Source organism: Shewanella sp. FJAT-51649, from assembly GCF_019457435.1.
GTDB lineage: Bacteria > Pseudomonadota > Gammaproteobacteria > Enterobacterales > Shewanellaceae > Shewanella > Shewanella mangrovisoli.
In genome coordinates this window covers 4,670,610-4,785,952 of the sequence record NZ_CP080411.1, presented here as the reverse complement: position 1 = coordinate 4,785,952, position 115,343 = coordinate 4,670,610, and the positions used below count along the sequence as shown (strand labels likewise).

The following is a 115,343-nucleotide window of genomic DNA, read 5'->3' as shown; positions in this document are numbered from 1 at the left end:
TGTTCTTTGCAACGTCGAGTTTAGCGGTGCCTAAAAGTCGCACCAAATATAAAGGCTCATCCGATAACGGACGAGCCTTGTTTGGGTAAAACTCAATGTTAGAAGCTAAAGTCTAGAGTTTGAATGCTAGTGGGCTTGATCCCAGTTATCACCAATACCGGCTTCCGCCAGAAGTTCCACGTCCAGATTGGCCGCTTTGGCCATGAGCTCACACACCTTGAGCTTGAGTGCTTCGGCTTTATCGGCATCGACTTCGAACACTAATTCGTCGTGGACTTGCATAATCATGGCGATTTCACCTTGGGTATTGGTTTTTATCCAATCGGCAATGCTGATCATGGCTTTTTTTATGATATCTGCGGCGGTGCCTTGCATTGGGGCGTTAATCGCGGCTCTTTCTGCTGCTTGGCGGCGCATTGCATTACGATCGCGAATTTCGGGTAAATACAAACGGCGACCAAATAGCGTTGAGACATAGCCAAGCTCTGCTGCACTGGCTCGCGTTTCTTCCATATACCTTAATACGCCTGGATAGCGGGCGAAGTAAGTGTCGATGTAGGTTTGCGCTTCATTACGGGGAATGTCGAGCTGACGCGCCAATCCAAAGGCCGACATGCCGTAGATAAGGCCAAAGTTAACGGCTTTGGCGCGGCGACGCTGCTCCGAGGTTACGCTGTCAAAGTCGGTGCCAAATACTTCGGCGGCGGTGGCTCTGTGAATGTCTTTACCTTCGGCGAAGGCTTTGAGTAAGCCTGCATCTTGGGATAAATGCGCCATGATCCTTAGTTCAATCTGTGAATAGTCGGCGGCTAAAATCTTACGTCCTTGAGGCGCAATAAAGGCTTGGCGAATACGGCGACCTTCCTCTGTGCGGATTGGAATATTCTGTAGATTAGGTTCGCTCGAGGATAAACGCCCTGTTGCGGCGTTGGCCTGATGGTAGCTTGTATGTACCCGACCCGTTTTCGCATTCACCATTAAGGGGAGCTTGTCGGTGTAAGTACTCTTTAACTTGGTCAGGCTGCGATGCTCAAGGATCACTTTGGGCAGGGGGAAATCCAGTGCCAACTCGACCAGCACTTCTTCCGCGGTAGACGGTGCGCCCTTAGGAGTCTTTTTGATGACTGGATAGCCCAGCTTTTCAAAAAACAGCACTTGCAGTTGCTTTGGTGAGCTTAAATTGAATTTTTCACCAGCAATATCATAAGCTTTTGTTTCTAACTCATCGATTTTACGCGCCAGTTCATCACTCTGTTGGCCGAGCAACATACTATCGATAAACACGCCTTGGCGTTCAATATCGGACAAGATTTGGATCAGCGGCAGTTCAATATCGGTAAAGACCGAGGCTAATTCGGTTTCTTTCTCGAGTCTTGGCCACAGGTGTTGATGTAGGCGTAGGGTTATATCGGCATCTTCCGCCGCATAGGGCGCTGCTGTTTCGAGTGGAATTTGATTGAAAGTCAGCTGTTTAGCGCCTTTACCCGCGATATCTTCGAAGGCGATATTTTTATGGCCTAGGTATTTAAGTGCCAACCCATCCATATCATGGCGTGATGCGACCGAGTTAAATACATAGGATTCGAGCATAGTATCGAATACCACGCCTTGGAGTTTTATGCCGGCATTGGCCAATACGCTGATGTCATATTTCAGGTTTTGACCAACTTTTTTGATCTTGGCGTCTTCGAGTATCGGACGCAGCTTTTCGAGGGCTGTCTGCTTATCTAATTGCGCGGGCGCGCCAACATAATCGTGGGCTAAGGGTAGATAGGCGGCTTTACCAGCTTCAACAGCAAAGGACAGGCCAACCAATTCCGCAACCATATAGTCTAGGCTGGTGGTCTCGGTATCTACGGCCATTAATGGCGCCTGTTTGAGTTTGGCAATCCACTCATCGAGTTGAGCTTCGGTCAGAATGGTATCGTATTGGGTTTCAATCGTGACACTAGGCGTTGATTCTTCTTGGGTTTCGGCCGTTTCAACTTTTGCTGCGACCGTCGTTGGCGCCTTATTATCTAAGACTTCGGCAAGCCAACGTTTAAATTCCATTTCGCCGTAGCATTTGATCAGCTCATCTCTATCTGCGGGTTTGGCTTCGAGTTCGTGCCAATCCTGTTCGAGCTCTACATCGGTTTTAATGGTGGCCAGCTCGTAGGACAGCTTTAGCATGTCGGCATTGTCGATGATCTTCGCCGCCATGGTTTTTGCACCCCTAAAGCCTAATTCGGTGACTTTTTCGGGTTCTGCAAGCAAATTGGCGACACTACCCGCCCCTGTGAGCATGGCTAATGCGGTTTTTTCGCCTACACCGGGTAAACCGGGAATGTTATCTGCCTTATCGCCCATCAACGCCAAGAAATCGATAATTCTGTCTGGGCCAACACCATATTTAGCCGCAACCTCTTCAGGGCCCATGATGGTATCTGTCATGGTGTTGATCAGCGTGATATTTTCATCAACCAGCTGCGCCATATCTTTATCGCCAGTGCTGATCAGTACGGCGCGGTTTTCGCGGCTCGCTTGGCGAGCGATAGTGCCGATAACATCGTCCGCTTCAACACCCGGAATAGAGATTAAGGGCAAGCCCAAGGCGCGGATAATACGGTGCAGGGGTTCAATTTGTGAGCGCAGGTCATCCGGCATCGGCGGGCGATGTGCTTTGTATTCTTCATATAAGTCATTGCGGAAGGTTTTGCCTTTAGCGTCGAACACCACTGCAATATGGCTAGGTTGATAACGGCTTAATAAGCTGCGGAGCATATTCACTACGCCATAAACAGCACCAGTAGCTTCGCCCTTTGAGTTTGTCAGGTGAGGAGGCGCATAATAGGCGCGGTATAAATAAGAAGATCCATCCACAAGGACAAGTGGGTTATTGGCTATGGTCGGCATAAGTAATGTTCGTTTATCGATGACTTAGATGGCGGTAAGCATGCCACAGATACGGTATTTCAGCCACGGCAAATTGACTCTCAGCCTGTGGATAACTCTGTGAGTGAAAAAGTCAACTGTGAATAATGGCGATATTTACGGCTTGGTGCGATATTTTTAAGTTGTTGATTTTTATATTTTTAAAATATTTGTGTGAGTTCAATACTGTTTCTTGAAAAATCTTCCTGATTTGTGGATTTCTTCTTGACTCCGTAAAATACCTAAAAGCTGGCTTAAATTTCACCGACCCTTAGATTCGACGAACTAAGTTAGCACGATTTTTAAGCAGATCAACCATTTTGTTTACAGTTTGTTAAAACCAAATGACATAAGAAGGATATTTATAATGAAAAAAATCGCAGTATTGCTCAGTGGGTGCGGTGTTTTCGATGGAACAGAGATCCATGAATCGGTTTTAACGTTATTATCTCTGTCGAAAGCGGGGGCTCAGTATCAATGTTTTGCTCCTGATATCAATCAGATGCATGTGGTTAATCACTTCACGGGTGAAGTAGACAAGACGGCGACACGCAATGTGCTGGTTGAATCGGCACGCATCGCCCGTGGCGAAGTAAAAGCAACCACCGAACTCGATATTACCGATTTCGATGCTCTGGTTATCCCTGGCGGGTTTGGGGCGGCGAAAAATCTGTGTAACTTCGCTACTAATGGCAGTGAGTGTGAAGTGAATCCACTCGTGACTGATTTTATTAATGAATTTATTCTGGCGAAAAAGCCCGTCGGCTTTATTTGTATCGCGCCTATGATGATCCCGCGCTTATATGGACACGGTGCTAAGGGCACTATCGGTAATGATGTGGATACAGTAGCAGCCTTTAATCTGATGGGCGGCCATCATCAGGCGGCGACTGTGCATGATATCGTGGTGGATGAGGCGAATAAGATTGTCAGCACGCCCGCTTATATGCTGGCGGGGAACATTGCCGAGGCGCACTCTGGTATCGAGAAACTGGTCGCTAAGGTACTAGAACTGGCCAAGTAACTGCGCCTAAATGCAGCAGGGTAAGCCATTGGGGCTTACCCTGCTTTTTAATCGAGCGTGGAAGCAATCGCGGTGAGTTAGCGAGTGACTTTACTGCGACTATCGAACCAGCCTTGGGCTAGACCTATCAGTAATCCGCCAATATGGGCGCCATTCGCTACTGACACGCCTAAGAAATCCGTAAAGCCTAACACGAGCCAAATCAACATAAATCCCATGTAGGAGGGCGGTAAACCGATTCCTGCTGCGGGTTTGCGGATCCCCATAACCCAAGTGTAACCGGCGACGGCATACACTACGCCCGACAGGCCGCCAAAGTTGGGGCCGCTAACATAGTATTGGACGACATTGGGTAAAGTACCTGCGACCAGTAGCATGATTAACAGCGGGGCTGTGCCTATGCGAGTCTCGATTTTGCCACCCAAATACCACCACCAGAGTAAGTTGAAGATGATATGCATGGCCGAAAAATGCATCAGGCTCGGGGTAAACACACGCCAGAATTGACTGAAACTGGTGTCAGGCACCGCGCCGAAATAGGAGAGAGTTTCATAGACCGGGCCGCCGAAGCCTAAATTCATCGCGGCATAAATCAGTACACAGAGGCCGAAGATGATAAGAGTGACTGGGCCAGCACCTGTGATAAATTGCGCAAAAAGCTGTAAAGAAGGGGCGCCATAGTCGAACTTAGTGTGGGTATCACCATGCTCCCATGAGGCTTGTAAGTATTTGTTATCGTAAGGATGAGCGATAAAATGGGCGAACTCTTTACGGGCTTGCTCGGCATCTTGATCGCGGATAACCAGAATAGCGACTCCCTGTGGCAATGGCTGAATTTGGCAGTCTATCTGTTCACCTTTGAGGTAATCGACAAAGGCCTGCGCGGCTCTGCTGTTGGGGAGTCTGCCAATCTCTATCATGCATTGGCCTCATGCCAAGCGCTAAAGCCACCATCTAGGCTATAGACATCATCGAAGCCTTGCTCACACAGGTATTGCGCAGCATTTTGGCTGCTGATGCCATGGTAGCAAACCACCACTAAAGGACTGTCCATATCCGCTTGGCCGATAAAGTGCGCCAGATTCTCGTTATTCAAATTAAATGCGCCATCAATGTGGCCGTTGTTAAAGCTGTGACCATCGCGGATATCGACGATTTGCACTGACCTTGACTCGGTCATTTGCACTAATTGATTCACGCTGAGGTGTTTAAAGGAAGACATAATAAAACCTGAAATAACAGAAAAGGGATAAGCGATGGGATAAGTGTGCAACATGGGACTGCATGTGTACAGCCCCATGATTGGCATAGCTAAGAGAATTAATCCCAGCTGAGGATGACTTTACCGGATTGGCCCGAGCCCATAGCGTCGAAGCCTTTTTGGAAATCATCAATCTTGTAGTGGTGCGTGATGATAGGCGAAATATCTAAGCCAGATTGGATCAAGCTTGCCATCTTGTACCAGGTTTCGAACATTTCACGGCCGTAAATGCCTTTGATGACCAGACCCTTGAAGATCACTTTGCTCCAATCAATCGCCATTTCGCCACCCGGGATACCGAGCATCGCAATTTTGCCACCGTGGTTCATGGTATCTAACATGGCGTGGAAGGCCGAAGGTACGCCTGACATTTCCAGACCCACGTCGAAGCCTTCGGTCATGCCGAGTTCTTTCATCACGTCTTTCAGACTTTCCTGAGCCACGTTAACGGCGCGAGTGGCGCCCATTTTTCGCGCCAGCTCTAAGCGGTATTCGTTAACGTCGGTAATGACCACATGGCGAGCACCAACGTGGCGACACACGGCCGCAGCCATAATACCGATTGGGCCAGCGCCAGTGATTAACACGTCTTCGCCCACTAAGTCGAATGACAGCGCAGTGTGTACTGCGTTACCGAATGGGTCGAAGATTGAGGCTAAATCATCGCTGATATCATCGGGAATTTTGAAGGCGTTAAAGGCTGGGATCACTAAGTATTCGGCAAATGAACCTTCACGGTTTACACCCACACCCGAGGTGTTACGGCATAAATGGGTGCGACCCGCGCGGCAGTTTCGGCAGTGGCCACAGGTGATATGGCCTTCGCCAGAAACGCGGTCACCAATTTTAAAGCCACGCACTTCTTGACCGATATCAACCACTTCACCCACATACTCGTGACCTACCACCATAGGTACTGGAATGGTTTTTTGTGACCATTCGTCCCAGTTGTAGATGTGCATGTCGGTGCCACAAATGGCGGTCTTTTTAATCTTGATCAGCAGATCGTTGTGGCCCATTTCAGGCTTAGGCGCATCGACTAACCAAATGCCTTTTTCGGCTTTTAACTTGCTTAGTGCTTTCATTTTGTAGGGTCCTAAATAATCGCCATTTCTTTAGCGATACGGGTAAAGGCTTCAATCGCTTTGTCGAGTTGCTCACGGGTGTGGGCCGCCGACATTTGAGTACGAATACGGGCTTGTCCCTTAGGCACCACAGGGAATGAGAAGCCGATAACGTAAATATGTTCTGCTAATAAACGGTTAGCGAAATCGCTCGCCAGTTTGGCATCGCCAATCATCACAGGGATAATCGCGTGGTCTGCACCGCCTAAGGTAAAGCCTGCCGCTGACATTTTTTCGCGGAAGTAACGGCTGTTTTCCCATACCGCTTCACGCAGTGCTTGGCCCGATTTGAGCATCTCTAATACATGGATAGAGGCAGTTACAATTGAAGGCGCCAATGAGTTAGAGAATAGGTAAGGGCGAGAGCGTTGACGTAACCAGTCGATGACTTCTTTTTTACCTGAAGTGAAACCGCCCGATGCGCCACCTAAGGCCTTGCCTAGGGTGCCGGTGATAATATCGACACGGCCCATCACGCCACAGTGTTCGTGTGAACCACGGCCGTTTAGGCCGACAAAGCCCACGGCATGTGAGTCGTCAACCATGACTAATGCGCCGTATTTATCGGCTAAATCACACACGCCTTGCAGGTTGGCGATGACGCCATCCATTGAGAATACGCCGTCAGTGGCGATCAGAATATTGCGCGCGCCAGCAGCTTTCGCGGCGATCAATTGCGTCTCTAAATCCGCCATATCGTTGTTGGCGTAACGGAAACGTTTGGCCTTACATAAACGCACGCCATCGATGATAGAAGCATGGTTTAAGGCGTCGGAGATAATCGCATCTTCGGCATCTAACAGGGTTTCGAACAGACCAGCGTTGGCGTCGAAGCAAGAAGAATACAGAATCGTGTCTTCCATGCCGAGGAACTCACTCAGGCTGGCTTCGAGTTGTTTGTGGATGTCTTGGGTTCCACAAATAAAACGGACTGAAGCCATACCAAAGCCGTGGCTGTCTAAGCCTTGCTGTGCGGCTTTGATCAGTTCTGGGTGGTTAGCTAGGCCTAAGTAGTTGTTGGCGCAAAAGTTAACAACTTTTTGGTGATTAACTTGAATGGCAGTCTGTTGCGGTGAGGCAATAACACGCTCGCTTTTATATAAACCTTCGGCTTTAACATCGGCAAGCTGTTGATTAATCTGTGCGTAGAATGAGGTAGAGGCCACCTGATATCTCCTTAGTTAACTTTATTCTGATTCTGGGAGTTGCGGCATTCTAACGCTAAACCCTATCGGCCTACAGCCTTTTTTTCATGCAGGTTAGCTAGATAAATTAGTTTAGGGCTAAAGGGGTTGTTACATTATAAAAACTAATGTGCAACATGGTCGGCTTTAGGGTTGCATCACCGCAGAGGGCATAAATTGAGTCCGCATTTAGCACCTTTAACCTGTTGAGTTTAGTGCTAAATGCGACGGCGCGGGACGATTAGAGCGAATCTTGGGTCGCTAGCTCGTGGTAGTGTTGCTCTAAACGGCTAAAAGTTGCTTGAGAGGTTGGTGTGGCGTAGGCCTTAAAAATCATCAATACCCGCAGTACACCTTCGTACAAAATGCCTTTAGTGATGGTCGAAGTGCTGGACTGAGTGAGTTGATAACCAATCCAGAAACTCACAATCATCTTAATGGTGTCGGCAAGTTGGGTGATTTTGTCATTGTCGATATTTAAAAAACCATCTTGCTTGAGTTTATCCAGCACGTGGCTCGAGCGCGTTAATACTTGCTGCTGCGCCTGCAGATAACGGCTTTTTAATTCTTCATCGCGGGCGAGAATATCGGCCAGATTGGCGTACATAAAACGGAATTGCCACAGGGTATAAAACATCGCGTCGAAATAACCAATCAATTGCTCCACATTGACTTGCTCGCCTTCATAGGGTTGGAATCCCGATTCGAGGTGCGCCTCGTAGAGACTGAAGATCGAGCGAATAATGTCTTCCTTATTACGGAAGTGGTAATAAAGATTCCCGGGACTCATATTCAGGTGAGCGGCAATATGATTGGTGGTGATATTTCGTTCGCCGTGCTCATTGAATAGCTCAAGGCTGGCATAGATGATTTTGTCGCGGGTTTTCATATATTTTCCAAGTGGCTAGTGAACGCTACAAATTGATTAAAGAAGGCTAACCAACGACCGCTACACTGCTGGTAAATTATCCCTAATTTAAAATCGTATGGATTTATCCCAATGAATAACAATTCAATACGATTGATATCCCCAAACAATCTCAAGAGGCTGAAACTCGTATCTTGAGGTCGCTTGGGGATATTATGCTAACATTGCCGCTATTCATCAGGCAAAAACTCATAAGCACGATTTTTATGAATCGATTTTTTTACAGTGTGCTGCTTTATCTATTATCCCCTCTGCTCATTGTCTATTTGGCGTTCCGTGCCATTAAAAGCCCTGATTACCGTGGCCGCTGGGGCGAACGCTTCGGATTAACACGACTGGCGCATACGGATTTGCTGATCCACTCGGTTTCCATGGGCGAGACGCTGGCGGCCATTCCCTTGATCCGTTTGATTATGCAATCGCACCCAGAGCTAAGTATTACGGTTACAACCTCAAGCCCCACTAGTTCTGCTGAGGTACGTAAAGCCTTTGGTGATCAAGTACAGCATTGCTATTTGCCCTTCGATTTGCCCTGGTGCGTGAACCGCTTTCTGCGTCAGTTATCTCCCAAATGGTGCATCATTATGGAGACCGAGCTGTGGCCGAATCTCGTGGCGCTGGCGGCTAAGCGCGGCGTGCGCTTGATGCTCGCTAATGCTAGGTTGTCGGCCAAATCGGCGGCGCAATATGCCAAGCGTCCACACTTGAGTCGCCCTATGTTGCAACGCTTAGATGTGGTTGCGGTGCAGACCCAAGCCGAAGCGCAGCGGTTTATCGACCTTGGGGTGCCTGCTGATAGAGTCACAGTCTGCGGCAGTTTGAAGTTTGATTTAAGTATCACTCCTGAACGATTAACCCTAGCGCGAGATCTAAGGCAGACTTGGGGAAAAGAGACTGCGCCCGTATGGGTAGCGGGGAGTGTTCACCCCGGTGAGTTTGATGCCATGCTGAGCGCCCATAAGCAGCTGCTCGCTAAATGGCCTGAGGCGTTATTGGTGATTGCGCCACGTCATCCTGAGCAGTTTGCGGCGGTGGCCGACGTCGTCGCCAGCCAAGGTTTTGAATTTGTACGCCGCAGTGATGCTCAAGCGATAACCGCCACGACGCAGGTGCTGGTGGGCGATACCATGGGTGAGTTGTTAACCTTCTATGGCGCTGCCGATCAAGCCTTTGTGGGCGGGACCTTAATTGAAAATGGTGGCCATAATCCCTTAGAACCCGTGGCCATGGGCGTGCCTGTGATGGTTGGGCCAAATCATTGGGACTTTGCCCAAATTACTCAAATGTTGGCAGATGCGGGTGGCTTGCGAATTGTGAGTTCAGGCCAAGCGCTGGGGGATAATTTAATTCAGTATTTTGAGCAGCCAGCATTACGCCAACAAGCCGCTAAGGCAGGCCTTGCTGTGGTTGAGGCCAATCGTGGGGCTTTGCAGCGTCAGTTTGCTCTCGCCGAATCGTTACTCACGCGCCAAACAGCCTAACGCCGTTTAGGCTTTGGGGATCACTGGGTGATAGCCCGCGAGCAAAGCCGCCCAGTCGGCGGGCGTAAAGGCAAGCGTAGGCTGCTTTCCTTGCTCTTTATTGAAGGAGCGTAGCAGCCTTTCAAGATTAGCCTTTTGCCATTGGGCATTGGGCGTTTTGATTTCACCCCTATCAAAATCAATCAGATAGAAACGTTCTTGTACGCCATCCGTTTGCTGTGGTTGCCACAAAATATTCTTCGCGTTTAAGTCGGCATGGTAAACGCCGCGACGATGAAATTGGGCAATAGTGGCGCCGAGTGCTTGCCATTGGGCTTGGCTCATAGAGCCTTTGGTTAACTTGGCGACCAAGTCTTCGGCGCCATCGACCCGCTCGATAATAATGTCGGCACGGTAAAACAAACCATCGCGCACAATATTGGCGGCAATAGGTTTAGGCACCGCAAATTGCTCGCGGTAGAGCAGGTCGAGCAGCCTTAGTTCGCCCATGGCGCGGGTGTTTTCAAGCCCAGTATAGAAGTAGGCATCCTTACTGAATTTCTCCATCAGACCGCCGCGCCAGTAGTGTCGCAATACCCAATGGCGCTCGTTAAAGGCCACAAACCAAGTGGTGTAACGTCCCTTGGATGATCCCACAACCGCGGCTTTTTCTCGCCAGAAATCCACCGAAAACCAAGCCGGAGTGATGTCTTCAGGCGTATCTTGGCAAAGTGCCATATAGCCATCGGCGGTATTTATGATTTTGATTTGTGCGTTCATGGGAGATTTGTTGACTTAAGCGTGGCACCTGCGGCCATTCTACATTAAGATCCTTAGCTTGCGCCAAATAACCTTAAGAGCTATTCGCTTGAGTTTAAATCCCAACACCATGAATTCTCTCTGCCTGCTTAGGCTATCGGCTATCGGTGACGTCTGTCATGCCGTGGCTATGGTGCAGGCGATTCAACGGCAATATCCCCAGCTCAAAATCACTTGGGTGATAGGCAAACTCGAATACCAACTATTAAAGCACTTGCCCGGTATTGAGTTTGTGATTTTCGATAAATCTCAGGGCTGGCGCAGTTATTTCAACTTGCATAAAGCCTTAAAAGGCCGCCGCTTCGATGTCTTGTTGCACATGCAAGTCGCGCTACGTGCGACCTTAGCCTCCCTCGCGATTTCGGCAAAGATTCGGGTCGGATTCGACCGTGCCCGCGCCAAAGAAGGTCAATGGCTGGTCACCAATCATAGGGTCGAACCTTTAGCTCAGCCCCATGTGCTGGATGGCTTTATGGGGTTCGCCAAGGCGATTGGTGTTAGCGATATCACCCCGAGTTGGAATATTCCAGTCCCTCAAGCGGACACCGAATTTGCCCAACGCCAGATTGCCGATGGCGAGAAGGTACTGGTTATTTGCGCGGCCGCCAGTAAAGCCGAGCGTAATTGGTTGCCCGAGCGTTATGCGGCAGTAGCGCAACATGCGGTAAATAAGGGCTATAGAGTCATTCTCTGCGGAGGTCCTACGGCACTTGAAAAGGCATTGGCCGACGATATTGCCAATGCATGCTCTGCCAAACTCGATAACTTAGTCGGTAAAACCAGTTTGACTCAATTGCTGGCTCTGCTGAAACGCGCCAGCCTAGTGTTAGCGCCCGATACTGGCCCTGCACACATGGCGGTCACGCAAGGGACGCCTGTCATAGGTTTATATGCCCATTCCAACCCAGGTCGCACCGGGCCTTATTTATCGCAGCAATATGTGGTGAGCGCCTATCAAGAGGCCATCGCCTCACAGCAAAGCGGTGAGGTGAAATGGGGCACCCGTGCCAAGGGCGAGCACCTTATGGCGCTAATTAGTGTCGAAGCCGTGATAGAGAAATTTGATCAGGTTATTCAGCAGACACACAGTTAACCACTGTTAGCCTGTCACCCTGAGTTTTGGATTATCGTTTAGGAGAAAAATCATGCGGATAGCCATAGCCATCGACAGTTTAGCGGGTGGTGGAGCCGAGAAGGTCATGATTACCTTGGCAAAGCAGTTTATTAGCCTAGGGCATGAGCCGCATTTTTTGGTCATGGAAGATAATCGTTATTACGAAACGCCTGATAATTTACCTGTTCATCAATGCTTTGCTGACAAAGATAAAGATTATGACCATTTCGGGCGCCTAGGGGCATCGGTCGATAAGTTACGGGCAAAGATTGCCGAGATTGAGTCCCGAGTCGGTAAGTTCGATCTGTTTTTATCTAATCTTGATAAGACCAATTTGATGATGACCAAAACCGGGGTGACACCACTCTATGTGATTGTACATTCATCGGTTGAAGAAGAATTGAGTCGTCAGTTTAAGTTAGGCCCCTTCGCCTACTATAAGAAACTGCGGGCGAAAAAAGCGCTCAATGGCCAGCATTTGATCACTGTGTCCAACGGCATAGCTAAAGAGATTCAAGCTAAGGGACGTTTGCAGCCAGCATCCATGCGAACTATCTACAATCCATTTGAATTTAATGAGATTGTTGCTCAGTCGCAGCAAGAGAATCCGCAAATCCCTCAGGGTGACTATCTGATCCACGTGGGACGTTTTGCTAAGCAGAAGCGCCACGATGTGTTGTTTGAGGCCCTTAAACAGACCCAAAATCAGTTACCTGTGGTGCTGTTATGCCATAACCACAAGAAGGCGATTAAAGCGGCGAAGAAATTCGGCATCGAGAAGCGCTTAATCATTCCTGGATTCCAGAGTAATCCTTTTCCTTGGATCAAAGGTGCGAAAGCACTGGTGCTAAGTTCCGATTTCGAAGGATTACCGACGGTATTAATCGAATCCTTAGCCTGCGGCACGCCAGTGGTCAGTACCGATTGCCCACACGGGCCTAATGAGATTTTGACCGGAAATTTGGCTCCCTATCTCGTGCCCCGTCGCAATCCTGCGGCTTTGGCGAAGATGATTGACGCCGTGGTCGCCAAGCCGCCATCCCTCGACAATGTGGAGATTTTAGCTAAGGTGGATGCGACTGCGATTGCCGAACAATATCTCGCGCTAGCGAAATAATTTACCCGAGGAGAAAGTGGTGGAAGCGCGTAAATCAAATAAAAGACGTTATTTGTTCTACATAGCACAGAACTATTCCTATGCGATGCTAAGGCCGCTGCAGCAAGTGATTCTGGCGCGTGGCGATGAGGCGTGTTGGTTCCTCGAAGGCCGTGAGGTCGACCCCAAATTCCTTAAAGCGGATGAAAAACGCTTACCCGATATCGATGCCGTTAAGGCATGGAAACCCGATGCCGTGTTCGTGCCGGGTAACGTAGTGCCAAGCTTTATCCCTGGGGTTAAAGTGGGGGTGTTCCACGGTTTTAATGCGGGCAAAATGAATCATAAGGGGCGAGAAGATCACTTCGAAATCCGTGATTGCTTTGACTTGTATTGCACCCAAGGGCCGGCGACGACGTTACCTTTCCTTGAGCTAGAGAAAAAAATCGGCACCTTTACTGTGGCCGAAACGGGCTGGCCAGCGCTCGATCCCTTATTTATTGAAAATAAAGATAATCCTTACATTAAGCCCGATGATCCACGGCCAGTAGTGCTGTTTTGCTCGACATTCTCCCCCAGTCTGACCTGTGCGCCAGAGGTATTCGAGCAGATTAAAGCCCTGTCGCAAAAGAGCCAGTGGCGCTGGTTGGTACAGTTCCATCCTAAGATGAAGCCAAGTATTGTTGAGCAATACAAGACTCTCGAAAATGAGAATCTCCAGTTTGTGGAAACCGACAACGTGATCCCGCTCTTGCAGGCGGGGGATGTGATGCTCTGCGATACTTCTTCGATTTTATTGATGTTTTTAATGCAGCGTAAGCCTGTGGTGACCTTTAAAAATCAGTCACCGAAGGCGCATTTAATCGATATTAACCGAGTCGAAGAGATTGAACCTGCACTCACGAGAGCGCTTAGCCGCCCCGATGATTTGATGGCGCATATCCATGATTATTGCAATCAAATCCACCCCACGGGAGATGGTCAGTCTAGCCAGCGTGTACTCGCGGCAACCGATGCTCTGATCGATAAGGGAACCGCTTGGCTGAAACCTAAGCCATTGAACCTACTGCGACACTTTAAAATGCGCCGCAAGTTAGGCTATTGGAAACTGTTTTAAGAAAAAGTAAGGCCGACATAGTGTCGGCCTTGTTTTTAGCTTTGCGCTTTAGTCTCTTCGACCAGCTTAAAGATAATTTCTTGCATATTTTTCTGAAAATCTTCAATGCTGTGAGTCTCTTTGATGTAGTTCACCGCTTTTAGCGCCAGCTCTTGGCGGAGTGGCTCGTTTTCCATCAAATGGCGGATACCGTCGACAAACAGTGGGACTTTATCGAAACCATCTCCTAGTACTGTGCCTGTAAATATCCCAAATTGGCTGGTGAGTTCATCGGGATCACGACAGCTCACGAGCAGCGTTCCGTAGGATAAGGCTTCCAAAAACGAAATAGGTAGCGCCTCGTGGATTGAGGTGTTCACTAAAATCTTAGCGTCCTTAATCAACTGTGCCTTTTTCTCGCCCTCAACATGCCCCACAAAGTGTAAGTTGGGGATATCGAGGTAGTTATTCATGATGGATTGGTTTTTCTTCGACTGTCTAAAGGATTGACCAAGCATGAAAAATTCATATTCTGGCATCAATTTGGCAATCTCACAGAATAACCAGCCACGCTTAACCGACTCGATACGGCCGAGGAAGATAATGTGATTTTTCTTCGGATGGGTTTCAACATCGAAGCTGTGATCAATCTCGATAGGATTAGGTAAGTATTTGATCTCGGTTTTATCGTCGAGGTTGTAGAGATCCCGCGCTTTTCTATCGAGAAAACGTGCTTGAGAAATAAACGAGACTTTACCCGCGGCCCATAGGTCATGGACAAATTGATAAATATTGCTATCCCAATAACTTTTCTCAGGAAAAAGTTTTACGGTATTAATTTCATCCCATTCATAATCGGGGCGTGGATCTTGAACCCAGAACAACAATTTTTTATCGATATTGGGGATTGTTTTAAGAATACGATAGGAATGGGTCGTCATTTCGATGGATAAAAAAAGATCATAGTTTTTCTTTTTTAAGAATCTGATATTAAGAAAATCCATAAACTTAGCGGCAAGGCGATACACTTTGATACCATCGATCATATAACGACGGGGAATTAATCGCTGTTTGCTGCAATCTTTTTTTATTAGTACTTCTACTTCAATGTTCTCATTGGGTAGATGTTTGGCGATCAGGTGACGGGCCAGAAAGCCGTATCCACCGTACACTGTACCTGTACCACCAAAATATTCATCGACTAATAAAGCGACCTTTAGCTTACTCATAACTACCCCAAAAATACTCACTAAATCCGTTTGTGAGACAAATTTATTCCAAGCGGAATATTTTGAGGTTTTTAATTCTGGCGATCAATTAAATAATGATTTAATTAATGCAGGACGCGGTATTATATAATTAATTGTTCGTTAAATGTTTTTAATTTGTATCACCTTAATCAATAAGTATGATGACATTAATGGTTTGTTGATACATTTGTTATATTAATTTTTATTTTAAATAGTGTTTCATGCTGTATCAATTTGTTGCGATATTAATTAGAACGCCAATATAAGAAATGGCGTTCTAATTAAAAGTGAAAATTTATTTCGCTAAGTTAATATATTGAGCGGCAATATATTGGCTGTCTACGGCCTTTAATATTTCTAGATTGTCTAAAGCGGGTGGTGAGGCCAGACACTCCAGTGCCTTTTGTGCCAACAGCGCGGGTTGGCGAACGGGGACGAGATATTGTGCTAAATGCCCTGTGAGAATTTCATTGGGCCCGTGTGGGCAATCCGTACTGACGACAGGCGTACCACAGGCTAAAGACTCAATCACAACGGTCGGTAGGCCTTCAAAATCTGAGCTGAGTAACATCAACTCGGCTTTGGCAATCCAGGCGTAGGGATTGTGTTGGAACCCTGGCGTGATGATTCTGTGTTCGACACCGTATTTCTTAGCGAGTTTGCGTGCCTTTTTAGGGCGGTTGCACAGCAGGACAAGCTCAGGGGCCGTTGGCATATCCCTAAGTGCCTTAAATAAAATGTCGTGGCGTTTCTGCCGTGTCACGCGGCCGACATGGATCATATAAGGCTCGCTTGGGATCTCGGCAATTTCTTCCTCAGTCTTCTTGCGGATTTCTTCCAATCTAAAGGGATTGTAGATGGTCTGAACGCTTTGTGGCTTCAGCCAAGAAGTGGCTCTTAGCTCATCGGCAATCCCATTGGAAACCGTAATGATCTTTTTACCAATCAGTGCCTTGGCCTTTTTCCAGCGACGCCAGAAATGCACTGGACCACGCTTTAATTCCATCAAGAGTTCTTGCTTAAGGGCGCAGTGGCAAAAGTAGTAGCAGGGATCGAAATCGCAGCCGGAAACAACCACATCGCAGTCGGTGGAGTTACTTAAAAATAGCGAGAACTTACCCGATTGTTCCGCTTCGGCCACCTTGGCCTGCAGGCGTTGTCTTTGCTCCTGTAGGCTTGGCTTTTGACCTGCTTCATATAGGTAATGAATCGTCACATTTTCTGGCGGCATAAAATCCCCTTCTTTATGGAACACAAAGAGGTGAACATCTTGCCCGGCTTCCTGCAGCACTTCTGCCTGGGATAAGGCGATCTTGACTGTGCCGTTCGAGAAAAAGTTATGGCAAAAAATGGCGATTTTTTTCATATAAGTGCTCTGATTACGTGGACTTAATCGGTTGTGGTGTGGTTTCAATCCATCGAGGTTGGACGAAAAGCCGCTGCCTACTTAATCCAATATATAGCGAGTCGGCATTATATCAGCTCATGCCTTTACATGGGCTTAATCCGAGGAATTCTTGCCAGTATTTCAATTTTTAACCGGATTTTCAGCGGTTTTTATCGGGATGATTCACTCAAGTGGCTAAAACGAGTAGACTGGCGACAATGATTTTTGGGTATCTATCTGAGTCGAGTCAGCAAAGTGCATACAAGAGCGATTTATCCTGGGACCTTCGATCCCATTACCAATGGTCATGCCGATTTGATTGAGCGTGCGGCTAAGTTGTTTAAGCATGTGATTATTGGCATTGCGGCCAATCCATCCAAGCAGCCAAGGTTTACTCTCGAGGAGCGCGTTGAGCTAGTAAACCGCGTCACTGCCCATTTGGATAATGTGGAAGTGGTTGGGTTTTCGGGCCTGCTGGTGGATTTTGCCAAGGAACAGCGTGCGAGCGTGCTAGTGCGTGGTTTGCGTGCAGTTTCCGACTTTGAGTATGAATTCCAATTGGCCAACATGAATCGCAGATTAAGCCCTGATCTTGAGAGCGTATTTTTAACACCGGCCGAAGAAAACTCCTTTATTTCTTCCACCTTAGTGAAGGAAGTTGCGCTGCATGGCGGCGATGTGAGTCAATTTGTACACCCTGAGGTGGCAAGCGCGTTGACCGCCAAGCTTAACCTTGCAAAAGCCTGATAAGGCTGAGTATTTCTATAAAACCTTTGAGGCATCAGGCCTCGCGATGATAATGAAAAGGATGTTATGAAGGCTTTTTTGACCCCCACTATCCTCGTTGCTAGCGTTGCATCTGGTTTATTGTTTTCTGCTTCCGTCGCTGCCGCCCCTTGGGTGGATGCCTCGGACATTTATTTAAGGGCCGATATTCAAGCACTGGCCGATGCGGGCGTGATCCGTGTGCCTGTGAATACCTTCCCCTTGATGTGGTCGGGGATTGGTGGCGACTTAGCAAAAGTCGAACCCGAACTATTGTCTCCCCGATTAGTGCAAGCCTTTGCCAGAGTTAACTTTTATTATCAAAATGCCGTCGATAATCGCGGCAATGCTAGGGTTAAACTCTCGGGCGCGACCGATCCCGCTCGCTTCCAGCATTATGGCTCCGACTATCGTGAAAAGGGTGAGGCTAAAGCCTCCTACGAATACTTAGGTTCGCGTGTGGCCTATAAAACCACAGTTGCCGAGACGTACGATCCGCAAGATAACAAAAACTTCCGTCTCGATGAGTCTTACTTTGCGGTGATCATGGGTAACTGGATTGCGACTTTAGGCACGGTTGAGCAATGGTGGGGCCCGGGATTTGACTCGGCATTGCATCGTTCTAACAACGCGCGCCCTATGCAGTCACTGTCGCTCAGCCGTAATAATGCTGCCGCCTTCGAAACGCCATGGTTATCTTGGATTGGGCCTTGGACCTTCAAGACAGGTTTTAGCATTGCCGAAAAAGAGCGCGCCGTGCCTAAAACGGCGGAATGGGATATGCGCTTTACCGCCAAACCCCTTCAGCAGCTAGAAATTGGCCTGTCTTGGTCGACACTATTTTGTGGTGAAGGGCAGAATTGCGACTTCGATTCTTGGTGGGACTCGGTGGCAAGCAATGCGGTGTGCATCGACGGTTCGGATTCTTGCTTGGCCGATCAACGTCGCGACGCGGGCCATAGAACCCAGAGCATCGATTTACGTTATGCCGATACTTGGCAGGATATTCCCGTGGGTTTGTACCTTGAACAAAGCTGTGAAAACGGCAGCGATTGCGGCTCACTTTGGGGGATAGATACCCATTTCGGCACGTCGGGTAAGCAATTCAAGCTATTTATGGAATACTCGGATACCTTTGTCGAGTGTGATGGCAAGCCTAACTGCTTCTATGAAGATCCTGTCTACATGAGTGGAGCGCGTTACTACGGTAGAGCCTTAGGTTCGACCTATGATAGCGATGCTCAAGTTTTTGTGTTGGGTTTAGTTGGCCAGTTCCATAACAGCCGCGGTTTTACCTCGCTCCTGCGTTATGCCAAGTTGAATAAAGACGGCACTAATGTGGCGACCACATGGGCGCCACAGCCACCGAAGGAAGACTTGCTGATGCTGGAGCTTTCCTATCGTATGCCTGTGTGGAAGGGTATGTGGAGTCTGGGCGGTACAGTATCGAGATCGGAATTTGATGTACAAGAAAACGATACTAATGCGACTTTCTTCAGCAGTTTTGAATACCGTTTTTAAGCGTTAATCCAATAAAAAGGCCTGCAAATTAACAGGCCTTTTTGTTTTCTCAAAGAGCTTACTTCGCATAAAACGCGCGGTACCACTCGACAAATCTGCTCACCCCGGTATTGATATCCACTTGTGGTTTATAACCCACGGCCTTAAACAGGTCTTCGGTATCGGCCCAAGTGGAATGCACATCTCCGGGCTGCATGGGTAAGAATTGTTTTTTAGCCTCAATGCCGAGCGCACTTTCGAGTGCGGTAATAAAATCCAGCAATTGCACTGGGCTGCCATTGCCGATGTTGAATACGCGATAGGGGGCGCTGCTGTTGGCGGGTGTGCCGGTTTCAACACGCCAGTCCGGTGTTGGGTGAGGGGGCTTGTCTTGCACCCTGATAATGCCCTCAACGATATCGTCGATATAGGTGAAATCACGGCTGAGATCGCCATGGTTATACACATCGATAGTATCGCCTGCGAGAATCGCTTTTGTGAATTTAAACAAGGCCATATCGGGTCGTCCCCAGGGGCCATACACGGTAAAAAAGCGCAATCCAGTGGTGGGTAACTGATAGAGATGCGAGTAAGTGTGCGACATTAACTCGTTGGCTTTCTTGGTCGCTGCGTACAGGGATATCGGATGATCGACGCTGTCCTCGGTCGAAAATGGCATCTTTTGATTCAAGCCATACACAGAGGATGAAGAGGCATAGACGAGATGCTCAATCTTATGGTGGCGACAGCCCTCTAAAATGGTGAGATGCCCGACTAAATTGCTATCGACATAGGCGAGGGGATTATCGAGGGAGTAGCGCACCCCAGCCTGCGCGGCGAGATGGATAACCCGTTGAAAATCTTGCTCTGCAAACAATGCCGCTATGCCTTCTCTGTCGGCTAAGTCCAGTTTGATAAAACGGAAATTGCTTAACGCCTCGAGGGGGGCCAACCGAGCGAGTTTTAAGCCGACATCATAATAGTCATTGAGGTTATCGATACCGACAACTTCATGGCCCTGTGCGCAGAGGCGCTCACTGACTTTAGCGCCGATAAATCCGGCGGCGCCTGTGACTAAGTATTTCATAGTAAACCTTTATATTTTGGACGCTTAGTCGTGATGGAACAGATCCCGAGTGTAGACTTTAGCGGCGACATCTTCGAGTTCATTAGCCATACGGTTAGAAATGATCACATCGCACATGGCTTTAAACTCGTGTAAATCGCGGATCACTTTCGAGTTAAAAAACTCGTCTTCCTTGAGTACGGGCTCATAGACTACGACTTCGATGCCCTTGGCCTTAATGCGTTTCATCACGCCCTGTACCGCCGAGGCGCGGAAGTTGTCTGAGTCGGATTTCATGATTAAGCGATAGATCCCTACTCGCTTCGGTTGCTTACTGATAATAGCGTTGGCGATAAAGTCTTTGCGGGTCGTGTTGGAATCGACAATGGCGCTGATGAGATTGTTAGGCACATCGTTATAGTTGGCTAACAATTGCTTAGTGTCCTTGGGCAGGCAGTAACCGCCATAACCGAAGGACGGGTTGTTATAGTAATCGCCGATGCGCGGATCTAAACATACGCCTTCGATAATCTGACGGGTGTTGAGCCCTCGGCTCTCCGCATAGGTGTCCAACTCATTAAAGTAGGCGACGCGCATGGCTAAAAACGTGTTGGCAAACAACTTAATCGCCTCGGCCTCAGTGCTATCTGTGAGTAAAATCGGAATATCTTGTTTAATGGCGGCGCGGGCAAGCAGATTGGCAAAGGCTTGGGCCCGCTCGGAACGTTCACCCACTATGATCCGTGATGGGTGGAGGTTATCGTAAAGCGCCTTACCTTCACGCAAAAACTCCGGCGAAAATAAGATATTGTCACTGTTGAGTTTGTTTCTTAGCCCTTCGGTAAAACCCACTGGCACAGTCGATTTGATGACAATGGTGGTGTCGGGATTCAGGGTGAGTACTTCCTTCGCGACCCGTTCTACCGATTGAGTATTAAAGTAGTTGGTTTGTGGGTCGTAATCCGTAGGTGTGGCTATGATGACAAAATCGGCTTCTTTCACGACGTTTTTGTCGGTCGTGGCACTGAGATTTAAGGCTTTATGCTGCAGGTATTCTTCAATCAGACTGTCGGCGACCGTTGGTTTACGCGCATTAACTAACGCGACGCGCTCGGGCATCAAATCAATCGCTACTACATGGTTTTGCTGGGCGAGTAAAACCGCGTTCGACAGGCCAACATAGCCCATTCCAACCACAACTATGTTCATAGGTTTTATACAGTTTGGCATTTTGTTTCCCAAACTAGCATTTTCTGCGGAGATAAAACATGTCATTTCGATGAAATTCACAGTTCCAAATTAAGTGCTCTTTTCTCGATTTTCACCCGTATACAATGCTGGTCCTGCATACTGTTTAATTCATAACATCCTATCGATACAGATTTTTGTTTGCCACAATCCTATGTTACCGTACTCATGGTTATTAAGCTTGGAGCCTTAATGTGATTTCAGTCGTGATCCCCGCAAAAGATGAAGTGGGCAATATTGGCCCATTAATGAAAGAAATATGCCAAGCCCTGCAAGGGTTGACTGAGTTTGAAATTCTTGTTGTCGACGACGGTAGTCAGGACGACACTTTTGGTGAGGTGATGCACACCGCCGAGGTGATGCAATGCGATGCTAAAGCCATTCGTCATGAGCGCAGTACGGGCCAAAGTACCGCGATCTCCACTGGTGTTTTACATGCCCGCGGTAAGTATATCGTCACCTTAGATGCCGATGGGCAAAACGACCCTGCGGATATTCCCGCCATGTTGGCCCAATTGCCGCAAATTCATGCCGAACATTTTTGTATTGCAGGCTATCGCAAAAACCGCAAGGACACGGCATGGAAGCGCTTCCAGTCCCGCTTTGCCAATAAAGTGCGTGATGCACTGTTACACGATGGCGTACCCGATACCGGATGTGGCCTAAAACTCTTCCCCCGTGAAACCTTTCTACGTATGCCTTACTTCGACCATATGCACAGATATATCCCAGCACTGGTGCGCCGCATGGGGGGCGAAGTGTTTATTTCTGTGGTTAATCATAGGGATCGCCAAGTAGGCGTGTCTAAATATACCGCTTGGAATCGGGTCTGGGTCGGGATTGTCGACATCATGGGCGTCATGTGGCTCGGTCGCAGGGCGAAAATCGCTAAGGTCGCCCGTAGCGAAACCAGTTGGCACGATTAAGATGAAGCGACTCTATAAGGCGATTTTTATCGTCTTTATTTTGCTGGTGTTAATGTTTGCGGCCCAGCAAGGGTTATTCGAGCATGTGACCGATAGCAATTGGGTGGCACACTTTATTGCCGCTCAAGGGGTCTATGCGCTGACGGTATTGCTGATGGTGGGCGCCTTGTTTACCGCTGTCGGTGGGCCGAGGCAGGTGATTGCCTTTGTATTTGGCTTTGCCCTCGGCGGTATCTATGGCGGTCTATTTTCCACCTTAGCGGTATTGCTGGGTTGTGTGTTGGCGTTTTATACCGCGAGATTAACCATTCGAAGCAGCCTGCAACGACGTTTTGGCAATCGTTTACAAAAGTTTGAGGCGCTGATCCTTCATCGGACTTGGTTAAAAGTCTTAATGATCCGTCTGTTGCCTGTGGGCAGTAATCTGCTGACGAATCTGTTTGCGGGGGCGACACATATCCCCGCGGGGGGATTTATGTTTGGCAGCGTGCTGGGTTATTTGCCGCAGATGCTGATATTCAGTTTTGCGGGCGCGGGCATTGGCTTATCTGATCATAACCAACTGGGGATTAGTATCGGGCTGTTTATTATCTCGAGTCTTATCGGCGCTTACCTTTACCGTTCGAGCCTGCGCAAGCAGGTGGATGAATTGGAAAACTAAATAGGGATTAGGAATGGATGCATTGAATCGTCGTTTCAATAGCGAAGATTATTACCAAGTACTCTGGCCGCTGCTGTTGATGAGTTTGTTGATCTTACTGGTTGGCATAGGTTTTCGTTCCCCTTGGCCGGCCGACGAGCCACGGTTTGTTGAGGTCGCGCGGGAGATGGTTGCCTCGGGTCAATGGTTATTCCCTACCCGGGGCGGGGAATATTATCCCGATAAGCCGCCAGTGTTTATGTGGGCCATCGCCCTGTTTTATCAACTCACAGGCTCGTTAAAACTCTCCTTCTTACTCCCCAATGCCCTCTGTGGCTTGCTGACGGTATTTCTTGTTTATGATCTGGGCGCCAGATTGTGGAATGTGCGGGTTGGCCGCAACGCCGCACTATTGCTCCTTATCGTGCCGCAGTTTTTGATGCAGGCGAAAAATGCCCAGATAGATGCCATGGTGATGTGCTGGATAACCGTGGGATGTTACGGATTAATCAGGCATTTTATGCTTGGGCCTAAGTGGCATTGGTATTTTATTGGCTGGGCATTTATGGGGCTTGGGGTGATCACTAAGGGGGTTGGTTTCTTGCCCCTATTGTTGCTCATTCCGATTGGGATTTACGCCTTCAAAGATAAGACCCGTTTCGAGGGCCGCTTAACTTGGCTTTGCCTCGCAGGGCCGTTGGCCATGCTGGCTGTGATTGCCTGTTGGTTAGTACCTATGGTGATGACGGTTCAAGCCCATGGCACACCCGAGATGGTGGCCTATCAAAATAATATTTTGTTTAAGCAAACGGGCGAGCGTTACGTTAATGCTTGGCACCATATCAAGCCTTGGTATTTCTTCGTGCTGAGCGTTATCCCTTGGATGTGGTTCCCGATTTCGTTGCTGGTGGTCGCCTATTGGAAACAGTGGCTGCAAAAGGTGAAAGCCGATCCTACCATCGCGATTCTGCTGATTTGGGTCGGGCTCGTGGTGCTGTTTTTCAGTATCAGCCCGGGCAAGCGCAACGTGTATATTCTGCCCGCATTACCTATGTTGGCCTTGGCGGCATCGGCGGTATTAACGGGTGTTTCCCCCAAAGCTTGGTTTGAAAAACTAGTCACTGGTGTGCTGTGGTTCTTGGGGGCACTCGTGTTAGTGGCCGGCGTGCTGGCATTTATCCATCACCCTGCACTTGTCAAAGCGCTGGCGGATTATACCGATGATCTCACTGGCATTGGTTACTTATTTATTTTGCTCGGGGGGCTTTGGTGTGCCTTGCTGTGGCTGGCGCGTCGTCAGTTTGCACTGGTCAAGGTGGGGCTGGTTTCAGCCTTGGGCTGGGTGCTGGTGAGCACTTGGGGTTACGCTATGCTCGATGAAATGCGCACCCCCAGAAGCCTGATGCTACACACTGCCGAGGTGATAGGTGAGGATGCCGAACTTGGCCTAGTAAACTTTAAAGAGCAATTTATCCTGTTCTCGCCCATGAGTGTGACGCACTTTAGTTACCTCGCGCCGCTAGAAGAGCAAGAGCGTAACGCGTGGCAATGGATGCAGGAGAACAAACAGCGTTATGTGTTAGTGCCTAGCGGTGCCGAGCTGAGTTGTTTCGATATCAAAGGCGGTAAGAGCATGGGGATTGCCCACCGTGACGAGTGGATTTTGTTATCTGCGTCAGAGCTTAAGCCTCAGTGCCAAGCGCCAGAGCGTGAGTACCGTTACTTTACCGACCATCCTGGCCGTTGGTTAAAAGAGTAATCAAAGGCCATATCGAAGAAGCTAAAAATGCCTGCGATTGCAGGCATTTTTATCGGCGAGATTAACGCGTCTGGCAGATACCGCAAAATACTGTGGTGCGTTGACCAAGGCGGATTTCGCTGAGTAGATTGCCGCACTCAGTGCAGGTTTCGCCGCCGCGGCCGTAAACATGCAGCTTTTGCGCGAAATAGCCAGGTTTACCCTCGGCATTGGTGAAGTCCTTAAGCGTAGTGCCACCCTGCTTAATGGCGTGGGCGAGGATTTGTTTGACCTCGGCAACCAGTACCGTTAAGCGTTCAATATCTATCTTGCCTGCTTCTGCCTCGGGGTGTATCCCTGCGGCAAACAGGGCTTCATTGGCGTAAATATTTCCCACACCCACCACAATATGGTTATCCATCAGGCAGAGTTTGATCGCCTTCTTCTTGCCCGCCAGCACGGCAGCTAACTGATTGACGTTAAAGGCATCGGTCAGAGGTTCTGGCCCGAGTTTTTTCAGCAGTGGATGGGCTTCCTCTGGCAACTGGCACCATAACCAAGCGCCGAAACGTCTTGGATCGTTAAAGCGCAGAATACGGCCATTGGCGAGGACGAGATCGATATGGTCGTGCTTCTCCACTGGCGTGTCATGGGGCAGGATCCGCAAACTGCCCGACATTCCCAAATGCACTATGCTGGTGCCGGCATCGGTATCGATTAACAGATATTTAGCGCGGCGGCGCACTTGGCGTATGGTTTGGCCGATGATCTGTTTGGCAAGTTCGGGAACGGGCCAACGCAGTGAGGCGTTACGGACTACGAGGTCAACCACGGTTTGTTCGACAAGATATGGGGCTATACCCTGACGGGTGACTTCGACTTCTGGTAATTCCGGCATGATTGAGTTCTTTTAGGTAATAAATTAGCTGGTGGATTTGGCATCGAGGATCGGTTGTAAATCGGCCCTTAGGCTGGGGGGCACTAAATACCAGTTGCCAGCGGGTGACTTGAGTACACCGTCCTCGGGGAAATAAATCCAACGTTGCGATTGGCGGATCTCGGCAATTTGGATCACCAGTTCCTGTGGCTTGCCCGTGGGTTGTGGTGCCTCGCTGAGGGGTGAGACTCTTAGGCCTTGCCAAGCCTTGACCCATTGCGTGCAGTTGAGCACCAGCGGATCGCACTCCCAACCCGAGGCTTGCTTATGCAGCCACACACCATCTAGCTGCAACTGTGCCAGCGGGGCATTGTCATCAAATAATAGTTGGGCATCACTCGGCACATTATGGGTTTTTTTGTCCATAAACGTCAGCACCGCAATGATAAAAATGCAGGCAAGAATAATGATGTTATTCCACTGTTTACGAGTAAGCGCCATGGCAAGAGTGACACAAAAAAGGGACTGATGCCTTGAGTGTATCACGGCAAAATAGAGATGCTAGCCCTATGACGAAGGGGTTAACCGCCAGTGCTATTCATAAAGCGCAGGATTTGCACGCCGTTATTATCGAAAACATGCTGCTTAGGTTTGAGCTTAATACCTTGGAGAATCGCGGTTTTAAGGCGTTCAATGTCCCCGGGATATTCTCGCACAATGCTTTTTAAATCAATGGAGTGTTCATTACCTAGGCAGAGCAACAATTGCCCTTCTACGGTCACGCGCACCCTATTACATTCGTGGCAAAAGTTGTGGCTATGGGGTGAGATAAACCCGATGTGAATCGGGCTATTTGCCATGGTGTAGTAACGCGCGGGGCCGCCAGTGCGTTTATTAGAAAGCTGCAAGGGATAATGCTCGTTAATGATGGCCTTAACTTCATCACTGCTGCAATGGCGCGCTTCTTTACGCTCGTCCATTTCACCCAGCGGCATTTCTTCAATAAAGGCGATATCTAGGTTGCGGTCACGGCAAAAATTAACCAGATCAATCACTTCATGATCGTTTTGCTGCTTTAGGATCACCGCATTGATTTTAATCCGCTCAAAACCTGCGGCGATGGCCGCATCAATCCCTTCGATAACACGTGCTAATTTGCCGTTGCGCGTCAGTTGGGTAAAGAGTTCGGGGTTAAGGGTATCTAGGCTGATGTTTAAGCGCTTAAGACCCGCATCAAACATAGGCTTGGCAAACTTACTGAGCCTAGAACCATTGGTGGTCATCGATAAATCTTTGAGCCCTGGGAGCTTGCCCAGTAAGTGCACCAGTTGATCACAATCGCTACGCACCAGCGGCTCGCCGCCTGTGAGGCGAATTTTAGTCACCCCCAGTTCAGTAAAGGCTTGGGCAATCCAAGCCAACTCTTCGAGGTGCAGTACATGGTCCTTGGGCAAGAAGCAGGGATCTTCCGTCATGCAATAGACACAACGGAAGTCGCAGCGATCCGTCACTGAGAGTCGTAAATATTCGACCTGACGGCCAAAGGCATCCACAAGTTGGCTCATAGAGCTTACCTGAACTTATAAAAGATCGGCAAAAGGTTGAATAAACACAGTTTCACCTGCATTGACCGCCTCAGCGTCATCTCCAATGATGATAAGGCAATTGCCTTTGACCATAGAGCTGAGCATGCCCGAACCTTGGTTGCCAGTAGTGGTCACGTGCAGCCTGCCATCATTACCGAGGCGATAAATTCCGCGGATAAACTCAGTACGGCCCGTGCGGCTACGCAGGGTTTCATCGGTGATCGCCGGAAATAACGGTGCCTGCCAGTTTGTTTCGCCAGCGAGTTTACGCAGTGCAGGTTGCACAAATTGCAGGAAGGACACCATCACAGCCACTGGATTGCCGGGCAAGCCGAAGAATAGGCTATCGCCGACCTTACCAAAGGCGAGTGGACGACCTGGGCGCATATTGATCCGCCAGAAGTCGATATTGCCAAGGCGTGCTAGCACGGCCTTGATGTAGTCGGCGTCGCCAACGGAAACGCCGCCAGAGCTAATCACCACATCTGCCTGCGCCGCGGCTTTGGTCAAGGTGGCTTCGAGAGCGCTTTCGGAATCTTCGATAATGCCTAAGTCAATGACGTCACAACCTAAGCGTTTTGCCATCGCCTTGATGGTGTAACGGTTCGAGTCATAGATACAGTTTGGATTCAGTACTTCGCCGGGTTGGCTGACTTCATCACCTGTGGAGAACACGGCCACGGTCGGACGGCGATAAACCGTTACACGGTCAAGACCGAGGGAGGCTAATAAGCCCTGTTCGGCGGCGCTTAGGCGTGTGGCTTGGTTGAGGGCGACTTGGCCTTGACCTATGTCTTCACCCGCAAGGCGAACGTGTTGGCCTTGCTGAATGCGGCCATCGAAACTGACCTTGGCATTGGCCTCGTTAGCCAGCTCTCGAGGTTGAACTGTATCTGCGCCAGCAGGTACGGGCGCGCCCGTCATAATGCGCACGGTTTCACCCGCTTTGAGTGTGCCCGAATATTGATGACCGGCGAGGACTTCACCGACTAAGTTGAAGCTCGCTGGCAGCGGATCTTGATAGGCAAAGGCATAACCATCCATCGCTGAGTTGGTTTGCTGCGGCACATCCACGGGCGAAATGCTGTCGCGGGCGAGCACACGGTTATCTAACGCATCTAAACCTACATCTTCCACCTCAGTGACGGGGTCTACGTGGGATAAAATCTGTGCCAAGCCTTGGCTCACGCTGAGGTTTTTATCGCTGCCCAAGGTGCAGGCATCGACAGTCGCAATCGGTAATGCGGGGTTAGGGGCTTGCCAGCTATTGGCGTATTCCATCACAAAGTCAGCAATTTGCGCGACATCGTTGAGGTCGAGTCTTCTTAGCTCACTCGGTAGCTCGGTGTCATCACAGCAAGCGATGGCGAGAATATTGTCGTCTTGGGTATAGATAAACGGCTTGCCGTGGGCGGCGCGGTGCAGCTCAATTTTCGGCAGTGTGAGTTTTTTAAAGCCTTCGACTAAGACAATATCGACTTTATCGGCTTCAATTTGCTTGAGTAGGTGGACTAACTCTGGGTCGCCATCGCGGGCATCTTCGGTCATTAGCGCCCAACGCACATGGGAGGCGACTAGCATTTGCCGCGCGCCGGCTTTGCGCATCTCGTAGCTATCTTTACCGGGAATATCGACATCGAAATTGTGGTGAGCATGTTTGATCACCGCCAGATGCAGGCCGCGCTGATTCAATTCGGGGATCAATTGCTTGAGTAGGGTGGTTTTCCCCGTGCCGCTATAGGCACAAAATCCGAGAACGGGAATAGATAGCGGATTGACGAAGGGAGTACTCATTTGCACCTCTAATCTGGGAAATTTGAAGCCTTAGCTTTGGTTTATCTCTGCAGCCAGTCGTTGTTTTTGTTCTGGCGTGTTCACATTGACAAAGGCATTGGGTTGATCGGCAAAGGCCGCCACAGCAAAGCGATGTTTGGCATACCAAAAATCAATTTTACGCTCACCCGCTTCGAGAAAGGCGGTCATCGACTCGCGCAGGCTCGGCTTTAATAACATCACCACGGGTTGTTCACGCTCACCATCGCTGGCAACGGCAAGTTCAGCATCGTTTGCCTCAATGGCGGCCAATAAGCGGGCGACTAAATCCCGCGGCAGCAGCGGACAATCACAGGGCACCACGAGCAGATAGTCTGCTTGGGTGTGACCCATAGCGGTGATCATGCCCGCCAAGGGGCCGAGAAACCCAGTATGCTCATCGCTTAACACCGTGAAACCGAACTCAGCATAACGTGTTTGGTTACGATTTGCGTTGATCAGGATCTCCTTAACCTGAGGTTTTATCCGCTCGATAGTGTGTTCAATCATGGCCTTGCCGTTTAGCTCGACGAGGCCTTTATCGTCCCCGCCCATACGGCGCGCCATACCACCGGCAAGAATTACGGCATCAATTTGCAACGACATATAAAGATCCCTGTGTGGAGTTTGTGGGCGTTTGCTGACGGGAGGTTATCACCTGTTGGTCTTCAATGTGCCACTGCTGCTCGCAAATGGCGGTGAGCGCACAGTTTTGATGGCTGCTTAATAGCATTCCCGTCCCTTGCTGTTTGAGCTGTTGGATCATTTGCAGCACTAAGGCTTGGGAGTCCTTATCCATATTGGAGGTCGGTTCATCGAGCATCAGTAACTTTGGCTGTAAAATCCAAGCGCGGGCGATGGCGAGGCGTTGTCTTTCGCCGCCGGATAAATTGCTGGCTCTGGCCTGTAATAGCGAGCCCAGTTGCGCCATCTCAATTGCTTGGCCAATTCGGCGTTTGGCCTCGGTTTTTGAGGCCGCAAAGGGTAAGCCGTAGGTCAGGTTGTAATTGACGGTGCCATCAAAAAGATAGGGATGCTGGTGGAGGTAAACGGCTTTACCCTGCAAAGGGTTACGTGTCCACCATGCGTCCTTTTTAAAGCCGCTTACTTCAATCTTGCCCTTAGATGGCGGCTGTAGACCCGCGAGGATCTTCATCAGGGTCGACTTGCCCGAGCCGTTGTCACCCTGCAAATAAATCACGTTCCCTTGGCATAACTCGAGGCTGTGGGCCTTGAATAATAAGCGCGGGCCAAAGGACATTTCCAAGTCGCGGGCGATCAGTTTGGCTTGGGTCATAAGTTAATGGCTCCTTGGCGTTTCTTTGCCGCGTAAACTACCTAAGGCAAAGTTGAGGATCAAGGCCAAGATTAGCAGCACTAACCCGAGGGCGATAGCTTGGGCGAAATCGCCTTTACTGGTTTCCAGTGCGATAGCCGTCGGGATATTACGTGTTACGTTTAAGATGTTGCCGCCGACCATCATAGAGCAGCCGACTTCGGTGAGAATACGGCTAAAGGCTGCGACAATCGCCAGCAATAATGGCATACGCAGTTCACGGCACACTGTCCAGACCGCGCTAAACCAAGAGGCACCTAAGGTACGTGAGGTTTCCCATGCCCGGCGATCGACACTGGTGAAGGCCGCTTGACTCATGGCAATCATCACGGGGGCACAAATCATCATTTGGCCGAGGATCATCCCCTCTTGAGTGAACAACCACTTTAAATCCCCAAGCGGGCCGTTGCGGGTCAAGATGAGATACACCAGCAGGCCGATAACGACCGTAGGGATCGATTGCAATGTTTGTACTAAGTTAGTGACAAACCACTTTCCGGGGAAATGGGCAAACGCCAACACAAAACCGAGCACCATAGAGGGGACTAAGGTGATGAGCAGCGCCGCGAAAGAAACCGAAAACGAGACAGAGATGATAGACCAAACGTCGGGGTCCAATGAAAACAGCAGGCTTAACGCCTGCTGTAACAGTGCTAGCCAGCCTTCGCTCATTCGCTATAGGTTGCCTTGAACAGTTGCTCGCCTTCAACTTTGAAGTTGTTGATCATGGCTTGACCTTCTTTGCTGATCAGCCAGTCACTGAAGGCTTTGGCGCCTTTGTGGTTCAGATCTGGGTATTTAGCTGGGTTGATCAGAATCACTTGGTATGGGTTCGCTAGGGTTTTACCGCCATCGAAATCCACGCCTAAGTCCAGCTTAGTTTTGTACGCCACGAAAGTACCACGGTCAGACAGCGTATAACCTTGTAATTCGTTTGCCATCAGCAGGGTTTTACCCATGCCTTGACCGACTGAAGTGTAACCTTTGAAGTCAGGAGTCACGCCTGCGGCTTTCCATACTTCTAACTCTTTGATGTGGGTGCCAGAGTTATCACCACGAGAGACGAAAGGTAAGCCAGATTTCGCGATTTTAGCGAAGGCTTCTTCGGCAGTTTTGCTTTCACGTAGTTTTGCAGGGTCGTTTTTAGGACCTAACACCACGAAATCGTTTTCCATAATGCCACGTGGCTCAACACCAAAACCGTCGGCAACAAATTTTGCTTCAGCACTTGGGGCGTGGGTCATGACTAAATCCACATCGCCTTGCTCGCCCAGTTTCAGGGCTTTACCGGTACCCGTTGCGATAACTTGTACTTTGTAGCCTGATTCACTTTCAAACTTAGGCAGTAATTCTTTTAACAGACCTGAGTTTTCAGTACTGGTGGTGGTGGCTAACTTGATCACTTCAGCCGATTGAGCGGGTAACACTGTGAGCATGCTGGCTGCAACAACCAGGCCCAGTAATGACTTCATATGAGATTTCACGTTTAGCATGGATACTCCTTGGCGAAAAATAGGGTTCCGACTCAATTGCCTACTGAGTGGGAGGTTCCGTAAATTGTAATGCGTTCGATTGAAAGCAAATAGGATGCCAAACCAATAATGACGCATTTACGTTCACAGCTTGATCTAAATTGTGACCCCGATCTCAGGCTCAACAAATAGTTCGCAGACAAATTGTCTCAGCGCATGCTTCTTATGGTTCATAGTGACCTATTTGTCTAGTTTCAATGCTAGAATTGGTCGCAATTGAGTCAAAATGTCCAGAAGTGAGCACTATGAGCCAGATAGATAATAACCTCAAGCCCCTTCCTTCCGCTGTGTCTGTCCTGATCGTCGATGACGAACCGGGGATGCGTAGCTTTTTGAATAAGGCGCTGTCGAAGAAATTCGCCTTAGTCGAAACGGCGGGCAGTATTGAAGATGCTGAGCAGTTACGTAGTCGCTGCCACTTCGACCTATTGATTGTCGATATCCGTTTACCGGGTCGCTCGGGAATCGAGTGGCACGAAGCCTTAGATGAACAGGGCCGCCGCTCAGATGTGATTTTTATGACCGGCTATGCGGATTTAGAAGTCGCGATTAAAGCTCTGCGGGCTGGCGCCTCAGACTTTATTATGAAGCCCTTCCACCTCGAGCAGATGATGTCGGCGGTTGACCGTTGTATCGAGCGCCGTTTGCTGCGCCGCGAAAACTTGATGCTGCGCCGTGAAGTCTCTATTGGCTATTCCTCCACCATTATCGGTAGCAGTGAGGCCATGAAGTCGGTTAAGCAAGTGATTGAGCGCGTAGCGCCGACCAACGCGGTGGTGTTAATTCAAGGCGAGTCTGGCACGGGTAAAGAACTGGTCGCGCGCCAATTACACTTACTCAGCGGCCGCCAAGGGCCCTTTGTGCCCGTTAACTGCGGCTCTATCGCCCCCGAACTACTGGAGAGCGAACTCTTTGGCCATACCGCGGGTGCTTTTACCGGCGCTAAGGGTAACCGCGAAGGCTTATTCAGTTTTGCCTCCGGCGGCACTATTTTCCTCGATGAAATTGGCGAGATGCCGCTCAAGATGCAGACGGCCCTGCTCAGGGTATTAGAACAGAAGGCGATTCGCCCCGTCGGCAGTGAGAAGGAAGTGAATATTGATGTCCGGGTGATTGCGGCCACTAACCGTACGCTGGTGGATGAAGTCGAAGCGGGTAACTTCCGTCGTGATCTCTATTATCGCTTGAATGTTCTGGATATTTTAATTCCTCCCCTGCGCGAACGTCCGGAAGATGTGGTCGAATTGACCCATCATTTTACTCGCCAACTAGCGGCCGAATTGGGTGTGCGTGAAGTCGTGTGGAGCCATGAGGATATGGTGAAGCTGCAACAGCACGAGTGGCCAGGCAATATCCGTGAACTGCGCAATATGATTGAACGCTGCATTCTGCTGGGCAAGCCACCGGCGGAGTATTGGAAGCAACAGGTAAAGACGGAGTCTTCGGCTTCCCAAGGTTATCCCTTAGATTGGCCATTGAAAGAAGTAGAAAAACACCATGTGACTAGCGTGGTGGATCTGCACTCTGGCAATAAATCGGCGGCGGCTCGGGACTTAGGCGTTTCCCGTAAGACCTTAGATCGCAAGTATAAAGAGTGGTTTGACGTTAGCGACGAGCAGGAGTTCTAAGTGTCGTTTTTTACTCACTTTTTTGGTGTCAGTTGGCAGCAAATGCAGGCCAAAGTGCGTTATCGCATTCTGATCCTCACCTTGCTGCCGATTTTGCTCACCTTGGTGAGTTTAGTGTTTATCACTATTTACTGGAATATCAGTTACACAGGCAAGCAACTGTTTATGAAGGTAAAAGCCGATTTGGCTGTGGCTGAAAATACCTTGCAACAGGTGCAGGTTCGTCAGGAGAAACAGCTCGAACGAGTGATGACCTCATGGACTTTTCAGAATGATTTTCGGCCCATTCTTAGCGGTGAGTTGGCCCACAGGGCGAGCATAGATACCTTTCTGAATGAGCAGAAAAAGCAACTCGATTTAGACTTCTTGCGACTTGTGAGTGTTGCCGAAGCGGCGTCCGATCCGGATTTACGGCAGATATTACCGAAAATGGGTGGTCTCTTGCCCTATTCGGGATTGATGGTGCTATCGCCCGATCGTTTAGCCCGCATCGACCCGGACTTAGCCCAAAGGGCGGCCATCCCACTGTTGGCGACATTGCGGGCGCAGAGCCCGAATAAGCAAGTGGAAGACCGTGGTTTACTAAGCCGCAGTTTGCTGCCTATTCCCGACTTTGAGGGCAAAGTGGCTTGGTATCTCGATGGTGGTGTGTTGTTTAATCGGGATACCCGCATTGTCGACCATATCCGCGACCTCGTCTACGACAAGGGCACATTGCCGGAGCGCTCTATCGGTACTGTGACCATCTTCCTCGACAATATTCGTGTCTCCACCAACGTGCCTTTGCACTTTTTTCCACAGCCGAATGAAACCCAAGGGCGAGCGCTCGGCAGTTTAGTGTCCGAGGAAGTGCGTGAAAAAGTGCTGAATCATGGTGAGTTATGGGTCGACCGCGCCTTTGTGTTTAACGATTGGTTTATTTCCGCCTACGCGCCCTTAGAAGATATCCGCGGGCAACGTGTCGGTATGATCTATACCGGATTCTCAGAATCGCCCTTTATCCATAACTACCTGCTTAATATCATCGAATTAGGCACAATTCTGATGCTGGTGCTGCTGATCTCCGGCTTGTTGGTTTACCGGGGCGCCTACAGCTTGTTGCAGCCGATAGAGCGCATTCACCATGTGGTGCAAGCGGTGCAGTCTGGGCGCAATGTGCGTATTGGCGCCTTGGGGCTGGACAGGGATAACGAATTATCGAATCTTGCCGAGCAGTTCGATCGTATGCTCGACTTATTGCAGCGGCGCAACGCACAAATCCAAGCCGCCGCCGAACAACTCGAGATGAAAGTCGAGGAGCGAACTCGAAGCCTGCAGGACAAGACCTTAGAGTTACAGCGCAACGTGGCGCTGCTCAATGAGACTCGTCAGCAGTTAGTGACTAATGAAAAGTTAACCGCGCTGGGTGAGCTAACCGCAGGGATTGCCCATGAGATCAACAACCCAACGGCGGTGATCCTCGGGAATATGGAGTTACTGCGTTATGAGCTTGGGGATAATGCTGAGTCGGTAAAAGAAGAAATCGACCTGGTTATCCAACAGGTTGGCCGCATTAGCACTATTATCCGTAGCCTGCTGCAATACAGTCGTCCAGGTGAGTTTAACGCCCCCTTAGAGATGCATCCCATTACGCCTATCATCGAGGAAATGCTGGTATTAGTGCGGCACTCGATTCAAAAACAAGAAGTGGTGCTGATAACTGAATTGAACGCCAGTTGCCCCGTGCAGGTTAATCGCCCGCAGTTGTTGCAAGTGCTGATTAATCTTGTGGTTAACGCCGCCCATGCGATGGATGGCAAAGGTAGGATTTGGGTGCGAACCTATGATTGGCTGCAACAAGATATGCCGATTGGGGTGAAAATCGAGGTTGAGGACGAAGGTTCGGGGATTGCCCCTGAGCAGCTAGGGCGGATTTTTGATCCCTTCTACACCACACGTAAAGACGGTACTGGCCTTGGCTTATCCTTAAGTTACGGCATTATCAAGCGAATCGGCGGCACCATTGAAGTGAGCTCTGTACTGGGTAAGGGATCTATCTTCACCATTGGCTTGTACCATGAGGCGAAGGAAGATCAGCAAAACAACCCCTACGATGGCTTACATTTTTCTGGCCAAAGCACTGAAATTTCATCATAGGCAGTACTGTGTTCGAAAAACTATGGGATTGATTTACTGAATAAAACGCAAAAAAAAGCCGGATGATGAATCCGGCCACAAAAGAGTGTGTGTGAGCAATGTCGTGCTTGCAAACTCAGGAGCACTTTAACAACGTCAGATTACCAGTCATCCGTGTTAAAGATGAGTTTTGGAACGCAAGTTAACGATAATCATTCTCAATTAGGTTTGCAAGCTATTTCTCGCAAAAAATGCACATTTTTATATAAATCGCTTTTAAGCTGTCGCAATCGACTTGCTTAAATGCAGTTTATGGTCGATCAGGCTTTGTGGATCGGCCTTAAGTTCAGTAATCAAATATTGATTTCTAATCAGCAGATTGAGCATGGCAGGGAAGCGATTCATGGTTTTTACTTGGATCAGCTTGTAACCTTGGCGGCTCGCCCAGGTTTCTTGGTATTCCAATAGGCTCTGTGCCAGACCTAAACGTCTAAAGTCGGTCGCGACACCGCCTAACCAACTGTAAAACACGGCATCTGCCTGCTCGTATCCCAGTTTAAAGCCTGCCAATTCACCTTCCACATAGGCTAAGAGAATCAAGCTAGTTTTGTCCGAGAGACGTTCCGCGAGGGTTTCGCTCGTTAGCGGGCGGTCGAGTTCAGGGATTTGCTTGCTCAGTTCGATAAGCTGTGTGGTCAACTCAGGTGTCAGAGCTGTCAGTGCTTTGATTTCAATTGAATACATAATTTTCTCTCACAGAAAATCAGCCCCAAATGCGCATAAACACAGTGGGGCTGAACAAAAAACTGCTCAAATTATAACAGGTCTGGCCAGTTGAGTTAATCAGGAAAATGATTTTTGTGGACTGGTTTGCAAGATCTTGTCTTGTAAGACCTTCAGCAGGACGCCGTAGGCAGGCAGGAATAACCCTAAGCTCACGAGTAATTTGAAGCTGTAATCCACGGCCGCGATTTCGGGCCAGTTGGCTGCCATAAAGCTGTCTGTCGAGGCATAAAAAGCGACACTGAAGAACACTAAGGTGTCGACTAAGTTACCGACAATGGTCGATGCCGCAGGCGCGACCCACCAAGAACGGCTTTGGCGTAGGCGAGCGAAGACTGTGATATCCATCAGCTGACCAATCAAATAAGCCGCGAAGCTAGCGAAGGCGATGCGAAACACAAAAGTGTTCCATTGGCTTAAGGAATCAATCCCTTGGAAGCTGCCTTGATGGAATACCACACCCATGACATAGGAAATCATCAACGCGGGCACCATGGCCTTGAGGATGATGCTACGGGCGGGTGTTTGTCCAAAGATGCGCACTGTGAGATCGGTCGCGAGATAGACAAAGGGAAAACTAAACGCGCCCCAAGTGGTGTGAAAACCAAACAATTGAAACGGTAGTTGTACCAAGTAGTTGCTGACGCAAATAATCAGTATATGAAATCCCACTAATAGCAGGAGTGCGCGGCGAAGCTGCGCAGGGGTTAACATTAACATATGTGGCCTTTTTAGTTGTGTAGGGCGGGGTGAGGGAACCCGCTAAATGATCTGTTGTTATTTTACCCAAAATCAGCGTGCTGAAATCGGGGTCGCCATTATAGTGACCAGGCTTGAAGATGCAAGCTTACTGTTTATATTCCAAGCAATTTAGCTGCTCTCTCCAAGCGCGAGTGATCGATATGGTCACAGCATGGGTATAGAAACTATTCTACACTCTTAATAAATGGGGGAGGAGAAAGTGATGAGATCATTCCTTACGGCCTTGTGTTTAAGCTTTTTGAGTTTGTGTGCTTTCGCTACGCCGAGTAAGCCTGTGATTATTCATTTGGTTACTGCTACTTGGGAAGGTTTCGCGAATCCCGATGAAACGGGTTATTACTTCGATATTTTGCAACGTACTTTTCCTGCGCCCGAGTGGCAACTCGATGTGCAGTTTATGCCTTTTGCCCGCACTTTATACCTGATTGAGCACAACAGAGCCGATATGATCCTCAGCGTGTATCGAGGCGACGTGAAACAGAGTTTGCTGAGTGAAAATCCCGTCGAGGTCGATAGTATTGATGCGGCCGTGACGCCGGCAATCGCGGCCAGCTGGATTGGTATTGAAAGTTTATCCTATCGTAAAGTTCAAGCCATGTTGGCCTATCGATTCAATATGCTCACTCCAACGCCAATGTATTACGAAGAAAGCAGCGATATGCTTAACATGTTGAATAATCTCAATGCGGGACGAGTCGATGCCGTTTTAGATTATCAGCCGGATATCTTAGCGTTAGCGCCAAAAATGAAGGAGCCGCAAAACTTTGTGGTGATACAAGGGGTGTTAAAGGCGGAAGCTTTTTTTGCGTTTTCGAATACCGATAAAGGACGAATGTTAAAGCAACAGTTTGATATGGCACATAAAAAGCTTATCGATTCTGGAGAGCAAAATAGGCTCTACACTGAGACCAAAGCAAAGGGATTTTAGTGTTTATCAGTAGCTTAAAGCTCAATCAGAATCGACATAATCGTCGCTAACTTATTCTCTAGCTCTTGCCATTCCGCCTCGGGATCTGAGCCTGCAATAATCCCCGCACCAGCAAATAGATTGATCTTGCCGGGTTCAATCAAGGCGCTGCGAATCGCCACCGAAAACTCACTCTCATACTTATTGAAATAGCCACAGGCACCAGCGTACCAACCGCGCATATAGCCTTCGCGTTCGCGAATAAAGCGCATGGCAGACTCGCGGGGAAGGCCACCCACTGCTGGAGTTGGGTGCAGAGCCTGTAGCAATTGGAAGTCATTCACGTCCTGCTTTAACTCGGCACGAATGGCGCGGTGGAGATGCTGAATATGGTTTAGCTTAAAAATCGTCGCGGTTTCTTCGGCGCCCACATGCTGGCTCAAGGGGGAGAGCATACTGACGATATGACGGCGAACCAGCTGGTTTTCTATGCTGTTTTTGTTGTCTTCGAGCAGCGCGTTGGCCAGTGCCGTGTCTTCTTCTTGGTTTAAGCCACGTACAGTGGTGCCAGCAAGCGCCTCGGTAAACAATTCCTGCTGACGACGGCGAAATAACCGCTCTGGCGAGCAGGAGATATAGGTGCGCTCAGGGCTAAATTGGAAGCCAAATTGGAAACTATTCGGATTACGCCCCTGCCAGCAGGCTAATACCATCCAAGGATCGACCTGTGCATTGACCTCAAGCTCTGTGTGGCGCGACAGCACCACCTTGGGCGTCTCTTGGTTAAACTTGGGGTCAACAACTTGCTCGATTAAGGTCTTCCAACGCGGAAAATCGGGAATATCGGTGCGGCTCAACAGTGCAAGTTTATTGGGCGGTGTGAGCGGACGAGCCGGCTGCACGGCTTCTATCGCGGCAATGGCGCGATTGATTTCCTCTTCTGGAGTGCTATCGGCAAAGTTAAGATTCACCCGTAAACTGAACTGATTGTCGCTGCGCCTAAATTCGATACGCGGTAACACAAAGCGACTGTTACCAAACTCGGGCCAAGATTCGATGCTGCGGTCAAACGCCACGCCGCCGTAGTAGCGGATCTCAGGATTGCTGGATAAGGCGCGCTGCTGTTCGTAGACGTTCGCTAATGTTTTATCGTCGACACCGGTTTCAAACTTAAAGTCTTTGCAGGCGCCAATTGCCGCCACTTCTTCAACCTTGTCGCGCCCATGCCAGTAAATGCGCGGATATTGGTGTTGGGATGCCAACCACGAAATCAAAGGGATAGAGACAGTTGTTAAGGATAACTGCACTATCGGCTCCGTCGGTGGAACCTGCTTCAATTGAATAAGTTTGTCGATGAGAGACTTAAGGTCTTCAGACAGGGCGTGAGCGGGCAAATAAAACTCCAAAGGTAACGAGATGAAGGTGGTGGCTGAAGTTCCGGCAGTCAGCGATAAGTTAATCCATTCTTTTTAAAGTCATTTACACCAAGTGGGTGAGAACGTGTAAATAAGAATCTTTCGCTCAAATTAAAGGCCGAGGCCGCGAGTGTCAAGATGCAACCCACGAGTGTGTGACTTTTGCCATAGTCTCATTTCGAGACGCTAAAAAATGTGACCTAGATGGGTCTTTTTGTCGATACCGTCGTCTGTGTTGGACATTTTGTCTCTTTGTGACAGATGGCGTTTTCCATTTGTTGCAATTAGTCGATCTGAGTTGGTTTTTGATTGTTTTTCAGTTGAGACGGAAATTCCTCAGACCACAATAGGGGGCACATCCTAAACTTCCTGTATGACAACAATAATATGATTACCAGAAATACCACCTTTAGAGTGTCGTCCTTAGCGCTTGCGATTGGGTTGAGTTTTACCGCCAACGCCGATGAAATCGCCCGCGATCCCCTGCTGAATGTGAATGAAGTCATTGTCGTCCATGGCGAAGGTGCCGATGCCGAGCAATTGGCGACCACCCATTGGAGCATAGACGAAGCCGAAATCCGCGCTTTAGGTGCGCAGACCTTAGATCAAGTGTTGAAGAATGTGCCCGGGGTATATATCCGTGTGGGCGGTGATGGTACTCCAAGGGTCGATATTCGTGGTTTTAAGACACGCCATGTCACTTTACTGGTGAACGGTGTGCCCATGAGCAGTGCCGATGATGGTCAGTTCGACCCAAGCGTGATCCCAACCAGCCAAATTGCCTCGGTTGAAGTGTCGGTCGGACCGACCTCAGTGCTGTACGGCCCAAGCGGTGCCGGTGGGGTGATCAATATTATTACTAAGCAGGGCAGTACTGCGCCTGCTCTGTCTGGACGCTTGGAAGCGGGCAAAGACAATACCTTCAACGGCGATATCAGCGCCGCTGGCTCGGGTGATGATTGGCAGGGATTAGTGAGTGTTAGCCGTCAACAGACCGATGGCTACCCTATGTCGAATGATTTCGAGCCGACCCAATATCAAGACGGTGAGCTACGTGCGAACTCAGATAAAGAAGTCACCAACGTCTATGCCCAAGGCAGTTACTGGTTATCGGATAAGACCCAGTTGATTGCCAACATGGCACTGCGCAATGGTGAATGGGGCAAACCTGCCCGTGATGGTACTGGTAGCGGCAAACTTAAGTATGAACGTACCGACGATTACGATTCACATACTTTCCAACTTGGCTTAGCCCATCAGTTTGACGATACCTTTACCCTGCGCGGATTTGGTTATCACAATCAAAGCGATACCTTAGAAGCCGCCTATGCCGATGAAACCTATCAGGCATTGACGCAAACTCAAGATGGCCGCTCCGTGGTGCAAGGGGTCAATTTACAGCTGATCACCGATTTCCATAAGGCCGGGCTGCTAACCACGTCTTTGATTGCTGAAGAACAGAGCTGGAAGTCAGTCGTCGATACTTACTCAAGCGATACTGGCAGTGGCACGGGGAATAACTCGGGCACAGGTTCAGGTTCTGGCAGCGGCTCAGGTAGCGGCAGTGGAACAGGTTCTGGCGGTGGCACAGGTAGCGGCGGCGGAACAGGCTCTGGCGGTGGCACAGGTAGTGGCGGCGGAACAGGCTCTGGCGGTGGCACTGGTAGCGGTGGCGGAACAGGTTCTGGTGGTGGCAATGGTAGCGGTGGCGGAACAGGCTCTGGTGGTGGCACGGGTAGCGGTGGAGGTTCCGGCGGTGCTGAAAACCTAAACGATTCTGCATGGTTATATACCGCTGCGGCCGAATATCAGTATCAATCTGAGCATAACTATGGCTTTACCTTCGGTGGCGCCTTCCATTCGCTCGATACCTCCGATGGTACGGATGATAACTACTCGGCAATGGCCTCTAGCTATTGGCAGGTGGTACCCGATTCACGCTTGAGCCTGAGTGTGGCCCGTAAAGTGCGTTTCCCCTCTATGGTGAACCTGTACTCGCAATCATCGGGCAATAGTGAGCTAGAAGCGGAAGAATCTAAACATGTTGAGCTAGGTCTGGAGCAAAACTTACCGGCTAGCACCGACTTCTCGCTCTACGGTTATTACACGGATGCGAAGAACTATATCGCCAAAGATACCGATGGTTTCTATCAAAATATGGGGCGCTATGAGTTCAAAGGGATTGATTTCCAAATTAACAACCATGCGATTGAGCATTTAGATCTGAGCTTCTCCTACAGTTTCTTAGATTCGAAAGAAATGGAAGGCGACGATACCTTAGATGCGCTGCAATACCGTCCTCGTCACCAGCTGCGCTGGCAGATGAGTTACGAGTTCCCCTTCGAGACGCAAATTAACCTGAATGTGGAGCGTATCCTCGATCAGGTTTATGCGACTCAGGTGAAAGTGAACGGTCAGAACCAGTATCAACAGCAGTCGCTGGATAACTACACCTTAGTGGACATTAACTTAGTACAGCCGCTGATCGCCGATAAGTTAGAAGTGTATCTGCGCGCCACTAACCTATTGGATGAGAACTACTACCAGAGTGAAGCCCTGCCTCAGGCTGGCCGTCAGTTCTTTGTGGGTGTGAACTGGCAAATTTAAGATGAAATTACTCGAGCTCGAAGGTGTCAGCTTTAACTATGGCAGCCAATTAACCCCTGTATTGCAGGAGGTCAGGCTAGGGATTAGCGCTGGTCAATGCCATTGTGTCAGCGGGCCAACGGGTTCGGGTAAATCGAGTCTATTAAACCTGCTTGCGGGCGTGCAGAATCGCCCGCATGAGGGTGATATTTGGCGTCATCCCGAGCTGGTCACTGGCTTAGTGATGCAGGATCCTCAAACTCAGCTACTGAGGCAAACCGTGGGAGCCGAAGTGGCTTTTGCCTTAGAGAATCTCGGCATTCCCGCCGAGAATATGCTGCCTAAGGTGCAGTTAGCGCTGCGACGCGTCGGGTTGTTTCTGCGGCTCGATACCCAAGTCAGTACCCTTTCTCTTGGCCAAAAATACCGTTTGATGATCGCCGCTCAGCTGGTGTGCGAGCCGCATTTATTGCTGCTCGATGAGCCATGGGCGCAGCTCGATGATCTGGGTGTGGCTGAGCTATTGGTAGTGCTGCGCAATCTTATTGCCGAAGGCATGGCATTGGTGCTGGTGGAGCATAATGCGGCGGCGTTTGCCGAGATTATCCAGCATTATTGGCAATTGGAGGCTGGCTGTTTATCCGCAGGCATCTACACAGTTAGCGATACTCAACCGATTGATACGCCAGTTAAACCTTGGGGTTCTGCTCATGTTGGTAAAGTGCTGGTCAGTGCCGAGGCATTCGATTTTTGTTTCGACGGTAGCCAGCCCTTGTTTAGCTGTCCGCAGGGGTTTCAGTTACATGCGGGTGAGATAGTGACTCTGGTCGGGGATAATGGCTCGGGTAAAACTAGCCTACTAAAATCCTTAGCCGGGATGCTCAACCTAAAGCTGCGTTTGCCGCTCAAAGTCTTAGGTCGTAAACCTAAATTGGGCATCTATGGTGCCGAGTTAGGATTATTAATCCAAAGGCCGAGTCGACAACTGTTTGAAACCAGCGTGTTAGCCGAGATGCAGTTTAGCCTGAATCGTTTCGAACTCCCTAAAGAGCGTGCCGAGCAAATGCTGCTCGATCTCGAGTTGATGGCGCTTGCCGAACAATCTCCCCATAAATTGTCCTACGGGCAGCAGCATTTGGTTGCCTTGGCATCCTTGGCCTGCTTGCAACCTAAGGTACTGCTACTCGATGACCCGCTTGCTGGCATGGATAAGCACTATTACCGAAAAGTGTGGTTCCTGCTCAAGCGTCTTAGGGCGCAGGGCTGTGCGATTCTAATGAGCAGTCACAGAGTGGTGGAGCATAGTGCCGTGTCTAGGCAGCTCAGTTTACACAATGGCTTGCTGACGGAAGATGCCATGGGGATGGAGGAGCGCTATGTGGGTTAGTTGCCGTCGCTGGCGACTACGAGCCCGCAGGCGTTGGAGTCGCGAACGCCAAGAAACTACGCTATGCGCGCTATCGCTATTGTTGGTCTGTGTGCTCTCTGCCTGCGCCTTTGTGTTATCCGCCGAACTATTGCTGCCGCTGGTGGTGGTAAACGGCTTATTAGTGCTCCATGGTTTAGCGCGCCGCGGCAGCATCATGGGGGTGGTTAAACTCGGTGCGATTCAACTGACGATTACCTTGAGTCTGTATCTGTTGCTCTATGGGGTTGGCCATTTGGCTCAAGGCGCCGTGGTGGTCGGGCGGATTATTCTAGCGACTATCCCCGGCTGGTGGTTGTGTATTACGGCGGCGCCCGAGCGTATCGGCGAAGTGTTAAGTGCCTTTTTGCCAACTAAATGGGCCTTTGTGGTGGCAGCTTCCTTGAGTCTGCTGCCCTTTATGGCGGACGAAGTGCGTGAGATTTACCAGATCCAATGTCTGCGCGGCGCACGCATTACCCCTAAGGCGTTGCGAAATCCCAAAAACTGGCCTGAGCTAGTGTACTGCGTGCTGTTTCCCGTATTAATCCAATTACTTAAATTATCTCGTCAGATGGCGATTGCGGCCCAGAGTCGTCACTTTGGCAAGAGTTCGCGTGTCACCCATTGGCACTCACCGAGAGACAAAAAATGAAGAAAAAACTCCCTCTGAGTCTACAGGACTCGTTGTTTATTGGTTTTTGCGCCACCTTGCTGGTGGCCTTGACGGGAATGTTAAGGCTCAAGCTTGGGATTTCAGGTCACAGCATGTTTTTAATGAGCTTCTTCTACTTGATTTGCTACGGCGTGCTTGGGCGTTTCGGCAGCATGATTGCCTGTGGCGGGATTGCAGGCTTAGTCGCCATGGCGCTCGGTGTCGGCAAGGGCGGCCCGATGATTTTATTGAAGTTTATCTTGCCGGCGATTGCGATGGATCTCGTGGCTTTACTGTTACCGCTTACATTAAGCCTGCATTGGCGCTGCGTGATTTTAGGCATTATTGGCTGTATGGCCTGGGCGGTAAAAGTGGCGCTTACCAATGCGTTGGCGGGCATGGCCTTCGACGTTGTGCTTATCCAATGGGGCGCTAGCGTGCTTAAGGGCGGATTCTTTGCCACCTTAGGTGCTTTGCTGGTGCCGCCTGTGCTGCATAGGCTTAAGGCCCATGATCTCCTCCACCGTGACAAGTTTTAATTGCTAGGAATACTGATGAAAAATTGGCTTATTTGTATTGACGATACCGACGACATTGGCACTAAGGGCACAGGCGAGATAGCCGAGGAAATTGCACATTTGCTCGCGCAGCACTCGGGTGGCAGGGCTTCCTTTGTGACGCGGCATCAGTTGTTTGTGCATCCAGATATTCCTTACACCTCCCACAACAGCGCCATGTGTTTTGCGTTGCTGTCACCATTATCGCAGGCGGAGATCCATCGGATGGCGGTCGCGCATCTAGTCGCCGAATCTGCGCCTAAGGCGGATCCTGGGATTGCAATTTTGGATGTCGATTCCGACTATGATGTGAATACGCTGATGGACTTTGGGCTCAGAGCCAAGCGCGAAGTGATCACCAAAGCGGCCGCTTATCAACTTGCCGAGCAGTTACAGATCCAACTCTCAGAGCACGGTGGTACTGGCCAGGGCGTGATTGGTGCTTTGGCGGGATTAGGGCTGCGTTTAATGGGCAGTGATGGGCGCGTTAAGGGGCAAATTAAACTCGGTCAGCTTGAGGAAGTGTCCCTCGAGTTAACTGTGGCAGACATTCTCGAGCAGACAGGCCTCGATGCGGTAATGAGCACAGATAAAACCCGTTTAGCGGCGAATGAAAAGGTTCAACTCAAAGGCAAAGTGAAGGCCGTTTATCTTGAGCATCAATTTGTATTGCTAGTTAGCCGTGACGGTGAGCAGTGGCGTAATGCGGGCAAACAAGCATTGCAGGACTATTGAGGTGAAGATGAATCAGGACCTTCTCAAACAGTTTGAATACGAGACCGAACGTTGGATTTTTCGAGCGGGTTTGCAGCAATATCCTGAAGCGAGGCGAGCGGCACAGCTGTGTTCTCGCTTTGCACCCGACGATGAAGATGAGCAGGTCGATGATGAAATGCGCTCCTGCTATAACTGCCAATATCGCCGTTGGATGGTAACAAGCTTCGAATGTATGATGCTAAAAAATACAGTATTATTAAACAATTAGCCTTTAACTGAGCAATACCCCATCATTCTGCTCGGTTTTTATCTGGTTCTTTGATGCTCGTCATCAAAGCATATGGTGCTTTTCCCTCCCTCGGCTTAGAATGCAGGATAAACTGTCCTATACTACCAAGAGATAAGTCACAGCTAATATGCCCAATAGGGCGGCAAGCTGCGTAGTAAATAGCAGTCATTTTCTCTATGCCTTGGGGTTGCTAGATATGAGTGAGTCGGCAGAATCAGTTGACCTAATCAAATTGCCCGTGTCGCAATTGACACTGGGTATGTTTGTCAGCGCGATAGACAAAAGTGATCAAGGTCGGCTCGCAATTGCGAATGCAGGACAAATCAAGCATAAGGATGCGATTGCTAAATTAACGAGGAGTGGGATCAAATTTGTTTGGGTCGACACTGAACGTTCGGCCGAACATTGCGGTTTTAAGCGCAAAGCCAGTAACGATGGGTCTGCTGGAGTTAAAAAGCCGTTAGCAACCCGCGAGAATCAGCAAAAGCAGGCACAGGTCATTTTGACCGAAGCGAAAGACTTGATCCGCAAAGTCTTGTCAGAAACCTTTGAAGGCAAAGCGATAGAGGTCGCCCCCTTCGAAGCCCTCGCCGACAGCATGATTGAATCGGTCTTGTTGGATGAAGATGCGCTGAGATGCATGTCAGCACTGCGTTCAAAGGATGCTTATCTGCTTGAGCATTCAGTGAATGTGGCCTTCCTGCTGGTGACTTTCGGTAAATACCTTAAACTCGACCGTTCGATTCTTCGGGAAATGGCGGTCGGCGGGATTTTGCATGATATTGGCAAGATCAAGGTCGATAACAAAGTCCTGCACAAACCTGGCAAACTCACCCCTGAAGAATTCGAACATATGAAGCTGCATCAAGTGTATGCACTTGAAATTATGAACGAAACAAAAGGCTTATCTCAGGTCAGTAAAGACGTTTGTCTGATGCACCATGAAAAGCTCGATGGCCGTGGCTATCCTCGGGGATTAAAGGCCGAGGAAATCCCGCTCCATGGTCGCATGAGTTGTATTGTCGATATCTTCGACGCCTTAACCGCCACTCGTTGCTACAAAGAGGCCATGAGCCCAGCGGCGGCCTTTAAGATCCTACTGAGTCTGACGCCATTCCACCTCGATCAAGAGCTGGTATACGAGTTTATTCGCTGCGTCGGCGTGTATCCTGTCGGCTCTTTGGTCGAATTGTCCGACGGACGCGTAGGTATCGTCTGGGCCTCGAAGGACAGGGACGCATTACACCCGATCGTAAAATGTTTTTATTCTTTAAAAGCAAAACGTTATACCGAGGTGGTTATGGTCGATCTGCTCAAGTCGGAGCTGCATATTGAACGCGGCGTTTCACCTAGCTCGCTGGATATCGATCCTAAACCCTTCTACTAATGCGCGCCGTTGCACCTGATATCTGCCAAGTTGTCAGGTGCCATTCATTGCCCCGATAAGGGGAAAGGCCGTACACTGGGCCAAAGTTTTTCTAGGGCCCAGTTATGAATAGTGTACGCAACTCTCTCCTTCCGATTCTCGTTATTCTGCTGTCTTTAGCGCTGTTAATTCCCGGCGTGACTCAACCCATTTTGAGCCTCAATGGCAGCATAGATAAGGCCAAACTCACCGAACAAGGGATTGAGCAGGTCGCACAAAGTTTCGATGAGGACTCGGGGCGCGACAGTGCCCGCGGCATGTTGAATATGGTCAGTGGCCTGTTAGGGCTGAACAACCTCAGGGGTGAGGTAGAAGTATTGCAGCAAACCCGCAGTATTTGGAGCACAGTCACCGAATTATATAACTCTGGCAATGGCTTAGTGGCCGGACTGGTGATGCTGTTTAGTATCATTATCCCCGCAGTGAAACTCAGTCTGATGTTGGTACAACAAAGCGTGAGTTCGGTTGCGCTGCAGTGGCGCATTCATCATCTAGTGTCTGCGCTGGCGAAATGGTCGATGGCCGATGTGTTTGTGGTGGCCCTGATCATTACCTTTTTGGCAGGCAATGCCTCGGGTGGCATGGGCGAAATGCTAAAGACCAAGGCGCAGTTTGAGAGCGGATTCTACTTCTTTACCGCTTACTGCATTCTCTCAATCGCCAGTGCTTACTTAGTGCGTCGTCCAACACCGATTCTGTAGTTATACCAATCGTATTAAATATCTGTTCATTCAGCGGGAGTTAAACGGGCTTTAGACAAGGCGAAGGCTTGAAGACATAGTGGCGCTCTGTCGAAAGCCTTAAACGCAGTATAAAGCCCGTTCAACCCCGCCCTTCGGGAGCCTCACAGGCATCTCACTCCCGTGTTACATTGACTTAAAAGGGAATAACCATTTCTTCGTCAATGCGCCTTGGATTGAGATGCCTGTGAGGCTCTGAACTGATTAGATATTTAATGTGATTGGTATTAGCATACAGCAGGTTCCGTATGTCCTTTATCGTTAGGAAAGCGTACCGTTTTGATAGATGGGCATAATCCAATAACGGCAAGGGTTGTGTTTACAGACCTTTGCTAGTGCTTCAAGCAGGGCGCTTTGCTGGCTTGCAGGGTGCATAATCTCAAACTTACAAAACTCCCGATAACCTTCCACTTGTTCCTTGATATTGAAATGGCTGTGCTCTCGGCTAAATCCGCAAATATTGCCCAAGCTAAAGCCGGATAAAAACTCCAACTCAATCAGGGTGTCGACTATATCGTCCTTGATATCGTTTTGGGCGATCAGGACTAGCAGTTGTTCTGTGCTCATCGGCGTTTCTCCAGCCAAAAATACAACATGGGCAGTAAATACAGGGTCGTAATGGTCGATGTGAGCAATCCACCGATCACCACAATGGCCAAGGGTTTTTGGATTTCAGCACCTGGGCCCGTGGCGAACACTAAGGGGATCAAACCAAACATGGCGGTGGTGGCTGTCATTAGAATGGGCCTGAGTCGCCGGGCGGCGCCCTGTTCGACTCGCTCCCTGAGGCTACCGAATAAGTATTTGGTTTGTTCGTAATAACTGACCATCACCACGCCGTTAAGCACGGCGACACCCAGCAGGGCGATAAAACCTACCGAGGCGGGCACCGAGAGGTATTCCCCCGAGAGATACAAGCTGACGATACCGCCCATCATGGCGAACGGGACGTTAGCGAGGATTAATCCCGATTTTGCTAGAGAGCCGAAGGTGGTGAATAAAATCAAAGTGATCAATGCGATAGCTATAGGGATCACCAGCAACAAATTGCTGGTGGCGCGCTGCTGGTTTTCAAACTCGCCACCGAAGCTAACGCTATAGCCACTGGGCAGTTTGATTTCCTTGGCGATTTTGCTGTTTAGCTCCTCCACAAAGCCCACAATATCCCGCCCTTGGACGTTGGTGGTGATCACCGAAAAGCGATTTCCCTGTTCCCGCTCGATCAGAATCGGGCCCTGTTTATAGCTCAAAACGGCCACATCACTTAGGCGTTTTAGGGAATGGTCTGGCATCACCAATAACTGATTTTGCAGTTCGTTAATGTTGCTGATCTGCGCCTGATTATTAGCGATAAGCACGGGCGTGCGCTTCTTCCCTTGCAGCACTTCGGTGACGACCACGCCTTCGAGTTGGCTCTTGAGGTAGCGGGCAAACTCCATAGTGCTCATCCCAAACCCACGTGCCAGCTCGTTATCTAAGGTGAGATTGATAAAAGGACTGCCTTCAATCATCGCCATCTTAACGTCGACACTGCCCTGAGTGGCGGTGACCAGTTGCTCTATCTCTCCGGTGAGTTTGCCTAAGGTCTCGATATCATTACCGAATACTTTAATCGCGACATCGCCAATGCTGCCTGTGAGCATTTCGGAGACACGCATTTGTATCGGTTGGGTAAAGTTAAAGTTCACGCCGGGATATTTGAGCAGCACAGTGCGGATGGCATCGATAAGCTGCTCTTTGGTCGCAAAACGCCATTCGCTGCGGGGCGCCAGCTCTAAAAACACATCGGTTTCGTTCAGTCCCATGGGATCTAAACCAATCTCATCGGCGCCGGTGCGCGCCACCATCTGCTTAATTTCGGGGATTTGGCTTAGCAAGGTTTGCTGGATCTGTTTATCGATAGCGATGGAGGCGTCGAGGGAAATCGAAGGGGATTTCTCTAACTGGAGAATAATGTCGCCCTCATCTAAGGTCGGCATAAAGGTTTTCCCCACCAGACTAAACAGGCCGAGACTGACAATCAGCAAGCTAAAGGCAATGAGCATAAAAGGTTTTTGCCAACCAAAGCAGGCTTTTAGGCTGCCAAGGTAAAGATGCTTGAGCTTTTCGATGGCCTTAGGTTCTTTCGCGGCTTTTTCGTTGACTAGGTACGAGGCAATCACGGGGATTACGGTCAGTGATAACACCAGCGCCGACAGCATGGCAAACACTATGGTGATGGCGACTGGGGTGAAGAGTTTGCCTTCTAAACCACTGAGGGTGAGCAGTGGCGAGAACACAATGATGACGATAACCGTGCCTGAGACTACGGGAATGGCAACGTCTTTGGTGGCGCGAAAGATCAAGTGCAAACGCGGCAAGCGCTGTTTAGTGGCAATTAAATTCACCATGTTTTCAACCACGACCACGGAGGAATCCACCAACATGCCGATGGCGATAACGAGGCCGCCGAGGCTCATCAGGTTCGCGGAAAGATTGAAGTGGTCCATCATCAAAAAGGTGAACAGTGCAGCCAGCGGCAACGACAGGGACACCACTAACGCGGCGCGCACATTCCCTAAAAACAGCGCCAGCAATACGATGACCAGCACAACTGCCTCGAATAGCGCATTGGAGATGGTCTCGATGGCGGTATTGATCAGGTTAGCGCGGTCGTAAAAGGTGTTTATCTGGCTGCCTTCGGGGAGAGTTAGGCTGATTTGCGCCAGCTTTTCCTTAATGTTGTTAACCACTTGTGCCGTATTAGCATCCTTTAGGGCAATGATTAAGGCTTCGGCGGTTTCGTTACCGTCCTTAGTCACTGCGCCGTAGCGCGCAAGGTGGCCTATCTGGATATCAGCGAGATCCTGCAAGCGATAGACCTTAGCATTATCGGCTTTGATCACTAGCTGTTTAAGCTCGTCGATATCATCGATGCGTCCCTCGGAGCGCACTATGATGGTGTCAGTGCCTATGGTGAGCTTACCGGCACCTTCGTTGTGGTTATTCTCCACAATCGCCTGTTGCAGCGCGGCAAAGCTTACACCCGCAGCCGCCATCGCCGCAGGATTGGGGCTGATGCTGAAACTCTTGGCATAACCGCCGAGGATATTCACATCGGCAACACCCGGTACTGTGCGCAGCAGCGGCCGAATTTCCCACTCGAGTAATTGACGTCGCTCCAGCAGGGAAAGATTGGGGTTTTCGAGTGAAAACATAAAGATTTCACTCAGTGGCGTGCTCATGGGCGCCACGCCGCCACTCACGCCTTCGGGAAAACTGTCCCAGACCGCCGAGAGGCGCTCGCTCACCTGTTGGCGCGCCCAATAGATATCCGTGCCTTCTTCAAAATCGAGGGTGATATCGCTAATGGCGTACTTAGTGGTCGAGCGTAGAATCGATTGCTGCGGAATGCCGAGCAGCTCGGTTTCAATCGGAACCGTAATCTGCGCTTCGATTTCCTCCGGCGTCATGCCGGGAGCCTTGAGGATAATTTTCACTTGGGTTGGGGAAATATCCGGAAAGGCATCTAAGGGAATGGCAAACCAAGCGCGTGCACCAGCCAACATGAGGATCAGCGCCACTATCAGCACAAAGAGCCGCTGAGTGAGCGAAAAACGGATCACAGAGGTGAGCATCCTATTCGCCTCCTAAACCGAGCATGATGCCTTTCACCGCAGCAACCGACTGGGATAGGACTTGTAGCTGACTCAAATCTTGATCGCTGGCGACAATATATTGCTCTGGCGTCGAACCTAAGATATCGACCGTTAGTGCATTGAGCTGATTATCGGACTGAGTAAACACTTGGCTGTCTTGCTCCCAACTAAACACACTGTTTTTGGGCAGTAAATACACGGCTTTTTGATACTCGGGAACCACAGTCATTTGTTGGCCTAACAATAAGTTACACTCCTGCGGCACTGCCGATGACCAAGCCGTGACAAAGGCGCCTTCGGCAATCGCCGACAGTGACTCAATTGCGATATGGCATTGATTAATATTGATGGCAGACAGGGAATGGGACTGCCCCGTGGGCACATTCACTTTGACGCGGATGCTGTTATTGGGCACCAGTGAAAACAGCTGATCCCCCGCCATATAAGGGCCGCTGATGGCATTAAGTTTAACGATACCGTCGACGGGCGCGGCGACAACTAAGGAGTCGGTAGCCGCATCCGTGCTGTGGACGCGCTCCATAAAGTGCTGCATATGCTCGTATTCGAGGTGAGTCGTAAAATAGTCCTGACTGATCTCACGCCATTTTTCGGCACTAATGCTGCCATTGGCGAGTAAAGGTTTGTTGCGCTCATAACGACTCTTGGCGAGTTGATACAGGCTAGCTGCGGCCTCGACTTGAGCGAGGTAGTGGAACACTTCTGGCCCTGTGAGTTTGACTATCGCTTGGCCTTTACTGACGCGCTGGCCTTGGCCGACGAGAAAGTGCACCTGCTGGATATTCTCGGGCGTGCTGATCCAATAATCATTGCCGGGGAGGATTTCAACCTGCGCCGGCAGTGGGCTGCCCTCATAACTGGCGACTCTTTGTGGCTGGGTGTAACTGAGGTCGAGATTGCCTAAGGCGCTAATGGCTAAGCTTTCGGCCTGCGCCGAACCTACAACACTCGCGGATAAACAGAGAAGGCATGCGCCGTACTTGGCCATCATAATGAAATTCCTAAGGCTTGGAGTTGTTGAGAATGCAGTTGTTGCAAGCTGACGTGGTTGAGCGCCAAGCGGGATTCGGTGTCGAGCGCCTCCATATAGCGGCGCAGCCAGACTTCATAATTCACCTGATCTTGATCTTTTACTTTGGCGAGTTCCTCGGTAATGGTGCGACTGAGGGCGAGCGCTTGGGTGAGTAAGCGCTGTTGCTCGACGAGGTTAGTTTGTTGGCGGACTAATTGATCCCACTGGTTTTTAAGCTCGAGGGCGCTGCGGTCAAGATTGAGGCTTTGCTCGGTATTTGCTTGTTGCCATTGGGATAAATCGCTCTGTGACAGCGCAGAGCCTAAGGTTAAGGGCACTGACACGGCTATGCCTAACTGCTGATCATCTACGCCCGTATCCGCGGTATTTTTTGCCGTGAGAGAGACGGTCCAGGGATCGCGCTCACCCGCTTGCTGAGTTTGGATCAGCAGCAGATGTTGCTGTTGTTGTAGCTTCAACAATTGCCATAGGGGGTGCTGGGCTAAGGCCTCGGCGCCCTTACCAAGCGGGCGGTCAGTTTCTTCTATCGCGCAGGGCATTCGGTCTTGGCCCGTCAGCTGTTGATACAGGGCTAAAGATTGAGATTGTTGCTGCAGAATGTCGGCGCGGCTTAAGGCGATATCGACACTTTCCCGCTCCAGCAGCAGAGTGTTGGCCAGTGGCAGTTCCCCCGCATCGGTCAGTTGTTTTTGCTGGCGATGGAGTTTATCGAGCAACTGCTGTTTGCGCTCAAGCTGCGACAGTTTGACTTCGCTTAGGCGGTATTCCCACAGGCTCTGCCTTAATAATCCCGAGAGATACAAGCCTTGCAACGCCGTTTGTTGTTGATGAATTTGCTCGGCGAGCTGTTTTATTTGCTTATCGCTGCTGTGTAGCGCGGGGGATTTAAATGGCAAATTGACTGAGAGTTCCTGCTCGTAGCTGTTACTATTATCCAAACTCCCGAGGTGACTTAAGCTGATGCTCGGCAGGCCTGTGAGCCAGGTCGAGCTGGTTAAATGTGCCGATTGGGTATTCGACGAAGTGATATGAGCCAACCTAGCTTGGCTACTCGACAGCGCTTGGGAAAGTTCGGCTTCCGCAGCAAGACACAGGAAACTACTGCCGACTAAGCTGGTCAACAGACATAACTTGATACAAGACGAACTGACAGACATGACATGATTCTGTGGTATTAAACAATGCTGTCAGTGTAGGGATTGACGGCTGAAAGTCGTCGGGGACCTGTATCATAAATCCGCCTATGGTACATATGTCCCATAAAATAATTGATTGATTTTGCTTTTATTTAGGAGTTTTAAATGAAGGATATTGTCATTATTGGTCTGCTGGCACTCATCATGTGCTTTAAGCTTTTTGACATTAGTTCCGACATTCAATTAGGCATTCCGCAATGGCATTTAGTGCAGGAAGCCATACTCTTAGTGCTCACCGCAGTCGGGGCCATCTACCTCAGTTACGATTTAATTCGCCGCTCGCGCGAAGTTAAAGCCTTAGCAAAACGCCTCGAGTACGCCGATAAAAAAATCGACAATATGTCGACCCAAATGCGCTCTGCCAGACAGGAATACAGCCAAGCCGTCGCAAATCAGTTTGATACTTGGGGTTTTACCAAGAGCGAGCAGCAAGTCGCGTTTTTATTGCTTAAAGGGCTGAGTTTTAAAGAAATTGCCGAAGTGAGACAGACAAAAGAGAAAACGGTGCGCCAACAGGCGTCGACCATTTATGGCAAGGCCGCCGTTGATGGTCGCCACACCTTTTGTGCTTGGTTTATGGAGGATTTTATTCAGAAACATAACCAAGAACTGGTGGCAAACGAGTCCGATAGCGCCCATAAGGCCGCTTAAGCTAAACGCTCAGGCTTAGTTGTTATAGCTATTTGTTATTGAAAATCGATATTGGCTGGCTTTTTGGTTCTAAACAATAATGAGCATCCCCTAAGTTTGTCGGAGGATGCAATTGAAAAACTCGCTGCTGATTGTGTTTTGCCTTATTGCCTTGGTTGCATCCACGCAAACCACAGGATTACTCCGCTCGCTGATCGAATTTTCCGCCTTTTTAGGCGTACTGGGGTTGGCTTGGCGAATTAAACCTAACGCCGAGTAGGCTTCCCGTATCAGTGTGTCAATTTAAGCCGCTTAGCTTAAATCCAATTTATTGAAAATACAGAATATAACCTAAAGACGTTGCCCCAATCGCCGCCCACAGAACCACGCCCAGCAGCAAAGGCTTAGGGCCGCTCGCCCGCATTTTTTGCACCGTAATCCCCGCACCAATCAAGAACAGACACAGAACTAAGGTACGTTTAGACACCATAAATAGCGTGTCGTAGAGCGGCTGAAACTGCGGCAGCCAATGGGCGATTGCGATGGCTAAACAGTAAAATCCGATAAAATACGGTAGGTTAAGCTTACGTTTATCGCCGCCAAAGATCAGCGCACTGACAAGGGCAATGGGGATAATCCACAGTGCGCGCGCCAGTTTAATGGTTGTGGCGGTTTTAAGTGCTTCATCACCATAGGCAGAGGCCGCGCCGACGACTGAGGAAGTGTCGTGAATCGCGATGGCACTCCACACGCCAAAATCGTATTGGCTCATATTGAGCAAATGCCCGAGGGCGGGGAATAAAAACAAAGCCACCGAGTTGAGCACAAATACACAGGCTAATGCGGTGGCGGTTTGGTCTGGTTTGGCATTAATCGCTGGCGATACGGCGGCAATGGCGCTGCCGCCACAGATGGCGGTGCCAGAGGCGATTAAGTGGCCTGTGATCGGGTCAAACTTCAGGGCGCGAGTCACCACAAAACCTAAGATCAGCGTAAAAATAATCGAGCCGACAATCAATCCGAGGTTATGGCTGCTGGCCTCAATCGCGGCGTTGAAGTTAATCCCAAAGCCTAAGCCGATAATCGAATAGGACAGCAATTTTTTGGTGAGGGCGGCGATATTCCAGTCGTTTGGCACCCAACCTAGGCTGGCCAAGGTAAAACCGAGCACAAGCGCCATGGGGGATGAGATAACAGGCGCGAGACATAGCAGTGCGGCGCAGATAAACACAAGGCGATGGGGTTGCTTAAGTTGCGAGACTATCGATGAAAAATTCATAACGCCTTAGGTTTGCGACTGAGTGTTATCGTGCCAATCTTGGGTTTTTAGCTCCATCCACATAGGCATAGATACTCGAATAAGCATTGGGACGCTGACAAAGACGGGCATTATAACGATTGGGCTCAGCTTCAATAAAATCAATTTAATTTATTTTGTAAGTCAATTTTATTGAGTCTTAATGGACTGGTGGGTTTGAAGTAAAAAAAGGAGAGCCGCCGACGGCAGCTCTCCCGGGAAAATATGCGGAATTTAGAGATTCACGATACGTTGCAGATTGTAGTCGCCACCGTCTTTAGCGGTAAACAGCTTGTCTTGAATATCGTTAGCGCTTGGCATTCCTGCATGTAACAGGCTTAACCAGTGGCGCGAGGTGGTGTTGCGTGTCTCTGTGGGTTCGGCGGCTAACTCAACGGGCGCTTCGATTTGCACATCTTCCAAATTCGCTAAATCCCGTGCGCCTATCATGCCAGTGCGATCGAAACATAACTCAACATGGCAGCCTTGATCCTGCAACACTATGGCGCTTGGCGCATCTTTAGTGCCGTTGAAGGCAACAAACTGCTTGGTTTGGCGTAATCCGCTGTGGCTGCCGTCGGCAAAAAATGCCAGCAGGTGTTGGTAGTAAACTACATAGCTGATCACATCCTGATGCGAACCCGCATCGAGCGGGAAATGACGGTCGAGGAACTGCTTCGCCTGGGCAAGTTTTTCATGCTCGGCCACGTTCACTTGGGCGACGGCAAGCACTTCTTCTGCGATGAAGCTGTTTAGATTCGGTTGGATCTGGTGGCTATTGATAATTGACATATTCATCGCTGCATCCTCTACACATTCAAATTAAAAATTAGGGCCTTGATTTCACTTCTAATGGTTCAACATTTGTCTTCAATTTGGTTTGTCCGACAGAGTTAATGGTTAAGCCGTGTCAGGTGGATAACCTGCCTCGATTGCTTAATTTGTAGTCTAGTCTTTTTTTGACTACAATTTCACAATAAAAATTTTACAATGTGAATTTTACAAAATGCGCAATGACCAGAGCTTGATGAGAAAGTCACATTTCCTAGGGACTAAAATACGTAACCTACGGAAACGTAACAATTTAACCATGGAAGATTTATCGGCACGTTGCATTCGCGTCGATGCGGGCAGTGCGCCCTCTGTGTCATATTTGTCGATGATCGAACGCGGAAAACGTGTGCCCAGTGCCGAAATGTTGGCCGTGATTGCCACGGTTTTTCAAAAGGACGTTGACTGGTTTTTAGACGACGTACCCGAGGAGAGTGCTATCACGCCGGATAAGGGCCGCCGTGGTGGGATCAGCGGCATGGCGCTCGAACCCAGCTTTTTGTTTTCAAATGATATTTTGCAAATTGCCATCCCTGAAATGCTATCCCAGACTGGGATCTCGGGTCGGCAATTCGCCCATCTATTAATCCGCGCCCATCAGGAACACCATCAAAACCATTTCCCCGATCTTGAACGTGCCGCCGAAGAGGTTGGGTTAAAACGTATGCCCTTATCCCTCGAGGAGATGCTGGATATCGCCAAGGGCGTAGGCTTGAAAATCAAATGGATAGATAGCACTCCCCAGGAAGTTATCGACGAGCGCGGCGTAAGCTCCCATCAGTTAGTGACCTCCTTCTTCGAGCCACCCAGCACGATTTACATCAATAAAGTTCTTAAAAATCGCCCCAGTCGACTGAAGTACGATCTCGCCGCCCATATCGGCCATTGTGTGTTGCACAACAAGGATGGGCTTAAGAGTGTGATGATTTCTGGCCGAAAACTGGAGATGGATGAAGAAGTGACCATGCAGTCTAATACCCTGAACGCGCAGGATATTTTGCATGCGTGGCGCGACTTTGAGTCCAGCTTCTTTGCCGGAGCCCTGTTATGCCCTAAGGTGCCCTATCGACAATTGCTCGACCGCCACGGTTACGAAATTGAGGTGCATAAACAGCTGCAAGTGTCGGCTTCGGTCGCCATGCGGCGGATGACGGTCGTATCGCCTTATCCCCATTGGCATTATTTTGATGCCTATGCGCCGGGCAAACTCAAAGCCGTTTACCGAGGCAATGGTATTCCTCTGCCTTGGGGCAATATGCGGCTGGTGGAAGACCCTTGCCAGCACTGGGCGGTGTTTAGAATGATCAGCGAGCCCTCAGTTGGGACCTCCGCGCAAATTTCAATTTTAAATGTAGGCAATGAGCCACGGATTTACTGCTGCGAGTCGATTAAGGTCGAAGACTCGGCGGGCAACCCCCATGTGCTCTGTGCCGGTATCGATTTGAATCCGGCCATTGAAGCCCAAGGCAAAGATGCACTCTCTATCGCCCATGATTTAAAAGCCGCCTGTGTTTCTGGCGGCGGCTCAGTCGCGATTCCTAAGCATATTAAAAGCGATCTGGTCAGCGTAGCTAAGATATTGAATATCAACTGGATTGAACGTGGTATTAAAAATGATGCCCGGCTTATCTGCTCCCGCGGCGCCGTCTGCCCACGGCAACCCAGCTGTTATCAAGCGGGTAAATCGCAGTGTGATGGGGTGGAGTAAACTATGCCGCGAAGTTTTGCATAGGGTTTAGTAAATGGCTGCTATTAAGCACTCTCACTTCAGTGACACGCCATTAACTCATCCCTGAGGGCTCGACGGCGGCATCCATGCCGCCAACGGTCACTGCCGCGAGAGTGCTTAACTCTGCGAACTCAGGTGTCTGTATTGCTCATTGAGTTGATAGTGCACACATTACGACTTTATTCTGAAGTATGAGTAACTGATTAATAAAAAGGGATTTTATGTCTGATGATATTGTAGATTTTAACTGGAAAGAGCCTGTGTTATGCACAGAAGGAACTGAACTATTTCCAAGGGATACATTAGATCGCGCTAGATACGCTTCTTTTTTACACAATTATTTGGCGATTAATGCTATCGATGGTGGCTATGTTTTAAACCTAAATGCGAAGTGGGGCTCGGGTAAAACCTACTTTATTAATCGCTGGATTGAGAGCATTAAAGATAGACACCCTGTTGTTTACATTGATGCTTGGAAGCAGGATTACTCTGATGATCCTATGCTTACCGTTATTTCATCTTTGATAAATGCTTTAAGTGCGCAATTGCCTGCTGAAAATGAAATTCTGTCAAATATTACTGAAAAATCAGCCCGATTTATCAAAGCAGCTGCACCTGCTTTACTCAAAGGATTGGTGAAAAAGGCTGTTGGTTTGAATTTAGATGATATTAAAATTGAAGGAGACTCAAAAGGTGATGACAAATTCATTTCTGATACTTTAAGTGAATCTGCGGCCGCAGTTGCACAATGCTTAGTAAAAGACCACAACGATAAATTGCAGTCAGTCAACTATTTGCGAAATGAAATTAAAGCGTTAATTACTGCAGTCATTGCACATAAGCAAGGTGCTTTAAAAGCACCTGCTTTTATCTTTATTGATGAACTCGATCGCTGTCGACCTAGTTATGCCGTAGAAATGTTAGAGGTTGTTAAACACTTTTTTGAATTAGATAATATTGCCTTTATCGTGGCGACAGATACTGAACAACTACAGCATGCGGTGAAAGCTGTTTATGGTGAAGGCTTTGATGCTCAAACCTATTTAGGTCGGTTCTTTAGGCGGCGTTACTCATTAACCGAGCTTTCTCGCTATGAATTTGTAAGCCATATTTCTGAAAGTAAAGTCACTTATAATCCTAATTGGAAGGAGTTTGTACCTAGCCTAGCTGAATTAGATGACTTTACTCGTGTGGTTTCTATTGTGGCGGATAGATTTAGACTCTCGCTGAGAGAAACTGAACAGCTAATGGATAAATTTATAGCAGTATTAAGCAATACAACAAAAACATTAAATCCTTATTTGTTGTTAATTCTGTTTGTATTGAGAGACAAGCATTATTCACTATATGAAGAATGGCTGGAATCAATTAATAAAGAGGCTAATTTCGGTCAATCTGTTCAGCGTCTAAACTGTCGAAATGATATTTTTCCAATATTTTTTAAAAGTAGTGAGTCAACTTTCCTTCCTAGGGAGGAGAGATACAGTAACTTTCCTTCTGATGGGATAAATTTACATATCATTTTAATGTATATGAATAAGATCTGTTCAGACTGGAAGCCATCAGAACGAGACCAGTTCAAAAAGAACTTGAGAATTCAAAGAGGAAGATCGGGCTCTTCTACTGAGAGTGCGGGGTATTATTTTCAAGAAGTTTTAATGGAACTTACTGCTCATAAGTCAGATTATAAAAACTGGGTAGAGTTAGCAGTGTCTTTTGATAAATAGAAAGATGCGCTTATCTACACCCATAAATCATCTTAGAGCCAACAATTTATTAAGGTTTGGTGTTAATGTAAAAATTGTAAGCTACAAAAATACACCGAAATTAACGGGATTAAGCACTGGCATGTAAGTGACCGTTGGCGGCATGGATGCCGCCGTCGAGCCTATAGGGATATATCCACGGCGTGTCACTGGAATGCCAGTGCTTAATCATTTGCGAGCAGATAATCTGTTATTGCTGTTCGACTAATCACACTAAGCCCTAATCTGTCCTGTGCCTGAAACTAGATATTTTTCAGTGGTTAAGGCTTCGAGTCCCATGGGGCCGTAGGCATGTAGCTTAGTGGTGGCGATGCCGATTTCGGCGCCGAGGCCGAGTTCGCTGCCATCGGAAAAGCGCGATGAAGCATTCACCATAACGACCGAGGCATCCACTGCGCGTTGAAAGCGGGCGGCGGTGAGTTCATTGTCGGTGCAAATCACCTCGGTATGGTGGCTGCCAAACTTAGCGATATGTTGGGTGGCAACCTCAAAGCTGTCGACTTGGCGAATGGCGATTTCTAAGTCCAAGTATTCTTGGCCAAAATCTTCTTCTGCCATATAAGTGCAGGCGTCGAAATACGCGGCGGCCGGAGGACATGCATTGATTTTAACTTGATGCTCGGCCAGTGCTTTGGCGACGCGGGGCAAGAATCGCGGCGCGATATCCTTATGCACTAACAAGCCTTCGAGGGCGTTGCATACGCCTGTGCGTTGGGTTTTGCCATTGAGCAGCAAATCCAAGGCGATATCTTGATTGGCGTCTTTATCCACATATAAATGGCACACGCCCTTAAAGTGCTGAATAACCGGAATGCTACTGTTTTCAGTGACGTAATTAATCAGCCCTTCCCCACCGCGAGGGATGATCACATCGATAAATTCCCGTTGTTGCATCAGTTCGAGCATCAGGGCGCGGTCAGGATCGGGGATCACGCTGATAAGTGCTTTAGGCAAGCCATAGGCGGTCAGTACCGCCTGTAAAATGCTGGCGATCACTTGGCTGGTGTGTAGCGCTTCCTTACCGCCACGCAGGATCACCGCATTGCCGGATTTAAAGCACAATGCGCCGGCATCGGCGGTGACATTAGGGCGCGCCTCATAAATCATGCACACCACGCCGAGTGGCACGCGCATCTTACTGATAGATAAACCATTGGGGCGTTTACCGATAAAACGCTCACGCCCAACGGGATCGGGCAGAGCGGCGATGGTTTCGATTCCTTGCGCCATCGCCTCGATGCGGTGTTGGTTCAGCGTGAGGCGATCGACCATTGCAGGGCTTAAGTTATCCTGAGTCGCTCGGTGCACGTCAATTAGGTTCGCGCTTTGGATTTCATAACTTTTTTCCCTTAATGAGCGCGCCATATCCAGTAATACGGTGTTTTTAAGCGACTCATCGAGTTGGGCGAGTGTGCGGGCCGCATGGGCGGCATCGGCAGATATTTGTTTAATTAGGCTCATAGTTTCTCCACTCAAATGGATTTAAGAATGGCGATATTCTTATCGGAAATGATGGGGCCGGTTTTTTGCTGGAATTCACTGGCAAACGCCTGATCATCCTGCTCGGTAATAAAACTCAGTAGGCAACTGCTGTAGTTAGATTTGGCTTTCGCCAACTTAGTGCCATCGCCTTTACGCACTAGAATGGTGTCGCCCACTGAGAAATCCCCTTTGACTTCAACCACATCATCGCTGGTTAATTGCTCGCTGTGCTGATCGAGTGCGAGGTCAAAATCATCCTCGACGATCACTTCGCCCTGCGCCTGCGAGGTGTGGGTCATCCAATGCAAATGCTCCTGCATCGGTTTTTCGTAGGGGGTAAAGAGGGTGCCCGGATTTTGCCCCTTTAGCAGTTGGCTAAAGGAATCGGCATTAAAGCCATTGATAATAAAGGTTTCAATGCCGTGGGAGATGGCTTTTTCGGCGGCTTGGATCTTAGTGCGCATGCCTCCGGTGCCAACATCACTGCTGGCGCCTCCCGCCATTGCATAGATATCGGCATTGATTTCAGTGACTTGCTTTATCAAGTTGGCATTGGGATGCTCGTGGGGATTTTGATCATAGAGTCCATCCACATCCGAGCAAATCACTAAGGTGTCGGCATCGGCCGCAGCCGCCACCATGGCCGAGAGATTATCGTTATCGCCAACCTTGAGTTTGTCGGCGGTCACGGCGTCATTCTCATTGATAATCGGCATTAAACCGTGTTCGAGCAGGCTAAAAATCGTGTCTCGAATACTGATATAACGCTCGCGATTACGTAAGTCGCCATGGGTCAGCAGCAGTTGGGCGGTAGGAAAATCAAATAGCTTATTCCACGTCGCCATCATATCCGCCTGACCCGCAGCCGCCATGGCCTTTTTCACCGTGACACTCGGCTGAGCTTGGCCCTCAAAATGATGCCACCCAGCGGCAACCGAGCCGGACGAAACCAGTACCACTTGGATACCTTGGACGCGGCAGTAAGTAATAAACTGCGCGATACCCAAGAGATAATGGCTGCTGCAACCTTGCTTGTGGGGCGCGATTAAGGCGCTCCCCACTTTGACGACGATACGTTTACGGGGAGAGTCAGTCATTGCGCCTCCTTAGCTTTCCTCGGCCAATACACGGCCGGCCTGATGGAATTGCTTAGTGGTTTTAGCGCACGGGTCGTTATCGAACTTGCTCACCAGATAAATCACTGTGCTACTGACAACAAAGCCGGGGATCATCTCATACACTAAGCTACTCAATGCCTTACCGTCGGCAAGCACGGGGGCATAAATCCAAAAGAGTACCGTGAGCGCACCCGAAATAATCCCCGCAATCGCCGCTTTATGGGTGAGATTGGCTTTATACAAACTAAACAGCACCAGCGGACCGAAGGCGGCACCAAAGCCTGCCCACGCATTACTCACAAGGGAGAGGATGCTGTTAGAGCGATCAAGCGCGAATAGCGTTGCGACAATGGCAACACCTGCGACGCCGTAACGACCCATTTTTACCATCTCTTGCTCGCTCGCTTGTTTCTTCGACAGCGTGCGATAAATATCTTCGGTCAGCGAACTCGAGGAGACTAATAACTGCGAGGAGATCGTGCTCATAATGGCTGCGAGAATCGCTGCCAGCAGGAAGCCGCTGATTAAGGGATGGAACAGTAACTCTGAAAACACGATAAAGATGGTTTCAGGATCCGAAAGCTTCATGCCAAATTTATTGGCGTAGGCGATACCAACCAAGCCCGTCGCTAAGGCGCCGATAATGGTCACTGTCATCCAACTGATACCGATGCGGCGTGCGGTTTTAATGTCGGCGACTGAGCGGATCGCCATAAAACGCACAATAATATGCGGCTGGCCGAAATACCCGAGTCCCCACGACAGGCTGGAAATTAAGCCTAGCAGGGTCACATTTTGCATAGCATCGGTAAAATGCGGGATCGACTGATAGGCAAAGTTCATCATGCGATCTGCGCTGGTAAATTCTTGATATGCCACGAAAGGCACTAACACCAAGGCGACAAACATAATGCAGCCTTGCACAAAGTCGGTGAGGCTAACGGCTAAAAATCCCCCCAGCAGAGTGTACGACACCACGACGGCTAAGGTGACGACTAGGCCGATATCGTAGTTCAGTCCAAAGGCGGATTCGAACAACTTGCCGCCAGCGACTAATCCTGCCGAGGTATAGAGGGTGAAAAAGATCACTATGATGGTGGCGGCAATAATGCGAATGCTGTTATCGGCCTGCCCAAAGCGTTTGGCGAAGAACTCAGGAATCGTCAGCGCGTTATCGGCGACCTCTGTGTAGACCCGCAATTTAGGGGCGACTACAAGATAATTGATTAGAGCACCAATTAATAATCCGAGGGCGATATACAGGGTTTCAAACCCCACTAAAAACATGGCGCCGGGCAGGCCCATCAGCATCCAGCCACTCATATCCGAGGCGCCAGCCGAGAGTGCCGTGACGTGTGGGCTCACTTGGCGGCCACCCAAAATGTAACCAGAGACATCATCGGTCGACTTACGATAGGCGAACAAACCAATAGCGAGCATGGCAATAAAGTAAATTGCCAATGAAACGTAAGAGAGGGAATTCATCGATTATTTTCCTCCTAACGCTTTGTTATTTTGAATGAAGCTCGGTTTCAAAATGACAAAGAGATAGGTACTTAGAATAGCGAACAGGCAGAAATATTGTAGTGTTCCATGAAGGCGTTCCCGGGTGGAACGGATGATCTGTGAGATGGGGTTTTCATCTGCAGCATGCTGAGCTGACATAATGCCTCCTTGATTTATTTAAGATGAATAATAGTTAGTGTTATAACTATAATAAGTTCTTTATTAGTAAGATATCAAGTTGAAATGCCCAATTTGCATACTTTTGGTTGGTGTAAAGCAAGAGAAATTGATTTGAATACTGATAAATTTACCTGTGCTTTTAATGGTAAATTGGGGCGAAAGAGTGGGATGTTAAGAGCGGATAAATAAGCTTGATGGCTTAGCGTTGAACATAAAAAAGCGGCGCTGAGAATATCAGAACCGCTTCGATAAAATGCAACATTCACAGGCTATTGAGCCTGATTTAAGGCTTGAGTCATGCGCTTAGCGCATGGTCACAAATTCCTCTGCCCCAGTGGGGTGGATGGCGACAACGGCATCGAAATCGGCTTTGGTGGCACCCATTTTCATGGCGACGCCAAATCCTTGGAGGATCTCATCCATACCAAAACCAATGCCATGAATACCCACGACTTTCTCTTCTTTACCCGCGCAGACTAGCTTCATTTTACAGGCCTGACGGTGGCTAGTGACGGCGGTATACATTGAGGTAAAGCCTGAGGTGTAAACCTTTACATTATCATCACCATATTGAGCGCGGGCTTCTGGCTCGGTTAAGCCCATAGTGCCAATCGGAGGATGGCTGAATACCACGGTTGGGATTTGGCTGTAATCCATTTTGGCATCGCTCATGCCGTTGAATAGGCGCTCGGAGAGTAAGCGACCGGCCTTAACTGCAACGGGAGTCAGTTCCACACCGCCCGCCATTATATCGCCCACGCAATAAATGCCTTTGTGGGTGGTATTTTGCTGCGCATCGGTAATTACATAGCCTTTGTTATCCAGTTGCACATCGGTGTTTTCTAAGCCGATATTACCCGTTGCGGGTGAGCGGCCAATGGCCCAAATCAGGCAATCAACGGTCACGCTTTCGCCATTCTCCAGATTCAGAGTCAGGCTGTCATCAGCATTTTTGACCACAGATTGTGGGACGCTGTTGGTGTGCAGGGTTGGGCCTTCGGTCTTCATGGCATCGACTAGGGCGTCGATTAGCATAGGATCGAAGTTACGCAGCGGCGCATGTTTACGCACAAACAGATGAGTCTCACTGCCAAGTGCATGTAAAACGCCCGCGACTTCGACGGCGATATAGCCTGCACCGACGACAGCGACACGTTTAGGTTGTTCGCGTAGGGCGAAGAAACCATCGGAATCAATCCCGTATTCCGCACCAGGAATGTTTGGGATAGTAGGTGCGCCGCCAGTGGCGATCAGGATATGGTCAGCCGTGTAGTGCTCACCATTTACTTCAATCGTGTTGCCATTAACGAAGCGGCCATAGCCATTTAGCAGGGTGACTTTGTTATTGGTAAAGCCGCGACCGTAGGCCTCGTGGATGCGACCAATATAGGCTTCGCGGCTGTTTACTAAGGTGTTCCAGTCGAATTTGTTGACTGAAACATCAAATCCATAATCTTTGGCGTAGAGGTTCATGGCTTCGGCGATATGTGCGCCATACCACATGACTTTTTTAGGCACGCAGCCCACGTTTACGCAGGTGCCGCCAACATGTTTTGCTTCGATGAGTAGAACTTTAGCGCCACGCATGGCAGCTCGGTTAGCTGAGGCGATACCGCCGCTGCCTGCGCCTAGGCAGATATAGTCAAAATGTTGAGCCATGAGTTTCTCCGTCTAACTCTAAGAATGAGGTGCTTAATAGCAGAAGGTCATTGTAGGTTGGAATGGGTTTGCAGACCAGCCCATTAGGTTGCTTTGCTATAGACCTTGTTTTGTCGCAAAAAATCTCAGCAACGCATCCACTTTAGCTATGGGCGGTTAGTTCAAGCTTAACGGCGATATTGGCAGCGATAGTGATCGTCTTGGTTTGGCCCTTCTGCGCCGCATTTGAGGCATTGCCATTCCTGCTGGCGGGCACTGAGCTCATCGGTCTGATAGCTTGCGGCTTTGTCGGGGCGGTTGCCAATCTGGGTTTCGAGTTGTGACATGCGGGCATTAAGCCAGCGGCAACTGGGGTTGTTAGCGACCCTCTCTCGGCTGGCGAGTTGTTGTTTGCGGCTCTGTTTTTTCTTTTTCGATGACGTCGACTTTGCCTTATGGGTATTTGTTTTCGCAGGCATATTGTCGGTGTCGATAACGGGAGATTGGTAATCTAAGGCGCTTTGTTGAGCCGGGATAGGGAGTGGTTTCCCTTCACTATCGAGTAGGGTTCCTAAAGGTAGGGGCTCTGTTGCGGCTTGTTTGGATAATGCTTCTAATTCTGGCTCGGCAGCAAATGATGATAAGCCATAAAATATCAATAAGATAAATGCGTTAGATAGCCATTTTATATGATGAGTTAACATTCCCTGTTCCTCGCCCATGCTGAGTCGTTCCATCGACTTCTTGAGTGTAGTTAGGGCCAGAAGAGTTTGCCAAACGGAGAAGCGTGCTTAAAAACTTAGAAACTCATATTGAAGTGGACACCCGCATAGGTTTGATCCTGCGAGCTAAAGTCGCCATTGGCGGTCGCTTCTTGCTCAATATCGTTCTGGGCAATGCTGTGGCTAATATGGCCACTGAGACTCATATTATCGGCCAGATCATAATTAGCCTCTAAACCAAATTGGAGGTGATTACGGCCATTGTGGTCTTCTGTTCTATATTTAAAATCAAGCCCTTGGGTTATATAAGGAGCGAGAGTAAAGCTTTCACTCAGTTGCCAATAACTGTGTAGACTCAGCTCGACAAAATAGCCTGCAGCCTCGGTGGAATACACATAACTCACCGAAGGCACTAACCAAGGGACGGCGGTGTAGGCTAATTCTGCGAACAGTTCGTTATCCTGACAGCGACTGCTGCTATAACCTTCAATCCGCTGATAACCCAGATTCGCCTCTAAGTGTTCGCTAAGGTTTAACGCGTATTCGAGACCAATGTTCCACTCGGTATAAGCTTGGCTATCGCCGCGTCCGACAAGGGCGTAGGTTGTCAGGTTGCCGTACTCAACGCTGGCGTTCATCCAATAGATTCCGCCATGTTCAAGGTTGTTACGTCCTTGGGACACATATTTGCTATCCCAACCTAAGTCTAGATTCGCGGTCCAAGGTGCTGTGGTTGCTGCGGGTAGTACGCTGCTTGAGACACCTTCGGTTTGCACTAAGCTCTCGTTCGCCAAGCATGGGTGGCTCAAGCAAATGACGCTAATCACGCCGACGGCACTAAGGATGGGATGAAGTGAAGCTGCCATATTTAAGCCAATCTGATAAAAGATGCGGAATATGTGCAGATATTAACTCAGGTGAATATGATCGTTAATGAGAATGGATTTGATTTGCGATCAGCTCGTCAAGATTGAATAAGTAAATTTGGTGTAAATCTTAATTGTGAACTGGCTCGCTTTTTTCTTTGTGGAATACGGCTAGGTGTATCTGCGAAGGGGGCAATCGGTTTTCTCGCCTTGATAAATAGCAGATAAGCCCTTATTTATTAGCTACACAGATTGTAGAGGAACCATTATGAGCAACCCTTTGCTTAACGGCGCAAAATTACCGCTTTTTTCCCAGATTAAACCTGAACACATTCAAGTTGCCGTTGAGCAGGCCATTGCTCAGTGTCGTGCCAAGATTGATGAAGTGCTGCAAACCCCTGGGCCTTTTACCTGGGATAACTTAGTCGCTCCACTCGAGCAAGTGGATGATGAGTTAAGCAAGATTTGGTCGCCTGTCTCCCATATGAACTCAGTGGTGAGCACAGATGAATGGCGCGCCGCCCATGATGCTTGTTTGCCACTGTTATCCGAATACGGCACCTATGTGGGTCAACACCAAGGGCTATACGAGGCCTATAAATCCCTGCGTGCATCGGCAGACTTTGAGCAATTAAGCCAAGCACAGCAGATGGTGATTGAACACAGCTTACGGGACTTCGAGCTTTCGGGTATCGGCTTAGATGATGGGCAAAAAGTGCGTTATGGTGAAATTGTTAAACGCCTATCTGAGTTGACGAGCGGCTTTTCGAATCAACTGCTCGATGCGACCCAAGCTTGGACTAAGTTAATTACCGACGAGGCAGAATTAGCCGGTTTACCCGATTCAGCCAAGGCGGCCGCCAAAGCGATGGCCGAGGCGCGCGAATTAGAAGGTTGGTTATTTACCTTAGATTTCCCTTCCTATTTACCCGTGATGACCTACAGCGAAAACCGTAGCCTGCGTGAAGAGTGTTACTGCGCCTTCGTGACGCGCGCTTCGGATCAAGGTCCAAATGCGGGCGAATTCGATAATGGTCCCTTGATGGACGAAATCCTTGCGCTGCGCCACGAGCTGGCACAGTTGTTAGGCTTTGATAGTTTTGCCGAAAAATCCCTCGCGACGAAAATGGCCGAAACGCCAGCGCAGGTGATGGCATTCTTAAACGAATTAGCGCTGCGCTCAAAGGATCAGGCCAAGGCCGAATTAGCCGAGTTAAAAGCCTTTGCGCAGGAGCATTATGGCGTGAGCGAAATGGCTTCTTGGGATTTGAGTTTCTACGCCGAGAAGTTACAGCAACATAAGTATGAGATTTCTCAAGAGTTGCTGCGTCCTTACTTCCCCGAAGATAAAGTGCTTTCTGGCTTGTTTTACACCGTCTCGCGCCTATTTGGCTTAAAGATTGTCGAGCAAACCGAGTTCGACCGTTGGCATAAAGACGTGCGCTTCTTCGATATTTTCGACGAAACGGGCGAACACAGAGGCAGCTTCTATTTAGACCTATACGCCCGCACGGGTAAACGTGGCGGCGCTTGGATGGATGATTGCCGAGTGCGTCGTCACACACCTACGGGTCTACAAAAGCCTGTGGCTTATCTTACCTGCAACTTTAACGGCCCAGTAGATGGCAAACCGGCACTCTTTACCCACGATGAAGTGACGACGCTGTTCCACGAATTTGGCCATGGCATTCACCATATGCTGACCAAAATCGACGTGGCAGGCGTGTCGGGCATCAACGGCGTGCCTTGGGATGCGGTCGAATTACCTAGCCAGTTTATGGAAAACTGGTGCTGGCAAGAAGAAGCCTTAGCGGAGATCTCCGGTCACTACGAAACCGGTGAGCCTTTACCAAAAGCCATGTTAGACAAGATGTTAGCGGCGAAAAACTTCCAATCAGGCATGATGATGTTGCGCCAGCTGGAGTTTTCACTGTTCGATTTTAGACTGCACCACGAATATGACCCCGCCAAAGAGGCGCGTATTCAAGAGACCTTGGACGAAGTGCGTCGTCAGGTAGCCGTGTTAATTCCGCCAGCATTTAACCGTTTCCAACATGGTTTTGCGCATATTTTTGCGGGCGGTTATGCCGCGGGTTACTACAGCTACAAGTGGGCAGAAGTGCTGTCGGCGGATGCGTTTTCTCGCTTCGAAGAGGAAGGCATCTTCAATCCTGACACTGGCCGTAGCTTCCTACACAACATTCTCGAAATGGGCGGTTCAGCCGAGCCTATGGACTTGTTCAAACAGTTTATGGGACGCGAGCCGAGTATCGATGCGCTGCTGCGCCACTCTGGGATTGCTGCTTAAGCCAGACTCAATAGGAATGCTTGAGCATAAAAAGGCGCCATTTGGCGCCTTTTTTGTGAGCCAGATCTCGCTTGCCCTCTGGTATGACCTCTGTTAGCCTGTGGCTCTTATTTTTAGGGCGACTGCATATGAATCTGTATTTCCGTTTGTTTTGGTTGTTGTTTTGGCGCACGCGTCACTGCCGTAAGATTGATTTTTTGGGCACAAGCCGCATTACTTACCGGGCATTGCCTAGCGATTGCGATATCAACTTCCACCTGACCAACTCCCGTTATCCGGCGTTTATGGATCTGGCGCGCACTTATATGTTGGCCGAAATGGGGCTGTTGAAGCGCTTCCTTAAATTAAAGTGGATGCCGATTGTTAACGCCGCCGAATTTACCTATATCCGCGATATCAAGCCCCTGAAAAAGTTTGAGATTGAAACCAAAGTTGTGGGCTGGGACGAGAAATATTTCTATATTGAACAACGCTTTGTGAGCGAACGCGGCTTGCACTGCATAGTGCATGTGCGTGGGGTGTTTGTCTGTAAAGGTAAGCAAGTACCCTTGGATGTGTTAGTCAAAGAGGCGGGTTATACCGATCCTGCTCCCGAGTTGCCGCCAGAAGTCATTAAATGGAAAGCGTTTTTACAGTTGAAGAAAGAACGCAATCGCTAGGGCGTGTTGACGTTTCGAGATTAGATTTTGTTCGTTCTGGCAAGCTCGTGCTCGCGAAACGAGGAATGACGTGTAGTTATTCTACTCAAATGACGAGTGACAAAGAGAACGAGCTTGCTAGACGAACCCTTCGGGCAGCGTTTGGCTGACGTTTCTGCTGCGTTATCGTCCGTTTATGTAGAATAACTACACCGCACGGACTTCGCCTTGCATAAACGCCAGCCAAATTGCTGCAAAAATAACCCTGAAACGTCAACACGCCCTAATGTGTTGGCACTAGGGAATACTCCTGATGCCAGTGTCTTCCTCCATTTCGGCGAGTAGCACTTCTTCAAGCACCAGCATCCAGGCGCCGCGCAGCTGCGCCTGTTGCCAGTAACGCACTAACTCATCTAAATCCAGCAGGTTTAAGTGGGCAAAACTGTAGCTTAAACAGGGAATAAGTGCGCAGTCGGCCAAGGTAAAACTGTCACCGCAAACCCAGTGATTCTGGCTCAAATGGGCATCAAGGCGCTGAAACTGGATAAACATCTGCTTTTCTATCTGCTTGATCTCAAATTCATGCCCTTCGGGCGCATGCTTTAATTTTTCCAATTGAAATAATGGGTTATTGATATCGTTATCAATAATGCGATCGAATAAGCGCACAGCAAGATTACGCTCGGGTTCGGTGGGCAGTAACTCGGTACCGTTTCGAAAATGCCTGTCTAGGTATTCGATGATGATGCTGGACTCGGGGAGCAGTTGGCCTTCGTGGGTTTTGAGTAACGGCAGTTTGCCGGGAGGATAAAATTGCTGGAATGTTTGACGCGCTAACGGGTCGCGCAAATCGGTGATCCGCGGGTAAAAGTTCGCTTGTTTTTCATAGAGAGCAATCAACACCTTCTGTGAATAACGTGATAACGGATGATAGAACAGCTCCATAGGTGTCGACCCCACAACCCCTGCATTTTTGACTCTACGACTTAACTTTAGTCGCTATCAAGGCGCTTGCTGTAGGATTTCCCTTAAAAGTAGTGGAAGTGGCGTAAAAGGGGTTTGCCATGCGGAATGAGCCGCTCGCGCTAAAATTCGGTACTATTAGCCTTAACATCGCAGTGAAATAGAGATAACCAAAGGTAACAGTATGAGCCAGTTAGAAAGTTTCTCATCCATCTATGCCAGAGCGAGTGAGCGCAAGGGCGGTAAAAAGGGGCTCGAAGCATTGTTGCCTGGCTGCCTGACCAGTGCCGAAATTCGCCAGTATGATGATGCCAGACTGCTCTCAGCTATGAGTCGGCAGGTGTTTCAGAGTGGCTTTGTCTGGCGTGTGGTCGATAATAAGTGGCCCGCCTATGAGAAGTCTTTCTTTCATTTCGTGCCTGAAAAGGTATTGATGTTGTCGCCCGAGCAGATCCAAACCCGCGCCGCGGATGCGACCTTAATTCGCCATTTAAAGAAGACCCAAGCGATTTATGATAATGCCTTGATGATCCATGATATCGCCCGCGAACATGGCAGCTTGGCTAAGCTGATTGCCGACTGGCCGACCGAAGATATCGTCGGGCTTTGGGCACTCTTAAAGAAACGAGGCGCTCGCCTCGGCGGCAATACTGGACCGTATTTCCTGCGCGGCATTGGTAAGGATACCTTTTTGTTAACCGATGATGTGCAAGGTTATTTTAAGGCGCATAAGTTGGTGGATGCCGGTTTTAGCTCGCAAACCGCGCTAAAGCAGGTGCAGGCAGCCTTCAATCAATGGCAGCAAGAATCGGGTCGGTGTCTTGCGGATATTAGCCGCGTCTTAGCTTGTAGCGTGGGTGATAATCGTATTTAGATAAAAAAGGACCAGCCAAATTGGCTGGTCAAGGCTCGATATTTCAAGCAATTGGAGTACTGCAGGGAAGCAGCGGGATGAACGGGTAAGTCACATAACGATTAAAAGCTTTTACTGATCCCAATGACGACTCTGTCATCGAAGATTTGAGTTTGAGTGCCATAGACCTTATGGTCACTGTCGACTGTGCTGCCGTGGTAGCGTAGGTCGAAGTTGAGGCCGTAGTAAGCTTTGCTCAAGCCAATGTTCCAGTGGCCCCAACCTTCGGCGCCATCACCCGTGAGGTCTTGATAACCCACAGAGGCCGAGATTTTTACGCCATTGTCAAAGCTATAGCTTGGGTGCAAGGCATAGTTAACCCCGTGCCAGCCATCGACACCAAACCAATCATCAACCGTTGGGGTGACTTCGAGTTGCAGATTTGCGCGGCCAAATTGTTTACCCACTTTTAACCATAACTCGGTGTAGTTGGAGTAGGACGCACCGGGATAGAGGTATGAAAACAACATCACATCATAGGTAAAACCTGAGTCGCCAAATTCCCCCGCTTTACCAATAAAAGGTGCAGTAACGATTTCTAAGTTAGGGTCGGCAAATTTGATGTTGGAGCTAAATACCCCCGCATACCAGCCTTGATTGTGATTCCAGCTCAGGGTGCCTTGTACGACGGGAATATCGCCGTCTAAGGTTTCTGATTCACCACGAAACACATAGTCGGATGCAAAGTTAAGGTTGCCGTTAATGGTGCCGCCAAAGAGTTGATTATCTTCGGCGCCGTGGGAGCTTGCCGCCAAAGAAAGCAACGCCCCTGTCAGCAAAAATTTAGTACGAGTCTTCATAATCATCATCTCAAAGTATTGGGAATTGTTAGCGCACCTTTATCGTAAAAATAAGTTGTGAATAGCGCTGCAACTTGGGATGAACCAATGACGAAAAGATATGAATGAATGTGAACAAGCGGCGAAATAACCGAGTTTGCCGGAGATGTGTTTGTGATCTAATTAATAAAAATACGTTTTTTGGGAAGCAGAGTTTCATTAAATGGGGTGTAAAAAGCCATTTCAGATTTGCCCTCAATTAAGCTTGGTCATAAAATGTCGCGTTCAAAGAGTTGAGTGTCACTCATTTCTGCTGATATGTAGATTCAAAGCGAATTTACATAAACCATACATCATTACCGTTACATCAATAGAATTAAGCATTCGAGTTTTGTAGCGTCTTGTTTGCATCACCATGAGTGAGAAAGCCATATTGGGCTCGGGCAAACAAGCCAAGCTAAACGACTGATGGTATATGCAAAAATGCTTATTTATTGGCGTAATGTAGTCGGATAAGTGTCATTTATATCGAATAGACTGTTATCAGGGGTTGCTTGATAGCAGCCTGTGGTGTCGAACAGGTTTGCAACATTTTCGATATAGAGTAGGCTGAATAAGTGTTTTGTATCGTACAACGCTAACAAGCTTATCCACTATTAACATATTTCTTAAATAGGATAACAATTCAATCAATAAGGTATTCGCGAAGGTGTGAATATTTTCATTAGTTTACACTTTAGTTTGTTTATCTTTCTTGTTCATCCTTATAGGGTATGCGATAAGTAACAGATTTGATTTTAGTTATAATTACGGCCGTCAGTTCACCTTTGAAAGCGTGAAAAAACGGTAGCGTTAATATTTAAAGGAGTTCTCATGCGGCAGACAATTAAACTTGCCTCAGTAATCAGCGTGGCGTTGTGGATGGCAGCTTGTAGCCCTCAAGAGGATAAGGCAGCTCAAGCAGGCGCTGGGCCGCAGAGTATGGAAGTTGGTGTAATCAACGTGGCGGCCAAGCCTCAGGTTATCCAAATCGAATTACCCGGCCGCAGCAAGGCGTTCCTCGAAGCCGAAGTACGTCCTCAAGTCAGCGGTATTATTACCAAGCGTAGCTTTGTCGAAGGCGGCCATGTGAAGCAGGGCGAGTCCCTCTATCAAATCGATTCCGCGCCTTACAAGGCAGCACTGGTGAGCGCTAACGCCGATTTAGCCAGAGCGAATGCAAGTCTTGCTTCTGCTAAGGCCAAAGCGGCTCGTTATCAACAATTGGTAAAGACTAACGCCATCAGTAAGCAAGATTTCGATGAAGCCGAAGCGGCTTACAAAGAAGCGCTGGCAAGCGTGACAGTCGCTGAAGCGGCAATTAACACCGCCAAAATCAACCTCGAATACACCGAAGTGTTAGCGCCAATTTCTGGCCGTATCGGTAAATCGAGTGTGACTGCGGGTGCGCTGGTAACGGCAAACCAAAGCCAAACGTTGGCGACCATTCAGCAGCTCGATCCTATCAATGTGGATATCGCCCAATCGAGTGCCCAATTGCTGCGCCTAAAAGCGAAATTACAGCAAGGTAAGCTGCAAGCGGCTGATAACGCTGACGTGCAGTTAGTGCTTGAAGACGGCACTGTTTATGGCCACAGCGGTAAGCTGCAATTTGCTGAGGTGAGTGTGGATGAAAACACGGGCTCAGTGATCCTGCGTGCAGAATTCCCTAACCCAGATGGCCTCTTACTGCCTGGCATGTATGTTCGCGCCGTGTTGAATACTGGTACCGATCCTCAAGCCATCCTAGTACCGCAAAAAGCCATTAGCCGTAACGCTAAGGGGCAAGCCGTGGCTATGGTGGTGAACGATCAAGGCGTAGTGGAAGCAAAAATTGTAACCACCGCTGAAGTTATCGACAATCAATGGCGTATTACTGCCGGTTTGGAAGCGGGCGATAAGTTGATTGTGGAAGGATTACAAAAGATCCGTCCAGGTGCACCAGTCACTCCCAAAGTTATTTCTGAAACCCAAGCACAATAGGGCATAGCTATGGCACGTTTTTTTATTGATCGCCCCATCTTTGCGTGGGTGATCGCCTTAATCATTATGTTGGCGGGGGTTCTATCGATCCGATCCCTGCCAGTCTCGCAGTACCCCAGTATTGCGCCACCGACAGTGGTGATCAGTGCGAACTACCCAGGTGCTTCGGCCAAAATCGTTGAAGACTCAGTGACTCAGGTGATTGAGCAACGTATGAAGGGTATCGACCACCTACGTTATATCGCATCGACCAGTGATAGCTTTGGTAACGCGTCTATTACCTTGACCTTTAACGCGGAAGCCGATCCGGATATCGCGCAGGTTCAGGTGCAGAACAAGTTACAGGGCGCTATGACTCTGTTACCACAAGAGGTGCAATCTCAAGGGGTTAACGTTAACAAGTCAAGCTCTGGCTTCCTAATGGTACTGGGCTTCGTCTCGACCGACGGTTCTTTAGATAAGGGTGACATCGCCGACTATGTGGGCGCTAACATCCAAGATCCTATGAGCCGTGTACCTGGCGTGGGCGAAATTCAGATTTTCGGTGCCCAATATGCGATGCGTATATGGTTAGATCCATTGAAGCTGACCCAATACAATCTCACCAGCTTAGATGTGGTGAGCGCTATCCGTGCGCAAAACGCGCAGGTATCAGCAGGTCAACTCGGTGGTACGCCATCACTGCCAGGACAAGAGTTAAACGCGACAGTATCGGCACAGAGCCGTCTGCAAACGCCAGAACAATTCCGCAAGATCATCATCAAATCCGATACTTCGGGTGCGAACGTGTTCTTGGGTGATGTGGCGCGTGTTGAATTAGGTTCAGAAAGCTATGCGGTAGAGTCTCTGTATAACGGCAAACCCGCTTCTGGTATTGCGATTAAGTTGGCTACTGGTGCTAACGCCTTAGACACGGCAGAAGCCGTTCGCGCTAAAGTTGAAGAGTTACGTCCCTTCTTCCCTGCTGGGCTAGATGTGGTTTACCCCTACGATACAACGCCATTCGTTGAGAAATCGATTGAAGGCGTGGTACACACTCTGCTCGAAGCTATCGTACTGGTGTTCGTCATCATGTACCTCTTCCTGCAAAACTTCCGTGCGACGCTGATCCCAACCATCGCAGTACCTGTCGTATTGCTGGGTACCTTTGCGATTCTGTCGGCAACGGGCTTCTCCATCAACACCCTCACCATGTTCGCTATGGTGCTGGCAATTGGTCTGCTCGTGGACGACGCGATTGTGGTGGTGGAAAACGTTGAGCGGGTAATGGCCGAAGAGGGCTTAAGCCCACTCGAGGCGACCCGTAAGTCGATGGATCAAATTACTGGCGCGTTAGTCGGTATCGGTCTGACCTTGTCTGCGGTATTCGTACCTATGGCGTTTATGTCGGGTTCTACCGGGGTAATTTACCGTCAGTTCTCGATCACAATCGTTTCTGCGATGGCGCTGTCTGTGCTGGTGGCCTTGATTTTAACGCCTGCACTCTGTGCGACCATGTTAAAACCTTTGAAGAAGGGCCATGGCCATATCGAAACCGGTTTCTTCGGCTGGTTTAACCGTGGCTTCGATCGCTTAACGAACCGTTATGAATCGAGCGTGGCTGGTATTATAAAACGTAGCTTCAGAGTCATGATGATTTACGCTGCATTAGTTGTGGCAGTGGGCTGGATCTTCATGCGCATGCCAACGGCATTCTTACCCGACGAAGACCAAGGTATCTTGTTCACGCAAGCGATTTTGCCAACCAACTCAACCCAAGAAAGTACGCTTAAAGTGCTGGAGAAAGTCTCTGACCACTATCTGGCTGAAGAGGGCGTGAGATCGGTGTTCAGCGTGGCGGGCTTCAGTTTCGCGGGTCAAGGCCAAAACATGGGTATTGCCTTCGTTGGCTTGAAGGATTGGTCTGAGCGTGAAGCGCCAGGTATGGATGTGCAATCTATTGCGGGCCGCGCGATGGGCGTATTCAGTCAAATGAAAGAAGCCTTCGTATTCGCCTTCGTACCGCCTGCGGTAATCGAGCTGGGTACGGCTAACGGTTTCGACATGTACCTGCAAGATAAGAATGGTCAAGGGCACGACAAGTTAGTCGCAGCGCGTAACCAATTGTTGGGTATGGCGGCACAGAATCCAAACCTCGTGGGCGTTCGTCCAAACGGTCAGGAAGATGCGCCAATCTATCAGTTGCATATCGACCACGCCAAACTGAGCGCCTTAGGCATTGAGATTGCGAACGTGAACAGCGTACTCGCAACCGCATGGGGTGGCTCTTATGTAAACGACTTTATCGACCGTGGTCGTGTGAAGAAAGTTTACGTACAGGGTGATGCACAATACCGTATGCAACCTGAAGACTTAGACACTTGGTACGTGCGTAACAACAAGGGCGACATGGTGCCATTCTCGGCCTTCGCAACGGGCGCATGGGAATATGGTTCACCTCGTCTAGAACGCTTCAACGGTTTACCTGCCATGAACATTCAAGGCGCAACGGCTCCTGGTTTCAGTACTGGTGCGGCGATGAATATCATGGAAGACATGGTGAAGCAGTTACCACCTGGCTTTGGTATCGAGTGGAACGGCTTATCCTATGAGGAACGTTTATCGGGTAACCAAGCGCCAGCGCTGTATGCTCTGTCGATTTTGGTAGTATTTCTCGTACTGGCAGCCCTGTATGAGAGCTGGTCTGTACCGTTCGCAGTAATCCTAGTGGTTCCGCTCGGTATTATCGGTGCCCTGCTGGCGATGAATGGTCGTGGCTTGCCAAACGACGTGTTCTTCCAGGTGGGTCTGTTGACGACGGTCGGTTTGGCGACGAAGAACGCCATCTTGATTGTGGAATTCGCCAAAGAATTCTATGAGAAAGGTGCGGGTCTTATTGAGGCGACCTTACATGCGGTCCGCGTGCGTTTGCGTCCAATTCTGATGACGTCACTCGCCTTCGGTCTGGGTGTTGTACCGTTAGCGATTAGTACGGGTGTAGGTTCTGGTAGCCAGAACGCCATCGGTACTGGGGTACTCGGCGGTATGATGAGTTCGACCTTCCTAGGTATCTTCTTCGTGCCGTTGTTCTTCGTGATTGTGGAACGTATCTTTAGTAAGCGCGAGAAGAAAGGTAAAGAAGAAAAGCCGACCTCGGCGGAGTAATCTAACCTAACACTCTTAAAGCCCTGCACATGCAGGGCTTTTTGTTGGTGTATCGTTACTACGATGGATAGCCAGCATTAGCCAATTCAGGCATATTGGTGGAATCATAATGGATGGAGAGCTTGGTATGTCGGCACAGGAACTTGCGGCACTGGATAAAGCCATAGCCAAGGGAAAGAGGTTTTTTATCCTAGTGGTTGGCGTGTTGTTTTGGGGTTGTATGACTTCAGTCGTGGTCGCCACTATCCATTATTTGACCTCAGATACATCCTTTTGGGGCGAGTTAGCTCGGGCACTCTATCTTTATCCAGCGGCAGGTCTTTTATTTGGTTGGTTTGCCTGGGTGCAGCTACAACGTAAAAGAGATAGACTGCGCGCCGAATATTATCAGCCGCATAATGAGTAACAGTGCGTTGGCTTTAGGAGCAAAGTGGTGTCATCGGTGAGAGGTTCTATGACTAAGCAGCTTATCATGGCCGTCGTTTGCCATTGTATCGCCGTGGGCATGGTCGCCTATGGCGCCTATGAGTTTTATCTTGAGCAGCTGGCCGTTCCTGAGCTGACTCGCCTCTTTGCCGTCGCAGTATTTTTTATTGGCATGGGGCTCGACCCTAATATGTTTTTTACTCCCCTCAACCAAGTGATGAGTCAGGCCGAGGATAAATCGCCTAAGGCAAAATTACAGACTGTGGTGTTTAATCTGGGGGTTTTCTTGCTGATCTGTAGTTTTTTAATGGAATGGTTATACGACTGAAGCCGTTTATTCCAGTATGAATTCGGACATCAAAAAGGGCGTCGAGCTTAGCTTCGACGCCCTTTTTGTTAGGGATGGAGTTAGACCAGCTTAAGGCGTGTAGTAAGTGGCTGCGCCTGGTCCCACTGGCAGACCAAAGCCAAACACCCACAGGAAGAAGAACGCCGTCCAGCCAACGAAAAACACTAAGGTGTACGGCAGCATAGTGGCGATAAGCGTGCCTATGCCAAGGTTTTTTTGGTAACGGCAAGCCACGGCCAAAATCAGCCCGAAATAGCTCATCATAGGCGTGACTAAGTTAGTCACTGAGTCGCCAATACGGTAGGCCGCTTGAATGGTTTCGGGCGCATAGCCGACTAACATCAGCATGGGCACAAAAATCGGTGCGGTAATGGCCCACTGGGCCGAAGCGCTACCCAGCATCAAGTTGATAAAGCCACAGATCATAATAAAAAACAGGAACAGGATTGGCCCCGTTAAGCCAATGGATTGCAGGGCATCGGCACCCAGCACGGCTAGCACGGCGCCGAGATTACTCCAGTTAAAGAAGGCCACAAATTGCGCCGCAAAGAATACCAGTACGATATACAGCCCCATAGTGCTCATGCTGTGTGACATGGCATTGATAACGTCTTTATCGTTTTTAATACTGCCAACGACCTTGCCGTAGACAAAACCGGGGATAGCAAAACAGATAAAGATAAAGGCGACTATGCCTTTGAGGAAGGGCGAACCCGAGACTAGACCGGTTTTCGGATCGCGCAGTGGCGCACCCTCTGGCACGACGGACAGCGCAAGGAATACCGCTAGCACCAGCATAGATAATCCCGCCCACTTGAGGCCGCGTTTTTCCAGCTTGGTGACATTACCCATGGATTGATGCACGGTTCCATCGGCATCATCGCCTTGATATTTGCCCAGTTTCGGCTCGACAATTTTCTCGGTCACAAAGGCGCCGAGAAAAGTAATCACAAAGGTCGAGACAAACATAAAGTACCAGTTAACCTCGGGGCCGACGTTGTAGTCGGGATCGATCATTCGCGCCGCCGCTTCAGTGATACCCGATAACAACGGATCGACAGTACCGAGCAATAGGTTGGCGCTGTATCCCCCTGATACCCCGGCAAATGCCGCAGCAAGACCAGCTAGGGGATGGCGACCTAAGGAATGGAAGATCATCGCCGCCATGGGAATTAATACCACATATCCAAGCTCAGCCGCGGTATTCGACATAATGCCGGCAAATACGATAGTTAACGTCACCAAACGCTTCGACGCGCCCATAACGAGTGCTCGCATCGCCGCGGATAACAGTCCAGAACGCTCGGCGATACCCACACCCAGCAGGGCGACCAGCACAGTGCCTAAGGGCGTAAAGCCGGTGAAGTTAGTGACTAAGTTGGACACTATCATCCGCAAGCCTTCGGCATTCATCAGGCTGACGACGTGGATAAGTCCATCGGCGCCACGTCCGTGGGCGCCTTCGGGGCGCGGATCGGTCACCGTTAATCCAAAGTAGCCCGCAACGCCAGATACTAAGATCACGGCGACACAGAACAGGGCGAACAAGGTAATAGGATGGGGGAGTAGGTTCCCTAAGCGTTCGACAATATTAAGAAAACGGACAAACCAGCCGCGAGAACTCATGTCGTCGGCCTGTGGTGAATTGACGGGAATATCGTTGGATTTCGAGCTCATTCTCTTGCCTCTGTCGACCTTTGCTAGCGCATTCTTTACCCGGGAGCAGAATCGATGCGGCGTACTTGGCAGAGCTATGTCTGGCCCAAGTGGTTGGATTAACGCTAAGGTGAAAGTTAAAAAATTGGCCGAAAAGTATGATGGTTAAGCTTTAATTGAAACTTAAATGTTGCAACTGCGGCTGTGCGGCGGATTATGAGGGGAAATGCGGGATAAAAAAATGGACTCACTAGGAGTCCAGTATTCACGAGCAAAAAGGTTGCTCTTAACGTTGTGCATATACACTATAGCCTAGTTTTTCTGTATCCAAGCTGAATAATCTCGCTGGTTATTTTGTTGTTTAATGCTCTGACCAGAATCGCTAAAGCTAATATTTCATTGCGTTAGCTATCGCTTTAGATGAAATTCTTAGCCATTTATGTTTAGCTGTACCCGTTGAGACTAAGAACAAACCCTAAGGATGGAAGATGGACAAACTGTTATTAGGATTAGCGCTGATTTTTATCGTCACCTACCTTTGGTACGTCAGCCTAGTCAAAAAGCGCAATACCGCCCTCGAAGCCCTGTCGGGGATCGATGTGCAGTTAGCCAAGCGCGCCGATCTTGTGCCCAATATCCTCAAAATCGCTAAGCGATTTATGGATCATGAAAAGTCATTACTCACTGAAATCACTGAGCTACGTACGCAATTAACCCGCAATTACAACAAGACAGATCCCAATGCGGTGAAAGAGCATATTGCACAAGCTGAGAAGCTTAACGATAAAATGGGTGCCTTGATGGTGAGCGTTGAAAGCTATCCCGAGCTGAAGTCAGACAACACTATGCTCGAGGCGATGCAAACCTATAACGAGGTCGAAGCCCATATCTCTGCTGCCTGTCGTTTCTATAATTCGGCGGTGTCTGAGCTAAATACCGCCGTTGAGATTTTCCCCGGGTCGATTATTGCGTCGATGGCAAACATTAAGGTGATGCCATTCTACGAGGTGAATGAAGCCTCTAAAGCGCCCATTGACGCGGCGGATTATCTGTAATCCTTCGATATTTGCGGGGCCAAGATAGGCTCCGCAAACATATTAACTGAATGAATATACTCACCTTTATTTTAGGTAGTCCCATCAAGGCTCAGCGACAGGCGGTAAGATTGTCGGCGGACGCTTCGGATAGGGAGTCGCTGCAGGAGTACTACGATACCCAACTGGCGCCGCTCACCGCCCGCTATGAAACCAAGCGCGTCAACAGCCTTAAGGCTACGCGTAAACGCTTGTATCTTAGTTTGGCTATCGTCGCAGGTCTTGTGCTGTTAGCGCTATTGGGGCATAGCCGTGGACTCATGCTGTTTCCGCTGCCGTTAGTCGCCCTATTGGGATTAGGTTTTTGGAGTTTTACACCGACTCGGCAGTTTAAGCGGCAAGTACAGCAAGAAATCTATCCCATCATGTTTAAGTACTTTGGTGAGGATTTTATCTACAACCGCGAGATGCGCCTCGACATGAATCGCCTCACTGCGGCTAAGGTGCTACCCAATTACGATAAGGCGAGCTTTGGTGATTATATTCAAGGTCAATACAAGGGCATTGAGTTAGTCGTCAATGAGTTAACCCTGACCAAAGACGTGCGAGTGGAGGAGTGGGACGGCAATAAACGCCGAACTGTAACTCGCACCGAGACTCGCTTTCGCGGCACTGTGGTTGAGCTGAGTAGCCATAAGCAATTTATTGGTCATACCGTGGTATTAAAGGATCGCGGCGGACTGGCAAATTTCTTATCCGACAACCACTCAGGGCTGCAAAGGGTGAAGCTTGAAGATCCCCTGTTCGAAAAAGAGTTCGATGTGTTTTCAACGGATCAAATCGAGTCGCGCTATTTGCTCAATACCGCCTTTATGGAGCGCTTGCAGCAATTGGCAAAGTCCTTCGATGGGGAGATTCAATGCGCCTTCTTTCGTAATCGTTTGATCTTGTTTTTGCCTAATCGCCGCAGTCGTTTCCAGATGCGCTCTATCTTCGACAGTGCTCATTTTTCGGCGGAATTTAGCCAGTTAAACCGTGAGATGAAGCAACTCTTTGCTATTATTGAAGTACTTAAACTCAACGAACATACGGGACTTTGATGCCAGCAACGCATTCTTCGCCACTTTGCCTTAAGTCGATAGCCATAGCTAGCCTTGGTTTGTGCTTGGCTTGGGGAAGTGTTGCGGCCGCGTTTGCCGAAGAAGCCAAGCCTAAGCCCCGTATTGTGGCCCGTTATTCTGAAAGCGGTATTGTGAGTAACACTGGGCAAGAAAAAGTCAAAGTTTATCAATATCTACAGGCCAATGGTGTCACTGCTTTTACCGATAAAGCGCCGACCACCAATGAGTATCAAATCCTGCTCTATGACTGTTTTGCCTGTCGCCCAGATTCCAAAATTGACTGGAATGGCATTCGGTTGTTTACCCGCAATTACGATAGTTTGATCAGCCGTGCGGCTCATAAACATCAATTAGACCCTGCACTTATCCGCGCCGTGATCCACGCCGAGTCGGCCTTTAATGCCAGAGCCTTGTCGCGCACTGGCGCAATGGGCCTGATGCAATTAATGCCCGAAACCGCCAAAGAGATGGGCGTGACCAATGCCTTTTTGCCGGAGGAGAATATTCTCGGCGGTAGTAAGTATTTGGCGCAAATGCTAAAACAGTTCAATGGTGATATTGCATTGGCCTGCGCCGCCTACAATGCGGGGCCAACCACAGTGACCCAATACAACGGTATTCCTCCCTATCCAGAAACCCAAGCCTATGTGGAACGGGTGCAAATTCTGCTAAAACGTTACCGCAGCGCCAAAGTCTAGCGGCACTGCCACTCTCTATTTAACCTGAACTCGGGGTAACGAGTGTCGAAAAGATGCCTATTCAGCGGCTCTACTTATCCCGAGCTCAGGTTATTTCATGCTAAAAAAACAAAAGCAGCGGACCTAGGAGGTGACGCTGCTCTGCTGCATACGATGGTAACGCAATAGGATTCGATTATTCGCCGACTTCCCATTTGACGATGACATTGCCATCCGCTTGGCCTAAGTTTTTGCCAAGATAGTCGAGCATGTCGGTCGCGATTTCATCCAGTTGCCAAGGTGGGTTAATCACCCATAGTCCTGCGGCTGTCATGCCAAATTCATTGGCGTCGGGTTTGATTGCCTGCTCGATACGCAGTTGGCGCTTAATACCGCTGCCAGCTAAGCGGGCAAGCATTTCTTCCGTCTGCGCGCGGTTAACTACGGGATACCAGAGCATAAATACGCCCGTAGCAAAGCGTTTATGCGCCTTGATTAAGGTCTCGGCTACCGTTTGATAGTCGGTCTTAATCTCATAACTGGGGTCGACAAGCACCAGTGCGCGGCGCTCTAGTGGCGGTACCGCAGCAATCAATCCTTTAAGGCCGTCGCCATTGATGACTTTTACCTGCTTATCCTGCTCGAAATACTCATCCAGCAGCAGATGATCGGTACCGTGCAGCTCGTGCAGCAGCATACGATCCTTCGGCCCCAGCTCCATATCGATAATGGCGGGAGAACCTGGGTAAAAGTTGAGTTCTTCTGGATTGTCTTCGTTAAAGTGACGCACCGCATCCACATAATCCTGCAGAGATTTTGGCAGATCGGTTTTATTCCAAAGCTTAGCTACGCCTTCGAGGTATTCACCTGTCTTCTGGGCAAACTCATCCGTTAACGCATAACCGCCCGCACCCGCATGGGTATCGATATAGACTAAGGGTTTGTCTTTCTTATGCATTAACTGCAAGGTTTGCAGCAAAATAGCGTGTTTCAACACATCGGCATAATTGCCGGCGTGATAACCGTGGCGGTAACTTAACATCGGATCTTCCAAGGTGAGCAGTACAGGTGAAATACCCGCATTCAATGGGGCAATTATAGGGATAATACTCCTTGGGGTAAATTAGCCACACTAAGTGCTGCCCAGAATTCGCCATGCAAGAGAGTATTCAGCTCTGCTCGCTTTTGGCATAATGGCGGCAATTTCTCCCCGTTAAACAGTGATCCCTTTGCCTATTCCAGTCTTTTTTAATCAGCAATTTCCAACTCTTGTGGACATTTGTGCCCGCTGGCAACTGGTGTTTGATGCCGATGCGCCATTCGAATTGCGTTTTGAATCAGACACCTTGACGCTACATAAGCGTGATGAACCTAAGCTCGATGGCATAGTGGTGGATTTTGTGACTGGCGCGGTTGCCCATAGGCGCAAGTTTGGTGGCGGTCGTGGTCAGTCGATAGCTAAGGCTGTCGGGTTAAAGCAGGGCGTTACGCCAAAAGTGGTCGATGGTACTGCGGGCCTCGGTCGCGATGCCTTTGTGCTGGCAAGCTTAGGCTGCACTGTGACTATGGTAGAGCGCCATCCAGTGGTGGCCGCATTATTAGAAGACGGCCTGCGCCGTGCCTATCAAGATGCCGAAATCGGCGATTGGATGCGTGAACGTATGCAGCTTTTCCATGGTTCTAGTCTCGAGGCACTCGCCAAATTGGAGCAAGAGGTCGATGTCGTCTACCTCGACCCTATGTACCCCCACCGCGACAAATCGGCCTTGGTTAAAAAGGAAATGCGGGTCTTCCAAACCTTAGTCGGTGCAGACCTCGACGCCGATGGATTGCTCGCCCCCGCCATGGCCCTAGCCAGTAAGCGTGTGGTGGTGAAGCGCCCCGATTATGCCGAAGACCTCGCCGGTGTTAAGCCCAGCATGGTTATCGAGACCAAGAAAAACCGCTTCGATGTTTATGTAAAATCTGCAATGAAGTAACTCTTTAACAAATCAAAGTTTTCACAATGGCGTATAAAAGAAATGTCGATAGAAGCGCAAGTCTTCTATCGACATTTTGCCGCCAAGTTTAATGTGCGTGATGCAATAAGCCTGTCGCTATCATGGCTGTCGTTGCTATTGATTGGCATTTGGCGGACTCTACGCAGCTTCCGGTATTAGCATTGACTTGATCATCACGTTTATAGACAGTTTGGCCTTCTTTAATCGTTTCTAATATCTGAATATCGGCAAGAGCTTCGGGTGCAACTTGCAGTGGGTTATCGGATAAGATCACTAAGTCTGCCAGTTTGCCAACTTCCAGCGAGCCCTTATTTTTTTCCTCTTTATATTGAGTTGCTGCCCACAGAGTTTGAGATTTCAATCCCTCCAATGGAGAGGCCTTTTGTGCCGGGCCGAGTACGCGTCCAGTGCGGCTGATACGATTCACTGTAGCGGAGTAAACTCGCATTGAGTTGGGTAATGCGACCGGCGAGTCATGGTGTGAGGTATAAATCATCCCCAGTTCTCGCGCCCAGCCCGTTGGCGAGATATTTTGAGCGCGCTCACCGCCTAGCACTGAGTCCATATGCCAATCACCCCAGTAAAAGGTGTGCATTGGGAAGAAAGATGGGAAAACCCCAAGGCGTTTAAAGCTCTCCACCTGATCCTTGCGTGCCGTTTGTGCATGGATGGCGACAAACCCCCTATCTGGCTTGCCGTGTTTTTTCTCACTGGCTTCAATGCCTTTAAGGAGCTGATCGATGGCGGCATCGCCATTCACATGGGTTAGCAATTGCCAGCCTTTGCTCTGGGCGAGTTCAATATATCCCGCCGCCTTCTCATCGCTCATGCTCGGGTAACCCTTGTATCCCGGCTCTTGTCCAACGGGGGGAACCAAATAGGGCTGAGTTAACCAAGCGGTTTTACCCTGTGGTGAACCATCGAGGTTGAGTTTAGCGCCAGCTACACGGAAGCCATTGTTGTAATTGGCAGAATAGTAGGGTGGCACAATCACATCCTGTGCACTTTGAATATCTGGGTAGGCAGCCACATCGATAGGTAACTTTTGTTGCTGCGCGACGTTATACATGGTTTTTACCGCAGCGCTAGAGGCGCGGCCTTCCTGCGCTGTGGTGTAGCCAAAGCTGGAATAGAGCTTCATGCCAGCAGCAAAGATGGTTTCGTTTTCCTTTTCATTGAGCTTGGCAAACAGCGGGAGCAGCATGCCAAAGAAGGCTGTTTCTTCGAGTACGCCATTGGGGGTTTTGCCATCGGCCTCGCGGCGCAGTTTTCCGCCTTCAGGATCCTGAGTTTCGGCGGTAAAACCTACGAGTTCCAGCGCCTTAGTATTCAGTGTGGCTAAGTGGCCAGATTGATGGATGATAAGCACTGGAATGTCCTTAGCAACGGCGTCTAATTCCTGGCGGGTTGGGTGACGCTGTTCCGCCAGCTGTGAGTCGTCGTAACCAAAGCCGAGAATGATGCCGAGTTTGCTGTTTTCAGCTTTGCCTGCCCATACCTTTAACGCTTTCTGTAGATCGGCAATATTGCCGACATGTCCATCAGGAGCCGCGAGCAGATTTGCCGATAGCGCTTGGATCCCTGTATTGAATACGTGACCATGACCATCGATAAAACCTGGGATTAGTGTCTTACCATTGAGATTGATTACTTGAGTGTCATTCCCTTTGAGTTTTAGCAGTTCCGATGCTTTGCCAACGGCAAGAATGCGGCCATTTTTTATCGCTAATGCCTCTGCTGTGGGGGCAGAGTCATTCACTGTTATTATGTTGCCACCCATATAAATTGCTTCGGCATTGGGTTTTGGTGGACTCGATGCTTGTACGAATGGACTCAAACTGAAACAGACTATGGCTGATGATATCAATTTCATCGAATACTCCCTGTAATAATGCACATAAACGTTTATAGGCGTTTGATATTGTAGTCCAATAAATTTCGATGGCTGAGATTGTCGTCGTTAAACGGTACTAAAGTATTGGGGTGACGCTAGTCATACGGCAATAAAAAAGCGCTAACCTAGGTTAGCGCTTTTGTTTTTGAATAAAGGTTATGTTTATCGCACTAAGGTAAACAGTGGGGTTTGACTGACCGCTTGAAAATCCAGCGCCATGGTTACACTGAGTGCTGTGATGGTAATAATTGAAAAACCAAACACTTGTCTGGCCCAACGTGGCATATCCACATCTTGACGATAACCTTTAAGGGCCATAGTTAGCCACCAGAGGCTGGTGGCACAGGTCACGGCCATAAAGGCGGTGCCTGTGTAACCTGCGAGTGGCAGCATGGTGCTGACCAAGGCGAACACTGCGATATAGAGCACTATATGGTGCTTCGCCTTGGCCATCCCTTCGGCGACGGGCAGCACGGGGATCTTCGCGGCTGCATAGTCATTAAAGCGGAAAATCGCGATTGCGTAGGAGTGTGGCATCTGCCAGAGACTGAACATCAGCAATAAAATCACTGCGCCCATATCCATTTGCCCTGTCACGCTGCAATAGCCCACCACGGGCGGTACTGCGCCCGAAAAGCTGCCGACTAAGGTGCCGTAAACCGAGTTTCGCTTCATATAGAGGCTATAAATCCCGACATAAACGACATAGCCAATCGCGGCAAACAGCAGGGCTAAGGCATTGGTGAACAAGGCTAAGATGCCAAATCCAAGCACGCCTAAGGCGATGCCAAACAGCAAGACATGGCTTAGGGGGATTTCGCCCGTGACGGTGACGCGTTTGCAGGTGCGCTGCATTTTGGCGTCAATATCACGGTCAATACAGTTATTAATCGCACAGCCTGAGGCGACGACTAAGGATAATCCCACTAAGCTTGCCAGCATCAAGACCAGATCCACATCGCCCTTCGCGGCCAATAGGAAGCCGCCAGCAACGGAAATCAGATTCCCGAAAATGATGCCAGGCTTAGTCACCTGTACATACCCTTTGAAGCGTGCTTTCCATTGCGTCGATGTCAATCTAGCTTGTGTGTTCATTTGCTGTGTCTCGTTACATCATCAAAGCGTTAGCTTCGAGAATGATCCATACCGACAAGCCAACCACCATCACGATGATCAGCGCGGTAAATAGGAAGGAGAAAGTGTTGATCTTGCCTTCCTTAGAGAAGTCCAAGTGCAGGAAGTACTTAAGGTGTACCAAAATCTGCACCAGTGCCGTGACAATAACGATGGCAAGCGTCGTCGATTGTTCGAAGTGATGGGTCATTACCGCCCAGAATGGGATGGCAGTTAACACCACTGACAGCACAAAACCGACTAAGTAGGACTTGATGCTGGCGGCCAGATCGTCTGCGCCATGGCTATGGTCATGTGATTGAGTATGTGCGCCCATTACAGTGCTCCCAATAAGTACACAACGGTGAATACGCAAATCCACACGATGTCGAGGAAATGCCAGAACAAGCTTAAGCAGCTCAAGCGAGTGATGCTGCGGTTACCTAAGCCAGTTTTAGCGACTTCAATCATCATGATCGCCATCCAAATTAACCCCGCGGTCACGTGCAAGCCGTGCATGCCCACTAAGGTGAAGAAAGATGACAGGAAGGCGCTGCGTTGTGGGCCGTTGCCATGTTCGATCAGGTGATGGAACTCATAGACTTCCATGCCGATAAACACACAGCCCAGTGCAAAGGTAATGGCTAACCAAGTGAGGGTCGCCGCCTTGTTGTGGCGCTTAGCGAAAATCAACGCGAAGCCATAGGTAATACTACTGAGCAGCAGGGCTGCGGTTTCGATCAGCACAAAGTCCAGTTCGAAAATGTCTTTACCCGATACACCGCCGTCGGTGTTCATATAGAGCACGGCGTAGGTGGCGAATACCGATGCAAACAGGATGCAGTCGGTCATCAGGTAGAGCCAAAAACCAAACAGGGTGTTGCCACCCGTGTCATGGTGCTCGTGGTGCTCCTCGGCGTGAGCAACTTCTAAATCAGCTGGGATTGCAACACTCATATCAGCCCCTTACTACATTGTTTAAGTGAGCATTTTCAATGCGTGCCACTTCATCGGGTTGAACGTAATAGTCGACATCGTTGTTATAAGCACGGAATAAGAACACGATAAACGCGCCCACCATGCCCACAATCGCGAGCCACAGAATGTGCCAAATCGCAGCAAAACCAGCGGCAGTAATACCCAGTGCCATTAAGATACCGCTTGGGGTATTTTTCGGCATATGGATTGGCTGATAGTGTTTGAGGCGTTGATACGCGGTGCCATTTTCTTTGGCATCGGTAAAGGCATCGATATCAGACACTTGTGGCAACTTAGCAAAGTTGTAGAACTGTGGTGGTGAGGCGGTTGACCATTCCAGCGTGTGGCCATTCCATGGGTCGCCCGTGGTGTCACGGTTTTGGTCGCGGTCACGGATACTCACGTACAGCTGCACGAATTGCAGAATGATACCGACCATGATGATGCAAGCACCCACGGCAGCGATATAGATCCACATGTTCCATGCTGGGTTATCAATGTGGTTGATACGGCGAGTCATACCCATAAAACCGAGTACATACAGCGGCATAAAGGCCACATAGAAACCAATTTGCCAGCACCAGAATGAGGCTTTACCTAAACGCTCATTTAAGTGGAAACCTGTCGCTTTCGGGAACCAGTAAGCAAAACCAGCTAAGTAACCGAACACGGCACCACCGATAATGGTGTTATGGAAGTGAGCGATCAGGAACAAGCTATTGTGCAGTACGTAGTCGGCGCCAGGTACGGCCAATAACACGCCCGTCATACCACCGATGGTGAAAGTCACCATAAAGCCTAAGGTCCACAGCACTGGCACAGTTAAGCGCAGGCGGCCGCGGTAAATAGTGAACAACCAGTTAAACAGTTTTACCCCAGTCGGGACCGCAATCACCATGGTCATCACACCGAAGAAGGCGTTGACGTTGGCGCTCGAGCCCATGGTAAAGAAGTGGTGTAACCACACGATAAAACCGAGGATTGAAATCGCGCCGCTGGCCCATACCATTGAGGAATAGCCGAACAGACGCTTAGAGGTAAAGGTTGAAATCACATCCGAGAAGATACCGAACGCAGGTAAAATCAGAATGTACACTTCAGGGTGACCCCAAGCCCAGAACAGGTTGATATACATCATGGCGTTACCACCACCATCATTGGTGAAGAAGTGGAAACCCATGTAACGATCGAGTGTTAACAGCGCTAAAACGGCTGTCAGGATCGGGAACGATGCCACGATCAGGATGTTGGCCCAAGTACAAGTCCAACTGAAGATTGGCATTTGCATCAGCTTCATGCCTGGAGCGCGCATCTTAAGCACAGTCGCGATAAAGTTGACCCCGGTTAAGGTTGTCCCTATCCCCGAAATCTGTAGCGCCCAGATATAGTAATCGACCCCAACGCCAGGACTGTAAGCCAGCTCAGACAACGGCGGGTAAGCCACCCAGCCGGTACGGGCGAATTCACCTAAACCTAATGAAATATTGATCAGCACGGCACCAGACGCGGTTAACCAGAAGCTGAGGTTGTTCAAGAAGGGGAAGGCAACGTCGCGGGCACCGATTTGCAGTGGCAGCACTAAGTTCATTAGACCGATCATAAATGGCATCGCCATAAAGATAATCATGATCACGCCGTGGGCAGTGAAGATTTGGTCGTAATGTTCTGGCGGCAGATAACCTGCGGCGCCATTGGTGGCCAATGCCTGTTGGGTACGCATCATGATGGCGTCGGAGAAACCGCGGATCAACATGATGAAGGCAAGTACTATGTACATGATACCGAGGCGTTTATGGTCAACCGAGGTTAACCAGTCGTGCCAAAGCACGCCCCATTTTTTGTGTTTAGTGATCAAGGCTGCGACGTACAGGCCTATCACGGCAACAACCGCAAGGGTCACCATGATGATAGGCTCATGATACGGGATCGCATCTAAGCTTAATTTACCGAGAAAAGACATGTTTACTCCGCCTCCACTTGGTGAGTGGATGAGTGTTCTGTAGATGAAGTGTCAGAATGGGTTGAGCCTTCCATGTCGGCCATCTTCTGGTCGCTCGCCATATGCGCCATATCGTGGTGCATGCCAGCCATATTGTGGTCGGCACTCATGTGTTCCATACCTTCATGGCCTGCCATGTTCTCGTTTGAGTCCATGTGCATGTATTGCATAACGATTTGATCGAACATGCCGTGACTCACTGAGCCAAAGTATTCAACAGGATTGTTTTCACTCTTCTGTGCTAAGGCTTGATAAGTTGCAGAGTCTAAGGTCTTAGTCGCCTGTTGTTTGGCCTTGGCTACCCAAGCATCGAAGTCGGCTGCCGTTGGCGTGGCAATGGCTTTAAACTTCATACCCGCAAAACCTGCGCCGCTATAGTTAGCGGAAATACCGTCATAGGTACCGGGTTCGTTGGCAATCAGGTGCAACTTAGTCGTCATCCCAGCCATTGAGTAGATTTGGCTACCTAACTGCGGGATAAAGAAAGAGTTCATGGCGGTATCAGAGGTGATCTTAAAGTTCACTGGTACATTCGCTGGGAAAGCCAGTTCGTTTACCGATGCAACACCTTGTTCTGGATAGATAAACAACCATTTCCAGTCCATAGAGACCACTTCAACCGTAATCGGCTTGGCGTCGTGTTCGAGTGGTTTGTAAGGGTCGAGATCATGGGTTGACCCCCAAGTGATCACGCCTAAAATCACGACGATCACAATCGGCACAATCCAAACCACGGTTTCAATCGCACTTGAGTGGGACCATTTAGGAGCAAAAACCTCATGATCTCGGCCATCGCGGTATTTCCATGCGAAGAACAAGGTCATGAAGATCACGGGGATAACCACAATCAGCATGAGTAGGGTAGCGATGATGATCAGGTGCTTTTCATCGACACCGATCTGGCCCTTGGGATCCAATACGCCGCCATCACAGCCTGCGAGCATCAGGGCTATCGCCGCGAATGCTACTTTACTTAAATTTCGAATTAACAAAGGAAGATTCCTCTAACCCTAAGGTTTACAACTCTGCCCAGAGAGATAGGCAGTAGCATTGAGCGGCGTTATCCGAAGGTAAATCCGAAAGTGGCTCGAGCGCGGCACAAAAAATGCCTGCCACCCCAATACGAGATTGAGGATCGACTTTCAGCGCTTAATGCTAAATTTGAATTTTAAAACAGAGAGTTACAATGGTGGGGCGCGACAACCGTGCGCAAGGTGCTCGAGGGATTTTAGCCTTGGGGGTGCTAAAAACTGGCCAGCATTAGTGAGGTCTAAGCTGTTGAAAAACTTAAAGCCATTGTCGAACAGATTCCACAATTGCTTAATTATCTGGGGGTTGAGCAGCAATACGCTCAGTAGCGTGGCGCCGAAGAACTCAATTAAAAAGCCATCGCTTAGGGTGATTAACTCGCCAATATCGATACAGCCACCAACCATCACCGACACTAGGTCAGCAGCGGGCAGCACAAACAGTAACCCAAAGAGTAGGGTTAGGTTTGTCATACTGAAGTGGGAGAACCTCGCAACGAGATTCAATCCTTCAGCGATAAATTGGCTGAGTGCGAATTTCAATTAACAGGTCCGGCTGAACGGGAGGAAATCGTTGGCTGAATAAAAATTCAAGCTGCAACTTTTTTGTGCGGGCGGGAGGATAACAAGAAGCGGGGATTGATTGAAAGTGGATCACTGGCTCAAAACGGCTTTTGCATTAAAAAAACCTTAATTAAAACTAGATTTAAACATTTCGTTAACTAATTTAACTAAATTTATATCGATTGCCCTCTCAAAAAATAAGGTTAATGTGAGCTGAATCAGAAAATACCTTGAGTTAAATGTGAACAGTTTAAGGCAAATTTTGATGGCTTATCCAGCGGATTTTGTCGTCTGTCTTGGCTAAAATTAGCGACAGCTTATTTAGATTGAATATGAAATGTTGAGCCGTCATCAAGGCTGTAGAAGGTCGATGGCTTTAGTGCCTAGTCGGCGAAATTGGCGCGAGTTTACCAGATAGATGCCTGCAAAAAGAACCTCCACAAGCCGATTTTTAGGAGACTTTTCAATACTGAGTCTGTTATCAGCTTGAGATTGATTTGTGGATTAAGGCATTATGGTGCCTGTCTGAGTTCCGGCTTAGTAATAAAAAGGGATTGTATATCAAAGCATTTGCTCATTATCTTAAGGTCAATATCCTCGTTGCCTTGGCTTATTTTGTCGTTGGCAAAATAGGCTTGTTGATTGCCCTACCACCAGGTTACTCGGCCGCCATCTGGCCCGCGGCGGGGATTGCCATTGCCTCCTGCATTATGTGGCGCCAATATGCCCCTTGGTTTGGGGTGCTGCTTGGGTCTTGGTTGATTAATATCAATATCGGCGGAGCGCTTCACTTAGGTTGGCTGCCCTTAGCCATTGCCTCAGCTTCGAGCTTACAAGCCTATGTTTCCGCCAAGGTGATCCGTCGTATCGACCCCGTTTTTACCTTAGATAAACCCAACACTGTGATTAAATCCTGCCTCAGCCTCGCGCTGACCTGCATGATTGCCACGCTGTTTGCAAATGCCGCCTTAGTGGTCCACGGCACCATTCCGCTCAAGGATGCCTTGGGAAGTACGGTTAATTGGTGGATTGGTGACTTACTCGGGGCGGTGATCTTTATTCCGCTCACTATGTTGCTCTTCGATCAGCGCTCTATTTGGCGCTCGAGGCGTGTCCAGACAGGGCTGCCGCTGTTGGTTGGTTTTTTATTCTGCATCGGGATTTATTACTACTCGGATATGAACCAGCGGCAACAACTGCAAGATAAGTTTCAAATCCAATCCAATGCCATTATCAGTAGCGTAGAGAGTTTCCAAGAGTCTAACTTGCAGCAAGTGATAGCCTTGGCCAGCCTGTTCGACAATAGCGAACAAGTGTCCGAGGACGAATTTATTCAGTTTGGTAAGCGTAACCAACTGCAACTCGATGGTTTTCGGGCCTGGGCTTGGTCGCCACTGATTGCCGCGAGCGATAAAGACAGTTTCGAGACCGAAACCAGTGCCGAGCTCGGTGAGCCCTATAAGATTAGATATTTAGAAGGCGGTGCACCGAATGCCGACGGTTGGCTGGTGCCCGTTAAGTTTGTGCAACCTATGAATACTAGCCGCGCCGCACTCGGGTTAGACATCAATGGCGAGCCCTCAAGGGCGGCGGCGATAGCAAAAGTGCGCGCGACCCTATCACCTGTGATGACGGGTAAAATCCAGCTGGCGGAAGATCCTAATGGCCCTGGTGGTACCCTGTTCCTCGCGCCTGTATTCGACCGCTTAGGCAATATCGTCGGCTTTTGTTCGGCGGTGATCGATCTGCAGTCGATTATCAATGAGGTCGAGCAGGTCAAAGGCTTGCATTGGCGCCTGACGGACATGAGCGCCAAGGGCGCCTTGCTTTACGCCAATAGCCAGAAGACGTTTCCTGATTTTGAAGGCAATATCCATAGCGACAAGATGGGCCAGTACTTTCAGGCGAATCTTATGCTGGCCGACAGGCACTGGCATATAGTGATCTATGAATCCTATTCCTCCTTGATGGGGGATACTTTTAGCCTGTCGCTGCTGATGTTACTGCTCGCCTTTATTACCTGCGCCGTAGTTGGCGGTATGACCTTAGTTTCATCGGGAGAGCGCCACCGCATCGCCGAAAAGGTGGCTGAAAAAACCATGGCACTCTCGAAGGAAATTGCCCGCAGCCAGACCTTCCAAGCCACCTTGATGGAGAGTGAGCAAAGGTATCGCACCTTATTCGATAAAGCCCCCGTCGGGCATGCCTTAAAACGGTTAGAAGACGGGCAGTTTGTCGCCATCAACCAAGCCTTTATGGAGATAACCGGCTACACCCTCGAAGAGTTGCAAGCCATAGACCCATGGGAACTCACCCCCATTCGCTATCAGTCGAGTGAAACCGAGCAGCTCGAACGCCTTAAGCAAACCCGTCGTTATGGCCCCTATCAGAAGCATTATCGCCATAAGGATGGCCAGCTGGTGGCCGTGAGGCTGAATGGCTCCCTAGTCACCGCTGCCAATGGTGAGCAGCTGATCCTGTTTATTGTCGAAGACATTACCGAGCAGGAACGCACAGTTGCACGGGTTAACCTGCTGGCTCAGGTATTCCAGCAAAGTGGTGAAGGCATCACCATCATGGACGCCAATGACATCATAGTGGATGTGAACAGCGCCTTTACTCAGATCACTGGCTACTCAAGGGACGAGATTATCGGTAAAAATTGCCGTTTCCTCGAGGCCGAGCGCACCGACCGTAGTATCGATGCACAGGTGCGCGCCGCCCTCGAACAGACCGGATTCTGGCAGGGGGAAGTGTGGGACAGACATAAAGAGGGCTTTGATTTCCCGAAATGGTTAATGATGTCGATAGTGCGGGATGAGACGGGCGCGATTAGCCATTACATCGGCAGTTTTACCGATATCAGTGAGCGTAAGGTGAATGAGGAGCGTATCCACTTTTTAGCTCACCACGATTCGCTAACCTTGCTGCCGAATCGTTTGAGCCTGCAATCGCGTCTGGAGAAAGTCTTTCAAGAGGCATTTATCTCCAAAACTCAGATTGCCGTGATGTTTATCGATATGGATCATTTCAAAAATATCAACGACACCTTGGGTCACCATGTCGGTGATATGTTGTTGCTCGAAGTGGCGCGGCGCTTAAAAAACATTATGGGCAATGACGATATCGTCGCGCGTCTCGGCGGCGATGAGTTCGTCGTGGTGTTGTCCGATACGGATCACGATAGGGTCGCTAAGGTGGCAGAAGCGCTACGTAGCGGTTTGAATCAAACCTATCTTATTGATAATAAGCCATTACACTCATCGCCGAGTATTGGTATTAGCCTGTTCCCAACCGATGGTGACAGTGTTGAAGCACTCATGAAAAATGCCGATATGGCCATGTATCGTGCTAAGGCGGCGGGGCGTAACAACTACCAGTTTTTCACCGCTGCGATGAACACCTTAGTGACTGAGCGTCAGCAAATCGAAACTGGGTTAAGGCAGGCGATAGCCTGTAATGAACTGCTCCTACATTACCAACCGCAGGTGGATATCAGTTCCGGGCAAGTGGTTGGGGTCGAGGCGTTGATCCGCTGGCAACATCCGGAATTAGGGTTAGTCGCACCCGATCGTTTTATCCCGATCGCCGAAGAAATTGACATGATCATCCCCATCGGCCAATGGGTGTTAGAAAACGCGTTAGCACAGCTGGCCGAATGGCGTGACAAGGGCGCTAAAGGATTGCGGATGGCGGTTAATCTCTCGGCGCATCAATTACGTAAAGACACCATAGTCGCGGATATTATCAACGTGCTTACCAAGCATAAGTTGGGTAAGGGTGCGCTCGAGCTTGAAATTACCGAGAGTGTCGCCATGCAGTATCCCGAGCAAAATGCCAAGTTACTGGCCGAGTTGCGCCAGCATGGCATCGAATTGGCCATCGATGACTTTGGGACGGGTTATTCATCACTCTCTTACTTGAAGTTATTGCCCTTAGACAGGCTCAAGTTAGACCGATCCTTTGTGAAGGATATCGAGAGCGATCCGAACGATGCCGCCATCAGCGCGGCGACGATTTCAATGGCACATGAGCTGGGGCTGACAGTGGTGGCCGAAGGGGTCGAGAATGAGGCGCAACTGGTGCTGCTCTCAAGCATGGGCTGCGATTTAGTGCAGGGGTATTATTTTAGTAAACCACTGGCTGCCGATGAGTGTTTCCGCTTTATCGAGCGCAATTTTTAAGCCGTTTTTTTATCCATTTAGAACTATACTTGGCTAAATCCGGCGATGGAAAGATGGATAAACTAAGGACGGCGTCATGCAAGTTATCTTCACCAAAGGTTCGAAGCGTTACGGGCAATTGCGTTGTGTGCGCATGGATGGCAGCGCGACCCAGACTCAAATGCCCGAGCAGGGGATAGCACCCCACGATATGATCCACTATGTTGTTGAAAAACGTCTGCATATTCAGGGGGCATTTTTTGCCCAAGTGCGAGCGGGGGCCGATATTAGCTTCTCCCTCGAACATAACGAAGCTTCCTTAGCCGTCGCAGATAAGACCTTAATTTGGCAAACCGAGTCGATTGTCGAATCCCTGCAATCCCTGCTGTGGTCCGCCGATGCACCGACCTATGCTGGGTTTTTATACCTGTTAGAGCAGAGTTGCAGTAACCGTAAACTCGCGTTGCCCGAGGTCTCTGAAACGGACTTTGAACATATTATCAATGAGATAATGGATCTAACTCTCGAATGGCAGGGCATGGGAGAAGGCCAGTCCTTGACCTTAAAGTTTTAAGCTATTGAATATAAAAAGAGCGCGAATATTCGCGCTCTTTTTATTGGTAAAGATTATTCCCGGTGGCGGCGCTCTTGGCTCTGCGCCGATCTGCCTTGGTTATGCTCAGGGCTGCGGGCCATTTGCATATTTTGGCGTGGCTCGCCCTGCCTAACTCTCGTTTCTTCCCGCTGTCTTGGTTGCACTTGGCGGGGTTGTTCAATGCGCTGTGGTTCGGCGCGTCTCACCTCGGGGCGAGCTTCCTGTCTCTGCGGCTGAGTACGGGTCTCAACGCTGCGCGGCTGCTGCCCTAGAGTCTGATACTGGCGTTGTGGACTCTCCTTAGCTTGTTCCCTCGTCGCTTTTGCCTGCATTTGCCTTACCTGATTATCATTGCGGGCATTGTCGTTACGCTCTCTTTTGTAACCGTCCTTGTTCGCTTGCGCCGAGTTTGTCGGTGCCACGCGGCGCTCTTTTAACTCTGCCTGAGTGTTTTGGTAACTGGGCGTACGCTCGCGGCTGTAGTGATTATCGCGGCTTACGTTGTTGCCTCTGTCCTTATCTTGGCGCTTGTCATAGTTCTTGTTGTCACGGCTATAACGTGCGTCTTGGTGTTCCCGCGATTTTGAGTATTGGCTGGTAAAGTGTTGACCACTGCCAGTGGAGTGAGAATCACGGCCACGGAACTTACTGTCACCGTAGTAGCGCTCTTTCACCACGGGATTATGGTATACCACGCCGCGTCTATGCTCGGGCTTATGCTTCCAAGGTTGAGCGCCGTAGCTGACTGAGTATCGCTCCCTTGGGCGATAATGGTGGGAGTGGCGGTGATCGACAACGACGACTCTGTGGCTGTGCCAATGGAACGAGCTAAAGAAGTAGTTGAAGGAAATATGGATCCCGGGTGACCAGTAAAAGTAACTATGACTTGGGCGGTAAGGGTAGCCCACATAGCCACCGAATTCCCAATACACGGGGGGATAGGCCACGCCCCAGCGCCAAGTGCCGTAAACCACGCGGGGATCATAGTAGGGCACATATACTACTTCGCGGCGCGCTGGTTCTATGATGATTTGGTTGTTGGCACGGGTCACCGCCATATTGTCCATATTGGCCAAGCTGTTGGCTTTATCCGCTTGTTGTCTGAGTGACTGGATGCCATCCATCACTTGGCCCTCATCGGCCAAGAAGGCTTCACCGAGTTTCTGGGTCCAATCTAAGTCTTCGCTCATTTTCTCTAAGACGTTAGGGAACGCCATCAGGGCTTTAACACTTGGATCCCAGTCTTTATCTTCGGTGCGAGACATTACCTCGTCGGTCGATAACTTAGGATTATCCTCTAACCAACGCTGCGCTTGTACCACTTCGAGTGGATAGGTTGAGGCGATCAAAATATGGCTCAATAAACTATCGGGATAGAGTGCAATGGGCGCAAGCATCTGTTCGAGTTCGGCTTGGCTCAATGAAGCACTTGAACCTTGGCTGACTGATACGCCTGCGGCTTGAGTTGGCGCGGTGAAAGGCAAGGTCATTAATGCCGCCGATAACACCAGCCATTTCCATCGATGTAATCTGTTCATGGTTCGCTCCAATAATCCTATTTGAGGATGTTATTGGCATCATAGGCGCGTGAATATGAACATAAGCTGAAAGTATTTTGTAGGGTAAAAAGAGTATTGCAGCGCCATTCTCAGCTTAAAAATTAACTATCTTTATGAAAAATTAAAGATTAAGCCGAGTGAGTGAAGTTAACGGTAAACTTGGCACCGCCTAAGTTTTCTGAACGGGATACGGAAATGCGGCCGTTATAGCTATCCACTAAATCGCGGACAATCGCTAGACCAATGCCGTTGCCTTGGCGGTAAGAATCGGCGCGGATCCCACGCTCAAATATTTGAGTTTGCAGGGCTTCGCTGATCCCAGGACCATCGTCCTCAATACAGAGCTGTAGCTGATAGGCATTACCTGTGACGGTTAATTTGACCTGTGACTTGGCAGCCTTACAGGCATTATCGAGCAAGTTGCCTAAAATTTCGGTGAGATCGGCCTCATCGCCCTTAAATACGGCCTGTGGGGCCATTTCACCACTGAGATCTATCTGCGGTTCTCGATAAATCTTGGCTAAGGTGCGCAGCAATTTGGCACCAACCTCATCCACCTTAATCCCTAAGTGCCATGATGCCGATGCTGCCGTTTGGGCGCGTTTAAGCTGATGGCTGATGATGCGACTGATATTCGACACTTGCTCGCTCGACGCCTCGCTTAAGTCTGCTTGGCTCTTAATCACCGCGAGTGGCGTTTTTAGGCTATGGGCCAAATCCGCAAGAGCATTGCGATAGCGTTTACGTTGGGTCTGCTCGGTATTGAGCAGGATATTCAGTTGCCGCGCGACTTCCTGCAACTCGCTCGGGTACTGGCTACTGAGCTGGGTCGATTTACCCTGTTCGACATCGTGCAGCTCTTGGGTAAAGCGTGCCAGTGGCCTAATGGTCCAAATCAACCAACTCAACTGAAACACCAGCATGACTAAGATTAAGAACAGCAACCAAGTCCAAAGCTGTTGATTAAACTGGGAAATTTGCTGTTGAAACTCCAGCTCATCCTTAATGATATGGATAGTCACAGGCACGTTTTCGTTCAGGCTGGCAAAGCTGACGCTAAAGCTGTAGATAAGATGCGGCGCACCATCGAGGTCTATTTGCTCAAACGCGCTCTTGCCCGTGGGAGGAATCGTAAAATGCTCGGGCGGCGTGATGCCCATAAAGGATTGCGAATGCCAGACAATGCTCTGCTGATGCTCGGCATTCTCTGTGGTGGCAATGGCATAGAGGCCTGATTGAATCAGGTTAAAGCGGTTTTCGAGCACTAATTCGGGGATAAAAATCCGTTTGTTTTCGACCTCAGTCACCGCTAACACCGAATACACATAGGCGCTCAGCTCGTTTTTGGCGGCGCTTTTTACTTGCTCGGTAAAGGCATCATTGAGGGCGACGCCAATCAGTGGCAGTAATACCAAAATAAACAGCAGCGCGCTGAGGACGAGCCGAGTTTTGAGGGAGTTTAATAACTGCCAGGCAAGCGCGCGCTTACTCATCTGGGGAGATGACTCTTAAACGATAGCCTTGGCCGCGCAGGGTTTCGATCAGATTGTATTGGTTATCTGGATCGAGCTTTTTGCGTAAACGGCGGATAAAGACTTCGATAACATTGGAGTCGAGGTCAAAATCCTGATCGTAGATATGTTCGGTGAGCGCAGTTTTTGACTTCACCTCGCCCTGATGCAGCATAAAGATTTCGAATAGCTTGTATTCAGAGCCACTTAGGGTGACGAGTTCATCCCCTTTGCGCACCTCTAAACTACTGGTATTTAAACTAAAGGGGCCGTTAGTGATCACAGGACTCGCCTTACCGGCCGAGCGGCGGATCAAAGCTTTGAGTCGAGCTACTAATTCTTCGGGATGAAAGGGCTTGGTGAGATAGTCATCGGCACCCGCATCGAGTCCCTCGACTTTATCCTGCCAGCTGTCGCGCGCGGTTAAAATCAAGATGGGGAACGCGCGTTCCTTTTGGCGCACGCGGCGAATCAGGCTAATGCCGTCGAGTTTAGGTAAACCGACATCGATAATCGCGGCATCATAATTATATTCAATGGCTTGGAATAAGCCTTCTTCACCGTCGCTGGCGACATCTATGCTGTAGTGAGCATCGAGCAAGTGCTGTTTTAAGTTGGCTTGAAGTGCTAAATCGTCTTCAACGAGTAAGAGTCGCATATTAATTCCTCGACACGCGCCCAGTGGCGGCATCCACCGAAACAGAAAAGACTTGGCCATCGTTATTGAGGATTTTGACTCGGTAGCCCGAACCACTCGACTGCACGCTGAGCACTTTTCCTCGATATTGACGCTGCGCCATGGCCACGGCTTGATCTGGGCTATTCACCACTAGGCGGCGCTGTTCATTCTTCACGCCTTGGCCGCGCGATTGATTACGATCATCGTGTTTATCATTGCCCGCCATGCTGCCAAAGGAGGTGCATAAGCAAGCGACTAGGGTCAGTGTCAAACCAAGTTTCATATCTGTTACCCGCGTGTTCGGCGATCTTAAGTGAATAGCTAGATGGATAGCTTATCGAGTCGACTAAGAATACCTCATCACCATAACAAACACATAGAGATCAGCCAATTGGTAAACACAATTCCTTTAAAATTCACTGTGATTCAGGTGAAATCGATTTGTAAATTACCGCCTGAACCTATTTAGCGCCCACGAGTCATATCCAGTGTTCGTGTGACATATTAGCAGTGTTAACCAAAACAGATGAATTGAGGCTGAACGGCATTTTTGCTCGCAAAAACGGCAGATTTTAATGTTCAGCTTATGTTCACCTTGAGTGCCCTCTAATGTCACCAATTTGAACGGATTATCCAATGGGGTATTCAAGATGAACGCACTCAATAAACAAGGTATGGCTACTACCACAAACACCGCTTTCGTTAAGGCGATGGCATTGGCAGGCGCATTACTGACATCATTCGTGGTAAATGCAGAATCCTCTGACGAGCCAAACCTAGCGCCTTTTAGTGCGGCCAGTATCGGGATAGCGAAAAAAGCCGATACCGAGCAAGCCGCCGCGCAAGAGCAACAAGCCTTAAGCCTACTGCAACAGGCTGCACCTGCTCAAACAGTGGGGGAAGCCGCTGCGGCTGCGGTCAAATCCTTAGCGCCGTCGTTATCGGCGAAAAGCCCGAGTGCTCATCGCGTGCAATTGATGGGCGCGACTCCGATGACTCGCGAACAAGTGATTGCTAAGCACACGAGTCAGCTTATCCCAAGCTCGAGTGCGACCAGTGAAGATCCTTACCGTGCGCCCGTGTATCACAGCTTTGCGATTTTTGATGCCAGCAGCCGTTTGTTTGAAGACTTTGATTACGATGGGTTTTATCAAACCTTCAGCGTGACCTTCGATGTGGATGTGTTTGGCTCATATCTTAATGAACGCGCCGACCTGTTTGCCGAGTTGTACCTAAGCCGTAACGGTGGCCCTTGGGTGCATTACTACACCACGGACGTGTTTACCATTTACGGTGACTCGACGCAGGACGATTACGAAGTGCTGACGACTCTCTACACTGGCTATCCAACGGATCACTACGATGTATTAATCGATGTTTATGAAGTGGGTTATAGCGATATTGTCGCCACCATTAGCGCCGATGACACCGATGGCTTATATGCCTTACCGCTGGAAAGTAGCGACCGTGACCGAGTTGACGAAGTGATTGTGGTGGAAGAAAGCGGCGGCGCATTGTCAATCTTTGCCTTGCTTGGTCTGGGATTGCTGGTGGCAGCCCGTAAGCGTGCAAAATGGATTAATACTCTGAAATAAACTCTTATGTAAGACCAACAGGGTTATACAGAGCCATCACGTCTACCTAGAGTAAACAGCATGTCTTACACTAAAAAGCAGCGTATATCGATACGCTGCTTTTCTATTTTGCAATGCGGGTAACAAAAGCAACCATGCGATTTATCGGTACTTTGCTCCCTCTACTACAAATCCCCTTTTTCTCTCTGTGTTTATCATTTCCGATTCGGGCTAGTATGGGCAAGTTACGTTAACTAAAGGAAGAGAGACATGATTGCTCAAGGTCAAACATTACCTGCGGCGACGCTAAGCCAACTGACTAAAGATGGCATGGTAAATCATCAAGTTACCGAGCTGTTCGCGGGTAAAAAAGTCGTGTTATTTGCAGTGCCTGGTGCTTTCACACCAACCTGTTCTGAAGCACATTTGCCAGGTTATGTCGTACTGGCCGATCAATTTAAAGCTAAAGGCGTGGATTTAATTGCCTGTGTATCGGTAAACGATGCCTTTGTGATGAAAGCCTGGGGCGAAGCGCAAAATGCGTCTGAGTTACTGATGCTTGCCGATGGTGACGCCAGCTTTACTAAGGCGCTCGGGTTAGAGATGGATACTGCTGGCTTTGGCGGTGTGCGCTCACAACGTTATGCGATGATCATCGATAACGGCGTGGTGACTTTACTGAATGTAGAAGCACCTAAGTCATTTGAAGTGAGCAAAGCCGAAGTGGTATTAGCGGCACTTTAATGCTTGATACCAATAAAAATGGGAGCCTAGGCTCCCATTTTTATTGGTATCAAGCTTAAGCCGCTCGGGCTGGTACAGTGTTGGTGTCGGCTATGCCTAGGCTGGTCTCGATATCTTCCACGCTTTGTTGTACTTCTTGGGCAATCACTTCACTCTGCTGCGAACTGGTTTGCGCTTGGTCTTTTAGGTTATCCATGCTGCGGACAAATTCATCGAGGTAATCGACTTGTTCTTTGGCGTTAAGCGAACCCTGCTTGGCGGTATTGGCCATTTCACTCGCTTGATTTTGCACGGTTTGCGCCACATGCCATAGGCTCTGTGCCCGTTGTTTTTGGCTGTCGGTCGCTTGGGCAATGCCATCGACACTTTCGCCGAGTGCGAGGTTCGATTGGGTGAGTTGATGCAGGATCTTCACGATTTCATTTAACGACACCTGAGTGCGTTGACTCAGGCTTCGCACTTCATCGGCGACCACGGCAAAGCCGCGGCCTTGCTCGCCTGCACGGGCGGCTTCGATGGCGGCATTGAGTGCCAATAGATTGGTTTGCTCGGCAATATTGCCAATCACATCAATAATTTTGGCCACATCTGCCACCGAGTTATTCAGGCTTTCGAGCGAAGCATGGCAAAGGCCGACTGCCGTTTGGGTTTGTTCTGTGGCACTCAGCACGGCTTCGGCCTCGGTTTGGCTCGACTGCATTTGGCGCATGGTTTCAGCCGCGCTTTGTTCAACAAGGGCAGAGGTATGGCTGACCTCATTGGCGAGGCTGCGGATATGCTCGGTTTGCGACTGAGTGTCGGCGACTATGGTCTGAGTGTGTTCGGTGTGCTGCGACAGTTGGGTAATGCGCGCGACCAACTGACTTAAGGATTGAGAAACCTTAGTCATTTGTTGGCGCTGGAGTTCGTCTTCTTGCTCGAATCTGTGTAGCAATTGATTGAAATGGCCCGCAATTTGGCCAGTTTCGCAGCGGCGATTAATGTCCAAGCGTTCGCGACTGTTGGACTCGCTTAACTGCATAAAGGCTTGGTTGAGGCGTTTAAGGGGTTTAACCACGCGGTTCTGTTGCAGAATTAAATAGCCGATAGCAAACAGTGCCATAATAGAAACCATTGCATAAAGAATGACTTGTAACTCATATTTGAGTTGTTGGTTTTTGGCGGCCTGCGCCTCACCGAGGGCGATAAGTTGCTGTTCAACCCTGCTAATGGCTTGAATTAACTGCTCTTGCATCTCCTGATTGGCTTGCAGCAGTTGGTGGGTATTGGCGACTTCTTTATTGTATCGATTGGCCAAGCTTAACAGCTCGCTGCGATCATTTTCACCCACTTCAATCTGCTCAGGCTCACTTGCGCCAAGGGCAAATTCATCGGCTTCCTGCTGCTCGTACACGCCGATTAACGGCAGGGCGTTCAGTTGGTCACGCCACTGGTTTAGTTCTTTGCTGGTGCTGTCGAGAATATTTTTAAGCTGCTGATTTTTATCGATGAGATAGCCATCGGTAAGCTGCGATAACTGATAAACAATGCTGGGTAAGTCGCGGCTTAATTGCAGATATTGTTCGGCCACAGTGGCATTAACCGCTAAACCTCTGTCGGCGTAACTGCCGAGCCTACGGTTATAGTCGAGCATTTCGGATTCGGCGTGGGCCAGTAGCTGCCTTGGATTGCCCGCGAGTTTGCCGGCGGCGCGGTATTTAGTATCTAAGTCTTGAATGAATTGGCTCAGGCCAGTTTGTAATTCCTCATCGGCACTGCCCGCTGCGGCGAGGTTGAGTTCGTTGAGCTCTGTTTTAATTTTGCTCAGTTTGGCTTTGGCTTCTTCGAGTTGGGTCGCGTTACCGCTGGCTAAATAGCCATCGAGATCGCGACGTACCCCCACGAGAAAATCCTGTTGTAGACCTTGGAGCACTTGGGTTTGTTGCTCTATCTGTTGTCTTTGATCGCTGCTCCACAGCACCACGGCTGCTAATAGTCCAGCAAGCAATAACAACAGCGCCGAAGCTGAGAGTGACAGCGTTGAAATCTTCATGATGCAATCTTCATTGGAAACTTTAGGAAGTTAACTGCCTAGAGTTTATGAATTTCGCGTGACATAAATATGACAACACGAGTTAAATGTCAGCGTTGTCATTCTGAATTTAGGATTTATTCCAGGGGGAGCCAGACTTGGGCTTTTAAGCCGCCCTCAGTGCGGTTAGATAAGGTCACTTGGCCTTGGTGACGGTCGATAATTCGTTTGATGATAGCCAGCCCTAGGCCCGAGCCAACACTACCGCGTGCAATATCACCTTGGGTAAATGGCTGAAACAGTTTGGGAATTTGTGATTCATCAATCCCGGGGCCATTATCCTCAACACTAAAACCGATCCGCTTACCATCAAATTGCGAGCTTATCCGCACCCAGCCCGAACCATAACGGAAGGCATTTTCGACCAGATTGCTGAGCACCCGCTTAATCGCCAGTCCTTGAAACAGGGCCTCGGGGCAGTCGCTCAGTACGACTTCAATTTCACCGTCGCGGTTGGCTTCGGCCTGCGCAATATCTTGGATCAGTTTATTAATTTGTCCGGGCTCGCGGCTCGCCTCCTGATCTTGGCGAATATAGGCAATAAACTGGCTGATAATAGCGTCCATATCTTCGATATCGTTAACGATGCCGTCTTTAAGATATTGATCTTCTTCGACCATCATCTCGGAGGCGAGGCGAATACGCGTCAGTGGTGTGCGTAAATCGTGGGAAATTCCCGCCATCAACAGGGCTCTGTCCTGTTCGAGCTGTTTCATGCTGTGGGACATCTGGTTAAAGGCATTGGTTACCTCGACCAGTTCGCTGGAGCCTTTAAGCGGCAAGGGTTCGGGAAACTCACCGCGGGAAACTGCTATTGCGGCCTTTTGTAAGCGTCTGAGCGGCCTGTTTTGCTGGCGTGCAAACCACCATCCACCGGCGACACTGAGCGCACCGATCACCATTAAGTACAGTGTGAGTGGTGACAAGTCGGAAACGTTTTGCCCGATGAGTGGCACTTTAATCCACACCGAAGGCGCCTGCGGCGGGCGGATCCAAATTTGTAATACTGTGCCGTGGGTGACGCGAACTTCAGCATCGCCACCTAGGTATTCCGACATCTGTGATGACCAAAAACCGTAGTAGGTGGCCTGTTCGATTCCCGCCTCGCGGGCCTGTTGTTGGTTGTAAACCTTCATGCCATCGTCGCGGACTTTGGCATTGAGCGCATCGACTATGGTTAAGTGTTCGCGGCCGATATCGATACCATCGACAAATAACAAGTTGATTTGACGGGCAATTAACTGATTGATTTGCTGATAACTGGGCTTTAACACATACACAGCCACAGTGACATAGGAGACCAGCTGATTGATCAACAGTAGACAACCAATCAGCATAACGGTTTGGCTAAAGGCGCTGCGGGGAAGAAAGCGCCACCAAAACTTAGGTTTCATCTTGATGCCAACGCACTGGCGACTTCAGGCAAGAATGGCTCATCGACGGGCTGCACCGTCGGGCACAAACACATAGCCAAGACCCCACACGGTTTGAATGTAGCGCGGATTAGCGGGATCCTTCTCAATTAAACGGCGCAGGCGCGAAACCTGTACGTCAATCGAGCGCTCCAGCGCCGAATAATCACGGCCGCGGGCGAGGTTCATTAATTTATCCCGCGATAAAGGCTCGCGTGGATGAGTCACTAACACTTTTAATACCGCAAACTCGCCACTGGTGAGTGCGATGGCCTCATCGCCGTGGTACATCTCACGGGTGGCTAAGTCGAGGGAGAACTCGCCAAAGCTAATTTCAGCCTCTTGCTGCGCCGGTGCGCCGGGCACATCTTGGATTTGGCGACGCATTACCGCTTTGATACGCGCCAATAATTCCCTTGGGTTAAAGGGTTTCGGCAGGTAATCATCGGCGCCGAGTTCTAGGCCGATAATGCGGTCGACTTCATCGCCCTTGGCGGTGAGCATCACAATTGGAATCGTGCTGCCCTGTTGGCGCAGGCGACGACAGATGGATAGGCCATCTTCTCCGGGCAACATCAGATCGAGCACTATCAGGTGAAAATTTTCCCGCTCCAATAAACGGTCCATCTGCTCAGCATTGGCCGCACTGCGCACCTGATAGCCTTGCTCCATCAGGTAACGCTCGAGTAGTGCTCGTAGGCGCATATCATCATCGACGACGAGGATTTTCGAGGTTTCTTGTCCCATGGGATGTCCTTAAATTGCTCGGATTATTGCTTTTATTCTTTATGCCGTCATACAACAAAGATTAACTGGCTGAAATTGAAAACGAATCTGCCAAGAATGTGCTTAATATAGCTGGATTCAATCTGAGCGACTAGCTCATGATGTAAGCCAATCGTGGCCGAATTCGGCTAATTGCTAACTCATGTTAATACTAAGCAAATGAAATTGCATGGGAATCATGACATTTATCTAGTATGTAACTGAAATTGTAACTAAATTGGCACTAGCGACTTTTGACGCATTTATTGGCTTAAACGCTAAGCTTTATGGCAAAAGTATTTTGATTAGTCCAGAATCATAACTCTATGATTATTAATTATTAGGTGCATATGACCCTGTCGATGAGTTACAAGCAAGCCTCCAAGTGGGGGTTATTCGTCTTGCTCGTAGGACTGTTTTTCAGTACCGTGCTCGCTTGGCAGGTGAGTCGTATCAATGCGCAAACCATTTCGCAGGCGCTAGAAGAGCGCGCGCAGCAGATCAGTGAAAATGTGACAAACCGGATTGCCCTGTATCAATATGGCCTGCGGGGTGTCCGAGGCATGATACTGACGGCGGGCGAAGATCATATTAGTCGTCCCATGTTTCAAAACTACAGCCTGACGCGGGATGTGGATGAGGAGTTCCCCGGCGCCCGGGGGTTTGGTTTTATCAGGCGTGTCCCTAAAGAGAACGAAGCGCAGTTTTTAGCGCGGGTAAAATCGATGGATTGGCCTGACTTTCATATTCGTCAGCTCAATCCAAACGAGGGTGAGAAATATCTTATTGAATATATTGAGCCACTCGACCGCAATAAGGCCGCAGTCGGCTTAGACATAGCCTCCGAAAGCCATCGTAAAGAAGCCGCAGACCGTGCCTTGTTGTCGGGGGAGGTGCAAATCTCTGCACCTATTACCTTAGTGCAAGCCACGGGTAAGCCGCTGCAGTCGTTCCTTATTTTATTACCCGTTTATCGTACCAATGTGGTTCCCGCTACTCCGGAAGAACGGCTGGCTCAGGGCTTTGGCTGGAGCTACGCGCCGCTCGTTACAACCGAAATCTTAACGGGCTTATCCCTTCATCAGAAAATGACCAAACTGATGCTGAGCGATGTGACGGATGAGCAGCAGCCGATCAATTTCTTCGAAACCCACGCCAATGACTTAAGCGAGTTATCGGATTACAGCTACAAGTCCACTAAGACGATTTTTGGGCGGCATTGGCAGTTTGAAGTGATTGCTTATCCGGCATTTATTAAGTCATTGCATTTAAATAAGCCGAGTCTAGTGTTGTTCAGTGGCTGCCTGTTTAGCCTGTTGCTGGCGGCCTTGATTGCTATGTGGTCTTTGAGTTTACAGCGTAAACAGCAAGTGTTGGCCGAGCAGGCACGGCGCGCCAGCATGTTGGAACACTCCCTCGACGGCATTATCAGCTATGACCTTGCCGGCAATATCACCAGTTGGAACCAAGGCGCCGAGCGACTCTTTGGTTATACGGAGCCAGAAACTCTGGGATTGCCGAGCAGTGAGTTGATTGTGCCCCCCAGCATAGTGCTGGAGGAGCAGGCACTATTTGCCGAGGTGTTAGCCGGAAAAACTGTGCTTAACAGGGTATCGCGCCATCAACGCGCCGATGGCAGTAACCTGTCGACCTCGACCACTGCGTTACCCATTTACGATGAACACGGTGACATTGTTGGCTTGAGCCAAACCATACGGGATATCACGGCGCAGCAGGATGCCGAGCGGCATATTCTTAACCTCAACGCCAGTCTTGAGCGCCAAGTCGCGAAGCGCACCCATGCGTTGCAGCAGGCTCTACTCGAGAATCAGGCGCTGCTCGATACCATCAACCAACAGTTGCATTACTCAGTCACCGATTTAGACGGGGTGATCTTAGATGTGAATGAACACTTCTGTTTGATCAGTGGCTATGCGCGGGAAGAATTAGTCGGTAAGACCCACGCGGTGCTGAAGTCGGGTGAGCACGATGCTGCGTTTTGGAAGACGATGTGGGAACAGATTAAGGCGGGTAAATCCTGGCATGGGGAAATCTGTAACCGAGGGAAAGACCAAGAGCTGAAGTGGTTCGATACTGTGATTGGTTCAGTATTCGATGAGCATGGTGAAGTCGAGCGTTTTGTGGCGCTGCAAACCGATATTACCGAACGTAAATTGGCACAGATTGAAAAAAATCGGATTGCGACACTCCTGACCAATGTGCTGGATGCCGCCTCCGAAATGTCGATTGTTGCCGCCGATCCGCAGGGCATCATCACCATCTTTAACCGTGGTGCCGAGCGCATGCTGGGCTATTCTGCCGAGGAGATCATAGGTAAAACCACCCCCGCACCATTCCATATCCCCGAGGAAATCACTGCAAGGGCTGCTGAGCTTTCTGAGGAGTATGGCCAAACAATTCAAGGCTTTGATACGTTTGTGCATAAGGCGCGGGAAGATGGCTCCGAAACCCGCACTTGGACCTATGTGCGTAAAGACGGTAGCCAATTCCCGATATCGCTCTCGGTGACGGCGATGCGTGGTAATGATGGTGACATTTTGGGATACCTTGGCATCGGGGTGGATATCTCGCAAATTGTGGCCCAGCAAGAAGCCTTACTCACGGCGAGTAACCACCTAAGCAAGGCGGCCGAAGTTGCTAAACTCGGGATCTGGACTTGGAACTTGCTCGATAACTCGTTGCAGTGGAACGATCGCATGTTTGCGATGTATGACCAGCCAGAAAGCCTAAAGCAGCAAGGGCTTAGCTATGAACATTGGCGGATGCGAGTGCACCCTGATGATGTAATCGAGGCCGAAGAAACGCTTAAACGCGCGGTCGAGCATGATGAACCCTATGAGCCGATTTTTAGGATCCTAACAACGGACGGCGAGGTTAGGTATGTGCAGGCCGCCGCTAAAATCGAACGGGATAGGCTGGGCCATGTGATTCGGGTCATCGGCATCAATATCGACATCACCGCCCAGCGTCAGTTAGAAAAAACACTCAGAACTGCCAAGCAGGAGGCGGATACCGCCAATGCCGCTAAGTCGGCGTTCCTTGCCAATATGAGCCATGAAATCCGCACTCCCATGAATGCCGTGTTGGGGATGTTGCAGCTAATGCAATATACCGCCCTCTCGGTGCAGCAGCAGGGCTATGTGACTAAGGCGCAAACGGCCGCTAAATCATTGCTTGGGCTGTTAAATGATATTTTAGACTTCTCAAAAATTGATGCGGGTAAGTTGAAGCTCGACCTTCATCCTTGCTCGATTGAATTGCTGATGCGGGATCTCGCCGTGGTACTGTCGGCCAATCATGGCAATAGCGATGTCGAAGTGATGTTTGATCTCGATTCGGCGCTGCCCGCGTGGCTGCTCGCCGATCAGTTAAGGTTGCAGCAGATTTTGATCAACCTTGCTGGTAATGCCCTCAAATTTACCCCACACGGACAAGTGATCGTCGGGCTGGAATGTCTACGCCACGAGGCGGAGAGCGTTACTGTGCAGTTTTCGATTGTCGACAGCGGTATTGGCATCAGCGAGGAGCAAATCGAGCGGATTTTCACTGGCTTTGAGCAGGCTGAGTCTTCCACTTCTCGTCGTTTCGGCGGTACTGGGCTTGGGCTTGCGATTAGTAAACGTCTCGTCGAATTGATGGGTGGCCAACTGCAAGTGACCAGTAAGGTCGGTGTGGGCAGCCGCTTCTGGTTTGATTTAACCTTCCCCGTGATGGAAGTGGAGGCTAACCCACGCGCCGATTTGAGCGGCTATCGCATTTTGGTTGTCGATGACAATCAGATCACGACTGAGATCCTATCGAAAATCCTCAGCGATTACGGCTGTGTGGTTGAAACCGCCTCGGGTGGTTATCAAGCCATTGAAAAAGTGAAACAAGCCACTGCCAATGCTCAGCAATTTGATGTGGTATTGATGGATTGGCGCATGCCGGATATCGATGGTTTACAAACCGCCGAGATGCTGAAAAATGCTGGAACCGGTAGTTATACCCCGCTGGTGGTGATGTTAACGGCCTACGGCCATGAAGTGATAGCCGAGAGTCAGCATATCAACAACGTGCCCTTTGTGAACTTTTTAACTAAACCAGTGACTTCACAAATTCTGGCCGAAGCCGTGCTCAACGCCATCGAAGGCAAGACCATGGACGCCAATCCTAAACCGCGCTCACAAAGACTCTTGGCGGGGCTTACTCTGTTAGTGGTTGAGGATAATCAATTAAACCGCGAGGTGATTGACGAGCTGCTCACCTACGAGGGCGCAACCGTTGTGCTGGCCGAAGGCGGCATTGAAGGGGTTACTCAAGTATTAGACAGCGGCGACATGTTTGATGCCGTGATTATGGATATGCAAATGCCGGATATTGATGGCCTTGAAGCCACGCGGCGGATCCGCGCCGATGGCCGCTTCGACCAGTTGCCTATCCTGGCGATGACAGCAAATGCCTCGCAGGCGGATAAACAGGAATGCCTCGAGGCGGGCATGAATGCCCACGTAAGCAAACCCATAGATATGCAGCAGTTATTGCCGAATATTCTGCGGCTGGTGGGGCGTGATGCGGCACAGTTTGTAGAGCCTGAGTCAATGCATCTTGACGCTCAACATAATCTCGAAGGCGAAACCCTGCTCGACGATATTCGCTTGATCCTGCGCCGCTTTGGCGGCAACCAAGTGTTTTTCGAGAAAATGGCGAGCAGTTTTGCCCCTGAAATGACCAAGCAACTCAGCTTATTCAAGCAATCGACAAAAACCTTTGATTACGCCACCACAGCGGCGATTAGCCATGCGATTAAAGGCATTGCCAGCAACTTTGGTGCGAGGCGTTTAGCCGTGCATGCGGCATTTTTAGAAAAACAATTTAAACAAGAAGGCCTAGAGCTGCTGGAAATAAAACGCTGGACGGATACACTGGAGTCCTTAATTAATCAAAGTATTGAGCAGCTTTCTGGCTTTTTACCCAAGACACAGTTAAAACAACCGCAATTGAGCGAGCCTGCAAACGGTGTTGTGGATATACAAAGTGTTCGAGCCGAGTTGGATAACTTGGCCTCCCTCTTACAGGAAAATAATTTAGAAGCCGTGACTCTTGTAGATAAACTCGCAAAACCGCTCTCACAGCACCCACAATGGACTGAGCTAAATGGACAAGTGCAATCCCTCGCCTTTATGCAAGCCTTAGAGACATTGCGTGCGATGATGTTGGAGAATGCCTAGTGCAGTATTTAAGTGAATTAATGGCGACGCAACAGGCCACCAAAGGCAAGATTTTGATCGTGGATGATCAGCCACTGAATATCAAAATCTTGCATCAATTGTTCCATGAAGAATATGAGATGTTCATGGCGACGAGTGGTGAGCAGGCGCTGCAGGTATGCCAAAAAATGCAGCCCGATCTGGTGTTATTAGACATCGAAATGCCTGAGATGACAGGTTATGAAGTCTGCCAGCGACTAAAAGCCGACCCAGCCACCGCCAATATTGGGGTGATCTTTATTACCGCCCATTTTGATGAAATGGAAGAAGTGAAGGGCTTTCAACTCGGCGCGGTGGATTTTATTCATAAACCGATCAACCCCATCATCACTAGTGCGCGGGTAAAGAACCAATATCTACTTAAGCGTCAATCGGATGTATTGCATTCCATCGCCCTGCTCGACAGTTTGACTGGCGTGGCTAACCGTCGCCAATTCGAGCAACGCTTACCCGAAATCTGGCGCCATTGCAGCCGTAATCAGGCGTATTTGTCCGTTATCATGCTGGATGTGGACTTTTTTAAACGCTATAACGATCGCTATGGTCATCAGGAAGGAGACCAATGTTTACGACTGGTCGCCGATGCCGTCAAAGGTATGTTAAAACGCCCTAACGATCTTATCGCCCGCTACGGTGGCGAGGAGTTTATCTGTATCCTGCCAGAGGCTAAGCTGTCTGGCGCCATGCGTCTCGCACAGGCGATGGTAGATGCGGTGCATGCCCTGCATTTAGAGCATCTAGACTCTGAGTTTGGTGAGGTCACAGTGAGCGCCGGTATTGCCGCAATTCAGCCTGTCGCCGAGCAAAGTTGGGAGTCTTTGGTTGAAGTTGCGGATCAGCAGCTATATATCGCTAAGCATAATGGCCGTAATCAAGTCGTTGGTATTGATATCGAACCGGCGCAATAATCTTGTTTGAGTGTCGAGTAAAGTGACTCGGCATGGTTAAACCTGTGGATAGTGAGTTATGAAAGCGCATTTGATCACCCGCCAAGGCTGGATGACCTTAGATAAAGAATTAAAGTACCTGTGGAAGGAATATCGTCCGCAGATCACCCTTAAAGTGCAAGAGGCCGCCGCCCAGGGCGATAGAAGTGAAAACGCGGATTGCCCATTAGTACCATTACTGGCATACTAAATTGTGTAATAAGCTGATTTTTTAAAAATTTTAATAAAGTACATATAACACTGACAATATACTATTAAAAAGCTGATTCGCATCGCTGATTTCGATTTAAAGTCTGAAATACAATGATTTTTTGTAGTATGTGGCTTTGATTCCCAATTCGTTGAACTGAAGCGGTAGTCGCTGATCAGATCAGTATAGCCTATCAACTTACCAATCAACCGTGCCGAAACCTCGCTATAAAACAACTAACAGGTAGCAATACAACCAGGCCCTAATCAATCGTAGCTCACTTACCTTCTGGGTTCATGAGGATGCTATTGCATGTGGAAAGTCATGGTCGATCACCCTAAAAAGGCCGCCCACGTGTATTTAGCTACTTAGCCACTACCATAGCGCTGATAGTTAAACGTGTTTTCTCTATGCCACCTCGAGCCATACAGGAGGTTATCAATTCGGTGTTTAAACTGACTGATATTTTGCTTTTGTGCCCACTTACAGTTGCATCAGCAAACGTGCAAAAACTGTCAATGTTGCTTTTAAAACCAAGACTCGCGGCACCATTGAGCACTTGGCTATCGACACGACGGGCTTGAACGTCTTCTGCGAAGGCGAGTGGGATGCGAAGAAACATGGTACAGATGGCAAGTGCCGTGTATGGCGTAAACTGCATATTGCGGTCGATACTCATACTCACGAGATCATTGGTGCAGAACTCAGCTTATCAAATGTGACTGACGCTGAAGTCATGTCCAACTTACTGAAGCAAACCCATCGAAAAATCCGCTTTTGTACTCATTCCTCCGAGGGAAGGTGCTGCGGGGACAAGGGAATACGCGTAACTTAGCGGTCAGTTTGCAACAACTTCATGGTTCAAATAAACAATGGAAGAAGCGCCATGGGTATGATCGTCGGCCAATCTCAGAAACTGCAATGTATTGGTTGAAGCAAC

Annotated in this window: 95 protein-coding genes and 2 pseudogenes (1 of these 97 only partly in view); 44 read left to right on the top strand and 53 right to left on the bottom strand. The window is 49.3% G+C overall.

The genetic code is table 11. The annotated features are described in order from the left end of the window. Positions 1 to 126: 126 nt before the first annotated feature. On the bottom strand, positions 127 to 2,895 hold the full coding sequence (polA, locus tag K0H59_RS20950; RefSeq protein WP_088212759.1) for a DNA polymerase I: 2,769 nt from the start codon (positions 2,893 to 2,895) through the stop codon (positions 127 to 129). A 385-nt stretch (positions 2,896 to 3,280) separates the two neighbouring features. Between polA and elbB the strand changes: the two genes are divergently transcribed. Beyond that, positions 3,281 to 3,937 (top strand): isoprenoid biosynthesis glyoxalase ElbB, encoded by a 657-nt coding sequence (elbB, locus tag K0H59_RS20945; protein WP_011718815.1) that lies wholly within the window; start codon positions 3,281 to 3,283, stop codon positions 3,935 to 3,937. A gap of 77 nt (positions 3,938 to 4,014) precedes the next feature. Here the strand turns inward: elbB and glpG are convergent, their stop codons facing one another. From glpG to K0H59_RS20920, 5 genes are all read right to left on the bottom strand, one after another. After that, positions 4,015 to 4,857 carry a rhomboid family intramembrane serine protease GlpG gene (gene glpG / locus K0H59_RS20940; RefSeq protein WP_220054281.1) on the bottom strand — a complete coding sequence of 281 codons (843 nt, stop codon included), beginning with the start codon at positions 4,855 to 4,857 and terminating at the stop codon, positions 4,015 to 4,017. After that, positions 4,854 to 5,159: a thiosulfate sulfurtransferase GlpE gene (gene glpE, locus K0H59_RS20935; protein ID WP_088212818.1), complete on the bottom strand. Its 306-nt coding sequence runs from the start codon at positions 5,157 to 5,159 to the stop codon at positions 4,854 to 4,856. Before glpE ends, glpG begins: the two co-directional genes overlap by 4 nt. A 98-nt stretch (positions 5,160 to 5,257) precedes the next feature. Next, on the bottom strand, positions 5,258 to 6,283 hold the full coding sequence (gene tdh, locus K0H59_RS20930; RefSeq protein WP_011624622.1) for an L-threonine 3-dehydrogenase: 1,026 nt from the start codon (positions 6,281 to 6,283) through the stop codon (positions 5,258 to 5,260). 11 nt (positions 6,284 to 6,294) lie between these two features. Continuing rightward, entirely contained in the window at positions 6,295 to 7,488 is a 1,194-nt protein-coding gene (locus K0H59_RS20925) for a glycine C-acetyltransferase (RefSeq protein ID WP_220054280.1), read from the bottom strand. Positions 7,489 to 7,747: 259 nt separating this feature from the next. Then, a complete protein-coding gene (locus K0H59_RS20920) occupies positions 7,748 to 8,395 on the bottom strand; it encodes a TetR/AcrR family transcriptional regulator (protein ID WP_011624620.1) in 648 nt (215 codons plus the stop codon). 245 nt (positions 8,396 to 8,640) lie between these two features. Between K0H59_RS20920 and waaA the strand changes: the two genes are divergently transcribed. Beyond that, positions 8,641 to 9,915: a lipid IV(A) 3-deoxy-D-manno-octulosonic acid transferase gene (gene waaA, locus K0H59_RS20915; RefSeq protein ID WP_220054279.1), complete on the top strand. Its 1,275-nt coding sequence runs from the start codon at positions 8,641 to 8,643 to the stop codon at positions 9,913 to 9,915. A gap of 6 nt (positions 9,916 to 9,921) precedes the next feature. Here the strand turns inward: waaA and K0H59_RS20910 are convergent, their stop codons facing one another. Beyond that, a complete protein-coding gene (locus K0H59_RS20910) occupies positions 9,922 to 10,674 on the bottom strand; it encodes a 3-deoxy-D-manno-octulosonic acid kinase (RefSeq protein ID WP_220054278.1) in 753 nt (250 codons plus the stop codon). An 88-nt stretch (positions 10,675 to 10,762) separates the two neighbouring features. Between K0H59_RS20910 and K0H59_RS20905 the strand changes: the two genes are divergently transcribed. From K0H59_RS20905 to K0H59_RS20895, 3 genes are read left to right on the top strand one after another with little or no spacing between them, the layout of a single operon-like run. Further along, the gene (locus K0H59_RS20905) at positions 10,763 to 11,806 is read left to right on the top strand and encodes a glycosyltransferase family 9 protein (RefSeq protein ID WP_220054277.1); all 1,044 of its coding nucleotides are present in this window, start codon (positions 10,763 to 10,765) and stop codon (positions 11,804 to 11,806) included. Positions 11,807 to 11,858: 52 nt separating this feature from the next. After that, positions 11,859 to 12,944 carry a glycosyltransferase gene (locus K0H59_RS20900; protein WP_220054276.1) on the top strand — a complete coding sequence of 362 codons (1,086 nt, stop codon included), beginning with the start codon at positions 11,859 to 11,861 and terminating at the stop codon, positions 12,942 to 12,944. Between the two features lie 19 nt (positions 12,945 to 12,963). Continuing rightward, the gene (locus tag K0H59_RS20895; protein ID WP_023266189.1) at positions 12,964 to 14,040 is read left to right on the top strand and encodes a CDP-glycerol--poly glycerophosphotransferase; all 1,077 of its coding nucleotides are present in this window, start codon (positions 12,964 to 12,966) and stop codon (positions 14,038 to 14,040) included. Between the two features lie 35 nt (positions 14,041 to 14,075). Here K0H59_RS20895 and K0H59_RS20890 read toward each other — a convergent pair whose 3' ends face one another. Both K0H59_RS20890 and K0H59_RS20885 read right to left on the bottom strand, forming a co-directional pair. Next, positions 14,076 to 15,248, bottom strand: a complete 1,173-nt coding sequence (locus K0H59_RS20890) for a glycosyltransferase family 4 protein (protein ID WP_220054275.1) — start codon at positions 15,246 to 15,248, stop codon at positions 14,076 to 14,078. A 316-nt stretch (positions 15,249 to 15,564) separates the two neighbouring features. Continuing rightward, positions 15,565 to 16,635 (bottom strand): glycosyltransferase, encoded by a 1,071-nt coding sequence (locus K0H59_RS20885; RefSeq protein ID WP_220054274.1) that lies wholly within the window; start codon positions 16,633 to 16,635, stop codon positions 15,565 to 15,567. A 276-nt stretch (positions 16,636 to 16,911) separates the two neighbouring features. On the opposite strand from K0H59_RS20885, the gene coaD reads away from it, so the two are divergent. Together coaD and K0H59_RS20875 are read left to right on the top strand one after the other, a co-directional pair. Continuing rightward, the gene (gene coaD / locus K0H59_RS20880; protein ID WP_011718800.1) at positions 16,912 to 17,403 is read left to right on the top strand and encodes a pantetheine-phosphate adenylyltransferase; all 492 of its coding nucleotides are present in this window, start codon (positions 16,912 to 16,914) and stop codon (positions 17,401 to 17,403) included. 66 nt (positions 17,404 to 17,469) lie between these two features. After that, the gene (locus K0H59_RS20875; protein ID WP_220054273.1) at positions 17,470 to 18,942 is read left to right on the top strand and encodes a capsule assembly Wzi family protein; all 1,473 of its coding nucleotides are present in this window, start codon (positions 17,470 to 17,472) and stop codon (positions 18,940 to 18,942) included. A gap of 58 nt (positions 18,943 to 19,000) precedes the next feature. Here K0H59_RS20875 and K0H59_RS20870 read toward each other — a convergent pair whose 3' ends face one another. Together K0H59_RS20870 and K0H59_RS20865 are read right to left on the bottom strand one after the other, a co-directional pair. Beyond that, complete coding sequence (locus K0H59_RS20870) at positions 19,001 to 20,008, bottom strand: NAD-dependent epimerase (RefSeq protein ID WP_220054272.1); 1,008 nt, start codon at positions 20,006 to 20,008, stop codon at positions 19,001 to 19,003. Between the two features lie 24 nt (positions 20,009 to 20,032). After that, complete coding sequence (locus K0H59_RS20865; RefSeq protein WP_088212770.1) at positions 20,033 to 21,196, bottom strand: nucleotide sugar dehydrogenase; 1,164 nt, start codon at positions 21,194 to 21,196, stop codon at positions 20,033 to 20,035. Positions 21,197 to 21,429: 233 nt separating this feature from the next. On the opposite strand from K0H59_RS20865, the gene K0H59_RS20860 reads away from it, so the two are divergent. From K0H59_RS20860 to K0H59_RS20850, 3 genes are read left to right on the top strand one after another with little or no spacing between them, the layout of a single operon-like run. After that, positions 21,430 to 22,161, top strand: a complete 732-nt coding sequence (locus K0H59_RS20860) for a glycosyltransferase family 2 protein (RefSeq protein ID WP_011624605.1) — start codon at positions 21,430 to 21,432, stop codon at positions 22,159 to 22,161. A 1-nt stretch (position 22,162) separates the two neighbouring features. Beyond that, positions 22,163 to 22,822, top strand: coding sequence for a TVP38/TMEM64 family protein (locus K0H59_RS20855; protein WP_220054271.1), 660 nt, complete (start codon positions 22,163 to 22,165; stop codon positions 22,820 to 22,822). Positions 22,823 to 22,835: 13 nt separating this feature from the next. Beyond that, a complete protein-coding gene (locus tag K0H59_RS20850; protein WP_220054270.1) occupies positions 22,836 to 24,560 on the top strand; it encodes a glycosyltransferase family 39 protein in 1,725 nt (574 codons plus the stop codon). A 61-nt stretch (positions 24,561 to 24,621) separates the two neighbouring features. Here K0H59_RS20850 and mutM read toward each other — a convergent pair whose 3' ends face one another. The 8 genes from mutM to K0H59_RS20810 form a co-directional block, all read right to left on the bottom strand. Then, a complete protein-coding gene (gene mutM, locus K0H59_RS20845; protein ID WP_220054269.1) occupies positions 24,622 to 25,437 on the bottom strand; it encodes a bifunctional DNA-formamidopyrimidine glycosylase/DNA-(apurinic or apyrimidinic site) lyase in 816 nt (271 codons plus the stop codon). A gap of 24 nt (positions 25,438 to 25,461) precedes the next feature. Beyond that, on the bottom strand, positions 25,462 to 25,917 hold the full coding sequence (locus K0H59_RS20840) for a hypothetical protein (RefSeq protein ID WP_088212774.1): 456 nt from the start codon (positions 25,915 to 25,917) through the stop codon (positions 25,462 to 25,464). An 80-nt stretch (positions 25,918 to 25,997) separates the two neighbouring features. Continuing rightward, positions 25,998 to 26,981: a GTP 3',8-cyclase MoaA gene (moaA, locus tag K0H59_RS20835; RefSeq protein ID WP_220054268.1), complete on the bottom strand. Its 984-nt coding sequence runs from the start codon at positions 26,979 to 26,981 to the stop codon at positions 25,998 to 26,000. Between the two features lie 15 nt (positions 26,982 to 26,996). Then, entirely contained in the window at positions 26,997 to 28,796 is a 1,800-nt protein-coding gene (locus K0H59_RS20830; RefSeq protein ID WP_220054267.1) for a bifunctional molybdopterin-guanine dinucleotide biosynthesis adaptor protein MobB/molybdopterin molybdotransferase MoeA, read from the bottom strand. 30 nt (positions 28,797 to 28,826) lie between these two features. Then, positions 28,827 to 29,420 (bottom strand): molybdenum cofactor guanylyltransferase MobA, encoded by a 594-nt coding sequence (gene mobA, locus K0H59_RS20825; RefSeq protein WP_023266178.1) that lies wholly within the window; start codon positions 29,418 to 29,420, stop codon positions 28,827 to 28,829. Further along, the gene (locus K0H59_RS20820; RefSeq protein ID WP_220054266.1) at positions 29,404 to 30,111 is read right to left on the bottom strand and encodes an energy-coupling factor ABC transporter ATP-binding protein; all 708 of its coding nucleotides are present in this window, start codon (positions 30,109 to 30,111) and stop codon (positions 29,404 to 29,406) included. The genes mobA and K0H59_RS20820 overlap by 17 nt, the downstream gene beginning before the upstream one ends. 3 nt (positions 30,112 to 30,114) lie before the next feature. After that, positions 30,115 to 30,822 (bottom strand): ABC transporter permease, encoded by a 708-nt coding sequence (locus tag K0H59_RS20815; RefSeq protein WP_011624596.1) that lies wholly within the window; start codon positions 30,820 to 30,822, stop codon positions 30,115 to 30,117. After that, positions 30,819 to 31,643, bottom strand: coding sequence for a substrate-binding domain-containing protein (locus K0H59_RS20810; protein ID WP_011624595.1), 825 nt, complete (start codon positions 31,641 to 31,643; stop codon positions 30,819 to 30,821). The genes K0H59_RS20815 and K0H59_RS20810 overlap by 4 nt, the downstream gene beginning before the upstream one ends. 284 nt (positions 31,644 to 31,927) lie before the next feature. Here K0H59_RS20810 and K0H59_RS20805 point away from each other — a divergent pair, with 284 nt between their 5' ends. Both K0H59_RS20805 and K0H59_RS20800 read left to right on the top strand, forming a co-directional pair. Further along, positions 31,928 to 33,310: a sigma-54 dependent transcriptional regulator gene (locus K0H59_RS20805; RefSeq protein WP_011718787.1), complete on the top strand. Its 1,383-nt coding sequence runs from the start codon at positions 31,928 to 31,930 to the stop codon at positions 33,308 to 33,310. Beyond that, positions 33,311 to 35,446: a cache domain-containing protein gene (locus tag K0H59_RS20800; RefSeq protein WP_220054265.1), complete on the top strand. Its 2,136-nt coding sequence runs from the start codon at positions 33,311 to 33,313 to the stop codon at positions 35,444 to 35,446. 255 nt (positions 35,447 to 35,701) lie between these two features. On the opposite strand, the gene K0H59_RS20795 is transcribed toward K0H59_RS20800, so the two are convergent. Beyond that, positions 35,702 to 36,169 (bottom strand): GNAT family N-acetyltransferase, encoded by a 468-nt coding sequence (locus K0H59_RS20795; protein ID WP_088212781.1) that lies wholly within the window; start codon positions 36,167 to 36,169, stop codon positions 35,702 to 35,704. 99 nt (positions 36,170 to 36,268) lie between these two features. After that, a complete protein-coding gene (locus K0H59_RS20790) occupies positions 36,269 to 36,928 on the bottom strand; it encodes a 7-cyano-7-deazaguanine/7-aminomethyl-7-deazaguanine transporter (RefSeq protein ID WP_039977624.1) in 660 nt (219 codons plus the stop codon). A gap of 244 nt (positions 36,929 to 37,172) precedes the next feature. Between K0H59_RS20790 and K0H59_RS20785 the strand changes: the two genes are divergently transcribed. Next, positions 37,173 to 37,898, top strand: a complete 726-nt coding sequence (locus K0H59_RS20785; protein WP_220054264.1) for an ABC transporter substrate-binding protein — start codon at positions 37,173 to 37,175, stop codon at positions 37,896 to 37,898. Between the two features lie 14 nt (positions 37,899 to 37,912). Here K0H59_RS20785 and K0H59_RS20780 read toward each other — a convergent pair whose 3' ends face one another. Next, positions 37,913 to 39,271 carry an isochorismate synthase MenF gene (locus K0H59_RS20780; RefSeq protein WP_220054263.1) on the bottom strand — a complete coding sequence of 453 codons (1,359 nt, stop codon included), beginning with the start codon at positions 39,269 to 39,271 and terminating at the stop codon, positions 37,913 to 37,915. Positions 39,272 to 39,679: 408 nt separating this feature from the next. Between K0H59_RS20780 and K0H59_RS20775 the strand changes: the two genes are divergently transcribed. The 8 genes from K0H59_RS20775 (at position 39,680) to K0H59_RS20740 (ending at position 47,628) form a co-directional block, all read left to right on the top strand. Beyond that, positions 39,680 to 41,899, top strand: a complete 2,220-nt coding sequence (locus K0H59_RS20775; RefSeq protein ID WP_220054262.1) for a TonB-dependent siderophore receptor — start codon at positions 39,680 to 39,682, stop codon at positions 41,897 to 41,899. Between the two features lies 1 nt (position 41,900). Further along, a complete protein-coding gene (locus tag K0H59_RS20770; RefSeq protein WP_220054261.1) occupies positions 41,901 to 43,265 on the top strand; it encodes an ATP-binding cassette domain-containing protein in 1,365 nt (454 codons plus the stop codon). Beyond that, positions 43,255 to 43,938 (top strand): energy-coupling factor transporter transmembrane component T, encoded by a 684-nt coding sequence (locus K0H59_RS20765; protein ID WP_220054260.1) that lies wholly within the window; start codon positions 43,255 to 43,257, stop codon positions 43,936 to 43,938. The genes K0H59_RS20770 and K0H59_RS20765 overlap by 11 nt, the downstream gene beginning before the upstream one ends. Next, the gene (locus tag K0H59_RS20760; RefSeq protein WP_133181794.1) at positions 43,935 to 44,477 is read left to right on the top strand and encodes a core component of ECF transporter; all 543 of its coding nucleotides are present in this window, start codon (positions 43,935 to 43,937) and stop codon (positions 44,475 to 44,477) included. The genes K0H59_RS20765 and K0H59_RS20760 overlap by 4 nt, the downstream gene beginning before the upstream one ends. A 15-nt stretch (positions 44,478 to 44,492) precedes the next feature. Next, positions 44,493 to 45,230: a DNA-binding protein gene (locus tag K0H59_RS20755; protein WP_220054259.1), complete on the top strand. Its 738-nt coding sequence runs from the start codon at positions 44,493 to 44,495 to the stop codon at positions 45,228 to 45,230. A 7-nt stretch (positions 45,231 to 45,237) separates the two neighbouring features. Continuing rightward, on the top strand, positions 45,238 to 45,480 hold the full coding sequence (locus K0H59_RS20750; protein WP_220054258.1) for a hypothetical protein: 243 nt from the start codon (positions 45,238 to 45,240) through the stop codon (positions 45,478 to 45,480). Positions 45,481 to 45,697: 217 nt separating this feature from the next. After that, positions 45,698 to 46,888, top strand: coding sequence for an HD-GYP domain-containing protein (locus K0H59_RS20745; RefSeq protein WP_220054257.1), 1,191 nt, complete (start codon positions 45,698 to 45,700; stop codon positions 46,886 to 46,888). A 104-nt stretch (positions 46,889 to 46,992) separates the two neighbouring features. Then, positions 46,993 to 47,628, top strand: a complete 636-nt coding sequence (locus K0H59_RS20740; RefSeq protein ID WP_220054256.1) for a paraquat-inducible protein A — start codon at positions 46,993 to 46,995, stop codon at positions 47,626 to 47,628. 300 nt (positions 47,629 to 47,928) lie between these two features. On the opposite strand, the gene K0H59_RS20735 is transcribed toward K0H59_RS20740, so the two are convergent. From K0H59_RS20735 to K0H59_RS20720, 4 genes are read right to left on the bottom strand one after another with little or no spacing between them, the layout of a single operon-like run. Further along, the gene (locus K0H59_RS20735) at positions 47,929 to 48,234 is read right to left on the bottom strand and encodes a DUF3240 family protein (protein ID WP_011627657.1); all 306 of its coding nucleotides are present in this window, start codon (positions 48,232 to 48,234) and stop codon (positions 47,929 to 47,931) included. Then, on the bottom strand, positions 48,231 to 51,284 hold the full coding sequence (locus K0H59_RS20730) for an efflux RND transporter permease subunit (RefSeq protein ID WP_220054255.1): 3,054 nt from the start codon (positions 51,282 to 51,284) through the stop codon (positions 48,231 to 48,233). Before K0H59_RS20730 ends, K0H59_RS20735 begins: the two co-directional genes overlap by 4 nt. A gap of 1 nt (position 51,285) precedes the next feature. Continuing rightward, the gene (locus tag K0H59_RS20725) at positions 51,286 to 52,314 is read right to left on the bottom strand and encodes a membrane fusion-like protein (protein ID WP_220054254.1); all 1,029 of its coding nucleotides are present in this window, start codon (positions 52,312 to 52,314) and stop codon (positions 51,286 to 51,288) included. After that, a complete protein-coding gene (locus K0H59_RS20720; RefSeq protein ID WP_220054253.1) occupies positions 52,311 to 53,513 on the bottom strand; it encodes a metal transporter in 1,203 nt (400 codons plus the stop codon). The genes K0H59_RS20725 and K0H59_RS20720 overlap by 4 nt, the downstream gene beginning before the upstream one ends. 144 nt (positions 53,514 to 53,657) lie before the next feature. Here K0H59_RS20720 and K0H59_RS20715 point away from each other — a divergent pair, with 144 nt between their 5' ends. Both K0H59_RS20715 and K0H59_RS20710 read left to right on the top strand, forming a co-directional pair. Beyond that, positions 53,658 to 54,203: a LuxR family transcriptional regulator gene (locus tag K0H59_RS20715; protein WP_220054252.1), complete on the top strand. Its 546-nt coding sequence runs from the start codon at positions 53,658 to 53,660 to the stop codon at positions 54,201 to 54,203. 112 nt (positions 54,204 to 54,315) lie between these two features. Further along, positions 54,316 to 54,462 (top strand): hypothetical protein, encoded by a 147-nt coding sequence (locus K0H59_RS20710; RefSeq protein WP_083758005.1) that lies wholly within the window; start codon positions 54,316 to 54,318, stop codon positions 54,460 to 54,462. A gap of 48 nt (positions 54,463 to 54,510) precedes the next feature. On the opposite strand, the gene K0H59_RS20705 is transcribed toward K0H59_RS20710, so the two are convergent. Both K0H59_RS20705 and K0H59_RS20700 read right to left on the bottom strand, forming a co-directional pair. Continuing rightward, positions 54,511 to 55,461 carry a YeiH family protein gene (locus K0H59_RS20705; protein WP_220054251.1) on the bottom strand — a complete coding sequence of 317 codons (951 nt, stop codon included), beginning with the start codon at positions 55,459 to 55,461 and terminating at the stop codon, positions 54,511 to 54,513. Positions 55,462 to 55,713: 252 nt separating this feature from the next. Then, positions 55,714 to 56,277, bottom strand: a complete 564-nt coding sequence (locus K0H59_RS20700) for a malate synthase (RefSeq protein WP_220054250.1) — start codon at positions 56,275 to 56,277, stop codon at positions 55,714 to 55,716. Positions 56,278 to 56,485: 208 nt separating this feature from the next. Here K0H59_RS20700 and K0H59_RS20695 point away from each other — a divergent pair, with 208 nt between their 5' ends. After that, complete coding sequence (locus K0H59_RS20695; RefSeq protein WP_208660627.1) at positions 56,486 to 58,018, top strand: DUF3612 domain-containing protein; 1,533 nt, start codon at positions 56,486 to 56,488, stop codon at positions 58,016 to 58,018. 242 nt (positions 58,019 to 58,260) lie between these two features. Beyond that, positions 58,261 to 59,766 (top strand): P-loop NTPase fold protein, encoded by a 1,506-nt coding sequence (locus tag K0H59_RS20690; protein WP_220054249.1) that lies wholly within the window; start codon positions 58,261 to 58,263, stop codon positions 59,764 to 59,766. A 252-nt stretch (positions 59,767 to 60,018) separates the two neighbouring features. Here K0H59_RS20690 and K0H59_RS20685 read toward each other — a convergent pair whose 3' ends face one another. From K0H59_RS20685 to K0H59_RS20655, 7 genes are all read right to left on the bottom strand, one after another. Further along, entirely contained in the window at positions 60,019 to 61,266 is a 1,248-nt protein-coding gene (locus K0H59_RS20685) for a glutamate-5-semialdehyde dehydrogenase (RefSeq protein WP_011627648.1), read from the bottom strand. Positions 61,267 to 61,277: 11 nt separating this feature from the next. After that, positions 61,278 to 62,384, bottom strand: a complete 1,107-nt coding sequence (gene proB, locus K0H59_RS20680) for a glutamate 5-kinase (RefSeq protein ID WP_220054248.1) — start codon at positions 62,382 to 62,384, stop codon at positions 61,278 to 61,280. A gap of 9 nt (positions 62,385 to 62,393) precedes the next feature. Continuing rightward, on the bottom strand, positions 62,394 to 63,890 hold the full coding sequence (gene putP, locus K0H59_RS20675) for a sodium/proline symporter PutP (RefSeq protein WP_220054247.1): 1,497 nt from the start codon (positions 63,888 to 63,890) through the stop codon (positions 62,394 to 62,396). A 3-nt stretch (positions 63,891 to 63,893) separates the two neighbouring features. Continuing rightward, positions 63,894 to 64,070 carry a hypothetical protein gene (locus K0H59_RS20670; RefSeq protein ID WP_167373676.1) on the bottom strand — a complete coding sequence of 59 codons (177 nt, stop codon included), beginning with the start codon at positions 64,068 to 64,070 and terminating at the stop codon, positions 63,894 to 63,896. Positions 64,071 to 64,394: 324 nt separating this feature from the next. Beyond that, entirely contained in the window at positions 64,395 to 65,750 is a 1,356-nt protein-coding gene (gene gorA, locus K0H59_RS20665) for a glutathione-disulfide reductase (protein WP_220054246.1), read from the bottom strand. A 167-nt stretch (positions 65,751 to 65,917) separates the two neighbouring features. Further along, positions 65,918 to 66,433 (bottom strand): hypothetical protein, encoded by a 516-nt coding sequence (locus K0H59_RS20660; RefSeq protein ID WP_220054245.1) that lies wholly within the window; start codon positions 66,431 to 66,433, stop codon positions 65,918 to 65,920. Positions 66,434 to 66,528: 95 nt separating this feature from the next. Further along, positions 66,529 to 67,317: a hypothetical protein gene (locus tag K0H59_RS20655; protein WP_220054244.1), complete on the bottom strand. Its 789-nt coding sequence runs from the start codon at positions 67,315 to 67,317 to the stop codon at positions 66,529 to 66,531. A 268-nt stretch (positions 67,318 to 67,585) separates the two neighbouring features. On the opposite strand from K0H59_RS20655, the gene prlC reads away from it, so the two are divergent. Then, positions 67,586 to 69,625, top strand: a complete 2,040-nt coding sequence (gene prlC, locus K0H59_RS20650; RefSeq protein ID WP_220054243.1) for an oligopeptidase A — start codon at positions 67,586 to 67,588, stop codon at positions 69,623 to 69,625. 128 nt (positions 69,626 to 69,753) lie between these two features. After that, positions 69,754 to 70,284, top strand: coding sequence for a thioesterase family protein (locus K0H59_RS20645; protein WP_011718763.1), 531 nt, complete (start codon positions 69,754 to 69,756; stop codon positions 70,282 to 70,284). Between the two features lie 276 nt (positions 70,285 to 70,560). Here the strand turns inward: K0H59_RS20645 and K0H59_RS20640 are convergent, their stop codons facing one another. Then, positions 70,561 to 71,208: a glutathione S-transferase family protein gene (locus tag K0H59_RS20640; protein ID WP_088212807.1), complete on the bottom strand. Its 648-nt coding sequence runs from the start codon at positions 71,206 to 71,208 to the stop codon at positions 70,561 to 70,563. A 202-nt stretch (positions 71,209 to 71,410) separates the two neighbouring features. Between K0H59_RS20640 and K0H59_RS20635 the strand changes: the two genes are divergently transcribed. Then, entirely contained in the window at positions 71,411 to 72,100 is a 690-nt protein-coding gene (locus K0H59_RS20635; RefSeq protein ID WP_220054242.1) for a DNA-3-methyladenine glycosylase I, read from the top strand. A gap of 101 nt (positions 72,101 to 72,201) precedes the next feature. Here the strand turns inward: K0H59_RS20635 and K0H59_RS20630 are convergent, their stop codons facing one another. Continuing rightward, positions 72,202 to 72,948: a TorF family putative porin gene (locus K0H59_RS20630; protein WP_086902476.1), complete on the bottom strand. Its 747-nt coding sequence runs from the start codon at positions 72,946 to 72,948 to the stop codon at positions 72,202 to 72,204. Between the two features lie 843 nt (positions 72,949 to 73,791). Between K0H59_RS20630 and K0H59_RS20625 the strand changes: the two genes are divergently transcribed. The 4 genes from K0H59_RS20625 (at position 73,792) to K0H59_RS20610 (ending at position 78,838) form a co-directional block, all read left to right on the top strand. After that, positions 73,792 to 74,940, top strand: a complete 1,149-nt coding sequence (locus K0H59_RS20625) for an efflux RND transporter periplasmic adaptor subunit (RefSeq protein ID WP_220054241.1) — start codon at positions 73,792 to 73,794, stop codon at positions 74,938 to 74,940. Positions 74,941 to 74,949: 9 nt separating this feature from the next. After that, positions 74,950 to 78,084: an efflux RND transporter permease subunit gene (locus tag K0H59_RS20620; RefSeq protein WP_011718758.1), complete on the top strand. Its 3,135-nt coding sequence runs from the start codon at positions 74,950 to 74,952 to the stop codon at positions 78,082 to 78,084. A gap of 109 nt (positions 78,085 to 78,193) precedes the next feature. After that, positions 78,194 to 78,490, top strand: coding sequence for a hypothetical protein (locus K0H59_RS20615; protein ID WP_220054240.1), 297 nt, complete (start codon positions 78,194 to 78,196; stop codon positions 78,488 to 78,490). Between the two features lie 48 nt (positions 78,491 to 78,538). After that, positions 78,539 to 78,838 (top strand): hypothetical protein, encoded by a 300-nt coding sequence (locus tag K0H59_RS20610; protein ID WP_086902473.1) that lies wholly within the window; start codon positions 78,539 to 78,541, stop codon positions 78,836 to 78,838. Positions 78,839 to 78,928: 90 nt separating this feature from the next. Here K0H59_RS20610 and K0H59_RS20605 read toward each other — a convergent pair whose 3' ends face one another. Next, complete coding sequence (locus K0H59_RS20605; protein ID WP_309304154.1) at positions 78,929 to 80,536, bottom strand: AbgT family transporter; 1,608 nt, start codon at positions 80,534 to 80,536, stop codon at positions 78,929 to 78,931. Positions 80,537 to 81,003: 467 nt separating this feature from the next. On the opposite strand from K0H59_RS20605, the gene K0H59_RS20600 reads away from it, so the two are divergent. Genes K0H59_RS20600 through K0H59_RS20590 form a run of 3 tightly spaced genes read left to right on the top strand, consistent with a single transcriptional unit; the run spans position 81,004 to position 83,368 of the window. Then, a complete protein-coding gene (locus K0H59_RS20600) occupies positions 81,004 to 81,570 on the top strand; it encodes a LemA family protein (RefSeq protein ID WP_220054239.1) in 567 nt (188 codons plus the stop codon). 50 nt (positions 81,571 to 81,620) lie between these two features. After that, positions 81,621 to 82,649, top strand: a complete 1,029-nt coding sequence (locus K0H59_RS20595; protein WP_220054238.1) for a DUF3137 domain-containing protein — start codon at positions 81,621 to 81,623, stop codon at positions 82,647 to 82,649. Continuing rightward, complete coding sequence (locus K0H59_RS20590; RefSeq protein WP_011718753.1) at positions 82,649 to 83,368, top strand: lytic transglycosylase domain-containing protein; 720 nt, start codon at positions 82,649 to 82,651, stop codon at positions 83,366 to 83,368. Before K0H59_RS20595 ends, K0H59_RS20590 begins: the two co-directional genes overlap by 1 nt. A 175-nt stretch (positions 83,369 to 83,543) precedes the next feature. Here K0H59_RS20590 and K0H59_RS20585 read toward each other — a convergent pair whose 3' ends face one another. Then, complete coding sequence (locus K0H59_RS20585; RefSeq protein WP_220054237.1) at positions 83,544 to 84,389, bottom strand: 23S rRNA (adenine(2030)-N(6))-methyltransferase RlmJ; 846 nt, start codon at positions 84,387 to 84,389, stop codon at positions 83,544 to 83,546. 187 nt (positions 84,390 to 84,576) lie between these two features. Between K0H59_RS20585 and K0H59_RS20580 the strand changes: the two genes are divergently transcribed. Next, the gene (locus tag K0H59_RS20580) at positions 84,577 to 85,326 is read left to right on the top strand and encodes a class I SAM-dependent methyltransferase (protein WP_086902519.1); all 750 of its coding nucleotides are present in this window, start codon (positions 84,577 to 84,579) and stop codon (positions 85,324 to 85,326) included. Positions 85,327 to 85,414: 88 nt separating this feature from the next. Here the strand turns inward: K0H59_RS20580 and K0H59_RS20575 are convergent, their stop codons facing one another. The 7 genes from K0H59_RS20575 to K0H59_RS20545 form a co-directional block, all read right to left on the bottom strand. Continuing rightward, a complete protein-coding gene (locus tag K0H59_RS20575; RefSeq protein ID WP_220054236.1) occupies positions 85,415 to 87,220 on the bottom strand; it encodes an amidohydrolase in 1,806 nt (601 codons plus the stop codon). Between the two features lie 183 nt (positions 87,221 to 87,403). Further along, positions 87,404 to 88,336, bottom strand: a complete 933-nt coding sequence (cyoE, locus tag K0H59_RS20570; RefSeq protein WP_011718749.1) for a heme o synthase — start codon at positions 88,334 to 88,336, stop codon at positions 87,404 to 87,406. Between the two features lie 13 nt (positions 88,337 to 88,349). After that, positions 88,350 to 88,691, bottom strand: coding sequence for a cytochrome o ubiquinol oxidase subunit IV (cyoD, locus tag K0H59_RS20565; protein ID WP_011718748.1), 342 nt, complete (start codon positions 88,689 to 88,691; stop codon positions 88,350 to 88,352). Beyond that, entirely contained in the window at positions 88,691 to 89,311 is a 621-nt protein-coding gene (cyoC, locus tag K0H59_RS20560) for a cytochrome o ubiquinol oxidase subunit III (RefSeq protein WP_011718747.1), read from the bottom strand. Before cyoC ends, cyoD begins: the two co-directional genes overlap by 1 nt. Position 89,312: 1 nt before the next feature. After that, entirely contained in the window at positions 89,313 to 91,292 is a 1,980-nt protein-coding gene (gene cyoB / locus K0H59_RS20555) for a cytochrome o ubiquinol oxidase subunit I (RefSeq protein WP_220054235.1), read from the bottom strand. Between the two features lie 2 nt (positions 91,293 to 91,294). After that, the gene (cyoA, locus tag K0H59_RS20550; RefSeq protein ID WP_220054234.1) at positions 91,295 to 92,323 is read right to left on the bottom strand and encodes a ubiquinol oxidase subunit II; all 1,029 of its coding nucleotides are present in this window, start codon (positions 92,321 to 92,323) and stop codon (positions 91,295 to 91,297) included. A 189-nt stretch (positions 92,324 to 92,512) separates the two neighbouring features. Beyond that, positions 92,513 to 92,833, bottom strand: coding sequence for a hypothetical protein (locus K0H59_RS20545; protein ID WP_011718744.1), 321 nt, complete (start codon positions 92,831 to 92,833; stop codon positions 92,513 to 92,515). A gap of 644 nt (positions 92,834 to 93,477) precedes the next feature. Between K0H59_RS20545 and K0H59_RS20540 the strand changes: the two genes are divergently transcribed. Continuing rightward, positions 93,478 to 97,107: an EAL domain-containing protein gene (locus K0H59_RS20540; RefSeq protein ID WP_220054233.1), complete on the top strand. Its 3,630-nt coding sequence runs from the start codon at positions 93,478 to 93,480 to the stop codon at positions 97,105 to 97,107. Positions 97,108 to 97,183: 76 nt separating this feature from the next. Continuing rightward, complete coding sequence (locus tag K0H59_RS20535; RefSeq protein WP_220054232.1) at positions 97,184 to 97,660, top strand: cytoplasmic protein; 477 nt, start codon at positions 97,184 to 97,186, stop codon at positions 97,658 to 97,660. A gap of 53 nt (positions 97,661 to 97,713) precedes the next feature. On the opposite strand, the gene K0H59_RS20530 is transcribed toward K0H59_RS20535, so the two are convergent. The 4 genes from K0H59_RS20530 to K0H59_RS20515 form a co-directional block, all read right to left on the bottom strand. Further along, complete coding sequence (locus K0H59_RS20530; protein ID WP_220054231.1) at positions 97,714 to 99,219, bottom strand: DUF3300 domain-containing protein; 1,506 nt, start codon at positions 99,217 to 99,219, stop codon at positions 97,714 to 97,716. A gap of 149 nt (positions 99,220 to 99,368) precedes the next feature. Beyond that, the gene (locus K0H59_RS20525; protein ID WP_220054230.1) at positions 99,369 to 100,733 is read right to left on the bottom strand and encodes an ATP-binding protein; all 1,365 of its coding nucleotides are present in this window, start codon (positions 100,731 to 100,733) and stop codon (positions 99,369 to 99,371) included. Then, a complete protein-coding gene (locus tag K0H59_RS20520) occupies positions 100,726 to 101,409 on the bottom strand; it encodes a response regulator transcription factor (protein ID WP_220054229.1) in 684 nt (227 codons plus the stop codon). Before K0H59_RS20520 ends, K0H59_RS20525 begins: the two co-directional genes overlap by 8 nt. Before the next feature lies 1 nt (position 101,410). Continuing rightward, a complete protein-coding gene (locus K0H59_RS20515) occupies positions 101,411 to 101,713 on the bottom strand; it encodes a PepSY domain-containing protein (protein ID WP_011624537.1) in 303 nt (100 codons plus the stop codon). 367 nt (positions 101,714 to 102,080) lie between these two features. Between K0H59_RS20515 and K0H59_RS20510 the strand changes: the two genes are divergently transcribed. After that, a complete protein-coding gene (locus K0H59_RS20510; RefSeq protein WP_220054228.1) occupies positions 102,081 to 103,025 on the top strand; it encodes a choice-of-anchor H family protein in 945 nt (314 codons plus the stop codon). Positions 103,026 to 103,274: 249 nt separating this feature from the next. Further along, positions 103,275 to 103,748, top strand: a complete 474-nt coding sequence (locus tag K0H59_RS20505; RefSeq protein ID WP_011624535.1) for a peroxiredoxin — start codon at positions 103,275 to 103,277, stop codon at positions 103,746 to 103,748. 55 nt (positions 103,749 to 103,803) lie between these two features. On the opposite strand, the gene K0H59_RS20500 is transcribed toward K0H59_RS20505, so the two are convergent. The 3 genes from K0H59_RS20500 to ompR form a co-directional block, all read right to left on the bottom strand. Beyond that, a complete protein-coding gene (locus tag K0H59_RS20500) occupies positions 103,804 to 105,780 on the bottom strand; it encodes a methyl-accepting chemotaxis protein (RefSeq protein ID WP_220054227.1) in 1,977 nt (658 codons plus the stop codon). A 116-nt stretch (positions 105,781 to 105,896) separates the two neighbouring features. Then, on the bottom strand, positions 105,897 to 107,213 hold the full coding sequence (gene envZ, locus K0H59_RS20495) for a two-component system sensor histidine kinase EnvZ (protein WP_133181711.1): 1,317 nt from the start codon (positions 107,211 to 107,213) through the stop codon (positions 105,897 to 105,899). 39 nt (positions 107,214 to 107,252) lie between these two features. Continuing rightward, positions 107,253 to 107,978, bottom strand: a complete 726-nt coding sequence (ompR, locus tag K0H59_RS20490; protein ID WP_037423742.1) for a two-component system response regulator OmpR — start codon at positions 107,976 to 107,978, stop codon at positions 107,253 to 107,255. 368 nt (positions 107,979 to 108,346) lie between these two features. Here ompR and K0H59_RS20485 point away from each other — a divergent pair, with 368 nt between their 5' ends. The 4 genes and pseudogenes from K0H59_RS20485 to K0H59_RS20470 all read left to right on the top strand — a co-directional run. Beyond that, positions 108,347 to 113,227, top strand: a complete 4,881-nt coding sequence (locus K0H59_RS20485) for a PAS domain S-box protein (RefSeq protein ID WP_220054226.1) — start codon at positions 108,347 to 108,349, stop codon at positions 113,225 to 113,227. A gap of 20 nt (positions 113,228 to 113,247) precedes the next feature. Then, positions 113,248 to 114,174 carry a diguanylate cyclase gene (locus K0H59_RS20480; protein ID WP_220055646.1) on the top strand — a complete coding sequence of 309 codons (927 nt, stop codon included), beginning with the start codon at positions 113,248 to 113,250 and terminating at the stop codon, positions 114,172 to 114,174. A 58-nt stretch (positions 114,175 to 114,232) separates the two neighbouring features. Continuing rightward, positions 114,233 to 114,373, top strand: a pseudogene (locus tag K0H59_RS20475) (transcription elongation factor GreAB); the annotation flags it as partial. A gap of 295 nt (positions 114,374 to 114,668) precedes the next feature. Then, a pseudogene (locus K0H59_RS20470) lies at positions 114,669 to 115,343 on the top strand (IS5 family transposase) (it continues 122 nt past the right edge of the window).

Bases quoted from the DNA above. Each gene is read 5' to 3' on its own strand.
- polA (WP_088212759.1), bottom strand. From the start codon at position 2,895: ATGCCGACCATAGCCAATAACCCACTTGTCCTTGTGGATGGATCTTCT.
- elbB (WP_011718815.1), top strand. From the start codon at position 3,281: ATGAAAAAAATCGCAGTATTGCTCAGTGGGTGCGGTGTTTTCGATGGA.
- glpG (WP_220054281.1), bottom strand. From the start codon at position 4,857: ATGATAGAGATTGGCAGACTCCCCAACAGCAGAGCCGCGCAGGCCTTT.
- glpE (WP_088212818.1), bottom strand. From the start codon at position 5,159: ATGTCTTCCTTTAAACACCTCAGCGTGAATCAATTAGTGCAAATGACC.
- tdh (WP_011624622.1), bottom strand. From the start codon at position 6,283: ATGAAAGCACTAAGCAAGTTAAAAGCCGAAAAAGGCATTTGGTTAGTC.
- K0H59_RS20920 (WP_011624620.1), bottom strand. From the start codon at position 8,395: ATGAAAACCCGCGACAAAATCATCTATGCCAGCCTTGAGCTATTCAAT.
- waaA (WP_220054279.1), top strand. From the start codon at position 8,641: ATGAATCGATTTTTTTACAGTGTGCTGCTTTATCTATTATCCCCTCTG.
- K0H59_RS20910 (WP_220054278.1), bottom strand. From the start codon at position 10,674: ATGAACGCACAAATCAAAATCATAAATACCGCCGATGGCTATATGGCA.
- K0H59_RS20900 (WP_220054276.1), top strand. From the start codon at position 11,859: ATGCGGATAGCCATAGCCATCGACAGTTTAGCGGGTGGTGGAGCCGAG.
- K0H59_RS20890 (WP_220054275.1), bottom strand. From the start codon at position 15,248: ATGAGTAAGCTAAAGGTCGCTTTATTAGTCGATGAATATTTTGGTGGT.
- K0H59_RS20885 (WP_220054274.1), bottom strand. From the start codon at position 16,635: ATGAAAAAAATCGCCATTTTTTGCCATAACTTTTTCTCGAACGGCACA.
- K0H59_RS20875 (WP_220054273.1), top strand. From the start codon at position 17,470: ATGAAGGCTTTTTTGACCCCCACTATCCTCGTTGCTAGCGTTGCATCT.
- K0H59_RS20870 (WP_220054272.1), bottom strand. From the start codon at position 20,008: ATGAAATACTTAGTCACAGGCGCCGCCGGATTTATCGGCGCTAAAGTC.
- K0H59_RS20865 (WP_088212770.1), bottom strand. From the start codon at position 21,196: ATGAACATAGTTGTGGTTGGAATGGGCTATGTTGGCCTGTCGAACGCG.
- K0H59_RS20855 (WP_220054271.1), top strand. From the start codon at position 22,163: ATGAAGCGACTCTATAAGGCGATTTTTATCGTCTTTATTTTGCTGGTG.
- K0H59_RS20850 (WP_220054270.1), top strand. From the start codon at position 22,836: ATGGATGCATTGAATCGTCGTTTCAATAGCGAAGATTATTACCAAGTA.
- mutM (WP_220054269.1), bottom strand. From the start codon at position 25,437: ATGCCGGAATTACCAGAAGTCGAAGTCACCCGTCAGGGTATAGCCCCA.
- K0H59_RS20840 (WP_088212774.1), bottom strand. From the start codon at position 25,917: ATGGCGCTTACTCGTAAACAGTGGAATAACATCATTATTCTTGCCTGC.
- moaA (WP_220054268.1), bottom strand. From the start codon at position 26,981: ATGAGCCAACTTGTGGATGCCTTTGGCCGTCAGGTCGAATATTTACGA.
- K0H59_RS20830 (WP_220054267.1), bottom strand. From the start codon at position 28,796: ATGAGTACTCCCTTCGTCAATCCGCTATCTATTCCCGTTCTCGGATTT.
- mobA (WP_023266178.1), bottom strand. From the start codon at position 29,420: ATGTCGTTGCAAATTGATGCCGTAATTCTTGCCGGTGGTATGGCGCGC.
- K0H59_RS20820 (WP_220054266.1), bottom strand. From the start codon at position 30,111: ATGACCCAAGCCAAACTGATCGCCCGCGACTTGGAAATGTCCTTTGGC.
- K0H59_RS20815 (WP_011624596.1), bottom strand. From the start codon at position 30,822: ATGAGCGAAGGCTGGCTAGCACTGTTACAGCAGGCGTTAAGCCTGCTG.
- K0H59_RS20810 (WP_011624595.1), bottom strand. From the start codon at position 31,643: ATGCTAAACGTGAAATCTCATATGAAGTCATTACTGGGCCTGGTTGTT.
- K0H59_RS20805 (WP_011718787.1), top strand. From the start codon at position 31,928: ATGAGCCAGATAGATAATAACCTCAAGCCCCTTCCTTCCGCTGTGTCT.
- K0H59_RS20795 (WP_088212781.1), bottom strand. From the start codon at position 36,169: ATGTATTCAATTGAAATCAAAGCACTGACAGCTCTGACACCTGAGTTG.
- K0H59_RS20790 (WP_039977624.1), bottom strand. From the start codon at position 36,928: ATGTTAATGTTAACCCCTGCGCAGCTTCGCCGCGCACTCCTGCTATTA.
- K0H59_RS20785 (WP_220054264.1), top strand. From the start codon at position 37,173: ATGAGATCATTCCTTACGGCCTTGTGTTTAAGCTTTTTGAGTTTGTGT.
- K0H59_RS20775 (WP_220054262.1), top strand. From the start codon at position 39,680: ATGATTACCAGAAATACCACCTTTAGAGTGTCGTCCTTAGCGCTTGCG.
- K0H59_RS20770 (WP_220054261.1), top strand. From the start codon at position 41,901: ATGAAATTACTCGAGCTCGAAGGTGTCAGCTTTAACTATGGCAGCCAA.
- K0H59_RS20765 (WP_220054260.1), top strand. From the start codon at position 43,255: ATGTGGGTTAGTTGCCGTCGCTGGCGACTACGAGCCCGCAGGCGTTGG.
- K0H59_RS20760 (WP_133181794.1), top strand. From the start codon at position 43,935: ATGAAGAAAAAACTCCCTCTGAGTCTACAGGACTCGTTGTTTATTGGT.
- K0H59_RS20755 (WP_220054259.1), top strand. From the start codon at position 44,493: ATGAAAAATTGGCTTATTTGTATTGACGATACCGACGACATTGGCACT.
- K0H59_RS20750 (WP_220054258.1), top strand. From the start codon at position 45,238: ATGAATCAGGACCTTCTCAAACAGTTTGAATACGAGACCGAACGTTGG.
- K0H59_RS20745 (WP_220054257.1), top strand. From the start codon at position 45,698: ATGAGTGAGTCGGCAGAATCAGTTGACCTAATCAAATTGCCCGTGTCG.
- K0H59_RS20740 (WP_220054256.1), top strand. From the start codon at position 46,993: ATGAATAGTGTACGCAACTCTCTCCTTCCGATTCTCGTTATTCTGCTG.
- K0H59_RS20735 (WP_011627657.1), bottom strand. From the start codon at position 48,234: ATGAGCACAGAACAACTGCTAGTCCTGATCGCCCAAAACGATATCAAG.
- K0H59_RS20730 (WP_220054255.1), bottom strand. From the start codon at position 51,284: ATGCTCACCTCTGTGATCCGTTTTTCGCTCACTCAGCGGCTCTTTGTG.
- K0H59_RS20725 (WP_220054254.1), bottom strand. From the start codon at position 52,314: ATGATGGCCAAGTACGGCGCATGCCTTCTCTGTTTATCCGCGAGTGTT.
- K0H59_RS20720 (WP_220054253.1), bottom strand. From the start codon at position 53,513: ATGTCTGTCAGTTCGTCTTGTATCAAGTTATGTCTGTTGACCAGCTTA.
- K0H59_RS20715 (WP_220054252.1), top strand. From the start codon at position 53,658: ATGAAGGATATTGTCATTATTGGTCTGCTGGCACTCATCATGTGCTTT.
- K0H59_RS20705 (WP_220054251.1), bottom strand. From the start codon at position 55,461: ATGAATTTTTCATCGATAGTCTCGCAACTTAAGCAACCCCATCGCCTT.
- K0H59_RS20700 (WP_220054250.1), bottom strand. From the start codon at position 56,277: ATGAATATGTCAATTATCAATAGCCACCAGATCCAACCGAATCTAAAC.
- K0H59_RS20695 (WP_208660627.1), top strand. From the start codon at position 56,486: ATGCGCAATGACCAGAGCTTGATGAGAAAGTCACATTTCCTAGGGACT.
- K0H59_RS20690 (WP_220054249.1), top strand. From the start codon at position 58,261: ATGTCTGATGATATTGTAGATTTTAACTGGAAAGAGCCTGTGTTATGC.
- K0H59_RS20685 (WP_011627648.1), bottom strand. From the start codon at position 61,266: ATGAGCCTAATTAAACAAATATCTGCCGATGCCGCCCATGCGGCCCGC.
- proB (WP_220054248.1), bottom strand. From the start codon at position 62,384: ATGACTGACTCTCCCCGTAAACGTATCGTCGTCAAAGTGGGGAGCGCC.
- putP (WP_220054247.1), bottom strand. From the start codon at position 63,890: ATGAATTCCCTCTCTTACGTTTCATTGGCAATTTACTTTATTGCCATG.
- K0H59_RS20670 (WP_167373676.1), bottom strand. From the start codon at position 64,070: ATGTCAGCTCAGCATGCTGCAGATGAAAACCCCATCTCACAGATCATC.
- gorA (WP_220054246.1), bottom strand. From the start codon at position 65,750: ATGGCTCAACATTTTGACTATATCTGCCTAGGCGCAGGCAGCGGCGGT.
- K0H59_RS20660 (WP_220054245.1), bottom strand. From the start codon at position 66,433: ATGTTAACTCATCATATAAAATGGCTATCTAACGCATTTATCTTATTG.
- K0H59_RS20655 (WP_220054244.1), bottom strand. From the start codon at position 67,317: ATGGCAGCTTCACTTCATCCCATCCTTAGTGCCGTCGGCGTGATTAGC.
- prlC (WP_220054243.1), top strand. From the start codon at position 67,586: ATGAGCAACCCTTTGCTTAACGGCGCAAAATTACCGCTTTTTTCCCAG.
- K0H59_RS20645 (WP_011718763.1), top strand. From the start codon at position 69,754: ATGAATCTGTATTTCCGTTTGTTTTGGTTGTTGTTTTGGCGCACGCGT.
- K0H59_RS20640 (WP_088212807.1), bottom strand. From the start codon at position 71,208: ATGGAGCTGTTCTATCATCCGTTATCACGTTATTCACAGAAGGTGTTG.
- K0H59_RS20635 (WP_220054242.1), top strand. From the start codon at position 71,411: ATGAGCCAGTTAGAAAGTTTCTCATCCATCTATGCCAGAGCGAGTGAG.
- K0H59_RS20630 (WP_086902476.1), bottom strand. From the start codon at position 72,948: ATGATGATTATGAAGACTCGTACTAAATTTTTGCTGACAGGGGCGTTG.
- K0H59_RS20625 (WP_220054241.1), top strand. From the start codon at position 73,792: ATGCGGCAGACAATTAAACTTGCCTCAGTAATCAGCGTGGCGTTGTGG.
- K0H59_RS20620 (WP_011718758.1), top strand. From the start codon at position 74,950: ATGGCACGTTTTTTTATTGATCGCCCCATCTTTGCGTGGGTGATCGCC.
- K0H59_RS20615 (WP_220054240.1), top strand. From the start codon at position 78,194: ATGGATGGAGAGCTTGGTATGTCGGCACAGGAACTTGCGGCACTGGAT.
- K0H59_RS20610 (WP_086902473.1), top strand. From the start codon at position 78,539: ATGACTAAGCAGCTTATCATGGCCGTCGTTTGCCATTGTATCGCCGTG.
- K0H59_RS20605 (WP_309304154.1), bottom strand. From the start codon at position 80,536: ATGAGCTCGAAATCCAACGATATTCCCGTCAATTCACCACAGGCCGAC.
- K0H59_RS20600 (WP_220054239.1), top strand. From the start codon at position 81,004: ATGGACAAACTGTTATTAGGATTAGCGCTGATTTTTATCGTCACCTAC.
- K0H59_RS20595 (WP_220054238.1), top strand. From the start codon at position 81,621: ATGAATATACTCACCTTTATTTTAGGTAGTCCCATCAAGGCTCAGCGA.
- K0H59_RS20590 (WP_011718753.1), top strand. From the start codon at position 82,649: ATGCCAGCAACGCATTCTTCGCCACTTTGCCTTAAGTCGATAGCCATA.
- K0H59_RS20585 (WP_220054237.1), bottom strand. From the start codon at position 84,389: ATGTTAAGTTACCGCCACGGTTATCACGCCGGCAATTATGCCGATGTG.
- K0H59_RS20575 (WP_220054236.1), bottom strand. From the start codon at position 87,220: ATGAAATTGATATCATCAGCCATAGTCTGTTTCAGTTTGAGTCCATTC.
- cyoE (WP_011718749.1), bottom strand. From the start codon at position 88,336: ATGAACACACAAGCTAGATTGACATCGACGCAATGGAAAGCACGCTTC.
- cyoD (WP_011718748.1), bottom strand. From the start codon at position 88,691: ATGGGCGCACATACTCAATCACATGACCATAGCCATGGCGCAGACGAT.
- cyoC (WP_011718747.1), bottom strand. From the start codon at position 89,311: ATGAGTGTTGCAATCCCAGCTGATTTAGAAGTTGCTCACGCCGAGGAG.
- cyoB (WP_220054235.1), bottom strand. From the start codon at position 91,292: ATGTCTTTTCTCGGTAAATTAAGCTTAGATGCGATCCCGTATCATGAG.
- K0H59_RS20545 (WP_011718744.1), bottom strand. From the start codon at position 92,833: ATGACAAACCTAACCCTACTCTTTGGGTTACTGTTTGTGCTGCCCGCT.
- K0H59_RS20535 (WP_220054232.1), top strand. From the start codon at position 97,184: ATGCAAGTTATCTTCACCAAAGGTTCGAAGCGTTACGGGCAATTGCGT.
- K0H59_RS20530 (WP_220054231.1), bottom strand. From the start codon at position 99,219: ATGAACAGATTACATCGATGGAAATGGCTGGTGTTATCGGCGGCATTA.
- K0H59_RS20525 (WP_220054230.1), bottom strand. From the start codon at position 100,733: ATGAGTAAGCGCGCGCTTGCCTGGCAGTTATTAAACTCCCTCAAAACT.
- K0H59_RS20520 (WP_220054229.1), bottom strand. From the start codon at position 101,409: ATGCGACTCTTACTCGTTGAAGACGATTTAGCACTTCAAGCCAACTTA.
- K0H59_RS20515 (WP_011624537.1), bottom strand. From the start codon at position 101,713: ATGAAACTTGGTTTGACACTGACCCTAGTCGCTTGCTTATGCACCTCC.
- K0H59_RS20510 (WP_220054228.1), top strand. From the start codon at position 102,081: ATGAACGCACTCAATAAACAAGGTATGGCTACTACCACAAACACCGCT.
- K0H59_RS20505 (WP_011624535.1), top strand. From the start codon at position 103,275: ATGATTGCTCAAGGTCAAACATTACCTGCGGCGACGCTAAGCCAACTG.
- K0H59_RS20500 (WP_220054227.1), bottom strand. From the start codon at position 105,780: ATGAAGATTTCAACGCTGTCACTCTCAGCTTCGGCGCTGTTGTTATTG.
- envZ (WP_133181711.1), bottom strand. From the start codon at position 107,213: ATGAAACCTAAGTTTTGGTGGCGCTTTCTTCCCCGCAGCGCCTTTAGC.
- ompR (WP_037423742.1), bottom strand. From the start codon at position 107,978: ATGGGACAAGAAACCTCGAAAATCCTCGTCGTCGATGATGATATGCGC.
- K0H59_RS20485 (WP_220054226.1), top strand. From the start codon at position 108,347: ATGACCCTGTCGATGAGTTACAAGCAAGCCTCCAAGTGGGGGTTATTC.
- K0H59_RS20480 (WP_220055646.1), top strand. From the start codon at position 113,248: ATGGCGACGCAACAGGCCACCAAAGGCAAGATTTTGATCGTGGATGAT.